Here is a 115343-nt window from a genome sequence, read left to right as displayed (position 1 = left end):
CTGCGGCAATGGCTATCACTGCTGGCGCATGCTCGGGGCCGGCGCGCGCATGGTGGTCGGCATCGATCCATTGCTGCTTAACGTCATGCAATTCCAGGCAATCCGGAAACTGCATGGCGAAGCCCCCGTTTACGTATTGCCGATCGGCATGGAAGAAGTGCCTTATGGTTTGAAGCTGTTCGATACGGTATTTTCCATGGGCGTGCTGTATCACCGTCGTTCGCCTGTCGATCATCTGCTCGAATTGAAGGAAAGCCTGCGACCGGGCGGTGAACTGGTGCTGGAAACGCTGGTCATAGACGGCGGGCCGGGGCAGGTGCTGGTGCCCGAAGGCCGTTATGCCTGCATGCGCAATGTCTGGTTTCTGCCGACCTGCGATACGTTGACCGGCTGGATGAAGCGTTGCGGTTTCACCAATATCCGCGTCGTCGATGTGACTGTGACCAGTACGGAAGAACAGCGCACGACGGAATGGATGACCTTTCATTCGCTCAAGGATTTTCTCGATCCCGACGATCCAACCCTGACCCGAGAAGGCCTGCCCGCTCCCAAGCGCGCCATTATTATTGCGAATCCGGCTTAAGTCCCCTGTTTAACATTATTAGAGATTGAAATGACTGCCTCAAAGACTGCCCCCCATATTGGTTTTATTAGTTTGGGCTGCCCGAAAGCCCTGGTCGACAGTGAAAGAATTCTAACTAAGCTGCGCGCCGAAGGTTATACCATTTCGCCGACTTATCAGGACGCCGATCTGGTGGTCGTCAATACCTGCGGCTTTATCGATGCCGCCGTCGAGGAATCGCTGGACAGCATCGGCGAAGCGCTGACCCATAACGGCAAAGTCATCGTAACCGGCTGTCTGGGCGCCCGGGAAGCCGAAATCCGTGCTCGCCACCCGCAGGTGTTGAAAGTGACCGGCGCGCATGCGCTGGAAGAAGTCGTGGAATCGGTGCACGAGCATCTGCCTCCGCCGCACGATCCATTCACCAGCCTGGTGCCGCCGCAAGGCATCAAGCTGACGCCGCGCCATTATGCCTACCTGAAAATCTCCGAAGGCTGCAACCACCGCTGCACGTTCTGCATCATTCCGTCCATGCGCGGCGACCTGGTCAGCCGGCCGGTCGACGATGTGCTCTACGAGGCCGAGCGCCTGGCCAATGCCGGTGTCAAGGAACTGCTGGTCGTATCGCAGGATACCAGCGCCTATGGCCTGGACTTGAAGTACCAAAGCCGCGACTGGAAAGGCCGGTCCGTGAAGACGCGGTTTTATGATCTGGCCGAAGCGCTGGGCGATCTGGGCATCTGGGTGCGCATGCATTATGTTTATCCCTATCCGCATGTCGATGACGTGATTCCGCTCATGGCCGAAGGCAAAATCCTGCCTTACCTGGACATACCGTTCCAGCATGCCAACAGCCGCATACTAAAACTGATGAAGCGCCCGGCGGCCAGCGAAAACAATCTGGACAGAATTCGGGCATGGCGCGAAATCTGCCCCGATATCACCTTGCGCAGCACGTTTATCGTCGGCTTTCCGGGCGAGACCGAGCAGGAGTTCGAGGAACTGCTCGACTTCATGACCGAAGCGCAAATGGACCGGGTCGGCTGCTTCGCCTACTCGCCGGTCAAAGGCGCGGCCGCCAACGACTTGCCCGATCAGGTGCCGGAACAAGTCAAGCAGGAGCGTTTGGCGCGCTTCATGGCGCATCAGGCCGAAATCAGCGCCGCGCGCCTGCAGCAGCGTGTCGGTCGCGTTGAAACGGTGCTGATCGATGAAGTCGTCGAGGAAGGCGCCGTGGCCCGAAGCAAGGCCGATGCGCCGGAAATCGACGGCCAGGTGTTCATCGACGGCGCGACGCATCTGAAAGTCGGCGATCTTGTTGAAGTCGAGCTGGAAGAAGCCGATGAATACGATATGTGGGGACACCTGGTTTAACGCCCCGCACATCAATTTTAAAGCGTCAAACCACGAAGAACACGAAGTTTTAATCTGGCTTTCTTCGTGAACTTCGTGTCCTTCGTGGTGAATTAATCCGTTTGTACTTTATTTCCTATCAGCAAACCATTTCTGGGCAAAGAAGCCGGCATAAATTGAAGCCACCATGACCAGCGCCTCCAGTGTGCCCAATCCCAAACCGGCCACGGCGGGGCCCGGGCAGTAACCGGTCATGCCCCAGCCTATGCCGAACAGGCCGGCCCCCAGCAATAACGGTTTATCGATCTCCCGGCGTCTGGAAACATGAAAACCGTCGTCCAGTAAGGGCCCAGGGCGCTTCAGCACCCATCTGAAAGATACAAATGTCACCGCCAGAGCGCCGATCATGACAAAAGCAAGGCTGGGGTCCCAGTTGCCGGCGATATCGAGAAAGCCCAGCACTTTATCGGGATTGACCATTTGCGACAGCGACAACCCCAGGCCAAACAGAATGCCGCTGAGGAGCGCTAACAGGATTCTTTTCATACGGTCAGCTCCAGGGCATGGCGGATGAGGTAAACAGTGACAATGCCGCCGGCCATGAACGTCAATGTCGCCAGCAGCGAGCGCGGCGATAAATTGGCAAGGCCGCAGATACCGTGGCCGCTAGTGCAGCCGTTGCTCATGCGGGTGCCGAAGCCGACCAGAAAACCGCCTGCCGCCAGCAGGCCTAAAGGATAACCCTGCCGCATCGTAAAGAAACCTGGGGCAATCAGATTAAACAGAAAAGCGCCGATGACAAGGCCTGCCAGAAAGGCGAGGCGCCAGATCGTTTCGCTTCTCGGCGAATTGAATACACCGTTCATGATGCCGCTGATGCCGGCCATGCGGCCATTGAACAGCAGCAGCAGTGTTGCGCTGATACCGATCAGCGCGCCGCCTGTTAACGCAGAAACAGGGGAGAAATTTTCCACAGAACAAACTCCAGCATAATAATGAATTGGGAATATTCTACTATTATTCATCCCGTACTGCTGAATCAGGTGGAAAGTGAATGGCGCTTTTTGCTTTTACGCCGATTTAGAATGTGGCGCAGTCGGTTTTAAGCGGTGTAGGTGCGAATTTATTCGCACTGTACGCTATGTTGTTCCGGGTCGAATACCCCGGCACAAGTAAATTCGCCCCTATAACTGCGAAACATCAGTCAGGCATGATCTGCAAGAAGGCGAGTTCGGCGGGCTCAAAGGCAGATTACAGGCAGAGCGGTCAGCGCGCCTAACCCGCCCCAAGGCGCTGAATCCATGCGGCGCTGGTTTTGATGACTTCGTCCATGACTGCTTGTTCACTGCGGTTAAGCCGCTTCAGTACCTTAAAGGAATGGTCGCCGCCTTCGATAATGTGCAGGTCGGCCTTAACGGGCAGTGCCTTTAACACCGTCTGCAGTTGGTCGAGTTGGCATAAGGTATCGCGCGTGCCTTGAAAAAAAAGTAGCGGCGCCGAAATAGACGATAAATGCCCGGCCCGCAATTTATCGGCCTTGCCGGCCGCATGCAGCGGATAGCCGAACAGAATTACGCCGCCGAATCCCGGCCGTTGCGCCGCTATCATCGATGCATAACGCCCACCCATGCTTTTACCGGACAGTACCAGTTTGTCCGGCGCGAGCCGGGTTCGCTCCAGAACTGCATCGATGACAGCCTGCCACGTTGCTTCCAGAACGGCTGGTCGGTCGGGCGCCTTACGGCCTTGTTCCATATAGGGAAAGTTGAATTTGACAGTCAGAATATCAGCTTCGGCAATGCCTTCATGCAGGGTACTGATAAACCCGGAATGCATGTCGTTGCCGGCGCCATGCGCAATAATCAGCGCGTGCTGATATTGCTCGGGTATCAGCCATACGGAGCTGATTTCAGTGTTGTTGTTGACCTTAATTAAATGATTTTCCGGTTTCATAGAGAATTAAGCTTGACGGATCAGGGAAATGTTATAGAATACGCGCTCTGAAAACGGAGCGGTAGTTCAGTTGGTTAGAATACCGGCCTGTCACGCCGGGGGTCGCGGGTTCGAGCCCCGTCCGCTCCGCCATCGCATACAAGTGACACTAAAGCCCTGAACAGGGCTTTTTTTATGCCCGGCGTTCCGGCATTCAAGCCGGATTATCGCTGTCGATAAAAAAACAGTCCACATCGAATTGTCCGCGCGTTTTTTCCATCAGGGCCTGTATGCCGAATTGCTCGGTGGCATGGTGTCCGCCGGCAAACATATGGATGCCGTTTTCCTGGCTTTCATGCCAGTCATGCTCACTGATTTCACCGGTTACATAGGCATCCAGCCCTTCCTTTGCCGCCAGTTGCCAGTCGCTGTTGGCGCCGCCCGTGATAATGCCGACCGACCGGATCGGGGCCTCGTTATCCGGCGTCGCCATAATAACCGCATGTCCCAGCACGTCGGCGAGCTTTGCCTGTAATTGCGGCGCGGTCAGAGGCGATGCCAGCAGTCCTTTGACGCCCGTCGCCGACCCCTTGTAATCGCCGAAAGGCTGTTGCTGTCCGCAGCCGATCAGCCGGCCCAAGGTCGCGGCATTGCCGATCTCGGCATGGCCGTCCAGCGGCAGGTGATAACCGAACAGGCTGATGTTGTGCCTGGCCAGCGGCAAGACGCGCCGGGCAAAGGCGCCGGTCAAGGGCCGGGCACCGTGGAAGGTCCAGAATAAACCGTGATGCACGACCAGGGCGTCGGCCCGGTTGTCGACGGCCTGCCTGATCGAATCGCGTGTCGCGGAAACGGCAAAGGCGATGCGCTCGATTTCCGAGGCCCCCTCGATTTGCAGGCCGTTCGGGCAATAGTCGGCGTAGCTTTGCGGATTCAGCAGGCTGTCGAAAAAATCATTGAGTTGTTGTTGGGTAATCATGGAGATTAAGGCCTGTAGTGTCGCCAGATCGTTTTAAAGGTTTCGGTCAATGTCTGATCGTCGGCCGCGATGCGCACGGACAGCTCCTGCTCCGAGAACCAGGCGCCGGTTTCGATTTCATCGGGCGCCAGCGTAAAAGGGCCATTGTGCCGGCAGCGGTAAACCTGGATGAATTCCATGCCGATAGCGGCCGTGGCCGGCAGCTTGAACAAAGGTTCAAGTTCGTCGTCTGCCTTGATGCCCAGTTCTTCCTCGATTTCACGGAGCGCGCAACGGTCATAGTCTTCGCCGGCATCGACATGGCCTGCCGCCGAGGTATCCCACAGTCCGGCATTGAGATCTTTCAATAGCGATCTTTTCTGCAGAAACAGCCGGCCTTGATCGTTGAAGACCAGGATGTGCACGGCGCGATGACGCAGGGCCTGGGCATGGACGTGATGGCGCGGCAGCATATCTATCACGCGGTCATTCTCATCGACGACCGGGAGCAATTCATTGTACATAATAGAGGATAACAGTAAAAAACAAGCCATGGATTTTAGACTGTTATCGCAGACGCGCAAGCACGCCTTGAGGAAATTGCCCGCCTTTTCAGGCGGGCAGAGCAGTGCTTACCGAGCCTTTCCGGCTTCAGTGGCGGCCGGCACTTCAATCAGCCGCCCTGACTTGCAGTCATAGATGTAACCGTACACAGGAATGTCGGAAGGTACCAGCGGATGCGACTTAATGCGCGTCACGTCTTCAAGCACGCTTTGTTCCTGGTTCTTGATGGTCAACCAGTCGATATACTTGCCTTCGGCGGAGCCGGGACCTTCGCAGCAATCGTGCCAGCCGTTTTCATCGATGGAGGCGGTTTTCAGGCTGCTGTTCAGCAAATCGCGCATGATATCGTCGGTAAATGTCTCCATGCCGCAATCACTGTGATGAATGACAAACCATTCGCGCGTGCCGAGCAGTTTGTAGGAAATGACCAGCGAACGGATCGCATCGTCGCTGGCGCGGCCGCCGGCATTGCGGATGACATGCGCGTCGCCTTCGGCCAGGCCGGCATATTTGGCCGGGTCCAGGCGCGCATCCATGCAGGTCAGAATCGCGAAATGGCGGCCGGGCGGCATCGGCAGATCGCCTTTGTCGCCAAAATTGTTTACATACTCTCTGTTCGCTGACAGAACTTCGTTCAGGATTTTGCTCATGAATACCTCTCTTTATTATTATTCGGCCATAAAAAAGCCGCGATTATTATTCGGCCATAAAAAAGCCGCGGAGCCTTATCATATTACATGTATAAGACTCCGCGGCCCTAAAACTATCTCCGGTTGAAAGTCTAGACTAATAAACCAGGGTTTTAAATAGGGCTATAAATTTATACAATATAAACTCATGGTTTATAAAGTGCCGGCTTATGGGTAAATTAAACAATATTCAAGTCTTCTGCCGTATTGTCGAATTGGGCACATTCGCCGCGGTCGCGCGCGAAATGAATCTCTCGGCCATGATGATCAGCAAGTACATGGCCCAACTGGAGGAGTCGCTGGGCGTGGCTTTGCTGAACCGGACCACGCGTCGGCTGAGTCTGACGGAAGCCGGCGAAATCTATTATCACCGCGGCAAGCAATTGCTCGATGATTTCCTGGAACTGGACGATTACACCGCGCAGCTGGGCCGGCATGTAAAAGGCATGTTGAAGATCAGCGCGCCGATTGATTTCGGCGGCATATACATGGTGCCCGCCATTGACGCCTATCAGCGCGAGCACCCGGATGTCAGGATTTTGATGACCCTGCATAACAGCCGCGTCAATCTAAGCGAAGGCAGTTTCGACTTGTCTATTTTAGTGACCAACAACCTGGACCTGGGCATCGTGGCCCGCAAAATAGCCGAAACGCGCCTGTGCACCTATGCGTCGCCGGCCTATTTGGCCAAGTACGGCGAGCCCGAACAGATCGATGCCTTATATTCACACCGCTGTTTGCATTATATCGATACGCCGCACAAGGATTATTGGCTGTTTAAAGTAGGGGAGGAAGAGACTAAAATTAAAACCAACTGGCATTTCGCCTCCAATAATGGCAGAGCCTTATGCCAGGCCGCGGCCTTGGGCATGGGCATTACCCAGGCGCCGGAAATATCGGTTGCGAATTATCTGGCCCAGGGCCAGTTGGTGGAAATTCTGCAGTCGTATCGCATTCCCGCTCTGGCCGTATACGCCACGTATCTGCAAAGGCGTTTTTTGCCGGCCAAGCTCACGACGTTTGTCGAGTTTTTGATTAAATACTTTGCTGAAAATAACGACCCGAGCGAAGACAAGCTGAATACAAGGGAAAAGACCTCAACTTAAATTTATGGAATGATTAGCATGGCAAGACGAAGCGAACACAGTCTGGAAGAAATCAAGGAAATGGTCCTGAAGGCCGCCGAAAACATAGTCATCGAGGAAGGCTATTCCGCATTGACCGTACGCAAAATCGCGCTGGAGATCGGTTATACGGTCGGCAGTATTTACATGGTATTCGACAACATGGCCGATCTGGGGCTGCATATCAAAGGCCGCACGCTGGACGATATCGCCGTGCATCTGGACGACGCCGACGACGTTGTGGCGGAACAATGTATCGAAGCGTTGGCCCGGGCTTACCTGTCGTATGCCAACCGCAACTTTAACCGCTGGCGCATGATTTTCGAGCACCGCCTGCCGGAGCAGGCAGAGGTTCCGGACTGGTACCAGGCGAAAATCGATCAGGTTTTCAGGAAAATGGAAACGCAGTTCGCCCGGCTGGCCCCGCAATGCGATGAAGCGCAAAGAAAACGCGCGGCCCGGGCGTTATGGGGCGGTATTCACGGCATCTGCGAACTGTCCCTGACCGGTAAGCTGGATCTGGTCGGCGTTCACAATGTGGAAGAGAGTGTGGTGTTGCTGGTCAGGAATTTTATCCGCGGCTGGGTGGCGGAAGTGTGTTAGCCGGTCAAACGCCTTGGGATTTGGCTAAAAATGGCTTCCTGAAATGACACGCCTGCATAGGATGTGCCGGCCAAAAGCAGGCGCTCCAGGCGGCGCAGTGAAGCGCATCGCTCGCGAACGATGCGCCGCCTGGCGCCGGCACATCCTATGTTTAAACAGGAAAATTTTTGACGATCAAATCCTTAGCTTATGAACAATAACCAAAAACAACCGCCAGCCGATCAGACTAATCACGCCATAGGCCATGCCGGACGCCGGGAATTGCTGGCCTGGGCGTTGTTCGATTTCGCCAACTCCGGCTATACCACGGTCGTGTTGACGACGATATTCAGCGCTTATTTTGTCGGCGTGGTCGCCGGCAGCATGCCCGGTTCGGCAACGCTGTTGTGGTCGTTGGCTATCGGCGCCGCCAATCTTATCGTCATGGTTGGCGGGCCCGTTATCGGTGCCATAGCCGATTATCGCGCCAGCAAAAAACGCTTTCTGCTGATGTCCTCCCTGGGTTGCGTCATCTCGACGGCCTTGCTGGCGCTGATCGGCCCCGGCGATATCGTCCCGGCCATGCTGCTGGTGACCGTTTCGGCCATCATGTTCGCCATCGGCGAGAACCTGATTGCGGCGTTTTTGCCGGAGATCGTGCCGGCGCGGAACATGGGGCGAATGTCCGGTTACGGCTGGAGTCTGGGCTATTTCGGGGGACTTCTGACATTGGGGATTTGTCTCGCCTACATCACCTGGGCCAAGCGACAGGGCGTGCCGGAAACCGAATCCGTGCCGGTGACCATGCTGATCACGGCCGGCATATTCGCAATGACGGCGACGCCTACCTTTTTATGGCTGCGCGAGCGCGCGGTACCGTCATCGCAAGACCTGCACCTGTCTGTGCTGACGGTCAGCTTCAGGCGCCTGGCGCATACTTTTAAAGAAGCGGCACGTTTTCGCGATCTGTTCCGGTTTTTGATCACGCTGAGCGTGTACCAGTCCGGTGTCAGCACCGTCGTGGTGCTGGCCGCGATTTATGCCCAGGAGGTCATGGGCTTTGATACGCAGGCATTGATTATCCTGATCATGGTGGTGAATGTGACCGCGGCGGTCGGCGCCTTCATCTGCGGGCATCTGCAGGACCGCATAGGTTCGGTGCCGACCCTGGCCATGACGCTGCTGCTGTGGATCGCGGCCGTGTCGGCGGCCTTGCTGGCCGACCAGTCCGCGCATATGTGGATCGTCGGCAATATGATAGGCCTGGCCATGGGGGGGAGCCAGTCGGTCGGCCGGGCACTGGTCAGCAAATTCTCGCCGAGCGAGCGCTGCGGCGAATTTCTGGGCCTGTGGGGCGTCGTGAACCGGCTGTCGGCTATCGTCGGACCTTTGAGTTACGGCCTGATCAATTATTGGAGCGATGGCAACCATCGCCTGTCACTGGTATCGACCCTGCTGTTTTTTATCGCGGGTCTGCTGCTGCTGGCCAGGGTCGATGAGCAGCGCGGCAAGGCCGCCGCCATCGATGCCGGCGTGAGCCCGAACGAATAGCCGTCGCCAGTATACACCGGCCACATGACTAGCCGGCGGGCTGCAACTGCCTGTTTGGCAGGCGCAGCGACACCAAAAAAGTCGAGATGAAAACCACCGCCCCCAATGTCAGCATGGCCAGTACCGGATCGGCATTCCGTGAGGCGGCATAGGTATAGCCGCCGACCGCGGCCAGCATGGTCAGGTTTTGAAAGAAGCCTTGCAGGGCGACGGCGCTGCCGCTGCCGATGCTTTGCTGGCCCAGTTCCTGCAAGGCGGCGTTGACCGGCACGATAAACATGCCGCCCATCATGCCGATGAAAAACAGTACAAAACGGGCCGGCCACAGGCTGTCGGTCAGGCTCAGCCCGAAGATAAACAAAGCCATCAGATAGGCCGGGAATCTGGCGCGGCGCAGATGCTCCAGCGGAATCAACCGGGGCACCAGGGCCGAGCCGGCAATGATGCCGACCGCGAGGAACAAGGTCAGCTCGGCGATTTCAGTCGCATTCCTGGACATTAAAACCAGCGGCGCCCAGGCGACGATAATGACTCTCAGCGTCGCCGCCGCGGCCCAGAACAGCGAGGCGCCGATAATGGCGAAGCGCGAACGCGGGGTCGTGAAAAACTGGCCGATCTGGCGGCCGAATGTCATGATTCTGGAGCCCGTGTCGCTGCGTTGACCGACGCGGGCCGGCAGGGCCAGCGTGACCACGGCGGACGTGACAAACAGTACGATAGTGCCCGCGAGCGCCCAGGTGACGGAATAATCGGCGACCCGGGCGCCGATCACCATGCCCAACAGGATCGCCAGTATCGTGGAGCCCTCGATCCAGCTGTTGGCCTTGACCAGAAATTCATGGCCCGCCAGTTCAGGCAGAATGCCGTATTTTGCCGGGCTGTATATGGCCGCGCCCATGCCGACCACGCAGTAGGCCAGTAAAGGTTCCACCTGCAACAGCAGCAATCCGGCTCCCGCCGCCTTGATCAGGTTGGCGATAATCAGCACCCGGGATTTAGGGTGATGGTCGGCAAAGCCGCCGACCCAGGGCGCCAGCAGCACGAAAGCGACCAGAAACACGCTTTGCAGCGCCGGAACGTACCAGCTGGCCAACTGGGCCGATTGCATGACCATGGCAATGACCGTGAACAAAATGGCATTGTCGGCAAAGGCGGACAGGAACTGCGCAATCAGCAGCGGATAGATTTGCCGGCTCATGACACGTTGCCGGTTGCGGGATCAGGCTTGGCAATCGGCGCGAGCTTTTGGGACGCGAGCGCGGTCGCCGCCGGATAATCGGTTTTGCCGGAGGCCATGACCGGAATCGCGCTGACCACGAGAATTTTCTTCGGCAGGCCGATATGCGATATGCCGTCGGCGACCGCGGTCAGGTCGTGGAGGCTGGCATTTTTTTGCGTCGTGAGCAGGATAATCTGCTCGCCTTTTCTGACGTCGGGCAGGCTGATGGCGGCATGGTCCGCCTCGGGCCAGGCTTTCACGGCCAGTTGCTCGACGGCTGTCAGCGAGATCATTTCGCCGCTGACCTTGGCAAAGCGCTTGCTGCGGCCGCGAATGCTGATAAAACCCTCCTCATCGACATGCACGATATCGCCGGTGTCGTACCAGCCCTTGCCGTAAACCGATTCGGGCGGCACCAGCTTGCCAGGATTGTCGGCCAATAAATAGCCCAGCATGATGTTAGGCCCTTTGACGTGCAACTGGCCCGCCTCATGGATGCCCGGCACCGGTTCCAGCCGGTATTCCATGTCGGGCATGAAACGGCCGACCGTGCCGGCTTTGTAATCCATCGGCGTATTGACCGATGTGACCGGCGCCGTTTCGGTCGCGCCATAGCCTTCCAGGATGCGGATACCGAATTTGTCGGCCCAGGTCTGGCGCGTGCTTTCCTGCAGTTTTTCCGCGCCGGCCACGACATAGCGCATGTTGTAGAAATCATAGGCATGGGCTTTTTTCGCATAAGCCGCTAAAAAGGTATTGGTGCCGAACATGATGGTGGCGCTGATCTCGTAAGCGATTTCGGGGATAATGCTGTAATGCAGCGGCGTCGGATAGAAGAAGGCCTTCATGCCATTCAGGATCGGCAGCAGCGTGCCGACAGTAAAACCGAAGGAGTGAAACATGGGCAGGAAATTGAGCACGACATCCTGCGCGTTAAAGTTGATGCGCGCCTCCAACTGTTTGTGATTGCCCAGAATATTGGCATGGGACAGCACGACGCCTTTGGGCGTGCCTTCGGAACCGGACGTGAACAATACCACGGCCGGGCTGTCCGGACTGTAGCGATTATGGTCGTACCACAAGTTAGCCGTTTTGCTTTGCACCAACGCCTTGAATTTGGCTAACGGGGTGATCCGCTCAGCCAGATCCTCCAGATAGACCAGCCGGACCTGCTTCTCCAACTGCTCGGCTTCATCGCTCAAATGGCCCATCTCAATGAAGCGGCGCGAGGTCAGCACCGTCTTTACCTGTGCCGTTCGGCAGGCCGAAATCATGCCGGCCGAACCGGTGGAGAAATTCAGCATCGCAGGCACGCGGCCATGCAACTGCAAGCCCAAGGTCACGCACAGCGTTTTGGTCGAATTGGGCAGGAAAACGCCGACGTTCTCGCCGGCTTCGGTGATTTTTGCCAGGGCATTGCCGATCGCGATCGTGCGCGTAATCACGGTATCGTACGACAGCGGGATACGATCCAGGTCTTCGGCAACCGGATGTTTGCCGCCGTGTATCTTGCGCGCTTCCAGCAGAGCGGCAAAAATGGTTTGCCGATAATGGCTGGTGGCGAACATCATCTCCGTCATCATATCCGCCAGCACATGGCCGCTGTATTTGCGCCGGGTCTTGCCCCGTAAGTCGTCAGGCGCGGAGATCAGGGTGGGCGGCAGAATCTGAATCGTGATCTTGGGAAACAGGCGCAAACGCACGATATTGCGCAAGCGCGAGAAATGCGTGTATTCGGCGCCTTCAATGCGGACCGGCAGAATGGTCGCGCCGGATTTGTCGGCAACCATGCCGGTGCCGTCATAGATTTTCATCAGCGAGCCGGTCACGGTGATGCGGCCTTCCGGGAAAATAACGGTACGGGTCTCGTGCTGCAGATGATGAATTACATTCTTTAATGATATGGGATGCGTCGGATCCATGGGAAATACGTGCGACAGCCCTAGAAAAGGCCTTAGCCACCAGCGCTGGGAAATATGCGTGTTGATCGCGAAAGTGATGTCGTCCGGCAAGAAAACGCCCAGCAATAGCGGGTCCAGAAAGGACGTGTGGTTGGCTACGATCAGAACGCGGTTTCCGGCTTTTTTATAGTTATTCAGACCCTTAACTTCAACCTTGTAGATTAAAGTCAGCAGCCAATGTAGTATTTTTTTTCAGCATGATATTCCTCCTGGCGTAATCTTAGCAGACATTGAACTATGTCTTGAGAAGTTACTTTAATTCAAAATTAAACGACGTTCAATTAATTATTTTCATGCGCCCGCAGCCATGATTCACGGCCGTTACGTTAAGCTCTTAGACTGCATTCCGGGCGAACGGTTGAATCTGAATTCAGTCGCGGAAGGGCCACAAATCGGGCGGGCCCGTCTGCACTGCCAGGACATTTAATTGGGGAAAACAGTGACAAAACGGCAATTCCTGTCTAAATTCAAAAAACCGATGAGATTGAGCGTTACTCAACGTGGTGGCAGGCCAGACCAATGCCGTTAATGCGACTGCCAGGCAAAAATCGTCACGGCAGCCCGCAGGCCTGTTAACCTGGCGCATTCATGCGCCTGCTAATTTACTGGAGACAAAACATGCAACGAATCACACCGCGGATCAGCCAGACAGTGGCTCTCGTCATGGCCGGATTACTTATTGCCGGCCCGGTACACGCGGACAAGCCGTCATGGGGCGGCGGCAACCAGGGCGGCAAGGAGCGGCAGAAAGACAAACACGAGAGTTTCGAGCGTTCCAGGAATCAGAGGCCGGATCGTAACTGGAGAGCGGGAGACAGCGTAAACAGAAACGGCTATTTCCTCGACCGGCACCGAACCGTCATTCATGATTATTATGTCCAGCAGTATCGCGCCGGGCATTGCCCGCCCGGATTGGTCAAGAAGGGGAACGGCTGCATGCCGCGCGGCCAGGTTAAAAAGTGGCGGATTGGCCGGCCGCTCCCTCGGGATGTGATCTTTCACGATTTGCCGCCGGCGCTGGTCTGGTCGTTGAACCCGGCTCCGGCAGGACACCGGTATGTGCGCGTGGCGGCCGATATTTTATTGATAACGATAGGAACGGGCATGGTCGTGGATGCCATACAGGATCTGGGCAGAATGCAGCGGTAACCGTGGCAATCGGGGCGATTGCCAACAGCCTCCGCTGGCTTGAAATCTACGGTTGTCTGTCAGCGCGGTCAACTTTAACCGGTAAATATTGTCGCAGTAATTGTGTAGGGTTTGGCGGTAAGAAATTTCCTGTTTAAACGATAGGATGTGCCGCCTGGCGCGCCTGCTTTGGGGTCGGCACACCCTACGCAGGCGTGTCATTTCAGGAAGTCATTTTCAGCCAAATCCTTGAGTCACAATTGTTTACCTGCCAGAGATGCCGATGAAGCCGACCGACAAAACCCTGATGGAGCAAATGTGCATTACCGAACTGGACATCGAGCGCCGCAAGGCATTGCTGTCATTCACCGAGGCCGATGCCGGATGGCTGGTTAAGTGCAGGCCGGTCATCGAGATGCAAGTAGATGCCCTGATTGACGAATTTTACCAAATTCAGATCGGCATACCTGAACTCGCGCTGTTGATCGATAATGCCGATATTCTGAATCATCTGCGCGAAGTGCAGCGCAGCTATATTCTCGATTTGTTCGGCGGCCTCTACGGCATTGACTATATCAACAACCGCCTGCGCATCGGGCTGATTCATAAACGCATGGGGATCGCGCCCAAGTTCTATCTTACCACTACGCATTCGCTCAAAACGCTTTTGAGCCGGCCGATTAATGAAGCGTTTCCGGAAGACAGGGCCCGCCAGGCGATTCTATCGGCGCTCGATAAATTATTGCTATTCGATATCACACTCGTGTTTGAGACTTATATCCACAGCCTGGTCTGGGAAGTCGAGATTGAAAGGAAAAAATCCGAGAATTACGCGCGAACGCTGGAAGTCAAGGTCAGGGAGCGGACGCAACAACTGGAGGAACTGGCGCGCCGGGACCCGCTGACGGGGCTGCTGAATACGCGTTTTCTATCCGAAATGCTTGATTACACCATTAAATGCGCGCAGCGCCGCTCCGAGCCGGTGTCGTTTGTCTACTTCGATATCGACGACTTTAAAAAAATCAATGACATCGAGGGCCATCAACGCGGCGATGAAGTGTTATGCATGATAGGCGATGTCATAAAACACATATCACGCGCCGAAGACAGCTGCTTCCGCTACGGCGGCGATGAATTCTGCATCATTCTGCCCAATTGCCGCGAGGAGCAGGCCAGGGATATCTATGTCCACCGCTTCAACGAGGTTCTCGGGGAATTCCGGCAGGATATCTCGTTAAGCATCGGCATATACCAGACAGGCCCCGGTCGCTATGACGACCCCGATGCCGTCATCCGTTTCGCCGACCGGAGAATGTACGAAGCCAAAAGGGCGTCAAAAGCGGCACAGCAGCCATCGGATGCCTGAGAGTCAGGCACGGGCAACTGCCGCAATGCCCATTTTACCGGCTGACTTTCGGCATTCGTTATAAAAGACTGAGCCTGAACAAGAAAATATTGATCGACGGAGCTATAATGCAAAGATTTGAAAAACCTAATCCTTGCCGGGCAGAGTCGTCAGCGCATGAAAATACTCAGTATCCACTTTAAAAATATCAAATCCTTAGAAGGCGAGAACCGCATCGACTTTGACCAGGCGCCATTTGATACCGGTGTTTTCGCCATTACCGGGCCTAACGGCTCGGGCAAGTCCGCCATTCTCGACGCCATTACCCTGGCTTTATACGGCGAGACCTTCCGGTTTGAGCGTCCGGCCCGGCATGTCATGACCAAACACACGGCCGAGTGTTTCGCGGTGATTGAATTTTCCATCGGCGCTGAAAGATACCGCTCCGGCTGGCAGGTGGCGCGCGAAGGCGGCCGCCCCGAGGCGGAACCGTTGCCGCCGGTCATGACCTTGACCCGCCTCGGGGACACAGAGGAACTGCTGGCCGATACGCCCCATTCGGTCTGCGCGCTGATCACCGAAATCACCGGCATGAATTTCCGCAATTTCACGCGTTCCATCCTGCTGGCGCAGGGCGATTTCGCGGCCTTCCTGAATGCCCTCGATACCGAGCGCATGGATATCCTGGAAAAAATCATCAGCAGTGATATCTACACCGATTATAGAAAGGAAATTCTTGAAAAAGCCGAGAACGCGCAAAAAAGCCTGGATCAGTTAAGGCAGGATCTGGCGGCCCTGCCGCTCATGGAAGCCGAAAAGCTGGAAGCGTACGAGCATGATTTAAGCGATTTTAACGAGCAATACGCCGAATTGCGCGACCAGCACGGCCAGTTGAAACAACAGCAGGCTGCGCTGAAGAGAATAACGGCGCTGAACAGTGACATCGCCGTACAGGAAAAACAACTGCGGGACGCCAAAAAACAGGCGGAGAGCCAGCAGGAAAACTTGGCCAAGCTCGCCGTCGCCCAGGATGCGCTGCTGTTTAAAGACGATGTGGCGTCGATTGGCGGTAAAGCGCACGACATTCAGCAGGACAAAGCCGCGTTGGCCGCCTATCGCAACGAGCTGAAACAGTTGGAAACCCTGCTTGCCGATCCGAATATCGACAAAAACGTCCCGCCCGATCAGGGCAAAAAATCCGCCGCCGAACAGAAGGAAGCCATAGACAGCACCAAGGCGCAGATTGATCTGCTGAATGTCGACAAGCAGTCGGAGATGGCTTTGCTGCGGACATTAGGCGCGCAGATCGAGGAAAAGAAGACGGTGCTGGGGAACGTATCGGTCTGGCTGGACGAGCATGCCGCCGACCAATCGCTGCTGACCGATTTTCCCGAAACCGGCCGTTTGAAAAAACTCAGGACGGAACTGGCCGAGCTCAGGGAAAAACAGAAATCCTTCGCCAAATGGTCGAAGAATACGACCACCTCGCTGAAAAACAGCAAGTCCGCGACCGACCGGGAAATCAAGAAACTCGCCGATCTGAAAGCCAAGCTCGAAGATGAAGAGCAGGAACTGATAACGCTGGCGGAGGGCCATAACCCCGAGCAAATTGAAGAGCTGCGCCAGGAACAACAAGAGCGTGTTGCCGACTTTCAGGAATTAAACAGCCTGGCCCGGGCGTATCTGAAACTGGCCGATGCCGGATTCGATTTTTTCAGCAACCTCTTCGGCAGAGAGGCGCCGGTATATGATCTCGAGGCATTGACCCGCGATCTGGAAAAGACCCGGCAGGAACTGAGCCGCGAGGAAAATATCGTCCGGGCGCTGGAAGAGTCGGTTGTCCGGGAAGCCCTGCTGAAAAGAATGGAAGCGGAACGGCACCATCTGGTGGAAGGCAAGCCCTGTCCGTTATGCGGTTCCCTGACGCACCCTTATGTCAAACGTCCGCCGGCCGTGTCCAATTCCCAACAGGCCCTGGCCGACCAGCGGGCCAAAGTCCAGGCGCTGGCGGCAACGGCCGATAAACTGACGCAGCAAATCGCCGTCGCGCAAAAACAAGAGGAAAAAAACCGGGCAACCGAGACGCAGTTGGCGCAGATCAAGTCGCAATGGCAGATGCTGAGCAACCGGCTCAATATCGCCAGCCGCGAGCTGAGCATCGATAATACCAAACTGATGAAACAGCTGCTGAGCGCCGAAACCGACGAATTGAAAAATATCGTCACGCTGGCGGCCCGATACAAGAGCAAGCAGGACAGCATTGAAAAATTAAAAGCCCTGCTGGTCAGGACCGAAGACGCCATAGAGCAACTGAAAGCCAATACGGAAAGACTGGATGCCGAGTGGCAGGGGCGTCCCCAGGATCAGATCGATACGGAAGCGGATCTGGCCAGGTGTCAGCAGGAAGAAAAACAGCTGACCGACAAGCTCATTGAACAGCTGGCCGCGCTCGGCGAAAAACTGCCGGCCATCGGTAAGGAAGATCTATTGTTCGACCGGCTCAACAGCCGGCGCCAGGAATACCAGGGCTATGCGTTCCGCCGCAAGACACTGGTCGAGGAACTGGACGCGCTGAGCCAGAAAGAGGCCGCGGCCCGGGCCAAGATCCAGGAAGACAGTGACAAGCTTGAGGTCTACAGCCGCCGGCTGCGGCAGGAAGAAGCCGTCGGCCTGCATCTGGCCCTGATCGAGAAACAGAAGCTGATCGCCGACAAGGAGCAATCGATCGCGCAACAGGAAGCCGAACTTGCCGGCCTGCGGCAGGCGCTGCAGCAGAAATTGCAAGGCACGCAGTTTGAGAGCCTGCAGGCGCTTGAGGCCATGCTGGAGCTGATCGATCGCCAGCCGGAACTGGAAGGGCAATTGACCGCGCTGGAGACGGACATTGAAACCATGACGGCACAGCTGGAGCAGAATAATGCCCTGTTGCAGGCCGAGCTCGCTCAAGCAGACACGACCTTGAGCAAGGAAGAAGTAGAGGTTCAGTTAAGAAGCCTGGCCGAAAAAATAGACATCGCGCGGCAGGAAGTCCAGCGCCTGGAAAGAATCCTGAAGGAACAGGCGCAGCGTAAGCAACAGCATGATGCGGTCCTGGCCCGGCTCCATGACCAGGAAGCCATCACCGCCCAATGCCTGGCGGAAGCGCAGCAGATTACGGCGGAAAGCGGCATGGAATTCCGTCGCCGCGTGCAGCGGCAGGTTGCGGACCGGTTACTGGCCCAGACCAACGAAATACTCGAGAAAATCAGCGGCCGGTATTACATCCGGCGAAAACCCAGTGAGCAGGGGCTGGCGCTGGAGATCGAGGATACCTATCAGGCCAACGTCCGCCGTCTGCCCCGGACCTTATCCGGCGGCGAAAGCTTTATCGTGAGCTTGGCCCTGGCATTGGGGCTTTCGGAGCTGGCCAACAACGGCAAGGCCGTGGACTCGCTGTTTCTGGATGAAGGCTTCGGCAACCTGGATGCGGAAAACCTGTATACCGTCATCAGCACCCTGGAAAGCCTGCATACGCACGGGAAAATCGTCGGCGTTATCTCCCATGTCGAAAGCGTGCAGAAACGCTTCAAGACGCAGCTGCAGGTGGTCAAAAAGCCGAACGGCATGGGCGAACTGCGGAAAGCGTCTTGATACAGCCCGCTGGCAGCGAAAGGCATAGAGATCGATTAAAAAATGCGGCTAACGCAGCGGTAATTTGAACCGGCTTAATGTAGGTGCGAATTCATTCGCACGGGCACTGATAAGGTGACTGCGAATGCCCTCTGGAGCAAAAGTGAATTCGCACCCGCATCGGAAACCCATCCGCACATGTGATGAAGTTTTGCATGCGCGTTGCTAAAAGCCGTTCTCCCTACAAGGTTGCATCAATCCCCATCGAGTAAATTCCCCAGTCCCCCTAGAATGGAGCCTTCGCCTTGTTGTCTGCCGCCACCTTGCGGCGCCGATGTCATCATCCTGCCTGCCAGGCGCGAGAACGGCAGACTTTGCAGCCAAACGGTGCCAGGGCCGGTTAACTTGGCAAAAAACAAGCCTTCGCCGCCAAACAGCATGGTTTTAATGCCGCCGGCCTGTTGAATGTCAAAATCAACGCTGCCGGTCATCGCCGCCAGACACCCGGTATCGACATGCAGCGTTTCACCGACGGCCAGTTCTATTTTTTGCAGGCAACCGCCGGCATGAACAAACACCCAGCCATTGCCTTCCAGTTTTTGCATGATAAAACCTTCACCGCCAAACAGGCCGGTCAAAATACGGCGCTGGAAATGAATGCCGATCTGCACGCCTTTGGCGGCCGCCAAAAAGCTGTCTTTCTGGCAAATCAGTTTTTGGCCATAGTCGTTCAAATTCAAGGCGAGAATAGTGCCTGGAAAAGGTGCCGCGAACGCCACTTTACCTTTACCATGGGCGTTTTGCGTGAACACGGTAACAAACAGGCTTTCGTTTGTCAGCAAGCGCTTACCCGCGCCCAGCAATAGCCCCATGATACCGGATTGCTGATTGGCCGAACCGTCCCCGAAAATGGTTTCCATTTTTACTCCCGGGCTTTTGTACATCATCGCGCCCGCCTCGGCGACCGCGCTCTCTTGCGGGTCCAGTTCGATTTCCACAAACTGCATTTCATGACCGTAGATTTTATAATCGATACCGTCAGTGACCGCTTGCTGGCCAAACCCGCCGGAAGACTGGACATCCGGTTGCGTACCAGCCGCATTGACCGGCTGAACGCCGGCAGGCAATGCCGTCGGCTTGGGCGACATCATATGCGCAGGCGGCGGCGGAAAAGGCGTGACGCCGTCTTTCTTCATCGGCCTGATTTCAGTTGCCTCGAAAATGGGAATCCAGTCGGGAAAACGCGGGCACCAGCAATAAGCACCCTGGTGTTCGCGGGCGAAAACCTTTGCATAATCCAATGTATAGGGGCCGCTGACTGTATTATTAAAAGAAAAAAACCATTCATTCATCGTGTGAGCCTAGCTTAAATTATGGAATGTAGAAACAGTCTATGAGTATAGACCAATCGAGTTTTTGATACAGCTGACAGGGCATTCCGGTTCAGGCAGGGCGCCGGCAAGGGGTGAAGCGGCGAGCCGCCGTGCCCGCGTTTGCTCCTTGGACGAATTGACGGCGAACATCCGCTATTTTTTAAGGTTCTGAAGTTACGCATGTGTGATTTTTTATCCCGTTTGCCGTGCCGGGCAGCACCGCTTTCGGCTAGCGACGCTATATTAAGCCGATCTCAATACTACCAAGGATTGGGTCGTCAATCATTTCCCTGTTTAAACATAGGATGAGCCGACGTCAGGAGGCGCATCGTCCGCGAGCGATGCGCGCCATTGCGCCGCCTGGAGCGCTTGCTTTGGGTCGGCACATCCTGTGCAGGATTGTCATTTCAGGAAGCCATTTTTAGCCAAATCCTAAATGCATAAAGTCAGTTCCGATGGGTGCGAATTCACTTGTGACCCAGAGGGTATTCGCAGTCACCTTATCAGTACCCGTGCGAACACCCTGAAGGGCACAAGTGAATTCGCACCTACATTGGCAAGCCGATTCAAATCACCGTCGCGCTGGCGACATTTTAATTATGATGATCCAAATTCAACCTATCGCGTAACATGTGCCAAGGGGATACAGCGCCTAAGGCTTGACCGCAACGCCCCACGGATAACGCCCGACGCCCACGGACTTGGTGACCTTATGGGCTTCCAGATCGATCAGGGAAATGTCATTGCTGACGCCGTTGGTCGTATAAAGGCGTTTCTGGTCCGGCGAGAACGCCAGGTTCCAGACCCGCTGACCCACCAGTAAATATTTCTCCGGTTCAAGAGTCTGGGCATTGATCACGGCAACCCGGTTGGCCGGTCCCATGGCCACATAGGCCCACTGCCGCTCGTTGTCGATCAGCACGCCGACCGGCTGGATCTTGTCATCCGTGACGCCGGACACGGCCAGCTTGATCTGCTTGATGATTTGGCGCGTCGCCACATCGATAACCGTCACCGTGCCGGCCATTTCCGATGTCACCCAGAGTTGCTGGCTGTCGGCGGTAAAGCTTAGCGCGCGGGGGCGGGGATCAACCAGCGTGTTATCGACGACGGTAAGGCTGTTGCGGTCAATCCAGTGCACCATGTTGGTGGCTTCCGACGCGTTGGCCACCCATTTGCCGTCTGGGCTGACGGTAATGCCTTCCGGTTCGACGCCGACCGGAACCGTCTTGATGGCCTTGCGTTGATCAATGTCGATGGCCGTCACCAGGCTGTCATCTTCGTTGGAGACATAGGCGAACCGGCCGTCGGGATCCAGCGCGAACGTTTCCGGATCCTCGCCGGAAGGCAGTTGGCCTTCCTCGGCAAAGGTGTCGCTGTTAATGATGCGGATGGTATTGTCATCGCTGGTGGCGATGTAAAGGTGCCGGTAATCCTTGCTGATGGCGATGCCGCGCGGACGCTGGCCGACGTCAACGGTTTTCAGCAACTTGCCTGCGATCGGATCGACAACGGCAAGGGCGTTGTCTTTCTCCAGCGTCACAAAAACCGTTTCCGCATGAGCGATACTGCCCGCTATCAGCAGGGCAGCCGTTATAATGTGTTTCATAAGCGTGTTCTTGCAAAAAAAAGCACATAACATAGCATTGCCGTCAAGAAGATAAACAGCGATGGTAAAAAAAAGAATTTTTCCTATAGGAGGAGAGGAACCTGAACACCATAATTGAGAATTTAGGCGAACCGAAGATGAGTTTACGCTATCAGATCAACATCAGGATTTTCCTTACCAGTATCGCCATTCTGATTTTAGGCGGCTCCGTGGCCATCTGGCAGGCGCGCGACGCCGTCAGCCGGGAAATCGATTCATCGCTTAACCTGGCCGCCCAGTTCATTCAGCTCAATTTTCCGCAATCGCAACAGACGGCGTTCGATGTCGATACCTGGCTGCCGCGGTTCGTCTCGCTGGAGCAAACCCGTCATTTAAATATTCAACTGAAAAAGCCGGAGGGAGAGGTGATCAGCTATTCGGCCAAGCAGAGAGAGGACATCGACGCCGAGGCTTATATGCCGCCGCAATGGTTTATCAATCTGGTATCGGCCGAATACCCGCAACTGGAGCAGCAACTGACTACCGCGGACGGCGAACAGATCACGCTGATCATTCAGGCTGATCCGCTGGATGAGATCGTCGAGGTTTGGGAGGAAAGCTTCTCGTTTTTCGTATCCCTGCTGGTGATGACGCTGATCACGTTTCTGGCCGTCAATTTGGCTTTCAACAAGGCGTTCAAGGCGATCGCCGTCATCGTCGACGGCTTGAAAGCCATCGAGCAGGGGCAGTATCAGCACAAACTGCCGGACTTTTCCATTCAGGAATACGACAGCATTGCCAAGGCCATCAACCACATGACTCACACACTGGACGTGGCCCAAAAGGAAAACAGCGCCCTGACGCTGCACTCGCTGGAAATCCAGGAAGAAGAGCGGCAACGTCTGTCGCAGGAATTGCATGACGAACTGGGGCAGTCGTTAACCGCCATTAAAGTCATGGCGGTCACGGCCAAAAGCAACAAAGCCGAGGCCGAACGGATCGCCGATGCCATTACCGGCATTTGCGATCATCTGATTACGGTCGTGCGCTCCATGATGCGCAACCTGCATCCGTTGATCCTGACCGAACTGGGCTTGAAGGCGACCCTGGAAGACCTGATCAACCAATGGTCGAACCGGAATCCCGAATTGAAACTGCTCCTGAATTGTGCTGATGACGTTGACGGACTGGAGCCGAAAATCACCATCCAGGTCTTCAGGGTCGTGCAGGAGTGCATCACCAATATTGTTCGCCATGCGCAGGCCGAAGAGGCTATCATTTGCCTCGAAATAATGCCGCGGGAGACGACCATCAAGCAATTGCGCCTGCAGGTGACGGATAATGGCAAGGGCTATATGCCGGAAAAAATAAAAATGGGTTTCGGGCTGCTAGGCATGAGAGAGCGAATCAAAAGCCTGGGTGGCGAGTTCCGCCTGGAGACCCGGCCACAACAAGGTATGAACATCATCGCGACTATTCCTTTGAAATGAAAGAAAAAATAAAAGTTATTCTGGTGGATGACCATGCCGTGGTAAGGGCCGGTTTCCGCCTGCTGCTGTCCTCCGTGGACCATATAGACGTGATAGCCGAAGCCGAGCGGGGCGAACAGGCCTGCCAGCTTTACCTGGAAAAACAGCCGGATGTCATCGTGCTCGATTTATCGATGCCGGGCATCGGCGGGCTGGAAAGCATACGGCGCATCCTGCTGCGCGACAGCGCGGCCAGGATACTGGTCTTCAGCGTGCATGACGAGATCGTTTATGTCAACCGGGCGCTGGGAGCCGGCGCGAAAGGCTATATCACCAAAAATTCCGCGCCGGAGATTTTGGTGGAAGCGCTGGAGAAAATAGCCGCTGGCGAAGCTTATATTGAACAGGGATTAAGGAAAAGCCTGCCCGCGCAAACGAACCAGGCCGATTATCGGGCGCTGATAGACACCTTGTCCGCCCGGGAATTCGATGTCTTCCGGTTGCTGGCAAAGGGCCTGACTCTGCATAGAATTTCCGATGAGCTATGCCTGGGTTATAAAACCGTGGCCAATTACGGCACGCAGATCAAAAGCAAGCTCAAGGTATCGACCACGGCCGAACTGGCGCACATCGCCATGGTGCTGGGCGTCATGAAAAGCTGAATCAAGCCCGGCGGCTTGAGGTTTTGTAGGCTTTCCTACATCTTCCTTGATAGGCCTCGGCTTAAGCGGAAAGTTCGTCCATTCAATGGATAGAAGGCCAGCGTATTATTAATTAACTGATGTTACGCACGAGCGGTTTCATCCCGTTTGCCGCGCCGAGCACCGCAGCTTTCGCCGAGAACAGCCCGAAGAGGCGCTTCATGGATGAAGCGGGTTGCCAAAGGGACAGGAGTCCCTTTTGGCAACCCGCGGCGAAAGCGAGGAGCGCAGGAAGCAAGCGGCAACCGGGCGGCCTTTTCTTTGGTTACTTTCTTTTGGCCGCGCAAAAGAAAGTAACTCGCCTTCGGGTGCGATAAACCCGATTAAATAAAAACGTCGCGCTAGCGACACTTTATTAAATCGATCTAACTTCAACTAGCCGCGTAACATCAGTTAATTAACCACGAAGAACACGAAGGACACGAAGTTATGCTTTTCTTGGTGAGCTTCGTGTTCTTCATGGTTTAACGCCAAGTTGAGGCGTGTAAGGTTTCCTACATATTCCCCGTTCGGCAAATATTTAATAAAACAATAAGTTAGCGAAATCTCGAAGCTGGCATCCATTTTGCTCTGATTCTGTTGTCAACAACTTCAGGGCTATTATGAAACTCGTTCTCGATTGGTCAGCTTACAAAGAGGCCGGCATGGGCGACGCCTATGCCGATATTCCCAAAACCGGCGGCGATTACGCCAAGGCGATTGCGGTCTGCATTGGCAGTCGTGCCTGCGAGCAAGCCGGCAAAGGCGTGATGTGCCCCAGCTTTCGCGTCAGCGGCAAACCGGCGCTGTCGACCGGCGGCCGCGTCAAATTGCTGAAAGCGGCGCTCAACGGCGAGTTCGGCGACGCACCGTTTGAGAAAAGCGAGCTGGTCGAAGCGATGGATCTGTGCGTCAGCTGCAAAGGCTGCAAACGCGAATGCGAGAACGAAGTGGATATGGCGCTGATCAAGGCCGAGTTTCTGGCCCAGCGCTACAGGGCCACCGGCACGCCGCTACGCAACCGCCTGTTTGCGGCGCTGCCGGCATTACTGGCCCGCTTCCCCCTGACGGGCCAGCTGATCAGATGGCGCAACCGCCACGCGTTGCTGGCGCAGTGCGTGGACCGATTGCTGGGCATCAGCGCCGGCGCGCGCCTGCCGGAACCCGCCGAGCGGCCGTTCAGCGAGACATCCGTACGAGAGCAACAGAAAAATGACACCGACATGCCGGAAGTCGTCGTATTTGTCGATACCTTCAATCGCTATTTCAATCCCGCCGTTGCCGAGGCGGCCGTCTCGTTGCTCGCGGCCGCGGGCTATCGGGTGCATGTGCTGAATGAAGAAGGGGATGCCGACGCGGCCCGGCAGCCGTTATGCTGCGGGCGAACCTATTTTGCCAACGGCATGATCGCGAAGGCCCGCCATGAAGCGCGCCGCCTATTGCAGGCGCTGAAGCCGCACATCGACGCGGGACGCTGGATCATCGGCCTGGAGCCCTCCTGTATTCTCAGTCTGCGGGACGAATATCTGAGCATGGGCCTGGGCGAGCAGGCCAGGCAACTGGCCGGGAAAGTGCTGTTGCTCGAGGAATTTATCGCCAGGGAACAAACGGCCAAGCGCTGGACGCTGGCGTTCAACTCGCGCGGCAGGCAAAAACTGCTGGTGCACGGCCATTGCCATCAGAAGGCGGTCGGCGCGACCAAGGCCATGCGCAAGGTGCTGAAGATGGTTCCGGATCTGGACAGCCAGCAAATTGAGTCATCATGTTGCGGCATGGCGGGACAATTCGGCCTGGAATCCGAACATGCCGATTTCTCGCGTGAAATGGCGGAGCTGGGGCTTTATCCGGCCTTGCGGGCGGAGCCCGATGCCGCGGTTGTCGCCAACGGCTTTTCCTGCCAGCAGCAAATCCTCAACGGCGGCCACGCCAGACCGCTGCATATCGCCGAGGTCTTGTATGCGGTGCTCGGCCGGTAACCGCGGGCGATGGCAATGAATACGCTGCCATGGACCAACCTCTGGCTGCAACGGTCGCCGTCGTTCTACCAGCGGGTCGACCCGACGCCGCTGGCCGGGCCCTATTTCGTGCATTGCAATGAGCAGGCGGCGCGGCTATTGGGATTGAACGCCGAAGACTTAGGCACTGAAACGGCACTGCGCTGTTTTAACGGCGATGAACCGCTACCCGGCATGCAGCCGATCGCCACGGTTTACGCCGGGCATCAGTTCGGCATTTTCACCTCGCGGCTGGGCGACGGCCGCGCCATTACCCTGGGCGGGACGCTGGGCGCAAACGGCGAGACTTACGAAATCCAGCTGAAAGGCGCGGGGCTGACGCCTTATTCGCGCACGCTGGACGGCCGCTACCCGCTCGGCGCCGCGATCCGGGAGTACCTGGCCGGCGAGGCGCTGGCAGCGCTTGGCATTCCCAGCACGCGGGCGCTCTGCCTGCTCGGCAGCCGCACTGAAATACGGCGGGACCGCAGCGAGACCGCCGCCATTCTGGTCAGAATGGCCCGGTCGCATGTCCGTTTCGGCCATTTCGAATACTTTCATCACCGCGATGAGATCGATGACCTGCGCGAATTGTTTGTCTTTGTCATCGAACAGCATTTCCCCGAATTGCTTGATGAAGCGGCGGAAAAATGGCCGCTGAGGTTTCTGGAAACAGTCATCGGGCGAACGGCCCGCCTGATCGCCGGCTGGCAAAGCGCGGGCTTCGTGCACGGGGTCATGAATACCGACAACATGACTTTGAGCGGCGAAACGCTGGACCTGGGTCCGTTCGGTTTCATGGAGACGTATGATCCCGGATTCTCGCCGAATCCGTCCGACGACCAGCGCCGGTATCAGTATGATCAGCAGCCCGACATCGGCCGCTGGAACTGTCTGGCGCTGGCCCAGGCGTTTACTTCGCTGCTGCCCTCGCCGACCATTCCCGCCAGCTTGCTGCGCCTGTACCGGCAAACCTATCAGCAGCATTATCTGCAAGCCATGCGGGCGAAACTGGGTCTGCAAACGCAACATCCGGACGACATCGATCTGGTGAACAGCCTGTTGTCGGCACTGGCGCTATCGGGCGCCGATTATGCCGGTTTTTTCCGCGAACTTGCCCGCTTCGAACCGGGGCGCGGCTTGACGTATTCCGCTCCGCTGCGAAACTGGCTGGCCTGCTATCAGGACCGCCTGAGCCTGGAAAAGGCGCCGCCGAACGAGCGCCGGGACCGTATGAACCGCGTCAATCCCTGCTATGTCCTGCGCGCGCATTTGCTGTATCAGGTTGAGCAAAAAGCCGAAAAAGGCGACTTCACCGAACTGGAAAGATTGCTGAAACTGGTGCAAAACCCATATGAAGAACAGCCGGGCATGGCGTTTTACAGCCAGCCGCAGCAGCAGGACAACATCAGCCGCAGGCTGGGGTGATCAACCCGGCATCATTATCTGGTTCCCACGGTCCTCCGTGGGAACCGATACCGGACTGTAAGAGCGGCACGTCGTATGCAAGCCCGGTATGCGTTCCCATTTATGCCCTTCAGGGTACGCGGGAGCGTGGGAACGAGGAATATGAAGAACAGCCGGGCATGGCGTTTTACAGCCAGCCACAGCGGCAGGATAACGTCAGTCGCAGGTTGGGGGTGATCAACCCGGCTTCATTACCTGGTTCCCACGGTCCTCCGTGGGAACCGATACCGGACTGTAAGAGCGGCACGTCGTATGCAAGCCCGGTATGCGTTCACGCGGGAGCGTGTGAACGAGGAAAAACCCGGCATTAGGAAGCTTCGAAATGCTGGGCTTATCGACTCAGCCTACACACGGTTAAAGAGGCAACAGAAAATGAAACTGCAGATTGAAAGAACCTATGTTAATGCGATGGTGGCGGAGTTTCCGGGATTGACGCCGCTCAAGGACCAGCTGCGCTTTGGCAATAAGGCGGAAGTGCCTTTTAACCGGCTGTCCAGTTCCGAGCTCGGCTATCTTAAAAATCTCTATCAGCAGGCCGGCCCCGACATGCTCAGCCAGGCGGCGATGATCGCCACGCTGCAAAAAGCGCTCAATGACGACAGTCAGAAGTATTCAGCCGAGGACCTGGAAAAGCTGGTGCCGGCGATTGCCGGCTATCTGGTCGAGGATGCGCTGCGCGGCTGGTTGTTCCGCGTCAGCGTCTCCGGCAAAACCTCGGCCTACCTGATCACCCGGCTGGACTATACGCCGCCCGGCGAGGAAGAGGCCGGGCGGATACTGATCGAACTGAAAGCCAACTCGCGCGGCAAAATCGCCATCGAGACCCTGATCATTCGGGAGAAAGACATTGAAGGGCAGTCGATCAGCGAAATCCTTGCCATGAAGGGCTATCTGAAGGAAACGCCGGAACTGATCGCCGCCTACGACGAATCCGCCGGGCGCTATTTCGACTGGCGGGCGCGCTACGGCGAACAGTTCTCGGCCACGGGCACGGGCATTTATGCCGAGGACCCGACCGCCAATCACCGCAGCAACGACTGGACCCGCAAGAACGTCGTCGTACTGTCCTCGGGCGGCGGCAGCACCCGGCTGGTCAACGACGAAAACATTATCAGCGATCGCGCCCTGACGCTGGAGGCTTCAGGCGATATCCTGGGCGGCTTTCTGCGCCGGGCCGGCAAAAGCACGCGCTACGACAGCAAGGTGGAACAGCAGGCGGAAGCCTCCAAGGCCGCCATCCCCAAGGGCCTGTTCACGGAACTGCCGGTGCACGGCTACATGCTGATGTTTCACCTGGAACTGCATCATCACGTCTGGGTGCACGTCGACCATATGCAGCCCTACCGCTACCAGCCGGAACTGAAGCAGAAGCTGATTCTGCCGCCCGAGCAGACCGATCTGATCGACATCCTGACCGCGGAAATGGATGTGCTGATGGATGATATCGTGGCAGGCAAATCCGGCGGCACGACGGTACTCTGCGCGGGTCCCGCCGGGGTCGGCAAGACGCTGACCGCCGAGGTGTATTCGGAAATCATCCAGCGGCCGCTGTACCGCGTGCATTCCGGACAACTCGGCCTGAACGTCGCAGAAATGGAAAAAGAGCTCAAGGATACCCTGATCCGCGCGCAGCGCTGGGGCGCCGTGATGCTGATCGACGAGGCCGATGTCTACATCCGCCGCCGCAACGACAGCCTGGCTTCCAATGCCGTGGTCGGCGTGTTCCTGCGCGTGCTGGAATATTTCAACGGCCTGCTGTTTCTGACCACCAACCGCATCGACGACATCGACGAAGCGATCATTTCCCGCTGTATCGCGCTGATCCGCTATTATCCGCCGGAACGCGAGGACCGGGTCAAGATCTGGCAGGTCATGACCGAGCAGTTCGAACTGGCCGTCGAGCCGGATCTGATCGAGCAGCTGGCCGATATCTTCCCGCACGCGACCGGCCGGGAGATCAAGGGCCTGACCAAGCTGGCCGCCAAGTTCTGCCAGCAAAAACGGGCGGCGCCGAACCTGGACGTGTTCAAGCGCTGTTCGGTGTTCAGGGGCATGGATAAACCGGCCGGGCGGGAGGACGTGCGCACCTGAGCGCCGGCGGAAAAAAGGAATTGTCCCTGCCGATAGCGGGAAAATTGCCCGATGCCTTTCTCTGGAATTCATCAATACTATGCCCTTTTGAACGAACAAGGCATAGTATTGATATGAAGTTTACACCCGCAGCATTACTCGTTTTTCTGTTATTCCCCGCGCTGTCCCTGGCGCACGGGCCGACCCCGCAAAAAGCCAAGGAAAGCCTGGAAATCAACGCCCCGGTCGATACGGTCTGGGATGCGGTCAAGCAATTCGACGGCATTTCGAGTTGGCATCCCGACGTCAAGGATAGCACCGGCGACGGCAAACACGAGTCCGGCGGCGTGCGCACGCTCACCCTGCAAAACGACGGCCAGATCGTGGAAGAGCTGGATTTTTACAGCGACAAGGACCACGAATACAGCTATCGTCTGAAAACCGAAAACGTGCAGGCGTTTCCGACCAGCTCCTACTCCATCGCGCTTCAGGTAACGCCGGGAGAAACGGCCGACAGCAGCATAGTCACCCTGAAAAGCCGTTTCTACCGCGGCGACACCGGCAACACGCCGCCCGAGAAACTCAATGACGAAGCGGCCGTCAAGGCGATGAACGAATTTTTCAAAAACGGCCTGACCGGTCTTAAGCAAAAACTGGAAAAGTAAGCCTTTCAGGTTCTCCGGCAAGCGTAGGATAAGCCCGGCTTTATTCCTCGGCATATGCCATGGCGCTTGATGTCGATGAATAGGAGTAGGGGCGGGTATGATCCCTGTCAGGTTAAAAAATGAATACTTCACAGCCTCGTACGCATTCTTAGGGTCGAATTTGCCTGTGCCCTTTAGGGTATTCGACCCCCGTAGGCTTAAGCAGAAAGTTCGCCCGTTCAATGGAATGTCAGCGAATCATTAATTAACCACGAAAAACACGAAGCGCACGAAGAAAAACAAAGTGTAGGGTACGCATCGCGTACCAGACTGTGAAAGTATTCAGCATTTTTCTCTTCAATGTCTATATGCTGTCATATAAAAATATCAAACACACAACATATTGTGGTGAAAATTTCAAAAAACGAATACTTTCACAGTCTCGTACCATTTTTCAAACGGTTCAGATGAATTAGTCCTTCAGAAGGTACGCGGTGCGTACCCTAGTGTGCCCAGCATGGGCCAAAACTAGTTACCTGAAAGGAGGTAACCGGAAGTAGTAACGACAACCGTAGCGAAACCGCAAGGGGGAAGCCGCGAGGCCAGCCTGAAAGAAGCGGATAGCAAATGCACGACCGTAGGAACACGAACAAGCAGAGAGGCCGGATGTGGGCGATGAGTGTGCTAGGAAACACGAAATCCAACCGTTACCGAAAGACACATCAAGTAGAGCTTGGCGGCACGGGCAGACAGTTTAGGCACCTTACCTGGGGAGATCTCCTAAATGAGAGTTTGGGAGAAGTCAGCAGAGGCCGTAGTAGTGAGGAAGTGCCTGTAATGGGCATGGAGCGAAGGGCTGAAGAATCAAGTTCATTAAACCCAACGAGGCTAATCGGACGCGCATAGTATTCTGAAACAAGCGGGCGTTGCAACTGCGGCAACCACCCCCTTGGCGGGAAATCAACTAGTAAAGTGGATTCTTTAACGAACAAGATCGCGTGGGATGCAAGCTACGATTAGCGGTAAAAGGCGAAAGAGAAAATGACAGAAGAGTTACTGATGGATGCCATGTTCAACTGGCTAACCCTGCAAGAAGCGTTTGACGCGGTAAAGCGCAATAAAGGCGCAGCAGGAATAGACGGGCGAAGCATTGCAGAGACTGAGCAGCATTTAGAGCAGCACTGGGAAGCAATAGAAGCCAAGTTAAGAAAGGGAAGTTATGTCCCGAGTCCCGTGAAAGCGGTGACCATTCCAAAACCGAATGGAGGCGAGCGCGTGCTGGGGATACCGACGGTGCAAGATCGAGTCATACAGCAAGCGATGCAACAAATCTTAACGATAAAGTTCGACAGCGGGTTTAGTCAATATAGCTATGGCTATCGCCCTTATCGCAGCGCGCAGGATGCCGTGAAACAAGCTCGAAATTTTGTTCAGCAGGGTAAAAGTTGGGTAGTGGACATCGACATCAAGGCGTTCTTCGATGAAGTGAATCACGATATTTTACTGCATCAAATCAGCCGGAAAATATCAGACCGCCAAGTGTTAGGCCTGATAAGAGCGTATCTGAAAGCGGGTGTAGTGAAAGACGGAAAAGTAGAACGACGGTATAAAGGAGTTCCGCAAGGTAGCCCGTTGAGTCCCTTGCTTGCAAATATTTACCTGGACAAATTGGACAAAGAACTGGAAAAGCGAGAACTGAGTTTTTGCCGCTACGCAGACGATATTACCCTCTATGTGAGTAGCGAACGCAGTGCGCAACGAGTCTTGAAAAGTCTGACGTTATGGGTAGAAAAGCACTTAAGCCTGACCGTCAACCAAAACAAAAGCGGAACGGGGCGACCTTGGGATAGTCAGTTTCTTGGTTTTAGAATAACGGAAACACACGAAATCGCGACTAGCCCAAAAAGTATCGACCGCTATAAAGCCAAAGTACGCGAACTCTGGGATGCTCGGCAAAGCTTGACCAGTAACGAGTTGGTTGAGCAGTGGCGGCAATACGTTGTAGGTTGGTGGAATTATTTCAAACTCACTACCGACCGCCAACATCTCCTGAAATGGGAAGGCTGGACGCGCCGTCATATGCGAAAATGTTTCTGGTTACGCTGGCATAACAAAAAGGGGCGACTGAAGGCTTTGCGCCGATTAGGTGCGACACCAAGGCAACAAGAAACCGCGAACAGTACACGCGGAGCTTGGCGAATAGCGAAAAGCCCAGCACTACACAGAGCGTTGAGTAATGCCACGTTGAGACAATATGGGTTATGTGTACCATCAGAACTATCAACGGCCTAAGCCGTTGGATTCAACCGCCGGATGCGGAAAACCGCATGTCCGGTGGTGTGGCAGAGGTGACGGGCGCAATCCCGTCACCCCGAGCCGATCCATCCATCCAGGATATGTCGGGTCCGGATAACAGGCGAGGCGTCGCATTAAGGAGCTTTTCCCATTGCTTTGCATGGGCGCTTAATGCGATAGTCTCCGCTCAATTCAACATCAAGCCGAGACATAATTTGCCTATTCCAATGCTTGCTATGTTTCCTATCCGCCTGATTGGACCCTTCCTTGCCGCCTTACTGTTGGCTTTCACCCCGCCGCCGACGCATGCGGCGCCGCCACCGGAGACCGATGCACAGGCAACCAGCCAGGCAGCGACGGTGCCCGCGGAGGCCGCCGACAAGGCGCGCCTGCTTCAAACCCTCACTCAGCTGGAACCCCAGGTTCGCAGCCTCCTCAACAGTGCCGTTACGGCCTTAAAGCAGGGCATCGAAAACGGGCCGCCATTCCTGACCGAAGAGCGGCGCGGGCGCATCGGGCGATTGGAAAAGCTGCTGCGCGACACCAATGCCGACCTGGCGGAGCAATTCAGACGGGTCATGGAAGCCTACCGGGTCGAGCTCGATTACGCGAAGACCGTCGATGCCTACCGCGGCCTGCTTAAAAGCGGCGAAGAGGAACGGCTGGTGGATTTTCTCAGCATCGGCCGGCTCGCGCTCTATTACCAGACCCTGGATGGCTACGAGTCGGGCATCTGGCGCGAGGACACGCGGCAGTGGCAGCGGCTGTCCGGCGAGGGCAACGAAGCCGTCGCCCAGGGCCTGCGCACGGCCCGCAAACTGGAGCCGCCGCAACTGATCGTGCTGCCATTGCCGGCAAGCAAGACCGGATTCGATGCTCAGGCTGGCCTGGCCGTGCCCAAGGTACCGGCAACAGCGGAAAATGAACAGCCGGCGCAGCTGCCGCCGGCAGAAGTGGAGGTCCAATTGGAGACGGCGCTGGCGGCCAGGGAAGGTTTGTTCATGACGGTCCGGGAAAGCGCCGCGCAGCTCAAGCCGTATTACCAGCAAACCTTGCTGGCGGGCGATGCCGATAGCCAGCGGCAATTGATCGACCGGCTTGCCGATGAGCGGCACAGGCCCGAAGCGGAGGAACTGGCCCAGCTGTTCGCCAGCGTGCGGACGCAGCTCGATGCCGCGGGACGCATCTCGACCTTCCGGGCGCCGGTCTACGCACCCGATGGCCAGGCATCCGAGCAAGAAGTGCTGCGCCTCGGCGGATTCAGCTTTATCGCTGGCGGGCGTTATCTGGTGTATGCGCCCGAAGTGGACCGGTTGGTTGAATTAACGCGGCAGCCGGCCTCGCGCCTGCTCGGTCTGGCGCGCGATTTCGAGCAGGCGGATGCAAATTCGCTGGCGCCGGTGGCCATCGACCCTTCCGCGGGCCAGACCCTGCAATTACTGGTGCAAATCCCCAATCCGCGCGAACGGCTGGCGCAGGGCGGTATGGTCGGCTATCTGATCCTGGGACTGGCCGCGTTTGCCTACGCACTCAGCGGCTACCGCTTCGTGGAACTGGCCATGGTCGACAAGCGCATCCGCAGACAGTTGCAGTCATCCGAGCTTCGGCTCGACAATCCCTTGGGACGGGTGCTTTCCCGGCTGCAACAGTCAACGATGAACGACGAGGAGGCTCTCTACCTGACCGTGGAGGAAGCGCTGACCGGCGAGCAGGCGAAACTGGGACGTGCCCTGGCTTTCCTGAAGCTGGTGGCCGCCATTGCGCCGATGCTGGGGCTGCTAGGCACGGTGACCGGCATGATCGAAACCTTCCAGGCCATTGCCTTGCATGACTCGGGCGATCCGAAGCTGATGTCGGGCGGCATTTCGGAAGCGCTGGTCACCACCGTGGCGGGACTGGTGGCCGCCATCCCGGTTCTGCTGCTGCACAGTCTGCTGACCAGCAAGAGCCAAACGCTCGCCAGCCTGCTGGAGGCGCATGCCGCCGCAGCGCTGGCCCAGCGGCTCGAGCATCGCCATGCCGCCACGGCGGCGGAGCGCCCGACGCAGAATCGGGAGGCATGACGCGATGAAGGCGCAGGTCTTCGAGACGGTCACGGTTTTTCTGCAGCAGGCCGAGCAACACATAGAGGAACTGATGGCGCTGGGCGGACCGGTGATGTGGCCGTTGCTGGCCGTCTCGGTATGGCTGTGGACATTGATTCTGGAGCGCTACTGGTTCCTGATCCGGGTTTTTCCCTTGCTTATCGAACGCGGCGCGCCGGCCCGCCGCCCTTGCGCCGATCTGCCGATAGAGAAGGCTGAAATGGCCCTGGCATTGCATCGCCATCTGCGCCTGATCAAGACCCTCTCCGGCATACTGCCGATGCTGGGCCTGTTGGGCACGGTGACCGGTATCGTCGAAACCTTCGATCTGATCCGCGTATTCGGCACCGCCGAGACGCGGATCGTCGCGCGCGGCGTCTCCCGGGCACTGATCACCACCCTGGCCGGTCTGGTGATGGGGCTGTTCGGCGTGGGAGTGGGCTATGATCTCAACCGGCGCGCCCGGACCGGCCAGCGCCGCTTTGCCGAGCACCTGAGGCAATCATGAAAAGAGGGGGGCTGTTCAACCGGCGCACAGACGGCGGCGAGGAAAGCGGCGATACGATCAACCTGACGCCGCTTATCGACATGGTATTCATCCTGCTGATCTTTTTCCTGGTGACGACCTCGTTCATCCGGGAATCGGCGGTGGCGGTCCAGCGTCCGAAGGCCGCGACCGCGACGCCCGCGCAGAATGCCGACGTGATCGTCACGATTGCTGTCGACGAGCAGATCTGGCTGAACGACGCCGCCGTGGACATTCGCCTGCTGCGCACCCGCATCGAACAACTGGGGCTGGCGGGTCCCGCCCGGTCCGCCATCATCCTGGCCGATACCAAGGCCAGCACCGGCCTGCTGGTCAAGGTCATGGACCAGCTGCGTCTTGCCGGATTCGTGAACATTTCGGTTGCGGCCAGCGCGGCCCCGGACTTTCCATGAACACGGAGGACACCGGCAGACCGGGCCATCCGCTCCGGGTCCTGTCGGCGGCCTTTACCGCCGCCGTGGCTATCAATCTGGCCTTGCTGTTACTGATCGGTGCATTGATTAGCCGGCGGGAGACCGAGCAGGCTGCCGCGCCGAAACCGCAACCGATCGACTTCATCCGCATCGCGCCCAAGGCCGAGGAACCCGAACCCGCCCCCAAAACGGTAGTCGATGCCGCGCCCGAACAACCGCCTGAGCCTGAACGTCCGGCCGCCAAACCCGCCAAGCCTGCTCCCAAGCCCGCTGACAAGCCAAGCCCGAAACGGCCGCCCCGCCCCGAGGCGCCGAAAAAAGCCGGCAAATCCAAGCCGACAGCGCCGGGCGCGCCCGCCCCCAGGATCGATATACCGGAACAGGGCACGGGCGCCCCGTTCGCTCCCGTGCCCGGGGCTGACTCGCGCCTGACGGTGCCGCCCGGCCAGTGGAATCTGGAAAAGACACCGGAGCCCGGGGCGGAACAGGAAGCCTCAGGCGGCACGGGCGGCCGGAATCTGGTGGTATTGTCCCGGGTAGAACCGCGCTATCCGTCCAGAGCCGCGGCCCGGGGCATTGAAGGCTGGGTGGAGATCGACATTAGCGTAAGCCCTGCCGGCACCGTCAGCGATGCCCGCGTCGTGGCTGCCAATCCTAAAAACATATTTGATCGAGCCGCGCTCGAAGCGATCCGGCAATGGCGGTTCAAGCCCGCTTTCAGGGATGGCCGCGCCGTCGAACAGCAGGCCACTCAGATAGTCAGGTTTCGGCTCAAGAAGCGGCGCTGAATAGCTGAAACACAGCTACTGGAATTGACCGCCATCGATTTAAGGCATATATATGACTTCCCTGCCCGGTCAGGGCAGTATTGTCATTCAAGTTATCAGGAGAAGTAACATGAACAAAATTCAAAGCATCCTCTGGGCCAACATTGCGCTTGCGGCTTGTGCGCCGGCTATGGCCGACATCGAACTGCCGAAAACCAAGGTCAGCATGGAAACCTGCATGAAAGCGGCCCTGGCGCAACGCGACGGCGAAGTCGTCAAACTCGAACTCAAAGACGAGCGTGGCGTTCCCACTTACGAATTCGAAATCCTTGGCAAGGACGGCAAGACCTGGGAACTGGAATGCGACGCCAACAAGGGCAAAATCACCGAGGAAGAGCAGGAAGTCGAAAATGCCGACGCTCAGCTGTTCAAGCAAAAGGCCAAGATCAGCCTGGAGCAAGCCAAGGACATCGCTTTGAAAGCGCATCCGGGCGAAGTCGTGGAAGTCGAGTACGAAATCGAGTCTAACGGCGATGCCTCTTACGAGTTCGATATCATGACCGACAAGGGCGAAATCAAGCTGGAAGTGGACGCCGCCACCGGGAAAATCGTCGAGGACAATCAGAAGGAGTATTACCAGATCGGCAAGGAAAACGATTAAAGATATTTTCTGGTTTCCATGCTCCTGCGTGGGAACCCATACCGGTGCTCAATTCAGCCGCAGTCTGCGTTCCCATTTATGCCCTTCAGGGTACGCGGGAGCGTGGGAACGAGGAAAACGATTAAGGATTGGGTCGTAAATAATTCCCTTGTTCAAGCGCATCGTTCGCGGGCGATGCGCTTGACTGCGCCGCCTGCCGTTCCTAATCAGGCTTGTCCGACCGGTCCTCCTCCTCGCTATAAAGCTCCATGATCATGTTTTTAAACCAGCGGGGCTTTTTCAGAATAATGTAAACGGCGACCATCGTGGTCGTCGGCAGCGGCAGGAAGTCGGTGATCTCCAGCAGCACGAAGCCTACGATAAGTTTTGTTTTGATGCCCATCAGTTTTATCTCCCGCAATCATCGTGACTAACCTTAATCAATCCGGTGGCAGAGAACCTAAACTCGGCTGCTGTTTCCGCGCTACGTAGGATCAACTCCGTCAGGACAAGCCATCCGCCACGGCTAGACAGCTTGCCTGGGATAACTCGTGTACGCAGCTAAAATACACTATCCGGGCAGTGAATCAAGTCAGCCAGGGCTGACTTGCTGTCGTTGAATTTTCCCGTTCTTTCCAGAAAGCGGCCGGCATCCGAATGACCGCCCGGCGTCCGAAGATGCGCCATCCCAACAATGTAATCCCCGATATCGGCGGGCCTTGAGAGCGGCGACGACGTCCTGTCTCGTCACAAGCCGGGAAAATTTCATGATCAAGAAAGGAAATATTCCCATTGGAACAATGAATATTTCTGGAATAATGCGCGCCATTTCACATTATCGATGTCAGCTATTTGACATTTTGCCTGTCGGATATTGCGAGCACCGGCAAAGAATCGCTTTTTCGCAGCCAGGATCAACCAGTGCTCAGGCCGGTTGCGCGCGATGATGCAATCGGCTTTCGCGACGCTAGAGCCCCTGGCCAGCGCGAATCATGCGATCGGCGTCCCTGGTTCCCACGGTCCTCCCGTGGGAACCGATACCGGGCCTTGAGAGGGGCTCATCGTATGGCCCGGTATGCGTTCCCAACGAGGAATCTTACTCGTCAGAACAAGACAGACTGAGTACTGGCGCGAGGCATGCGATTGGCGCTTGGCTTCAGCCGGTTCGGACTGCGGTGCTGCGCCGGATAGCCGCGTCATGACTTCATCGCGGTGAAGTTGAAACGATGGCTGTTTGACAACCGGATAAAGCGTCGATACCTGTCGGCGCAAACAGGCAGCCGGGCAACGAAAGATCGTGGAAAAAAGACCAGTTCTCCGGGAGTGGTTCAGATATCGAGTGAGCGCTTTAAACGGGGCGGGAATTTAGGAAGCAAACATTCGGGATTTTTTCCTACAGACAGCTAAGTTATCACTGACATACACTATGCCGCCTCTTAGGCCTGGAATGAAATTCCATCGCCGGGCAGGCGGGTGAATGGGCATCCGAAGCCGCATGGCGGCTATTGGAAAGCACTGCTTGCCAGATAATTTAAGCTGAATGGGGGGGCGGTGCGTTAAGAAGACAGCGTCCGCGGTTTTTTTACAGACGGCTCAAGGATGATGAGACCGGCTTAGGAACGTGAATTTTATAATTCCCGTTCCTAAGCCGGCAGAGCCGTGACAATTGAGTAGTTAGCCGGTTGAGCCAGCAGATCGAGGTGGGTGTTGGGTTAGCCGGTTATTTTACGAGAGGGGTATGAAAAATGGATTTTTGGATTGCTGAAGGTGTTATTGAACATTGTAAAAGAAAAGCACGGCAGGGTTTTATGCATGATCATGCTGTTGCTAATGCTATTTGCGGCGTCGGCCGGCGCCAGGCCTTTTGAAATTCAGGAGCTGGAATTCAAAAACTCCCGGGTCACGGACATTATCCGGGTGCTGTCCGAGGATGCGCAGGTCAACATTATCGCAACGCCGGAAGCGGGCGGGAAGGAAGTCACGATTTTCCTGAAAAAAGTGACGCTGGAGGAGGCGATCAGGGCGATCTGCCGCATCAGCGATCTCTGGTACCGGCGCGATGACGGCGGCAACGGCACGTTCCGGCTGATGACCAAGGAACAGTACGGCAAGGATCTGGTGGTGGGGCAGGATGATACCATCCGCGTGTTTCAGCTGCGCAATCCCAATGTCATCGCCATTGCGACGGCGATCGAGGAACTGTACGGCTACCGGGTTCAGGTGTCCTACGGCAACACCGGTATGGGCGGCGGTCTCGGCAATGTCGGCAATCGCGGCGGCAGAAGTGCCGGCGGTTTCGGCAACAACCGCGGCGGCGCAAACCGCATCGGCGGCCGCATGAACGGCCTCGGCGGTCGCGGCTATGCGGGGAGCTCTCGAGGGATGGGCGGAGGCAATACGGGACAGCGTGAGAAACTGCCCGACGACCTGACCGTGGAGCAGCTCGAGGCGTTGTCCGAGGATGGCCGGCAGGTTGAAGCCGAGCGGTTGAAGTCGGTGTCCGGCGTGAACAAGGTGATCTATGTCACCATCAATACCGAGCACAATTTGCTGATCGTCAAGACCAGCGATGCCTCCGTATTGAAATCCATCGCCAGTCTGGTGGAGCAACTGGACCGTCCGCAGACCCAGGTGATGCTGGAAATGAAGATTATCGACATCAAGGTCGGCGAGGATTTTTCGTCCCTGTTCAACTTCGAGTTCAAGGACACCAAGCTCAGCGGCGAAAGCCCGAATCCGATCATTCTCGGCGGCGCGGCGGCGCTGTCGGGCGGCGGCAGCCTGGTGTATGAATTCGTCAGCCAGAACATCAAGGCGAATATCGAACTGCTGGAGCAGAACAACCGCGTCAATGTCGTTTCCAACCCGATGCTGGTGGCGTCTAACCACCGGCCGGCGACGCTGTTTGTCGGCGAGGAGCGGGTCATGGTGCGCGGCTATTCGATCGATGCGATCGACAACCTGAACACCACGCGCACGATCACCACGCCGGAGACCGAACTGGAGGAAATCGGCACGACCCTGGAGATCACGCCGCATATCAACAGCGACGGCTCGATCCATATCCAGCTGAAGCAGGAGAACTCGACGCTGAACGAGGCCGCGGCTTTTATTCCGGTCACCGACAGCACCGGCCGGGTCGTGGACCTGCCGATCGACACCGTCAGCACGGCCAAGCTGGAAGGGGAGATTTTCGCCCGGCACGGCTACACGGTCGCGGTCGGCGGCCTGATCCGCGACAGTTTTTCCAGAAACCGGCGCAAGGTGCCGTTTCTGGCCGACATACCGGTGATCGGCAATGTGTTCCGCACGACGGTCGATGAAGACAGCAAGTCGGAGATGGTGCTGCTGATCACGCCGTATGTGCTCAACCAGGGCGAAACGCGGGAGCAGTATGACCCGACCGAGAAATACCATAAATACGCGCCGGACGCGTCGCTGCAGTCGCTGCCGGTGCCGGAACAGCAGAAACCCGCGTTGTGCGGCGAGTACTGCGCGCCGGACAACCTGAGGGACTCGGATTTATGACGGGGCTGATCAAAAGCTGGCTGCCGCGCGTTGCGGCTTGCTGGGGGCTATTGAGCATCGCCGGCTGCGCGCATTTCGGCCTCGATTCGGAAGCCGACGTGGCGGCGGAGAACTGTTACGCCTACCGCTACGGCGACAAGATACGGCGCATCAATTTCGCCAAGGCGTTCGACTGGTGCCACCGGTCGGCGCGCTGGGGCGACGCCAACAGCCAGACTCTGATCGGCGAGCTTTATTATCTGGGCCTGGGCGGCGAGCAGGACAGGGAACTGGCGGCGCAGTGGTTCGAGAAAGCGGCCAGGCAGGGCCATGCCCACGGGCAATACATGCTGTACCTGATTTATTCGGCCAGCCCCGACCCGCAGTTGCAGGAGAAGGCAGGCTACTGGCTGAAGCAGGCCAGGCAAAGCGGCTACCGGCTGGCGCTGCAGGTGCCGTGATTGGAAACACATGGCCGGGATGTCGGGTTGCTGCGCGAACCCGACCTACTGAATCAAACCGGCTTATGTAGGTCGGGTTAGGCTTTAGCCGTAACCCGACTTTGATCTGGCAATGGGGTGAATGCAGTTAGTAGGGGCAATTTGCCCACGCAGTCGTAACCCGGCCTGTTCGGTTGAATTTGAACTGGAGCGAAATAAGAAAAATGAAAACGACACATACCGATACTCAAACTGAACCGGTCAAGAACAAGCTGCTGGAACTGCTGGATGAAGTGCTGCTGCATGACGGTTTCGGCGACATTCGGGTCGAGGTCAAAATCCTCAAGCGCAGACAGAAGGAAGTCATCCTGCATTGCGGCAAGCAGTACCGCTTTGTGGTCGACAGCCCGCTACAGGGATGATTACGGCTCTGGTTCCCACGCTCCTCAGACTGTGAAAGTATTCAGAATTTTTCTCCTCAATGTCTATATGCTGTTATATACAAATATCAAATGCACAATATATTGTGGTGAAAATTTCAAAAAACGAATACTTTCACAGTCTCTCCTGCGTGGGAACCTATACCGGTGTTTAAATCAGGCCCAGTCTGCATTCCCATTTATGCCCTTCAGGGTACGCAGGAGCGTGGGAACGAGAAACAGGGTACGCAGGCGCGCGGGAACGAGAATATATAACGAGTGTGATGGGGTCACATCGGCAAAATCCGTAGATAAGATGACCAAGAGGCTGCGCGAGGCAGTTGCGGCATTGAATTAGAGAAACTGTAATGAACATCAATCAAATGAAAGAAGCGCTCAAAAAATTCCGCGCTGCCGACTTTTCCGGTCTCAAAGACGAAGCACTGCGCGCCAAGGCACAGAAACTGCAAGCCAAACAGGGCGGTTTCACGTTGCTGGAATTGCTGGTGGTCATCACCTTGCTGGCAACGCTGGCGACAGCGGCGCTGGTCGCTTATGAAGGCATCGGTGAAAATGCGCAGGATACTGCAACAGCCAACAACCTTATAAGTGCTGAAAGCTCGATCCGTAACTTCCGTGCGGTAGAAAACAGATATCCTAACCAGTGGGATAACCTTGCTAACTTGGATGGTGATACAACAGGTGTCGTCGCTGCCGATGGTTCAGGCGGTACCGGTGCATTGGAGTTGTTAGCGCCTGTGACCAAGCTGTTTTTCGGACAATTGGTTATCAATTCTGACGACACAATTATAGATGAGATTGCAGGGTCATTAAATGCGGTTGGTATTGACGAATTCCAAACTTTAACCGCGGCTGCAACATTTACTAATGCTGCTGTACCTAACTTGTCTTTCAATGAAAGTGCGGAAGGCGTCGCTCCTCCAGCTTCAGAATTAGAGCTCTCTGGAACTGCCAACGCGACAGGAACATTTGCCGCATATGATGATACGGATATTGCAACCGCGACTGGTGTTGCGCTTTCAATTGTTCCGTCAGGTGCCCAAGGTACATGTACTGTAAATACAATTGCTATCAACACTAATTTTGCAGGCGTTACAGAACTTGACAGCAATAAACTTAACTTGATCAATGATGCATTAGGAAATGATGATTGTCATTTGGTGATTGCCGCTGGTTTTGGTAAGGACGTACCGGGCACCACACTGGGCAGCCGCGTTTCGATCGCTCAGGCTCCGACTGCGGCCACGGCCAATGTCAACCCGGCTACCAACTATGCGCGCTATATTGCTTTATTCCAGGTTGGAGAGGATACAGATGGAAACGGAAATATTGATGCGACAGAAATTCTGCCTAGAGCTCGCTTGATTGGTGTAGTTGATCCGGAAGGCCATGTTGTTGATCAGGCGATTGCCGGAGCTAATGCAGATGCATAAGAACTGAGTAGGTAGGTTGGGTTGCCAAACCCAGCATTTCGGAGCCACCTATGCCGGGTTTCCGCTAAAGCTCCAACCCAGCCTACGAAACTTCCGTGTTCTGGTTCCCACGGTCCTCCGTGGGAACCCATACCGATGTTTAAATCAGGCCCAGTCTGCATTCCCATTTATGCCCTTCAGGGTACGCAGGAGCGTGGGAACGAGATACCCGCTTCCGCATTCATCCTGATCGAGTCGGAACGATGCCTGCGCTAAGCACAGTGCCGCCACTGTGTTTATCCCAGTCATTGCAAGCAAGTAAATGAGGTGTTTATTGTTTGTCCTTTCCTTTGTTCCGGTTTCCACGGTCCTCCGTGAGAACCCCTGCCCGCGCCTGAAATCCCGGCGGCGTGCGGGAATGAAACATGAATCCGGCTTCACCCTGCTCGAACTGCTGCTCGTGATCGCCTTGCTGTCGGTGACCGCCGGCATCATGGTGCAGGGCTACGAAGGTGTGCAGGATCAGGGGCGCTACGACGCCACCCGTTTTGAAATGGCCGAACTGCGCAAAGCCCTGCTCCAGTTTCGCCGCGACAGCGGCACGAACGATTTTCCGGGACAGGGGATTTATGACTGCACGGATGCCGCCAATGACAATCCGGCCAGCGCCAACCCGGACATGGATTTTCCCGCGGAAGCCGGCAATACGGATGCCGAAAAAATCGCCTGGTGCAGTTCGCCGGCCAATTTCTGGATGCTGTTTGCACAGCCGGGTCCTGGCTTTGACTGGAACCCCGATACCCATCGCGGCTGGCATGGGCCGTATCTGCAACGCAAAAGCGGCATGATCTCCTATCTGACCGCTGGCAATGTCTGGGGCATCGCCGATCCGTATCAATCCCCCTTCATTCTGGTGGACCTGGACGATGACGACAAAGCGCGCATCGTCAGCATCGGCCCTGACAACACTTACGACGGCGAGGGCGCGAGCCCGTGCGAGCCGCCCGCCGGCTCCGACGATACCGTACTGTGCCTGCTGCGATGAAAAACATGCAGTTTTCACCGCGCCGCCGGTGTGCGAACGGCTTCAGTCTGCTGGAAATGCTGTTGGTGCTGTTCCTGATCGGGCTGATGGCCTCGGCCGGGCTGATGCTGACCGAAGGCGTCGAGGACCAGGCCAAATACGACGAAACCAAGCGCCGGATGGAAATGATGCGCCGGGCGATCGTCGGCGATCCGACCCGTACCGTCAACGGCGGGCCGGAAATCAGCGGCTTTGTCGCCGATATGGGGCGCTTGCCGGGATGCGTGGCGGAATTATTGCAGTTAGGCGCTGAGAAAACGCCGGCTACCGATCCAAGAACATTTTCATCGCCTTGCGACAATACGGTAACCCTCACCGAATGGCATATCGATGCCGATACCGGCATCGCTTCCGGCTGGCGCGGGCCTTATATTCAGATTTTGCCTGAACGGAACGGCGCGCTGCGTTTTCGGGATGGCTATGGCAATTCGGATGCGTCCGATGCGCAGAATTCGGGCTGGGCTTATGCTGTATCCGGCGCAGTCGTCAGTTTGGCCAGTGAAACCTTCGATCCCGTCGATAGTGGCGATGACATGACAGCCGCACAGCTGGTGGTCGGTTCAGATTGGCAGATCAATAGTATCTCAGTCAATTTCGTCAATCAAAATGCCAGCAATGCCATGCCCGATTCGGATGTCGATCTCAATCTGAGAGTTTACTTGTCAACACTGGACGAGTATGTAACCGGGGATGATGGCTTAACGTCGTCATTGACTATTTCGGCCGGCGACATTCCTGTCAGCGATGAAAGAAGCAATACCTTTTCCTTCGATGATTCAAACGCGATACCCATGGGGCGGCGTGGGTATGCCGTGGTTTGTCATGAAGTCCCGGCAGGTAATCCTGACAGTTATGTGATCTTTGATGGCGATTGCGATAAGGACAATAATCCAACGCCGACGTCAGCGAATATCCGTGGTTTTTCCGCGGTTCCCCGCCATAACCTCACGCTGGATTGGATCATTAAATGACTCAGAGCAATAGCCTGCCTTTAGACGCGTCTTGCCGGCTTCTGGCTTGCGAAACCGGTAGCTTTTCGCTGCATGGCGCGGCGCGGACCGGCGGCGGGAAGTCATCTACCGTAGGGTACGCATTGCGTACCTTGTACCCATTTGCCGGGTTCATCCAATGAGGCTTAAAAAATTCCTGCCCCTCGGCAAATCCTCCCCGCTGCTGGTCTGCGAAACCGACGGCTTTTCGCTGCGCGGAGCCGTGCTGGCGCGTTCCGGTACGCGGCTCGATGTATTGCATCAGGCGAAAACCGAGCAGGTGGATATGGCGGAAGCGCTGGCGGACGTGGTCGGGGCGCTGAAAACCAGCGGCTGGCAAGGCGGCGGTTCGGCGGTGTTGCTGTCGCCGGCGGTGTTGTCGGCGCTGGTGGAACTGCCGGTGAACCCGAAAAAACCGCGGCCGGTGGCGCAAATGATGGAACTGGTGCGCTGGGAAGCGGAGCCGTTGCTGATGCAGCATATGTCGCGCTGGTCGTTGGGACAGTTGCTGATCGGCCAGGGCTATATGACCGAGGAGCAGGCTCAGGCGGTGCTGGATTTGCAGCAGGGAAAACCGAACAAGGCCGGCGGCCTGGCATTGTCGGACAAATTTACGTCTCGCCGCTTTGGCGATTTGGCCGAGGAACTGGGCTATATCAAGCGCAGTCAGCTGAATGCCTGCCGGACCGCGCAGGCATGGCTGACAGCGGATGATGAGCAGATTGAATGCGGTTGGGCGGGACAGGGACCGGTGGAGGATATACCGGGTACGTTCAACTGGCTGGTCAGTTGCGTCAATAAGGCGTTGCTGCACCGCTGGACGGAGGTGTTTGCCGGCCAGGGGCTGAAATTGAAGATGCTATATCCATTGACCGGGTGCGGCGCAACCCTGCTGCCGAAAAGCCAATCGACCGGGCTGGTTCTGGAGTCGCAGCGCGGACTGGCGTTTGCGACGCGCTTGCAGGCGGGCCAAATCGCCGTTCAGCACCAGTACCTTGATCCGGCCAAAACAGCGCTTGAGCGCTGCCTGGAAAGTTATCATGCCATGCAAGCGGCGCCTGATGAGCCGTTGTGGCTGGCAAGCCGGCAGGGCGATGGGCCGGCTTTGGCGGCTGACTTGCGGCAGCTGCTGGCGGTCGAGGTCAATGAACTGGGCGACCCGGCGCTCGATGATCAAGTGACGCCGGGTATGGCCGGCGCGGCGCGTCATGCTTTGGGCCTCGGCGTCGAGGGCCGTTGTGTCGGCGTGCGCGAGGGCGGGCCTTTGCCGCCGTTGCCGCAGCGGCTGGAAGTGCGTGCCGCCGCCCTGGCGGCGCTGCTGCTGGTGTCTGTCGCGGCGGCGGAAATCTCGTTGATGGTGCGGAAAAATGTCATAGAAGCGCATAAACAGGAGGTGGATGCGCAGTGGAAAACCCTTGATGACGCGACCAAACGCATCAAGGCTCAAATCGAACAGGTCGAGCAGCGTAAACAGGCGTTGGCGCGGCAAAAGGCGGATCAGGTTCGGCTGGAAGCGATGCTGGATTTTTATAATAACGCCATTCCCGAGCGGGTGGCGCTGGTGCAGGGCGTGCTGAGCGTGTTGCAGAGCACGGTGAGCGGCGAGGTCATTATCATCAGTATCGATGAGTCCGGGAAAAGCGCGAGGGCGACGCTGGCGGCGCCGGAATCGCTTGCCGCGCTGAAGGATAAGCGGGTCGAGGTGGAAAATTTCAATCTCGAGGCCTGGGCGATTTCCGAAGCCGCGGCGCAGACGTTCATACAGAAAATGAAAGAGGCGGTGGCGCCGTGGCAGCTGGAAGTGCGTGATGCCCAGGTATTGAGCCGCAGGGGGCCGCTGAATCTGGACGGCTTCGCGGTGTCGATGAGGCTGGTCAAGCTGGTTGAGGCCGACAGCGTTGCACCGGCCCAGCAAAAGGTGAAAGCGCAATGAAATGGCCGCCCAAGCTGAATAACCGGGAGCAACTGCTGATTGCGCTGGTGATCGTGGCGGTCGTGGCGGGCGTTTACGGCGGGTTGCGCTTTCTGCCGGCCAATAAGGTCATCGCCGATTTAACCAACAGCGCGGAAGCGACACAGAAGCGTTTGCTGAAAGCGAAAATTCCTGAAGAGCCGTTCGAGGATATCGATAAGCTGATCGCGCAACTGGATGAACAGGAAAAGGAGGTGGCTTTGATTCGCGCTGAGGCGGAATCCATGGAGCAACGCCTGGCACCGTTCGATTCCCAGGAAACGATAGTGGCCATTTCGCAGCTTGCCCGCGATAGTCAGGTGCGCATCCGGGTCAATGAGACGATGAAAATCCAGGCGCAGGGCAATGCTCCCGCCGAGGCCGCGAGCAAGAAAACCAAAAAAAACAAGAAAAAAAATAAAGCCAAGCCCGCCGGCGAAAGCCAGAACCTGCCTGTGATCCTGCCGGAAACCATGAGTTGGATAGAGCGAATGTCGCCGGGCACAATGTTTCATCGGCCGATACAGCGCATCGAGCTGGAAGGCTCTTACATGTCGATACGGCAATTCATTCATGGGCTGAACGAATTGCCGTATCAAGTCACGGTGCTGCGCTTGAAAATTGCAAAAACGCCGACGCTTGCGCCGGTGGGCTATTCGCAGACATTGATGTCTGAACTAGTGCTGGCCTTGTAGGAGGGGACGGAAAGTCATGGCGTTAACCGACGAACAGTTGATCGATGCGGGCATGCGTAGCGGACTGATAGAACGGCCGGTGCTGGAGGGCTTGCGCCTGGAGGCGCGCCGCCAGCGCCTGCCGCTGCTCGGCATGGTGCAGGCCCGCTACCGTTTTCCGGTGTCGGCGCTGTATCGGGCGGTGGCGGAACAACGCGGGGTGGCCTATGTCGATTTGAACGCCTTGACCGTGGATACGGCGCTGCTGAAAAAAATCCCTGCTAGCCTGGTGCGGCGCAAACAGTTGTTGCCGGTGACCGATGGCGAGCAGGCGCTGCTGGCGGTCGCCGACCCCGGCGATCGCGGCACGATCGATTCGATACAAAGGTTGCTGGGCAAACCGTTGCCGCTGGCGATGGCGGATTTGACCGTGTTGCAGCTGAAAATTGCGCAGGCGCTGGCGGGCAAAGGGGGGCCTGCCGACGGCGAAGCGGTTTCGGCCGGGAACGAGACCGATCTGGTGGCGCTGCTGGATACCATTATTCGCGAGGCCTATCTTAACCGCGCGTCCGATATTCATTTGCTGACCGAAGCCGCGGGCTTGCGCGTTCGCCTGCGCGTGGACGGCAGGCTGCGGGATTATCCGGTCGAGGCCGATGCCTCGGTGGCGGCGGCACTGATATCGCGGGTGAAAGTCCTGTCCGGCCTCGATATCGCCGAGCAGCGCCAGCCTCAAGACGGCGGCTTTTCCTATCATTTGTCGCCGCCCATCGACAAGGAATTCAATATCCGGGTCGCGACGGCGCCTACGCGCCTGGGCGAGCGCATCACCATGCGTCTGCTGGGGCAGGAAGCCAGCGGGCTGACGCTGACCGATCTGGGCATGATGGATGACGATCTGCGGCGTTTCAGACAGGCCATTCACAGACCGTACGGCATGATTTTACTGACCGGTCCGACCGGAAGCGGCAAATCGACCACGCTGTTCGCCGCGCTGCAGGAGATCAACCGCCCGGACATCAATATCATGACGGTGGAAAACCCGATCGAATATGTCATGGACGGTGTCTCGCAGGTTCAGACGGGGCCGAAGATCAGTTTCGCCGATGCCTTGCGCTCGTTTCTGCGTCACGATCCCGACGTGCTGATGGTGGGCGAGATCCGCGACCATGAAACGGCCGACGTGGCGGTCAAGGCGGCGATGACCGGGCACATGGTGTTTTCCACGCTGCATACCAATAACGCCGTGAGCGCCGTCACGCGTTTGATCGATATCGGCTGCGAGCCGTTCCTGATCGGTTCGACGATGACGGCGGTGATCGCGCAGCGCCTGGTGCGCCGCCTGTGTGCCCATTGTCGCCGGCCGCGACCCGCCAGTCAGGATGAGCGGCTGGAACTGGGAGCCGCGGATGAAAGCGTCGAGATTTACGAGCCGGTCGGCTGCGCGGTGTGTCAGGGCACGGGATTCCGGGGGCGTCTGGGCCTGTTCGAGACCTTGTGGTTCGACGAAAAGCTGGCGCGCATGGTGGCGCGCGGTGCCGATGAGGAAGCGCTGGAAGCCGGCGCCGGCGAGCGCCTGCGATTCATGTGGGAGGACGGATGCCGCAAGGTGCGGCTGGGACTGACGACATTGGATGAAGTGCGCGATGTCGCGGTTTATAAAACGCGCGAACTGCTGGAATTGAACTGATATGCCGGAGTTTTCCTATACCGTGCTGGATGCAGGCGGCAATGAAATCGCCGGCCAACTGCAGGCCGACGATATCAATGCGGCGGCGATGATCCTGCGTCAGCGCGGCGTGCGAGTGATGGAGCTGAAGCAGGGACGGAAGCAGTCCGGTTTTTTGGGGCAGGACAATTTTTCCGACTGGTTGGCTTCCCAGCGTTCGGTCAGCAACGCGTCGCTGATTTTCTTCTTCCGGCAGATGTCGTTCATGCTGCGGGCGGGGCTGCCGGTCGCTCAGGCGTTGGAGCTTGCCAAGGCGCAGCTGTCGAGCAGCCGGCTCAATTTAACCATTCGCCTGATGCTGAAGGACATCGAGTCGGGGCAGTCGCTGTCGGCGGCCATGAAAAAGCACAAGGCGGTGTTTCCGGATATGGCGGTGAATCTGGTCGTCGCCGGCGAAAGCACCGGCGATCTGGACGCTATCATGGATCGGCTGGCCGTTCATCTGGATAAAAAAGCGGCGCTGCGCGCGCAAATGATCAATGCCATGATTTACCCGGTCGTGGTGATACTGGCGGCGATTGGCGTGGCGACGTTCATGGTGGTCAAGATTATCCCCAAGTTTGCCCAGTTTTTGCTGGGGCAGGGGCGGGTATTGCCGCCGTCGACTCAGATGCTGATCGATATTTCGGACACGGTGCGCGCCAACGGCCTGTTTATTGTGGGCGGCCTGATTGCGTTCATCACTCTGGTGCTGCTGCTTTATCAAACCCGCATGGGCCGCCTGTGGATCGACAATGTGCTGTTGCGGATGCCGGTGATAGGCGGCCTGCTGGTGAACGGTTCGATGGCGCAGATGACCTGGGCGTTATCGAGTCTGTTGCGCAGCGGGGTGACGGTGTTTGATTCGATGAAAATCACCGCCAATCTGATTGGCAACCGGGTGTACGCCGACAAACTGCAGGAAACCTCGAGCAAAATTCTCGAGGGGCGGGACATTTCCCGCAGTCTCGATCATCCGAAAATACCGCCGCTGGTGCTGCAGATGATCGCGGTGGGCGAGAAGACCGGCAGCCTCGACCATGTCTTGCAGGAGCTGGGCGTTTATTATGAAAAGCTGATGGAAGTCGCGATAAAACGGCTGTCGGCAATGATCGAGCCGGCGATGATTCTGGTGATCGGCAGTATGGTCGGTTTTGTTTATTACGCGTTTTTTCAGGCGTTGTTTTCGCTGGTGTCGGGGGGGCGCTAGGTTTTTTCTGGTTCCCATGCTCCTGCGTGGGAACCCGTACCGGTGCTCGGCTCAGCCGCGGTCTGCATTCCCATTTATGCCCTTCAGGGTACGCGGGAGCGTGGGAACGAGGGGGCGGGGCCGGCGGTGAAGCGGGTGGTCTGCAGTCCGACCGGTTTCCTGGTTCCCATGCTCCCGCGTGGGAACCCATACGGATGCTTAAATTTACAGTATATGTATTTCCACGCCGGAGCGTGGAAACGAGGTATAGGAAAAAAATAATGCTGAAAGTAAATCTTGTTCATGGTTTGTCGTTGGGTGCCTTGTTGATGTTCTCTGCAAACAGTGCGGCAGACACCCGGCCGCCCGTTTCTCCTTCGAATCAGCCGGCTTATCCTGCGCAACAATGGGTTCGCGATCCGTTCACGCCCAGCACATTGATGTATGAAACGGTCGGGTCACAGTCCGGGATGAGGGGGGGCGCGTTTGGTTTTGTCCCTTCCGGCGAAGGGGGCAGCCTTCCTAAAATGAAACTGCGGGGCTTGCTGAATCAGGATGAGGACGATTTTATCGCTCTGCTTGAGGTGGCCGGAGTCGGCACTTTTATGGTGCGGGAAGGGGATGAGTTCAATATCGATCCGTCACAGCCGAAAAATGCGATTCGCATCGATAAAATAACGCGGCTGAGCGTGACGGTCGAGAGCGGCATGCTCGGTTCAATCCGGGTTCTGCGGTGATTATCGAAAAGGCTTTCAGGCATCCGTATGGGTTCCCACGCAGGAGCATGGGAACCAGAAAAACCGCCGTATCGGTCAGACAGATGCCAGCCTCTCAGGTCTCTTCCTTGTCGACCCACTTGGTAACGGCCGGCGGTTCATAACCGCCGAAGCGATCGAGCAGTGCCTTTGAATCGCGCTCAACGATCAGTATTGAATGGTGCGCTGGCTTGATGAATTGTTCCGCGACGGCATGGCCCAAGAACGTAGCCAGCGAATCGAAATAGCCAGCAATGTTCAGCAGGCCGCAGGGCTTTTTGTGCAGCCCGAGTTGTGCCCATGTCCAAACCTCGAACAGTTCCTCAAGCGTTCCTATGCCGCCAGGCAAGGCAATAAATCCGTCGGAAAGCTCGGCCATCAGCATTTTGCGCTCATGCATGGATTGCGTGATGTGCAGTTCGGTCAGTCGCTTGTGCGCGACTTCCCGCCGCACCAGTGCTTCGGGGATTACTCCCACGGCCTGGCCGCCGAGTTGCAGCACGGTGTCCGCCAGCAAGCCCATGATGCCGACGCTGGCCCCGCCGTAAACCAGTCTTATATTTCGATCGACCAGCGACCGGGCAAGCTCGCGGGCGGCGTCTGAATACGCTTCTTGCCTGCCGGGGCTGGAGCCGCAGTATACGCAAATACTTTTCATGAATCTGATCCTTTTTATTGATGGGATATGGTGCTTGATTTCACGCGCGATAAGCTATGACGGTTTATAGCCTATTGCTGGTGCAAGGCCCGTACTGAACGCCTTAAAGCGCCGGCTGTGGGGCTGCCGGACTGTGCAGCTTATCGCACGGGGCGGGTTGGGCACAATGGGAAAAGGTTGGTTTTCAGCAGACCGCCGGCGGCAGGCCCATCCGCGAATTCGAAGGGAGGCTCAGCGGTCGCGATTGATGCATTTTACTTCATCGCCTATGGCTGCCCGGCACAGCCTGCCGCACCGGTAAATTGCCTAAAACAATTCGGCGAAAAAATTGTCTATCAGATATTGCCGATTTGACGCGGCCGGTTATTGCAGTCTGCGCTTGAGTTCCATGCAGCGCCGCGGAACTCCGGAATGTTCACATTGCCGTCATGATGTACCTTACTGGAATGGCTTGAATGACTAGACGAAATGCGCTTTTTATCACTAATAAAAAAAGTGGCAAAGCCGATAATGAGCTTAATGGCGCCGTTAAGATTCTTAAAGACGCGGGACTTAACCTGATCGAACAGGAAGCCGAAAATCCCGCCCGGATCAATGACTTGATCAGGCAACACCGTGATCAGGTCGATAGCGTGATTCTCGCCGGCGGTGACGGCACCATGGGCGCCGCTTCGGGCACGCTTTCCGAATGTGGCCTGGCTCTGGGTATTTTGCCGATGGGTACGGCCAATGACCTGGCCCGCACCCTGAAAATTCCGGAATCCATCGAATCCGCCGCGGCCATCATCGCCAACGGCCGCCTGCATGCCATAGATTTGGCCAGGGTGAATGGCCATTGGTTTGTAAATGCCGCGCATATCGGACTGGGCGTCAAAGTAAACCGCGGCTTGACCCGTGATCTTAAATCCCGCTGGGGACGGTTCAGTTATGCAAGAAGTCTGATCGATGCATTTAACTCGATGCGTCCCTATCATGCCGATATCGTCTGCGACGGAGAAGGTATTCGCATACGCTCGATTCATATCACCGTTGCCAACGGCCGGTTTTACGGAGGCGGTATGGCGTTATCCCAGGAAGCGTCGGTCGATGACCATCAATTGAGAATTTTTAGTCTGGAACCGCAAAGCTTCTGGAGCTTTCTCAGCCATTCAGTGGTCATTCTGGGCGGCAAGTTGAAAGGCCGGGAGGGCGTCTGGCTTCGCGGCGGCGAGAACATCCGAATAGATACTTCAAGAAAAATGCCGATATGCGCGGATGGGGAACCTGTTTCCTGGACCCCCGCTTATTTCGAACTGCAGCCGAACAGTCTGCAGGTCTATGTACCGGATGAATATTTCACACAGGAGGAGGCGGACGATGCTGAGGACTGAAAAACAGGTGGCACTTGACACCGTCATCAACTCCAGCCGCGGATCGATCGATCATTATCGCTGGGTCGCGGACGCCGGCGATGATGAACAGATCAAAACCTTGCTCGACAGGCTGGCGCTGGAGCGGGAAAGGATTATCGATAGGCTGGCGCCGCAGATGTATAAGCTTGGGGACATGCCGTCCGCGCCTGACCCTGAAAAACTGGCGGTCGAGGAAATGCTTACCCAATTGAAAGCCACATTTTCCGAGAATGAGAAGGATGCGCTGTTGGACAGTCTGGACGAACTCGACTCACAGCTGCTTCAGGAAATCAGCGAGGCCGTCAGACTGGATTTCGATGCGGAGACCCTGGCCATATTGCGCGAACTTGAAAAATCGGTAGCCGAAGCGAGGAAGAACAGGGGAAACTGAGCGTTTGATAATGGCTGGTTCAGCGCATGGACGGCTCCTGACTCTAGCTTACCCTTCATCATAAAGGCGCTACACGGGTTCATCGCGCTAAATGATGGGCGGAGTATTATTGGCAAAGCCAGCGAGCAATTGGGGAAGCTGCAACATATCGTCGAATAACACCGCGTTTCCGGCTCGACGCGACGAGGCCTCGTCAATTCGCACATGGCGGAATGCCTTCATGCCTGCGGCGGCTGCCGCCTCAATCCCAATATCGCTAATCCGCTGACGATATCGCTGTTCAAACATGTCCATGCGAGGGTCATACCTTGAATGCCGCGAACCGCAAGCGGACATAGTCCGCGATCCAGCCTTCCTGTTCGGAATATAAAACCGGCTTAAGCAGTGCTTCCGTTTCTTCATGGAAACAGGCTTTTTGATCCTGGCTCAGCGCCTGCGTTACGCTGTTGGCAAAGAGCTTTAGCCATTCGCGTACACCTGTTTTCAGTGGCGTAGGCCGTTCTATGGTCTCAATGTGACTAACACGGAAACCGCCTTGTTCCAGCGCCGCCTGATAAACCTCGGCGGATGGGAAAAACCAGGGATTTTTGAATTGTCCAAAGTCATCATGTTGAGCAAACACCCGCTCCATGGCATCTATCAGGGCGGCAATATTGCCCAGCCCACCCAGTTCGCCCACGAATCTGCCGTTGGGTTTGAGCGCCCGATGAACGCCGCCGATGACCGCTTGATAGTCCGTCATCCAGTGCAACGCCGCATTGGAGAAAACCGCGTCAAACTGATTATTGAAATTCAAGGACTCTCCGCTACAGACTTCTGCGGACAGTCCTCTTGAAGCAGCGGCAGCGATCATGCTTTCACTGGCATCAACGCCATGCACGCTCGCGCCAGTCTGTGCGATTTTCATGGTCAGTGTGCCGTCCCCGCAGCCCAGGTCGAGAATCTTCTCTCCCCGGGACGGGTTTAGAAGCGCAACCAGGGGGACTCCGAGTTCAGCAACAAAAGCGGCATGGTCAATGTATTGTGATGCGTTCCAGGATTGATGGGTCATGAGGTCTCCTTAAAGTTATGAAGCCGCATTCAGCGGCTTGTCCGTTGCAATGTTTCATCAAGTGTTTACAGGTCCGGCATTTCCTCGTACTGGATGCCGGAACCGCAAATTTCCCCTCTCACAGGGTCGGTGTTGATGGTCAATTAAAATCAGCTTCAATAAACGATCATTGCGGCCGATGATGATCGCCGTCCCTAACGCTGTGATTTTTGAAAGGGATAAGCCATTTGCCTCAGGTAGCCATTCGGTACCGGATGGCCTTTAATGCCATAACCGCCGGGCCATTCATGGCTAGGCATATAATACGTGCCGAACAAGCGATCGAATAATGGAAAGTGAATGGCAAAATTGATGTCAATCGCTTCTTCCTCAACACCATGGTGCCAATGGTGGAATCGTGGCGTCACAATGAAAGGCTTTAGCCATTCCACATTGAACCGGATGTTCGCATGAAGATAAGTGGAATAGAGATAGACCAGCAACAGATAGGCTTGTATGGCTATTTCCTGGTAGCCAAATGTCATCATGGGAATGACAGTGACGCTGCGCAAACCAATGATTTCAACAATGTGCATCCTGGAACCGGCCAGCCAGTCCATTTTTTGCGCTGAATGATGCACGGCATGAAAGCGCCATAGCCAAGGGATACGGTGGAAAGCCCGGTGAAACCAATATTGGATGAAATCCGTTAACAACATGATTTCGATAAACTGAAGCCAGACAGGTTGCGATCCGACCGCATGGCGGAAGGCGCTCCAGTCGGTATGGGCAACTATGGTATTCGATGGCCATAGCGACAGGTACGTTAATGTTTGCACCAGCAGGCTGCTAATCAGAAAATACAGCAGATCTTCGCGCCATTCACTCCTGAATAAGGGTTGATCGCGTAACCGGCCAAAAAAGGTTTCCAATGGAATAAACACGATACCGGTCATCAAGAGATTTAATACAAACCAGTCCAGGCTGATAATGGCGGTCGAGGCCGTCGAATCATATGTTGTCGGCATGCTGCCGATGAGAGACGCCATGAATACCAAAACAATGGCACTGATACCTAAAATCCTGTTCTGGCGCAGAACCAGGCTGATGCAGGCCAATAAAAAGCTGGATAGCATGATGCCCTGAGTCAATAAGTCGAACCAGGATCGGTCATACAGGGTTCGGAATTGCTGAGTGGCAAGTAAGTCCGGGAAGTGCGCGCTTAAAATTACACCTGAAGCCACAACCGATAAGGCTAAAGCGCCCACGCCGCTAATCCATCCCGAGCCAAAGGATCTGGCTTCCACAGGTGATTCCAAATCAGATCGAAGTGCCCGACGTAATTGATTAATCATTCTTTATCACTCTTTTGAATTAAAAATTATCATTATTTGAATATCCAGCGACAGAGCCTTATATGCGCAACACGATAGAAGGCGCTGGTCAATGGGATACTGCCGACGTCAGACCTGTTCTGAGCGCAGTATGAAGGGAAACGCATCGATCGCTATTGATGCGTTTCTTCTTCGTCGGAAGCTTGGGTCACACATCCTGCCGGCCCGGTTCAGTGGATAAGGCGTGCCGGCAAGAAGCGGTGGCGCCGGTCAAAAATTATCAATCGTTGTCGATTGGCTATAAGCGTTAAAAAACTGTCTGGCAGTACGCCCGCTTTTAGCCGCATTTTGATGGGCGAAATCCAGCGCTGCCTTGTGCAAGGTCTCGCGATCGCCGGTGAATTCGGCGAAATAGCTGTCGACAATCTGAAGGTAGTCCGGGGTTTGCAGGGGATAAAAGGCGAGCCGCAAGCCGAACCGGTCAGAGAGCGAGATTTTTTCCTCGATGGCGTCGGAATAATGTACTTCGCCGTTCACCAGCTGCGTCTCCAGATTGTCGCGCATGTGTTCAGGCAACAGATGCCGGCGGTTCGACGTCGCGTAAAACAGCACATTGTCCGGCGGCAGTTCGATGGAGCCTTCCAGCACGCTTTTCAACGGCTTGTAGAGGCTGTCGCCGCTTTCGAAAGACAAGTCGTCGCAATAGATGATGAAACGGTGATCGTGCTCGCGGATGTCGTCGACGATTTCCGGCAGGTACAAAAGATCCTCCTTGTCCACCTCGATGATGCGCAATCCCCGGTCTTTATAGTCGTTCAGCAAGGCTTTGACCAGAGACGATTTGCCGGTGCCGCGCGCGCCCCAGAGCAGGGCATTATTGGCAGGCTTCCCGGCCAGAAAGCGTTCGGTATTGGTTATCAGCTGTTGTTTTTGAGCATCAATCCCTAATAACTGCCGCAGGCGAATTGGGTCTGTATGCCGAACCGGGCGTAAGTAGGCCTGGCGCTGGCGCCAGATGGCCGCATAAGTGGTGTTCCAGTCGATCATCGGTTTTGTTTTAAAGGTTGCTGAAGGTGTCTTGGATTGTATGCTATTCAATTCGGCGAAGGCAATCAGAGAACCGGGCGGGCAGGCATGGGCGGTTCCGAATGCTGGGTTTATTAGGATGCTGCCGACGCCAGGAGGCGCATTTATCGCGATTGCCGCTCCCCAATGCATCCTATCGAGCTGTAGGCTCGCGCGAATCACGGAAACATTGTGACAATAGAGCAAGGAAAGAGGGCTTGATTACGCTATATCAAAACATCCAGGCCAAAGCCGTTTTTCATTATCCAGCTTCACTAGCCCTTGTTCTTGTAGAGCGGTTAAATCCCGCCGCTTGGTTTTATCAGTTCGGTTTTCATACAGGGCCATGTACCAAGGCGCTTGCCGTAAGACTGATAACGGAATCGGTCCCGTATTCAAGACTTGGCTGACAATGGCGTACTGCCGAGCGTTAATTGTTTTCTGGTCATACCGGCGCTTGATTTCTATTTCAAACAGCAAGATGTTAATGAGATTATTGGCTCGGTCATGCAATTTATTCAGGCTGATGAACATGCCTTGCAGAAAAAATTCCACAAAGGCGGTATTGGGAAAAGGGCGCTTTTTCATGGCCTGTTTGCGGCACAGATTAAATAGGGCGAAGTATTTGTCTATGTTTTCAAAATAATAGTGCGCCAGAGCAAAAGGCGCGTATTTAAAACCCTCAGCTTGGAGCAGCGTGGCTTCCAGCACGCGGCCGACACGGCCATTGCCGTCCCAGAAGGGGTGGATCAATTCATAATACAAGTGCACCAAAGGCGCCCGAATCAGCGCGGGAATCTTCTGGTCCTTCAGTTGCTGGTGCCAGTCCACCAGGGCTTCCAACAGCTTGATAATATCCTTGCCGTATTGAGGCGGTTTATAACGTCCACCATGTGCCGGATCACCGACATAAGTGGTGACTGATTTTGAATTATCGCGCAAAACCCCGGCTTGGTTGCGCTCATGAGGTAATTGGTCGGTTATGGCGGCATGCATGGTTTTAATAAATTCCACATCCAACTGCCAGTTGGGATCAGATGCCGCCTGACGGCTTAATTGATAAGCCTGTTTAAGGTTAAGGACCCGGCGTTGTTCGATGTCCTGAATTTTCGATGGATCGAGTTCCAGTGCTGATTGTGTTTCGGTCTTACTAAGCGCGCCGCCTTCAATACTGTTGGTGCCGAAAACACTGCTGACGATGACTTCTTTTTCTAAATGATTGGCAATGGGCGACAATGGTGAGGTGTGAAAGCGCTGATGGGCATCATTCACCCGCAATAAAAGCGTTTCCAAAGTTTGCATGTTACAGCCTATTTGCAAATCAAATGGCCCGAAACGGTCAGTTTCTATGCGAGCTAGATAATCCTCATATTCCTCAAGGGAAAATATCACAATTTATGTCTCCAACAATGTCCATAATTTTTTAATTAAAAATAATTATAATACAAATAGTTGTAATAATTTTTTATATTTTATGTCTAAAAAAATGTCCAGATAGATATTCGTTCTAATTATAATTAGAGGCGGAGAGCGTGTCTATCAACGCCAGGAACTAAAGCTGGAACAAGTCGCATGGAGGCTATCAACGCGATAAGTACGTTGGCTTTATCAGGATGCTGCCGATGCCGTGAGGCGCATCCATCGTCTCGGAAGATAGCTCGGCATTTATATCGATCCGCTGGTTCGAATCCATCGAGTTCGACCGCAGCAGGTGCATCAGCCCTCACTCCACCTCATACTCCAGTATCCCCTGCCGGCCGGCCAGCAGCGTCAGCTCGGCTATCGTGGTCACGCCCAGTTTTTCCTTGATCGCGGTGCCGTGGTTGCAGACCGTCTTGTAACTCAGGCAAAGCTTTTCGGCGGCCTTGTGCGTGTTGTAGCCCCGAGCCAGCAGACAGAAGACATCGAATTCCCGGGGCGACAGCAGTCTGATCTTTTCCGAATCGTCGTGGCCGGTTCCCATCGTGATCGCCAGCTGCTGGGCCAGTTCCGGATCTACATACGTGCCGCCTCGGGCGATTTTGCAGACCGCCGTCACCAGTGTTTCGGGCATGCTGTTTTTGGTGATGTAGCCTTTGGCGCCGGCCTTGATGGCGCGCGTGACATAAACCAGGCCGTCATGGATGCTGAATACCAGGACCTTGCAGTTCGGGTCCCGGCTGAGCAGCCGTCTGATCGTTTCAAACCCGCCGATGCCCGGCATCGACAGATCCAGCACCACGATGTCCGGCTGATGCTGGCTGTACAGCTGGCAGGCCGTCTCGCCCCGGTCCGCTTCATAAATCTTGCCGATATTATCGGATAACGCCAGATAGGTCTTGTAGCCTGCCCGGACGACAGCATGGTCGTCCACCAATAATACATTGATCTTGCTTGACACTCGGTTACTCCCCTACAAATTCGCCCATGATGCATGGTTTGCGCGGTAAAAAATATGGGAGCTTTTCCCGTTTTGTCGATGCGGGCTGTACAGGGGAAAATTTCATGGGTATTTGGCGCAATTTTCCCGGTCATTTCGGGGCTTATTCCGTAACCCGAGCACAGCCGCCTCCCGTATCATTTCCGCCCAGCATAGCCTTGCGCGCCGAAAATCCAAGGCATTACGTTTTGATCAAGAAAGCTGATTGCTGCAAGTTGACACAAATAAACACATCGGCGCGTTAAGGCTAGGCCTTACTAATCAGTGCATAACAATAACCTGGAGGAAGTATGCGGATTTCGAAATTTGCTCGTCATGTGGGGACGACTACGGCGCTGGCGTCGGGTATCCTGCTGGCCTTGTCGCAACCGGCGCAAGCCAATAAAGAGCTGGACCAGATGTCGCGCCAGAACACCAATTGGGTGATGCAGACCAAGGATTACAGCTCCACGCATTACAGCGAGTTGTATGACATCAATATCACCAACGTCAAGAACCTGAAGCCAGCCTGGTCTTTTTCAACCGGCGTGCTGAACGGCCACGAAGGCGGGCCATTGGTCGTCGACGGCATCATGTATGTTCATACGCCTTATCCGAACAACGTTTTCGCCATCGATCTGAATGATCCGGACAAAATCCTGTGGGAATACAAGCCCAAGCAAAATCCGGCGGCCCGTGCGGTAGCCTGTTGCGACGTGGTTAACCGCGGTCTGGCTTATGCACCGCAGGGCAAGAATTATCCGGCGACGATTTTCCTTAACCAGCTTGACGGCCATATTGTCGCACTGAACGCGAAAACCGGCGAACAACTGTGGAAAATGGAAAACTCCGACATCGCCATGGGCTCGACCCTGACTGTCGCGCCGTTTGTCGCCGAGGACAAGGTCATTGTCGGCACGTCCGGCGCCGAACTGGGTGTCAGGGGTTATGCGACGGCCTATAACATCAAGGACGGCAAGCAGGCCTGGCGCGTGTTCGCGACCGGTCCCGATGAAGACATCAAATTGTCGAAAGACTTCAACAGCGCCAACCCGCATTACGGCCAGTTCGGTCTGGGTCTGAAGACCTGGGAAGGCGACGCCTGGAAAATCGGCGGCGGCACCAACTGGGGCTGGTACGCTTATGATCCTGACCTGAGAATGCTTTACTACGGATCAGGCAACCCGGCGCCATGGAACGAAACCATGCGTCCCGGCGACAACAAGTGGACTATGACCATCTGGGGCCGCGACATCGATACCGGGGAAGCGAAATTCGGCTATCAGAAAACGCCTCACGACGAGTGGGATTACGCCGGCGTCAACTACATGGGCCTGTCCGAGCAGATGGTCAACGGCAAAATGACCAAACTGCTGACCCATCCTGACCGCAACGGCCTGGTTTATACCCTGAACCGTGAAAACGGCGATCTGGTCAATGCCTTCAAAATCGACAACACCGTCAACTGGGTCAAGCACGTGGACCTGAAAACCGGTCTGCCGGTGCGCGATCCCGAATATTCGACACATATGGATCACGAAGCCAAAGGCATCTGTCCTTCGGCCATGGGTTACCACAACCAGGGCATCGAGTCGTATGACCCGAACAGACAACTGTTCTTCATGGGCGTGAACCACATCTGCATGGACTGGGAACCGTTCATGCTGCCTTACCGCGCAGGCCAGTTCTTCGTCGGCGCGACCTTGAACATGTATCCGGGACCTAAAGGCACGCTGGGTCAAGTCAAGGCCATGAATGCGGTCACCGGCGAATTCGAATGGGAAGTCCAGGAAAAATTCGCGGTCTGGGGCGGCACCACGGCAACGGCGGGCGACCTCGTGTTCTACGGCACGCTGGACGGCTACATCAAGGCGCTCAACTCCAAAACCGGCGAAGAGCTGTGGAAATTCAAGCTGCCTTCCGGCGTGATCGGCCATCCGATTACCTATAAACACGACGGCAAGCAGTATGTCGCGATTTACTACGGCGTAGGCGGCTGGCCCGGCGTCGGTCTGGTATTCGACCTGAAAGATCCGACAGCCGGTCTCGGCGCGGTCGGTGCGTTCAAAGAACTGGCGCACTATACCCAGATGGGCGGCGGCGTCATGGTGTTCTCGCTTTAAGTATCTGAAAACGTAGGGCGGGCGGATGTTTTTCGCCCGCTATTACCACGAGGACAATATGTCATTTAAAGTAACTATCTTAACTGCTCTCTCTTTGGCGCTGGGCTTTGCGGCATCCGGCGCTTTTGCTCAGGAACCGTTGAAAGTCTGCGCCGCGGAAGACGAAATGCCTTACTCCAATAAAAAAGGGGAAGGCTTCGAGAACAAGCTGGCGCAACTGGTCGGCGAGGAACTGGGCCGGAAAGTCGAATACGTGACCTGGACCGATCCGCGCTTCTACCTGCGCGATTACCTGGACAAAGGGCTTTGCGACGTTTCCATCGGCATGGATACCGGCGATCCGCGGGTACTGACCACGCGGCCTTATTACCGGTCCGGCTACGTGTTCATCACGCGCCAGAACGACAATCTGGACCTGCGGAACTGGGACAGCGAAGTCCTGCGCAAGGCTGAGCGTATCGCTTATGTGCCGGGTTCGCCGGCTGAAGTCATGATGCGCGCGATCGGGCGTTACAACGACATGTTCAATTACGAACAGGAACTGGTCGGCTACAAGTCCAGGCGCAACCAGTACGTCAAGTACGACAACGCCAAACTGGTTTCCGAGGTCGCCTCGGGGCGTGCCGAAGTCGCCGTGCTGTGGGGGCCTGCCAGCGCCCGTTATGTCAAGGAAGCGGCAACGCCGCTGAAGGTGACGGTGATCCCTGACAACAATGCCCGCGCCGACGGCGAGAAGGTGGGCTTTCACTACAGCACCTCCATGGGCGTGCGCAAAGGCGACGAAGCCCTGCTGGCGCAGTTGAATCAGGTTATTGAAAAACGACAACAGGATATAAAGCAGATTCTGGAAGCAGAAGGGATTCCCCTGCTGCCCGAAACGGAACCCGCTTTAGCCATGAAGAAACAGGATTAACAAAGAAATGAAACATAATTATTTAACAGCCGCCGCATTCGCGGTTCTGGCTTTGTCCAGCGCCGGCGCGCAGGCGGAGATCACGCTGCACCATGCCATCACCGGCGAAGTGCTGGACATGAGCGTCGCCAAATCCGGCGGTAACACCGAGGCGTTCAAGCAGTTCATGGAGACTGGCAAAAACCCCTATAACGGCGACAAGGAAGCGGTCGAGAAGGGTAAAAGCCTTTACATGACGGGCTGCTCCGGCTGCCACGGCCATGAAGCGGAAGGCAAGCTGGGGCCGGGATTGGCCGACGACTACTGGACCTATCCGGCCAACGCCACCGACAAAGGCCTGTTCGAACTGCTGTTCGGCGGCGCCAACGGCATGATGGGACCGCAATACGTCAATTTCAGCACCGATGAGATGCTGCATATCATGGCCTTTTTGCGGGACATCTACAATGGTGATCCAAAGAAAGCCAAATGGTTAAAAAAATAACGAGGACACGACAATGAAAAAATTACTTTTACTCGGTGCCGCAAGCCTTATGGCCACACTGTCATTTTCCGCATCGGCCTATGACGGCACCAACTGCAAGGAACCCGGCGTGTGCTGGGAACCTAAACCAGGCTATCCGGATAAAGTGGCGGGCAGCAAGTACGACCCGAAACACGATCCCAACGAACTGAATAAACAATCACAATCCATCAAGGAAATGGAAGCCCGCAATGAGAAACGCTGGGAAAACCTGAGCAAAACCGGCAAGTTTGTTTATGACGTAGAGGATATCGAATAAGGATTTCCTCAAGGCCAGGCATGCCTCCCCCGCATGTTTGGCCTACCCGAAGCCTGAAGCGATAGGCTTTGCCTCAGGCTTCGATCCTCATGCATTTTTTAAGACTAAGGATACGGCGGAGAATAACTTCCCCCAATTTTGGCAAGCGCGTGTAGGGGCGGACCTGCGTGTCCGCCCTGTGTCCGGTGCACGACAGGTTACCGGGAAACCATTGGCCGAGGGATAACCGTTGGGCAAGGGCGAACACATAGGTTCGCCCCTACATAAGCGCTGATTTTAGCCAAAGACGTAAACCATACTTACTCCGTTAAGACCTCCCCTTAACGGAGATTTTTTTGTTAGCCAAACATGACAGACAACCAGCTCAACGACTGGCGCGCCAAGGCGCTGCAGTTCGAACAACAGATCAACGGGATCGTGATCGGCCAGCCCTCCGTGGTCCGCAATATCGTCCTCGCCGTGTTCGCGCGCGGCCATGTATTGCTGGAAGGCCAGGTCGGCGTCGGCAAGACGACGCTGCTGCGCGCCATCGCCCATGGCCTGGGCGGCGATTACCAACGCGTCGAGGGCACGATCGATCTGATGCCCGCCGATCTCGTCTACTATACCTACCTGGACGAAGCCGGCAAGCCGCGCGTCGATCCGGGTCCGCTGCTGAAGCAGGGCAGCCGGCTGGCTACTTTCTTTTTCAACGAAATCAACCGCGCCCGTCCGCAGGTGCATTCTCTGTTGCTCAGAGCTATGGCGGAGCGCAGCATCAACGCCTTCAACCGCGATTACGAATTTCCCCACCTGCAGGTGTTCGCCGACCGCAACCGCGTGGAGAAAGAGGAAACCTTCGAACTGCCGGCCGCCGCGAAAGACCGTTTCATGTTCGAGATCGGCATGGCGACGCCGACGGACGACGCGGTACTGGATGAACTGATGTTCAACCAGCGCTTCCATGACGTCGACCGGCTTGTTGCCGGCATGGAAACCGGCGGCATCGCTTATTACGAACTCAACGATCTGGCGGTCATGCTGCAGGAGAATATACAGGGTACGCCGAAGCTGCGCGCCTACGCCCTGGCGTTGTGGAAAGCCTCGCATTATCCGCAGGATTACGGGATCGAATTGTCCGACGTGGACATGAGCGCGCTGCTGCAGGCCGGCGCCAGTCCGCGCGGCATGAGCTACTTCATCCGCGCCGCCAAGGTCCGCGCCTGGCTGGAAGGCCGCAATGCCCTGCTGCCCGAGGATCTGCAGGCGGTTTATCAGGTCACGATGGCGCATCGCATCTTTTTGAGCCCGATGTACGCCTACCGGAAGGACGAACTGATGCCCGAACTGATCGACGGCATTCTCAACCAGATCGCCGCACCGTGAACTGTAGGGTCGAATTCACTTGTGCCCTTTAGGGTATTCGACCCAACGCCGCAACAGCGATATTTATCCAGGTGAGCAACCCATGAGCGTTAAAAAATACTTTGATTTAATCAAACCCAAAACGGAAATCGGCGATTTGACCGAACAGTACCTGACCTGGGCCGGCGTCAGTTTCATCTGCTTTTTTATTGCCGACGGCTTTGACCATCTGGCGGAAGCGTCCTACGCAGCCTATTACACGGGCGCCATCAACGAAGCCGTCAGCACCCGGTTCTGGGTATTGCTGGGAGTTACCGGCCTGTTGCTGTTCTCCATGGCGCTGCCTGTCGTTTTTCTGGCGCGCCGGTTGCCCGCGCTCGTTCAGGTTTCTTATTACCTGCGCCGCATCACCCAGGCCTTCTGCCTGATCGCGTTCAAGATCGGCGCCCTGATTGTCGGCATATGGACCGCGCATTGGCTGCACTTCAGCGACAAGGACCACATGCTCGCCTCGAAATCGCTGCTGATCGACGATATCGGTTTTTTCTCCATACTCGCGCTCGGCGTATTGAATACACTGTACTGGCTGATCGGCGAAGGGATTTACAACCGCGACGACCGAGGCTATTCGGGACTGGTCGGACTGATCCTGGATTGGCCCGTCAAGTACAGCCTGCCCGCCTACACCGTCTTCACCGGCGCCGTCATGTATCTGATAGCGAGCCAGCAGTAAACGCCATGACAACCGCTCCCGAAACCTTCCGCTACCGGCTGGCAAGTCCCGCAGGCAGCGTTTTTCCCGGCGCGCATCCGGGGCAGATGGTCAGCAGCGGCCAGCTGTTCAAACGCCATGAACCGCTGATCGCGGCGCCCGACCCCCGGCGCATTGATCTGCGCGCCAGCGTGCTGGACCCGTTCGGCAGCTATCAGGTGCGCGTCTACCAGCAGAAAAGCACGCTCGATGTCTACCTGATCGCCGATCTGTCCGCGTCGATGTCGTTTTCCGGCAGCCTGAACAAACAACAAATCCTGATCGATTTTCTATTGTCGGCCGCCAGCTCGGCTTTCAGTTACGGCGACAGCTTCGGTTTTATCGGTTGCGGACGACAGCTGGAACAGCGCTGGTTGCTGCCGGGCTGCCGGCAAATGGGACGCGTCCGGGCGCTGGCGAAAAATCTGGAAAATCATGTCCTGGCACAAGGCTGCGAAAGCCTGCCGCAAACGGCGCGATTGCTGCCCGCGAGCCGGGCGCTGGTGTTTCTGCTGTCCGATTTTCATTTCGGCACGGACCGGCTCAAAACACTCATGCACGGACTCAGTAGGCACGACGTGATCCCGCTGGTGCTGTGGGACAGCGCCGAATATCTCGATCTCCCGCCCTGGGGGCTGATCAGATTCCAGGACATGGAAAACGGCGCGACGCGCACCCTGTTCATGCGCCCGGCGCTAAAGCAGAAAATCGTCCGCGCCTTCGAGCAGCGCCGACGGCAGCTGCAGCAGGCATTCCGCGCCTTCGGGGCCGAGCCTTTGTTTATCGACGGGCGCTACAAGGCCGAACACATCGATCATTATTTTCAACAGAGGGCCGCATGAGAACCCTATTGACCGGCATCCTGCTGGCGCTGGCGCTGCTCGGCTGTTCGGACAGGCCGGCCGTCAGCGATGTTGAACTGCTCACGCCGCGCCCGTTCGGCTATGTCATCGGCGACGAGATACAACACCGCATCCGGGTCGAAACCCGCAACGGGGTCAAGCTGCAAGCCGGCAGCCTGCCCCGGCAGGGAGCGCTCAACCGCTGGCTGAATCTCAATGACATCAAGGTCGAAGAAAGCCGGGCCGGCGGCGGTTTCCGTTATACGATCGACCTGACCTATCAGGTCTTCTATGCACCCAATGAAGTCAAAATGCTGACCATTCCGGGCTTCAACCTCGTGCTCGGACAAGGCGACAAGACCGCCGAACAGGCCGTGCCAGCCTGGCCTTTTACCCTGTCGCCCCTGCGCGAGCTGGCGGTAAGGCTGGACGACACCGGCGAATACAAGCGCCCCGACGCCATGCCGCCCGCGCTGCGGACCGACGGCCCGGTGCTGGGCCTGCTCGTCGCCGGGCTGATCGCAGTGGCTAGCGGGGCTGGTCTGGCTTATCTGTACGGCTATCTGCCGGGCCTGCCGCGGCGCAGCATTTTCAAGCGCGCCGGCGGAAAACTGGCGCGCCTGTCCGGACAGGAACTGGAGCAGGGCCTGACGGTGTTCCATGAAGCCCTGAACGCGCTCAATCGCCAGCCGCTGTTCAAGCACAAGCTGGCCGGCTTCTACCGGCAGCATCCGCAGTACCGGCAACTCGGCGACCAGCTGGACTGGTTCTTCAACTGTTCAAACCGTTATTTCTTCGCCGGCGAGGCCGAACCCGGTCCGGAAGCCCTGGGCCGGCTGAGAAAGCTCTGCGCGGCCTGCCGCGAGATCGAACGGGGCAGCCGATGAATTTTGCCGTGGAGACGCCGTGGGTCCTGGCGGGCCTGCTGTTCATGCTGTGGCCTCTGTTCGATGACGGGGTGCGGCACAGCCCTTATCCGTGGCTGGATATACTGCCGCCCGATGCATTTTCCACCGGGCTGACCGTTTTGTTGCGCATACTCGGCATGGCGACGATCGCGGCGCTGGTGCTGGGCCTGGCCGGCCTGCACCGGACCGAGCAAAGCATCGAACGCATCGGCCACGGCGCCAACATCGTCCTGCTGCTGGACCGCAGCAACAGCATGGACAACACCTTCGCCGGCAGGACGCCGGACAGCGAGGAGGAATCCAAGGCCGCGGCGGCCCGGCGCCTGCTGACCGAATTTGTCGCCGGGCGCCCGCACGATATGCTCGGCATCGCCGAATACAGCACTTCGCCGCTGTTCGTGCTGCCGCTGACGGAAAACAAAGAGGCGATCCAGGCAGCCATCAACGCCACAGTCGTGCCCGCGCTCGCCTATACCAATATCAGCAAAGGCCTGGCCATGGCCATGTCCTTTTTCAATAACCGGGAACTGACCGGCTCGCGCATCGTGCTGCTGGTGTCCGACGGGGCGGCGGCCATCGATCCGGACAGCGAACTGCAGCTTCGGCAATGGTTCAAGCAGCAGCAGATCCGTCTGTACTGGATTTTTCTGCGCACGGCCAACAGCCCCGGCATTTACGAGCTGCCGACGGATTCGCGCAACGACAATGCCGATGCCATGCCGGAACGCTATCTGCACAAGTTTTTCACCAGCCTGAACATTCCCTATCAGGCTTATGAGGCGGAAAGCCCGGATGCCATGCACAAAGCCATTGCCGACATCGACCGGCTGGAACATCTGCCCCGGCATTACCGCGAACGCATCCCCAGACAGGACTTGTCGGCGCTCTGCTATCAGTGGGCCGCCGGGCTGATGCTGGTGCTGCTGGCTTTGAAACTGTGTGAGGTAAGAAGGTGACAAGAACCTTGAGGAACGCCGCGTTGTGGGGCGTATTGCTGGCGAGCAGCTTCGCCGTTGTTTATGAACTGTGGGCGCTGTACCGGATCGACCGCGAGAACGCCTGGATGCAGCAGCTGGCTTCGGGCCATGATATCGATATCGGCAAACTGGTCGGCGCGGAACCGGAAGTCAGACTGGCGAGGGCGGTTTACTTCAAGAACAAGCACCGTTACGACGAGGCCCTGGCGACGCTGAGCCTGATCATGGATGCGGGCGACCGTGCGCTGCAGGCCAAAATCCGCTACAACCTCGGCAACGTCTATCTGGAGCAGGCGGTCGAACAGGCCGAAGCCAAACATTTCAATGAAGCCCTGCCGCTGGCGGGGCTGGCGAAGCAGGCCTACCGGCAGGCGCTGGCGCTGGACAGCCGGTTCTGGGACGCCAAATACAACCTCGAGGTCGCCATGCGCCTGCTGCCGGAAATGGACCGCATCGACCTCAAGGACGACAGTCCCGACAACCGCAAATCGAAGCCGTGGACGACCGTGCCGGGCTTTCCCAGAGGCCTGCCTTGATGAGCTTTTCCGGCGTACACAAGGATTACCGCTTCTGGTGCCTGGTCCTGGCGCTGGCCGCCATGCTGGCGCTGTTCGTGCATCCCCGGGAGCGGCAGAAGCGTCCGGTCTATAACCTGGCCTTCATCGTCGATATTTCCCGCAGCATGAACGCGCAGGACTATCGGCTGGATGGCAGCCCCGTCAGCCGCCTGCATTACGTCAAACAGACGCTGCGCGAGTTGCTGCCGAAACTGCCGTGCCAGTCGAAAGTCGGCCTGGGCATATTTACCGAGCGGCGCTCGACCCTGCTGTTCGAGCCGATCGAAGTCTGCTCGGGCTTCGCCGAGTTGGACGCCGCCATCGCCGAACTGGACTGGCGCATGGCCTGGGCGGCGGACAGCCGGATCGCCGGCGGCCTGCTCAGCGCGCTGGAAATCCTGCGGAACGGCGATTCCGAAGTGGTGTTCGTGACCGATGGACAGGAAGCCCCGCCCGTCAATCCGCGCTATCGCACCGATTTTTCCGCGATCAAGGGCAAGCTGGACGGCATGATCCTCGGCGTCGGCGGCCTGCAGCCCGTGCCCATCCCGAAATTCAACGCCAAAGGCGAAGCCGCCGGGTTCTACAGCGCCGAGGATGTGCCGCACCGTTCCTCGTTCGGCGAATCCAACCTCAATCCCGAGGAAATCGAAGGCTACGACGCCCGCAACGCGCCGTTCGGTCGGGAGGCGGCGACGGGCAGCGAACATCTGGCCTCCCTGCGCGAGCCGTATCTGCAGCAGCTGGCGACGGAAACGGGCCTGCGCTATCACCGGCTGACCGATACCGAGGCCTTGAACGAGGCCCTGCAAACGCCCGAGTTCGCCGTGCAGAAACCGGTGGACGCCGATGTGCGCTGGAAAGCGGCCGTCGCGGCGCTGGCGCTGCTGTTGCCGATTTACGGCGGCTTGCTGAAACGATACTTAAACAGAGCAATAAACAGAGTTTGACTATGCAGAACTTAAAGAAGACCCCGCCCTTTTCATCGCGCGTGCTGCTGTTCGCCGCAGCCTTGGCAAGCAGTCCGGCCTGTTTTTCAGCAGCGCAAAAAGAAGACATCCCCAATCTGGTCGGCATCTGGACCGGAGAAAACAACACCTATTCAGAGCAAAAAGGCAATTCAAGCTGGACCAAGACGGTCGAGATTGACGAGCAGCAAGGGCGCCTGTTCAAAGGACATTTCGCTTTTGCCGGGGGGACCAAGCGCTTTTTCGGGGTGGTTTTTCCTGACAACGCCTCGTTTGCCTGGGTGGGTGCGGACAGCAAGGGCTACAATCATGGCCGTATTTTCAGCCAGGATCATGTCAGCGCCTGTTATGTCGAGTCCGGTGAGGAAGCCACTGTCGGCTGTGCCGATCTGGTGAGGAAAAAGCCCTGAAGCTTCAAGCGGGACGGGGTTTTCAACCGCGGCCCTAACCCACATATTTCATGGAACCACAGAGAACACGAAGAACACGAAGAACACGAAGAACACGAAGAAAATCATGGCGTTATCATTTATCACCGATAACTTCATAAGCTCATCATGAAATATTTCTAAGTATTTGAATTGAAAAGCCTTCTTGTCCTTCGTGTCCTTCGTGGTGAAATATTCAGGCTAACATTTCCGCAATGTTTGAGCCTGGATGCTCCCGTTAATCAAGGCTGCGCGTTTCGGACGGGCGACATTGCCCCGTCTCGTACTTCACAGGCCGATAAGGTCGTCCAGCGTGTCGTATTCATAGTGCGTCTTGTAATCGAGCATTTGCCTGGGCGTCACTGTCTCGTCGAACACATTGTAGAGAGCATCATCAATGCGATGAAACTGAAGTGAGTCTGGCGCGTCCATATCAGGAACGTATGAAGATGCAGGATGCCTTTCCTGCCATGCGGCCCAGATGCGGTCCACGTTACAGTGGTGGAGGAAGAAAACCGGGTCATTGGGTGACGAAGACAATTGCATATCGCCTCCGACCCATACATGGACGCTATTATGTGTGCTGGCCGCCCCAATCCAGCCCTCGAGATAATTCCTTGTCCCGCTTGCGGATGATGAGTTAAATGGCATTTGGTCATACGCCACCTGATTCCTGATGAACGTACGCACCTGGGTTCGGGTGGGAAGCCTGCCGCTAGCGCCAAGGTTGCGTTGCAGCTGTTGATTCACTACCTGCAGATTACCGGTGACCGGGTTCATCGCCAGACGGACCCGCCAATTTCCGCCAACGAACTGTCCCAGATTCTCATTGGCCCAGATTGATGATGTGTTTGGGTTTGTCAATTGAGCGTCGGCATTCCAGTCCCAATAGGGGATTCGAAAGTCCGCATCATCTACCGCCTGTTGTAAAAATCTTTCCAGGGCAATAAGAAAGTAACGATGCCACGGCAGGAACGCCGGTCCGGAATGTGCGGCGTTCCGATCGGTCTGGCCGGGAGGTGTCATTAGCATCATCGATTGATGGTGCCAGAAAACAAAAACATCATAGAGGGATAGGTTAGGCTGGCCCGGCCATGGAAACTGCTCAGGGTCTTTGAGCCGATTGACGCCTTCGATAAACTGCCGTGCCGCAGTGGCATTACTGAGAAAGTTGTGGCGGATCATGAGTGCCTCCCGTGCCCGTGTTCCTGATCTTTATTGCCGGCCTTGCTACCGACATCGGGGAACGAATCAGGGTAAAAGTCGATGACAGCCTTCATGAGATCGATGGCCGAAGCGTAGGTGACAAATGGTGTGGCGTGAGTGTATACGCGGCCATCTTCATCTACTGAAAAATGAGAGCGGACCGGCTGCCCGTCCACTTCCACCTGGTAAGTGGTGGTTATCTTGACTTTATGCCCGTCGTGGGAGAATTCGCGGATGGCGGTAGCTTCGTGCCCGGTATGTGGAGAAATATACGATGGAAACTGTTCCTTCACCCAGTCGGGATGCGAGTTAATTTCATCGGTTGGCGAGTAGCGGGCCAGAACTGATGTATCGAATTTGCCAATCGCTTTCTTGCGCTTTTTGGATTTCGCTTTCGGCTTTGCGGCTTTGGAAGAATCAGTCTTTTTGGTCATGATGAATCCCCATATCGGGAGAAAATTAAGCCTGGCTAGCTCTATTTCAAAGTTTCATACTTTTGGTCTTTAATAACAATAAAATTACAATTAAAAATCGTAATAAATAATCAAGTTCATACATTGCGGCCATATCAAAATACGATTTGCAACTATCGGCGGTATTTCCTCCGGCAAAGGCAAGCGGGCTACGTTGTTTTTTTAAGGATTCATCGAAGTTTTTGTATGATGCTGACAGCGCTTTATTGATAATGAAATGTCCTCGAGTAACTGTGTATTAGCGCATTGCCATGGCATCGCTCGCGATACGGTCGAGCGGCGCAGGGAAGAACTGCATGACCCGAGAATCCGCATTGAGTGCGGCGAACGGTCCATAGTCCGCCGCGAGCCGTTGGCGTTCTGTGTCGAATTCTATCGGCTCGGCCATGGGTTCCGATTCTCGCTCATGGTGATATAACGTAAAGCCATCCGGGCGCGGTTGCAATACGTTCGTTTTGTGATATGAAGATGCGCATTGTCTGGTTCCACGCTTTATTTCAGGAAGCATTCTTTATATACCGGACTGTTTCCATCAACAAATAAAAACCGGCAAATAATACAATTCCTAGACTTACAGGCACATCAAGCAGACAAGGAAAATCGCAGGGAGTGGGACAAGTTGATTGAAAAATGAAGCTCGATCCAATCAATATCAGGACAATCAGGTTGATTAGCCATCGCTGTAATAGAAATTTTGTCTGTATTTTTGTCCATACGAGAAAACAGGTAAGTATCACTAAAATATAGATATTCGGAAAATAGGATATCTCTTGAATACAACCCATTTTGTTTTACCTCTGTTATAGTTACTCACCTAATATTAGGACGAGAAGCATTTGACAATCTAACGTCAAAGTTCATTAGTACGCGTTAGCGCATCCAACCGGACAAGGCTCGCTTGCAGACAGGATGTTGGTGGTCATACAAAAGACGCATTGATCGCGATTGATGCGCTTTACTGCGTGCAGGACATCCTTTAATACAGCGACCATGGCAATAAAAGCGATTGCAATTAACCGGTGACATCGTTTGCTCCGTATTTTGCGTGAATATACTAAACTCTTTAAAACCTTGATATCTAAAAGAGACAAAATATGAGAGCCTTGATCTTTCTCTGCCTGATCCTGCCTTTGCAGGCCTTTTCCGATACCTCGCTGTGGCGCGTCAGCCGGGGCGATACGGAATTATTTATCGGCGGCACTGTGCATGTGCTCGGTAAAAGCGATTATCCCTTGCCGGAAGAATTCGGCCTGGCCTATGCCAAGGCTCGGATGCTGGTGCTGGAAACCGATCTGGATGCCCTGCACGAACCGGAAATTCAATCCCGGTTGCTCGGCAGACTGATGTATCCCGAAGGGCAGAGCCTGGAAAACAACCTAAAGTCCGCTACTTACAAGGCGTTGGAAGCGTATCTGAAAAAGTTGGATATGTCGGTTGCTTCCATTCAGCAATCTAAACCTGTCCTGGTGATGATGACCCTGATAATGACGGAATTGCAGCGTCTGGGACTGGCGGATGCCGGCGTGGATGCGTTTTTTAATCAGCAGGCTTTAACCGACGGCAAAAGCCTGGGGCAGTTGGAAAGCGTTTCCAAACAGATGGATGTGCTGGAGAATATGGCCAAAGGCCATGAAGATGAGCTGATCTTGAACACCCTCGACGAGTTAGAGCAGTTGCCCGTGCTGATGGATGACATGAAAAAGGCCTGGCGCAACGGCGATTTAACGCAGCTGGAAGCGCTGGGAATTACGCCCATGCGTAAAGACTATCCCGCCCTTTATCATATGCTGCTGGTGGAGCGTAACCTGAGCTGGCTGCCGCAGATTGAAGCGTTTCTGAATACGCCGGAAACGGAATTGATTTTAGTCGGCGCGCTGCATCTGGCCGGGGAAGACGGTCTGCTGGCGCAATTGCGTCAGCGTGGTTATAAGGTGGAGCCGTTTTGACGAGTATAACCATGTGGTACGGATTTACTTCTGGCCTCCAGAGGGTTATTCGTATAGTGCGAATAAATTCGCACCGACGGGATTGCCGAAACAACCACAAGGTCCATTTCCAATTCCGGAATGAACCGTAGGGGCGGACCTGCGTGTCCGCCCTGTGTCCGGTGCACGACAGGTTACCGGGAAACCATTGGCCGAGGGGGAACCGTTGGGCAAGGGTGAACACATAGGTTCGCCCCTACAGTTTACCCGGCATATTAATATTGACTGAGCACTAGCCTACCTACCGTCCTGAAAAAATTCCAGAGCATAACGGCTTAGCCCGGATTGTTCGACGCCAGCCCGATCAATCCCTGAATGTATTCCAATGTTACGTCTTCATGGCGGGTCGCCAGATACATGGTCTTGGTCAACGGCAGGCCGTTGAAGCGCAGGCTGTCCAGCGACAGTCTGCCGGCTTTTTCCGTCAGCAGCCATTCCGGCAGCAGGCAGACGCCGCGCTGGCTGGCCGCCAGTTGCAGCATGATGTCGGTTTCCTCGACGGTGATGTGGTTCAACGGCTCAATGCCGGCGGGTTGCAACACTTTCCGGAACATGTCCAGGCGTTCCCGGTCAACCGGATAGGTCAGCACGGTTTCCTGCCGCAGGTCCGACGGCTCGATAAAGCCGCGTCCGGCCAGCCGGTGCCGGCTGGCGACGATGAGCACCAGTTCAAAATCGAACAGGGTCTGATAGTGCAGCGCGCCGTCGAAGGCGGGATCGGAGGTCAGGACCGCGTCCAGTTTGTAGTGCCGGATGGCTTCAAGGGAATTGAACCGGTAACGGGAGGTGACTTCGACCTCCAGTTCCGGCCAGGCCAGCAGATAGGGCTGGAGAATGGTGCGGAACCATTCGTAGCAGGCATGGCAGTCGATGCCGACAGTCAGTTTGCCGGTTTTTCCGGCGCCCAGCAGCGCAAGATGCTGTTCGGCGGAGTCAACGGTGGCGATGACCGATTCGGCGACCTCGGAAAGGTATTTTCCCGCCTGGGTCAGCACCAGCAGCCGGCCCTGCTTGCGCCACAGGACGACGCCCAGGCGCTGTTCCAGGTTCTTCATCTGATGGGACAGGGCCGACTGGGTCAGGTGCAGCTGTTCGGCGGCCGCGCTTAACGTGCCGCTCTGTTTCAGCGCCAGCAGGATGCGCAGATGAATCAGTTCCATTTATGAATTTTTCTCATGAAATAATGAGAAACTATCAATATTTATCATGTTAAGCAAGCCTTACAATGCGCTTGTCCCTTAATTCACGACGAGAGCAATAACAATGATAAGAACGCATAACCTGGGTTTTCCCCGCCTGGGAGAAAACCGTGAACTGAAATTCGCCCTGGAACGCTACTGGCGGGGCGAAATCGATCAGCCGGACCTGGACGGCATTGCCGCCGACATCCGGCAGCGCCACTGGCGGCTGCAAGCCGACTGCGGACTGGATCTTATCCCCGTCGGCGATTTTTCCTATTATGATCATGTGCTGGATACCAGCGTCATGCTCGGCGTCGTCCCGGAGCGTTTCGGGCCGGCGGCGCAACCGGTCGTCCCGGAGGCTTATTTCAGGATGGCGCGGGGTCGGGCCAGGGATGGACAGGCGTTTCGGGCCTGCGAAATGACCAAGTGGTTCGATACCAACTATCACTATCTGGTCCCGGAAGTGGCGCCGGACCAGTCGTTTGCCTTGTCCAGCACCAAACTGTTCGACGAGACGCGCGAACTGCAGGCGCTGGGCCATCAGCCGAAACCGGTGCTGCTGGGGCCGCTGACCTGGCTGTGGCTGGCAAAATCCGAGACCGATTTTAATAAGTTGGATTTGCTGGAGCGCCTGCTGCCGGTTTACGGCGAAATCCTGCTGCGGCTGGCCGGGCAGGGCGTGGAGTGGGTCCAAATTGACGAGCCTGCTCTGGTGCTGGATCTGCCCGTCGCCTGGAGCAGCGCCTTCGAAGCCGTTTATCATCGCCTGCAGAACAATGGCGTCAGGATTCTGCTGGCCACATATTTCGGCGAGCTGAACGCGCACGCCTCATTGGCCTGCAAGCTGCCGGTCGCGGGACTTCATATCGATCTGCTCAAAGGCAGCGGGCAACTGACGCACGTCCTCGACAATTTTGCCGATCACAAGGTGCTGTCGCTGGGGCTGGTCGACGGGCGCAATGTCTGGCGTACCGATCTGGATGCGGCCCTGGCGACCGTTGCCGGCGTGCGGGAGCGTTTCAAGGGCGAGCTCTGGCTGGCGCCTTCCTGTTCACTGCTGCACGTGCCGATCGATCTGGAACTCGAGACTGAGCTGGATCAGAAGGTTAAGCCCTGGCTGGCGTTTGCCCGGCAAAAGCTGACGGAACTGGCGGTATTGCGCCAGGCTCTCGAACAAGGGGCGGATGCCGCCGAGCCGGCATTATCGGCATCAAGAACCGCGGTCCGCGCACGTCGGGAAAGCGGCTTGCGGGATAATCAGGCGGTGCAGGCCCGGGTGGCGGCCATCGATGAAACCATGGACCGGAGGCAGAGCGGCTTTGCGGTACGACGGGAACAACAGCAGATCAGGCTCAAGCTCCCCCGCTATCCGACCACGACGATCGGATCATTCCCGCAGACGCCGGAGATCCGCAAGGTGCGCCACGATTTCAAACAGGGCCTGCTCAGCGAACAGGACTATATCCAGATGATGGAACAGCAGATCGAATACTGCATCCGGGAGCAGGATGAACTGGGCCTCGATGTGCTGGTACATGGCGAGCCGGAGCGCAACGACATGGTGGAGTACTTCGGCGAACAGCTGGCGGGTTTCCTGACCACTGCCCATGGCTGGGTGCAGTCCTACGGCACGCGCTGCGTCAAGCCGCCGATCATCTACGGTGACGTCAGCCGGCCTGCGCCCATGACCGTGCGCTGGATCAGTTATGCGCAAAGTAAAACCAATAAGCCGATGAAAGGCATGCTGACCGGCCCGGTCACGATTCTGAACTGGTCGTTCGTCCGCGATGATCAGCCCCGTTCAGTCACGGCCTATCAGCTGGCGCTGGCCTTGCGCGATGAAGTGCTGGATCTCGAACAGGCCGGCATTCCGGTGATCCAGATCGACGAGCCGGCCTTCCGGGAGGGGCTGCCGCTGCGCCAGGCGCAATGGACCGAGTATCTGGACTGGGCGGGGCGCGCTTTCCGCATCAGCGCCGGCGGCGCCCAGGACGCCACGCAGATTCACTCGCACATGTGCTATGCGGAATTCAATGACATCATCGAAGCCATTGCCGGACTGGATGCCGATGTGATCACCATCGAGGCGTCGCGTTCCAATATGGAACTGCTGGATGCGTTTATCGATTTCGATTATCCGAACGACATCGGGCCGGGCGTTTACGATATCCACAGTCCGAATGTCCCGACGACCGAAGCCATTGTCGCGCTGCTGAAAAGGGCCGGCGAACGGATCAGCCCCGAGAAGCTGTGGGTCAACCCGGATTGCGGCCTGAAAACGCGGCAGTGGGAGGAAGTCCGGAAAGCGCTGGGCAATATGGTCGAAGCGGCGAAAATATTGCGTTCTGCCGAGGCGGAAGGTTAGGGCGTCGGGGCGATCGGATTTATGCATTTCCTGGTTTCCACGGTCCTCCGTGGGAAACGATACCAAGTCAATCAAACAACAAGTATTGATTGACTAAAATGCTGTTGATACCGGCATGCGGATGCTAATCTACTCCTGATCACTTGCTATCAGGAGAATGCGATGAATATTGCCCGGCAACAATCTTCCGATCCCGTCCGGACGCGGCTGCTCAAGGCCGCACTGGAATGCTTTTTAGCCGACGAATACCATAAGGTCACTACCCGGCTGATAGCCGAAAAAGCCGATGCCAACATTTCCATGATCCGCTACTACTTCGGCAATAAGGAAGGTCTGTACGAGGAGATGATCCGAGATACGCTGAGCCCATTGCTGGATGTGCTGGACGGGCCGATGTTGTCGTCGATGGAAGGATTCTCAGCCTTCCTTCGTCTCTATTACGACACGATGACCGAACGGCCGGAATTTCCCAAACTGATCCTGAAAGTGCTGGCTTTGAACCAGGGGCCGGGGCGGCGTTTTATCCAACAACTGCTGGAACGCGGGCGCACGCGGGGCGCGAAAAAGGTCGCCGACTTGAAAATGCATGGACAGATCGCTCCGTCGGTGGATCCGGATGTCCTCAGGATGGCTTTCGTCAGTCTGGCCATGACGCCGATGCTGTTGAAAGATATTTTTGAGGAACAAATGGGCCACGCGTTGGATGCCGCTTTCCTTGAAGCGCTGGCCAATTTCAACGGCCGGCTTTTTACGGCGGGCCTTGCGCCGGCCGCGCATCTATAATTAGGAGGGACTTCCTTGTCGTTACAGAAAAATGCCGGCGCCGTTCGACGGTTTTCCGGCCTGATGAAATTCGCCGGCTGGCTGCAAAACATCCCGAACAAGATCACGCCGCAGCCGTTTCGCCTCATCCAGATCGGCTCGGCGTTCTGGCAGTCGCGGGCGCTTTACGTCGCCGCCCGGCTCGATATTGCCACGGTGCTGGGCAACGAGCACCTCACGGTCGATGAGATTGCCGCTCGCGTTGTTGCGGAGCCTGATGCCGTTTACCGGCTGCTCAGGCTGTTGGCGGCGCTGGGCGTGTTCGAGGAAGCGTCGCCCCGCGTGTTCCGCAACAATGGCCTGTCTGCCTATCTGCGCGAGGACAACCCGAAAAACGTGCGCGCGATGATTCTGATGCACAACTCGGAAGCGATGAGCCGGCCGTGGTACGAACAGCTGGAAAGGGGCGTGCGAAACGGTGAGGTGCCGTTCCAGCTAACGCATGGACAGGAAATGTTCGGCTATATGGATGCCCATCCCGAGTTCGATCGCTTATTCTCGCGGGCGATGGACAGCGTGGAAGCGCTGACCGGCGACAGCTTCGCGCGGGATTTCGACTGGGGACGGTTCGAGCGTGTCATCGATGTTGGCGGCTCGAACGGCAGTAAATCCCTTGCCATCCTGAAATATCACCCGCATCTGACTGCCCTGGTAGTGGACCGTGCTCAAGTTATCCGTGAAGCGGCGCAACACTGGATAGGGCGCGAGGAGCCGGCCCTGCTCGCCCGCCTGGAATTTCAGGCCGGCGATCTGCTCCAATCGGTTCCGGCGGCGGCCAGCGACAAGGACATTTACCTGCTCAGCGCCGTCCTGCACGGCTTCGATGACGATCATTGCGTCAAGGCTCTGTGCAATATCGTCAGCGCCTGCGCCGGAACGGGCGCCCTCATTGCCCTGATGGAACTGGTTCTGCCCGAATCGCGGGCCGATTTTGCCGGTGCCGCAGTCGACATGCAGATGTTTATGGCTAACCGCGGAAAGGAAAGGACGCTCGATGAATGGCAAAAGCTGTTCAACCGCTGCGGCCTGGTGCTGGAAGAACAGGTGAGCCTGCAATCGTTCGCGAAAATACTGGTGCTGCGGCCGGGGCAATGAAGGTCGTGTCCGTGCCTCTGGTTAAATCGCGCGCAAACATTTTATGAATCAAAAATTTAACCACAAGGACATGAAGCGCACGAAGTTTTAAGGTGTTGGTTAGGAGTGCGCATAAAATAACTTCCTCAAGTGCGCGGAGGAATTTCCGGTGTAGGTGCGGATTTATTCCATGCCTATTACTTAGGATTTGGTCATAAATAATTTCCCTGTTTAAACATAGGATGTGCCGACGACAGGAGGCGCATCGTTCGCGAGCGATGCGCTTCACTGCGCCGCCTAGAGCGCTTGCTTTGGGTCAGCACATCCTATGCAAGACTCTAATTTCAGGAAGTCATTTTTAGCCAAATCCTTAGTATCGCCAACTTTCACATTCCCGTATCTTTTTGATGACGGATTGATCTGGAGTTATGTGAATGCCGTGGTTGCGCGTGTCCGTTCTGGTCCGGTTTAAGGCTCCGATTCAGCCACTTGCCGCAGGCCACTAATGACTTCGGTGAAGCGATGCTTGAACTGCTGCAGGTCCTTCGGCTCAACGGATCGATTCTGCAATTGCTGGTGAAGTTTTACACAGCTGTCATTGACGCTGGAGATGGAGAGATTGGCGCAAATGCCTTTCAAGGCATGCAGCCAGGCTTCGGCACCGGCCCAGTTTTTTTGCGCCAGATAGTCTTCCAACAGGTTTTCCTTGCCCTGATAGCTGTTGTAGAACAGCTCGAGCAGTTTTTTGTATTTCTTTTCATCGTTATGCAGTCGCGACAGGCCGCTTTCGACGTCTATGCCGGGCAAGCGATAATTGGTGAGCGCCGGGTCGGCGCCGGCGGCGCTGTTGACTGCCGAGAATCTGGCCTGCCCCTTGCTGAGCTGGTGGAATATTTTCCTTAATTGTTCGATATCGATGGGTTTTGTCATAACGTCGTTCATGCCTGCCTGATAGCATTGACGGCGGTCGCTTTCGCCGGCAAAAGCCGTCATGCCGATGATCGGTAAAGATGTGAGCTGGAGTTGCTGGCGAATCCGCCGGGTTGCCTCGTAACCGTCCATTTCCGGCATTTGAATATCCATCAGCACCAGATCCACCTTTTCCTTTTGCAGGATTTCGATTGCTTCCCGGCCATTGACGGCTTCCAGAAACCGTTCCGCCTGGTCTTGAAGAATGTCCATGACCAGCAGCCGGTTAATGTGATAGTCGTCAACAATCAAAACGCAGGATAATTTAAGCAATTGGACCGGCGGTTCGGCTTGGGGCAATATCCGGGGGGCGTTTTCCTGTTGCCCCGAGACCAGATGCCGATAAAGCAGTACCCGATCGAAAACAGGGGTTTTCAGGTAGCCTACCGGGGTGTCGGTTTCGGAAAACTGCTTGATGGCTTGTTCGCCCAGCAGGTTGTCCATCAGCGAAATCGAGAGTCCCGATAACCGGGGTTCGGCTCTGATCAGGCGGACCAGTTTCAAGGCATCAATATCCGGCAAATTCCGACTGATCAGCAAATGGCGGTAGTGATGGCGCGTCAGCTGATTTAATGCGCCGTTGCCTGTTTCCGCACTGTCGGCTTTGCAGCCTAGCGATTGCAAGAGTCCAACCAGATGCGTCCGGCTCTGTTGACGGGGCTCGACGACCATGACGTCCGGCATGGGTACGGACCGGTCGATGGCAATGGCATTATCAGTTTCAGCTTCGGCCAGTACCGGTTTAAGCGGTAATGAAAATGAAAAGCGGCTGCCCTGTCCGGGGCGGCTCTCAGCATTCAGATTGCCGCCCATCAGGGTCACCAGTTTCTTGGAAATACTCAGTCCCAGTCCGGTGCCGCCGTATTTGCGTGTGGTCGATACGTCGCCCTGGCTGAAGACTTCGAAGATTCTGTCGAGTGTTTTTCGGTCCATGCCGATGCCGGTATCGCTGATGCTGAAGTTTATTTGCGGCGATGGGCCATTCTTATCGGGGGAGATGGACAAGCGCACTTGCCCTCTTTCGGTAAACTTTAACGCATTGGTCAGCAGGTTAATCAGCACCTGCTTTAACCGCAGTGAATCGGTCCAGATATGCCGGGGCACTGTTTCGGAGACGTCGATAATGAATTCAAGCTCTTTTTCGACAAACTTGGCGGTCAGCATTTGATTGATGCTGGTCAGGATTTCAAACAAATCGCAGTCTTGATAATCCAGTTCCATTTTATTGGCGTCAATGCGCGAGAAATCGAGTAAATCGTCGATCAGGGACAGCAGCAAATCGACCGATTCAAGCGCGCGCTTCAGTTGCTGTTGCTGATGGGGGGACTCCGATGCATTCAGTGCCAGACGGGTAAAGACCACAATCGCATTCATCGGGGTACGGATCTCATGACTCATATTGGCCAGGAACGCCGATTTGGCTCTGGACGACGCTTCAGCGGCTTCTTTGGCGTTTTCGAGTTGACGAGTCCGGTCATACACTAACTCCTGCAATTGCTCGCTATATTTTTTCAATTGCATTTGCGCCTGGTCGCGCGCCGATATCGCATAATGGATTTGCTCCAGCAATTTGTTAAAGGCATCCGACAGCCGTTCAATTTCGGCATAGCTTTTGTTCTCTACCCTCAATTCATAATTTTGCCCTTCGATAACGGTCCAGACGAAGTCGGCCAGCGATTCGATCGGTTTCGAGATGAGCTTTTGCAGGAGATAGGACAAGCACAAGGCCACAATCAGGGCGAGTATAATGACAATACCCACCACCAGCGCGGTGTGGGCCAGCAGATGCCGATAGCGCGAAAAGTCGGCATATAGAATCACGTGGCCGATTTTATTGGCTTGTGAGTAAATCGGCCGGGCATGGACAAGATAGCGCTCGGTTTCGCTGAAAATCGGGCTGTCGGTCAAAAACGCGTCAACGATCCGGGGCGCCTTCGACAAGTCGCTGTCGGGTCGCTGATAGCGTGCAAGGACCTGGTTTTCGTCGTTCAGCAATACGGCATAAATGACCTGGGGATCGTATTGCAGCGAAGCCAATGAGTTGCTGGCCTCGTCTTTGTCTTTAAACACGATGCTGGCCTTGGCATTGTCGGCAATGACGCCGGCCTGGATGGTCAGGCTGTTGGTCATGTCCTGCTTCAATTGCATCATTCTGAAGGTGATGAACAGCAGGCCCGCTATCAAGAGCACGATCGTGCTGGTCAGTACTATGATGAAAAAAAGTCGGTTTTTAATGGAGCGTTGGGTATGTATCATGGTTGTTGGGACAAATGTAATAATTGCGCTCTTAATTCCAAACCGGCCTCTTTGGCGGCTTGTTCATTGATAGCGAATCGAATCCTGTTGTCTTTATTGTAAAGAAATATCATACCGCCCTGACGATAGAAAGCCTCGGTTTCGCCGACAGTCAGGATCGGGTGGGAGGCGGCCGCTTGAAGAAAGGGGTGGGGCGATCGGATGTATTCGGGAAGATAAAGTAAATGGCAGGCCGATAAATCGTCACGCGGCTGTACCTCGGCCACTTCTATTTTATGCTGATTGATCGCTTTGCCGGCCAGGAGCGTTTCCAGGGATTCGGTAGTGCCTTGATCGCCGGCAATGCAAAAACGCATCGGTTCCGATCCGGTCGAGTTGAGGCTGGATGGCGGCCATTCGACAAACAGCGACAATCTGAAAAGGTAAGCCGCTTTAATCGTCAGCTCCCGTTGATCCATAGCCCAGCCTTGGCCCAACAGCAAAGCCAATAGCAAAACCGACTTCATAAGCAGCTGCATGATGCGCATATCGGTTTTATCGTTTCAACTTATCGGGTCGGAGGGAAAGAATGGACATCATCAATACTGGTAGGACAGCTTCAGCATGATTTCCCGGCTTGGTCCCGGCAAGGCGGGATGGCCGCCGTGGTATGGCTGGACGTATTCGAAGCGCTCGTTAAAAATATCATAAACGCCTAATCCGACCTCCAGTCCCTTGGTCAGCAGGTTTTGGTAGCGGAAATAGACGTTGGCGTTCCAGGACGGCGCGTGGTGCGTCAGGCGATCGCCTGTGTAGCCGTAGCGATCACTAACGAATACCAAGGTCGGATTAATGGAAAACGACGGCGTAATGGCGGCATGCGCGTTCAAGGTCACTTTGTGGGTGGGAAAGCCGACATTCAGCCGGTCATGTATCTGGCCTTGGGCATCGATGATTTTATATTTGTCCGCCGTGTTGCGGGTCGACTGATAATAAGAATAATCCAGCTTCAAATAACCCCAGCCATTAGCGTTATAAAGCAAGCCGGTTTCGATACCCCGGGTATTCTGGCCGGCGGCGTTGATGTAAAAATCGTCATCATTCTCATCAATCTGATACAGGATGATATTTTTGCTGCGGATATCGAACAGGTTGATGGTTAAATCCAGGTTGTCGAACAATTGATAGCCGAACTCGATTTCGGCTGTGTAGGTTCTCTCAGGATTGACCTGGCCGATTTGTTCCGCCGCCGGCCGGCCAAGATTGTATTCCGCGTTTTTTTGATAATTGCCGCCGGTCGGTATGCGGAAAGCCTGGCTGTACAGGGCCTTGAAGTGGAAGCGGCCGAAATCCTTGGTCAGGGCAAAGCGCGGGGCCAGGTTGGTGCCGTATTCATTGTAGGCGTCGAAGCGCAATCCGGCCAGCATGGTAACCCAGGGAAAGGCGTAGCTGGCCTCGGCGTAGGCGGTGTAATCGCTGAAGGTCGGCAAAGGCGTTTTCAGACCGCCCGCGCCGGTCTCGCGGAGGTCGAATTTATTGAAAGCGAAACTGTTGCCCAGCACCAGATAGTTGCCTTTTTCCGACGCCAGCGTGGTTTTGGCGTCGAACTTGTAAAAATCGACGAACACTTGCTCGCGCAATAACGGCGGTTGTCCGTCTAAATGCTTTCGGGTCCGCTCCCAGGGGTTCTGGTGGGAAAACTGGGCGTTGAGATCCAATTGTATGGCTTCGGTAAAATCATGCTGGAAGTTCAAATTGGCCGCGTATGTTGTAAAGCGGTTGGCCAGGTACCGGCCCGGTTCGCTCATTGTGGCGGCAAAACCGTCGCGGCTGTTGACGCTGTAATCATCCGCGAGAAAGCGCAGGCCAATCTCCTTGTATTTAACGCCCAGGTTGATCATTCTTGAATCGAGTTCGTTTTGGTCGGCCATGTCAAAGCTTTGCCCTACCGCGTCCTGATAGATCCTATCGCTTCGATGGGCTCGACCGTATTTGCCGGATAGGCTGATTTCCCAGTCTTCCCATTTTTTTCCGGCGACCAGTTCCGCGTTTTTCCGGGCTTCGCCGCGCTCATAGCGGCCATACTGTCCGCTCACTTTGATGCCGTTTATCTGGGCCGCGCTTTTGCTGATGATATTGATCACGCCCATTTCCGCGAAATTACCGTGAATAATGGAGCCGGGGCCGCGAATGATTTCGATGCGGTCAATTTGTTCCGTTGAAAAATGATTGCCGAACTGGGTCGTGCCAAACCGATGTTCATTTAAATTAATACCGTCGACAAAAACCGCTACCTTGCCTTCATGCGCCTGAATGCCGCGAATGCCCAGGCCCACGACATTGGAGGTGTCGACACCGAAACTGAAACCGGGCACCAGTTGCAGCACGTCGATCAGGTCCCGGGCACCCATGTTGCGGATTTCCTGGCCCGAGATCACGGTCACAATGCCGGCGGCCTGGCTGGTGCAGGTCGCCTTCTGGTTGGCGGATAAAAAAACCGGCACCTCGGCCAGTTCCGATAAATCCAGGTCGACAATATCGGTTTCGGAAATCGTATCGCAGGACAATGGGGCCGAAGCGAAAGCGCACTCGCACGGAATTGTAAGCGCGAATAAACCGCCCGCCAGATTTTTTATTATTTTACGTTTCATCGCTTATATGCCTCAAAACGAGGAATAGCTGTTGAGTTTCTTCAAGCGTTGATCAGTCTTGGATTAATCAACTCCTAACAAACGCGGCAATTGCCTGGTCAGTTCCGATCCGGAGGCGTGTCGCTCCGGAACGATATCCATTGTTTCTGTTGTATTAACTTCATGGAGAATGCCGTTATTTCCATATCAGGCCAGCGTCAGCCCATCGCAATGAAGCGTTTTTCATCCTGTCTTCATAACTGGGAACGTGAATTTTACAGCTCTCGCAACTGACTTGTCTTTCCGTCCTTCTCAGGCCTTGCCTACAGGGATGTAGGCAAGGGGCGTGAGCAAGGAGCGGAAGCTTTGCGCAAACAGCTACTCAGCTTGCCATGCGTTTGTTTCCGCGCCCTGAACATGAACAGAAATCCTGCATCAATCGCGGGGCTTGTTTCATTCCCGTGCCTAAGAGGCCGTAAAGCGAAATTGATATGCGGGATCGGTCAAAAAGTGCACTTTACCAAGTTCATGGCTCATTAGCTACTGTAAGGTTGAATCAGTTTTGATAATGAGCACTGTGCAAGCTCGGCGGTCGAAAGATCGTCGGTTCAAAGTTGCTGTGCTATTGTCTGGCGCGCTTCTAAAAGGCGCCCGCCGACAGGCGGGAATGACGCAATTTGGGCGGGGCTGACGATATCCGTTAGCCCTGTTTGCCGGACGATAGAGTATCCGCCTTGTTAAGGGCGGCGCCCATGTTCAGGTCGTGCGCCTGACAATCTAAAAGGGAAGAGGCGATGATGCCGGCTTGAAGACTACGGCTCGTTGCCGTCCGACTGCAGCAGGCTTTGCCACTGGGTATGGGAAAAAGCCAAACCCCGGTCGGAAAAATAGTCCGCGGCATTGTCCACCGCATCCTGTAACAAAGCCGACACATAAAGTTCGGCCTGTTCCGAATGCAACATTTTCTCCGGTACGGCAGACTCGATATAGAGCACGCCCTCGGTACTGGAAAAACGCGTCATGCGCATGCCTTTAAAATCGGGTTTGTGCGTTTTGCCCGGCAGCAGCAGCGTCAGGTCAACAGCCATTCCTCCATTATTTTCCAATGTCTTGCGCGCTTTTGCCAGACGCAGCGCCATCGTCATAATTGCCTTGTCGATGGCGCTGCCTTCCAGTTCCCGGCTGCCGATCACCGCGTTTAGATAGATACTCATCCGGTACTCCTACAGGTTGATCTGAATTTAATCGTTTGGTAGGAGCATAACTAGCAAGTTGAGTGCCATGGCCGGAAAGCCGGCAGCCCATACGAGACAGACCCTGTATGCGGGTTGCCGGCCGGCTGTAAGCACAAGGCGCAAGCCGTGCAGGAACCGGCGCTTTCGGTAGTTATTCGTCTTTACCTTTTAAATTGCCCGCATGCAGGCCGCATTCTTTTTTGGCCCCCGATTCCCACCACCAGCGGCCGGTTCGTTCGTGCTGGTTGGGCAGGATGGGGCGCGTGCAGGGCTCGCAGCCGATACTGACGAAGCCTTTCTCGTGCAGTTCATTGTAGGGCACCTGCCAGGCTTCTATGTAATCCCACACCTGTGCCGACGTCCAGTTGGCCAGCGGGTTGAATTTAACCAGTGTGTGTTCCGGCGTGGAGAGCGCGGTATCGATTTGCACTTCGGGAATGGCTTGCCTCGTATCGGGGCTCTGGTCCTTGCGCTGGCCGGTAATCCAGGCATCCAGATGCGCGAGTTTGCGTTTTAAGGGCTCCACTTTGCGGATGCCGCAGCATTCCTGATGGCCGTCTTCGTAGAAGCTGAACAGGCCCTTGCTTTTGACGAAGCGGTCCAGTATGTCCCGGTCCGGGGTCAACAGCTCAATGTCGATCTGGTAATGCTTTCTGACTTTCTCGATGAAACGGTAGGTTTCAGGATGCAGGCGGCCGGTATCGAGCGAGAAAACCGGTATGTCCGGCCTGATCTTGACGGCCATGTCGATCAGCACGACATCTTCGGCGCCGCTGAAGGAAATGGCAATGTTGTCGAACAGCTCCAGGGCTTTTTTGAGGATAGCGCGCGGGTTTTTCTGCGCCAGCTCGGTTTGTAAGGTCTCGATATTGAATGCGGTCATGTTGGTCGGATTAACGTCAGCTTTGCGCGAAATAGTGTTTTAAAAACTCGTCAAAAGGCAGTTGGTCGCGGCTTTCGATTTCTTTTTGTTTGGCCAGCGATTGCTCGGCAAGTTCATTGAATTGCGCGGTATTGCGGTCATCCAGCTTGCGTTGCCGGAAGTACTGTTCATGCTCGGCCGATTTGTTCAGCGAGAAGCAGCCGAATTCCTGGTGCTGCTGCCCCATGTGCTCCAGTATGCGCGCCGAGGCGGTCAGGTCGGGATTGTCGACGATTGCTTGCTGCTGCATCAGGGCCTGGCTGTAGGGTTTGTTTGCATCGTCGCCGTCCAGGATCTCGCAAATCGGCCACATGTCTTCCAGGATTTCGCTGGCCCAGTCCCGTAAAGGCATGGTTCGCTCGTCTCTGTTCAGTTCCAGTCCGGGCTTTCTGCCGAATTGCGCCACAGCCAGCTGATTGGCATTGTTGATCTGCTGATCCTGTTCCGATTTCAGCGGGCTGTCTTTCAACAGGCAGGTCAGCAGCAGCGCCTCTATGAAGCGGGCTTTGTCTTCGTCGATGCCGATAGGGTTGAAGACATCCAGGTCAAGCGAGCGCATTTCCACGTAACGGACGCCGCGGCGCTTGAGCGCCAGTGTCGGTTTTTCGCCGGATTCGGCAATCTGTTTAGGCCGGATCGTACTGTAGAACTCGTTCTCGATCTGCAGGATATTGCTGCTCAGCTGCAGGTATTGCCCGTCCACGACCGTGCCGATTTTTTCGTATTCCGGATAGGGTGTGGCGATGGCCTGGCTCAGGCTGGCGACATAACCGGCCAGCGAATTGTAATCAATCCGCAAGTTAGCCTGATTTTTGCTTTTATAGCCGATATCGCTCATGCGTAATGAGGTGGCATAAGGATGATACAGGGTGCCCGGGTCGAATTCCTCAAACCCGTCCATCAGGGACGGGCGGCTTTTGAAGAAACTTTTGCAGATGGCGGGCGAGGCGCCGAACAGATACAGGATCAGCCAGCCCCGGCGCTGAAAATTTCTGATCAATGCGAAATAGGACTCGGATATGAAGTGTTCCAGGCTGGCATCCGGATTTTCCTGCGCGTACAGAACAGGCCACAAGGCTTCGGGCACGGAATAGTTGAAGTGGATGCCGGCAATGGATTGCATGGTCCTGCCATAGCGATGCCACAGGCCGTGCCGGTAGATATGCTTCATGCGGCCGATGTTGGATGAGCCGTATTGGGCAATCGGTATGCTTTCATCGCCGTCGATGCCGCAGGGCATGCTCGCGGCCAGCAGCATTTCGTTGTCCAGGTTGTCATAAACAAACTGGTGCGTTTTGTCCAGAAATGCCAGCGAGTCCTTGATGTCGGTAAACGGCGGCGTGATCAATTCAATGAGGGCTTCGGAATAATCCGTCGTGATATACGGATGGGTCAGGGCGGACCCCAATGCTTTCGGATGCGGGGTTTGCGCGATGAAGCCGTCTTTGGCTATGCGAAGGCTTTCCTTTTCGATGCCTTTAAATCCCCCGCGGAGCAGTTGCTGTTGGCCGTTTTCCAGAATCTGGACCAGGCGTGTTGAAAGCTTATTATTCAAATGAGTCATAGATTGGGCGTCTGTACCCTGCAGTCCTGATATAATCGGTCTATTATAGAAGGTATTAACTGATTGAAGAAATATTATCGCAGTGAAGGAAGCCGTGCACAGCAAGCCCATTGAAATACTCAAAACAATTTTCGGCTATGACCGTTTCAGGGGGCAGCAGCAGGCGGTTATCGAGCAATTAATCGCCGGGCAGGACGCTCTGGTCCTGATGCCGACCGGGGGCGGCAAGTCGTTATGCTATCAGATTCCGGCCCTGATCAGGACCGGTGTCGGCATCGTCATTTCGCCGCTGATCGCGTTGATGCAGGATCAGGTCAGCGCCTTGCTTCAGGTCGGCGTGAAAGCCGCTTTTCTCAATTCGACTCTAGCGCAGGATGACGTGCGCATTATCGAGCAGCAGTTGCTGAATGATGAGCTCGACTTACTTTATATCGCCCCGGAAAGACTGACGTCGGCGCGCACATTGGCGCTGTTCGAGCGCCTTAATATAGCCCTGTTCGCCATTGATGAAGCGCATTGCGTGTCGCAATGGGGGCATGATTTTCGCGCCGATTACCTGCAGTTGTCGATGCTGCATGAGCGTTTCCCCGCTATTCCGCGCATCGCGCTGACCGCAACGGCCGATGAGAAGACCCGGCAGGAGATCATGCAGCGTCTGGGGCTGGAGCAGGCCCGGCTGTTCCAAAGCGGCTTCGATCGGCCCAATATCCGTTACCGGATTGTACAGAAGCAGAACGCCCGGCAGCAGTTGCTCGATTTTATTCGGGCCGAGCATGCCGGCGATGCCGGCATCGTTTATTGCCTGTCGCGCAAGAAAGTCGAGGCCACGGCCGAATGGCTCAGAACCAAGGGCATCAATGCGCTGCCGTATCATGCCGGCATGGCCGCGAACCTTCGGCAACAGCACCAGCACCGGTTTTTGATGGAGGACGGTCTCGTGATCGTTGCCACGATCGCTTTCGGCATGGGCATCGATAAGCCGAACGTGCGTTTTGTCGCGCATCTGGACTTGCCTAAAAGCGTCGAGGCGTATTATCAGGAAACCGGCCGGGCGGGGCGCGACGGACTGCCCGCCGATGCCTGGATGGCTTATGGCCTGCAGGATGTCATTACGCTACGGCAAATGCTGGCCGATTCCAATGCCGACGAAGCGCACAAACGTGTCGAATACCATAAGCTCGAATCGATGCTGGCTTTATGCGAGCAAGTGCATTGCCGCCGACAATCGTTGTTAAGCTATTTCGGCGACACGCTAGCGCAACCCTGCGGCAATTGCGACACCTGCCTGGAGCCGGTGGAGACCTGGGACGGCACGTTGGCCGCGCAGCAGGCATTGTCGTGCATTTATCGCACCGAGCAGCGCTTCGGCGTCAATTACCTGATCGATGTGTTGCTCGGCAAGGACAATGAGCGGATCAAAAGCTTTGGCCATCACCTGCAATCGACTTTCGGCATCGGCAAGGAACTGGACGAAAGCCAGTGGCGTTCGGTATTTCGGCAATTGGTTGCCCGAGGGCTGGTGGCGGTCGATTTTGACGGCTACGGCGCCTTCAAGCTGACGGAGGCCTGCCGTCCGATTTTGCGCGGCGAACAGCAGTTGATGCTGCGCAAGGATTTAAAGCCGCAGAAGTTAAAGCGCCGCAAAGGCGAAAGCCGGCAGTTTGGCGACAGCCAGGACGCCTTGCTGTGGAATGCATTGCGCGCCAAGCGCCGCGAGCTGGCCGATGCACAGGATGTGCCGCCGTATGTTATTTTCCATGACGCCACGTTGATGGCCATGCTGGAAGCCAAGCCCATGACACATCAGCAACTGGGCTTGTTGTCGGGCGTCGGCGAACGCAAGCTGGAGCTGTATGGCGATGAATTCCTGGCCGTGATCAGCGAATTTGCCGAAGTTAAAAATCAGGGGCCAATCGATTTATCCGATACCATGGCCGAATCGGTGGCTTTGTTCAGGCTGGGCTACAGCGTGGAACAGATTGCCCGGCAGCGGGAACTGCAGGAGACCACCATTTATAACCATTTGGCCGAGTCCCTGGAACAAGGGCTGTTGGCGCTGTCAGAGGTCGTTGATTTGCCGGAGCCGGAAATCAGGCTTATAGAGGATGCGTTTATCAGTTTGCCGGAAGACCGGAAAAACGCGCTCAAGCCTGTTTATGAGCTGTTCGGCGGCCAGTACAATTACGGTATTCTGCGCTGTATCAGGGCGGCCCTGCTGTATCAATCCCTTTTATAATGGCATGGCGATAACCAGGCGAATCTTGTGACCAGGCTAAGTTTTTGATAGATTTGTCGGCTATCGTACTTTTCCCATCCCTATTCTGACCACATGATAAATCCAACAGCGCCAGATCCATTGACAAATAAATCGACCATCACCTGCGAAAACTGTAACCTGGATAACATATGCATCCCTAAAGGGTTGACCAGTTCCGAAATCGGTGAGCTTGGTTTACTGGTCAACCGGAACAATATCCGCCGGAAAGGGGAGGCCATCTATCATGCCGGCAGCCCGTTCAGAGGCATCATTGCCTTGCGCTCCGGCAGCGCGAAACTGCTCAGTTTCGATCAAAGCGGCAACGAGATGGTCGTTGATTTTATTCTGCCGGGCGAGTTGCTGGGGTTTGACGGCATGTCGTCACAAACTCATAACTGCACGGCCATCGCATTGGAAACCGTGAATTACTGCCATCTGCCGGCCCATAAAATTGAAGTGCTGGCCGTCAAAACACCGGGCTTGAGTCAAGTGCTGCTGCAACGGACCTGCGACCAGTTCGACAGCCAGGTACAAAAGATGATGCTTAGCCGACGGTCCGCGGAAGCGCGCGTGGCCTGTTTTATCCTGCATATTTCAGAACGGCTCAGAATGCGGGGCTACTCAGAGCTGGAATTCCGTTTGAGCATGTCGCGTGAGGAAATAGGCAATTATCTGGGGATCGCGCATGAAACGGTCAGTCGTATCATTCATCATTTTCAGTCACGACAGTTGATTGAAGTCAAATCCAAGCAATTGAAAATCATCGATAAAAAAAGGCTGTTTAGCTTTTATACGGAATAATCGCTAAACAGCCCAAAGCTCGTCGGATCTAAAAATTAGTAATTCTATGTAGGTAGAACTTAGGCAAATATGCTGCGTGAGAGGAATATTCAGCAATATTGCGCTAAGAGCGAGGCTATTTAAACAAACTTTGCTACATTAAAGTTGAGCTAGATCAAGAAATTGTTTGTTTGATAAATTGAAGCGTTGAATTTGTTATGCGCGCATGGGTCGGACAAAGCGTAGGGGCTCCCTTGGCGCGTTGGCCGCGTTCAATAACGCGGCGGCAGTCTGCTGACTGAGGATAATTTCCATGGCGATGGATTGGCGCTTGCTTCGATGGCATCTTCGATCTTGTCGTCCAGATCAGAAAAAAAGTCCAGGCCGGTTTGCGCTTCTATATGATCGACAGACGTCACGAATTGCATCAAAGGTTCCTTGCCTTTGACCGTCTGCGGTATTAAAAAGCCCAGTGCGACAGGGCGGGCGCCAGGACGGGGCTCGGCAATATAAATCTTGTAAAAGGCATCCGGTATTTCCACTGTCCAGGCCGACGGCAATCGCTCGACGGTTCCGGTGAATACCGGTCCTGTAATCACCCAGACTTTGCCGAATATTTTGGCGAAATGCTGGATTTCGACTTCCTCCAGGCGCTGCCAGACGCGCTGGTTCAGTTTGGACTTTTGCGGGCTGATGTTGGTCATCAAAAAGCTGTCCGCTTGCGCCTGTTTGCCGTACAGGCGGCTGATGGCGTAATTCGGCGCCATATGACCACGGTCGTAGCCGCTCTGCAGATAGCTGTCATGACTGACACGGTTAATACTGCGCCAGTCCGTTTCGAAACGGTTGGGGCGTTTTAATGACGGCGTGTCTTCAGGGGCAGGGGTGAGCGCGTATTCCACCCATAAAGGATTGCCGCGCAAATCCGAGTAACCCAAAATAAATCCGTCATTGCGCAATATCCGGAACCAGGTCTCGTGGTTTGTCGCATCCAAGGGCTCGGGAGTACCTTGAAACAGCAGCGCCGGGCGGGCGATTTTGACTTCATAAGCATAGCCGCCCGCCCCGACTGCGATTATCAACAGCAACAGAACGGGATGCTTGCGGCCAAGGCGAAATAGGATCGGCAGTAATATAAGCCAGTTTAGGGTCTGTTTTTTTCTGCGCATGGCGAAGGATATTGTAAAAATCTATTACAGGGGTAAAGCTTCAGCGAGTGTAAAGAAAGATTAAGCCAGGGCTTCTGCGATCGGCTTGTTACTGAACTGATAGTGGTGTTTTAAACAATGGTCCAGCCATTTTTGCAGAAAATAGTTCAAGCGCCATTTGTAATTCATGATTTCCTGGCTCAATCCCGGGTCTTTAAAGGTTTGCGGCACGCTTTCGCGTGCATGGTCGCTCAATACTTCCGCGAGTTGAGCATCAAGATAAATCCTTATTTTTACGGCAGGCTCCAGAAGTTCATTGGGACTTTTCCTGAAGCAATGGCTCAGGTCCACCGTCATGGTGTACGGTGTGCGTTCGATGATTTCCAGATGCAGCGTCGATTTGTCAGGTGCGAGGCCAATGGCTTTTTCCTTAAAAGCCAACAGATCGGGAATCAGCTGAAACAGTTTGTGGTAGTTGGAGGCACAGACTTGTTCCAGGCAGAATGACTTGTTGATTGGATTGAGAAAGCCCATAACGGATATCAATTTTCACTATAGCAGGCATAGGCGCTGGCCGTCTCCCATAGTACGACCTGGGCAACGTTAAAGCCTGCCTGTTTCAAATGTTGATAAATCATTTTACTTAGCACTTCGGCGGTAGGGTGTTCGGCCAGTGCGAGGAAACGCTCGTTATTTTCAACCAGCATGGGGATGATCGGATCATCCTGATGCAGTAGAAAATTATGATCAAGGTGCTGATCGATATAGCTTTCAACGCAGTCTTTGATATCGGAAAAATCACAGACCATGCCTTGCTCGTTAAGTTGCTCCCGTTGTATGGAGATCGAGGCTTTGACACTATGGCCATGCAGGTTTCGGCATTTGCCCGGATGATTCATTAACCGGTGGCCGTAGCAAAAATAGACCTCTTTGGTAATTGTAAACATAATTAAACAGCTGTAAGGGTTTTCAATGGCAAAGGAGACTAATCCCCTTTTATGCTTTTAATGGTAGCGGCAATTTCGTAGCGCTCGTTGTCGCGTTTGGTACTTCTGACCACCTCGATAAAAGCCGTCATCGGCGGCGTTACCGTATTTTGAGGGACTACATTGATCTCCATGGCTTTACCCGGGTCAAAAGGCCGGTCGGCGATAAATGATACGCCGGCACCGCTGATAGAGGTGCAGCGGCCGTGGTAATGTTCATTCGAGTCGGCCAGTTTATAGGTAATGTCACAGTCTACCTCCATGCGAATGTAGTTGCGTTTTTCATCATATTCCATCATATGATTTCCCCCTGCCAAATAGTATTGGTTGTTGTGTTTACTATGAGTCGCATAGCTTTAGCGGCGCAGTGTACTATAAAAAGTACACAGGTGCGTGATGATTTCTAGCGGGATTATTAATTGAGTTGCGCTACTGGATATTAGTCTGAATTTATGTAATATGGTACACCAAACACAACTGGACTTGAGTATGATCGAATGACAAAAGCAACAATTCTTACAGGAATTACTACCACGGGTACGCCCCACTTGGGCAATTATGTCGGCGCCATCAGGCCGGCGATTGCAGCCAGCAAAGATCCTAATGTTTCGCCGTTTTATTTCCTTGCCGACTATCATGCACTGATTAAATGCCACGAGCCGGAGCGGGTCCGCCAATCCAGCCTGGAAATCGCCGCGACCTGGCTGGCCTTGGGGCTGGATACTTCAAACGCCGTGTTTTATCGGCAATCCGATGTGCCCGAGATTATGGAACTGACCTGGATGCTGACCTGTGTAACGGCAAAGGGATTGATGAACAGGGCGCATGCCTATAAGGCGGCGGTTGCCGAGAATGAGGAGGGCGGCGAGAAGGATCCCGACAAAGGCGTGACCATGGGCTTGTTCAGTTATCCGATTTTAATGGCCGCCGATATCCTGATGTTTAACGCGCACAAAGTGCCGGTCGGCAAAGACCAGATTCAACACATTGAAATGGCCAGGGATATCGCCGGACGGTTCAATCATCTTTACGGCGAGCATTTTGTCTTGCCCGAAGCCGTCATCGATGACAATGCCGCAACCCTGGCGGGGCTTGATGGACGCAAAATGAGCAAGAGTTATAACAATACCATTCCCTTGTTCGAGCCCGAGAAAAAATTAAGAAAGCTGATTAACAAAATCAAGACCAATTCCCAGGAACCCGGCGAACCCAAGGATCCGGAAACCTGTACACTTTTTAGCATTTACCGGGCCTTTGCCACGCCGTCGGAAGTGGCCCAGATTCGGCAGCGCTATGCGGACGGGATCGGATGGGGTGAGATGAAACAGATCTTGTTCGAATATATCAATCAGCAGGTTGCACCGGCGAGAGACCGCTATGAGGCTTTGATGCAGGCGCCGGAGCATATTGAACAGCAATTGCGGGAAGGCGCCGAAAAAGCGCGTGAGATCAGCGTGCCTTTTATCAAGGAATTGCGCCAGGCCGTCGGTATTTCACGGATATCGGCGTGAAACGGACAAGCTTCAGCGGCTGGCTCAGTCAGGCTTTATGGCTGATCAGCCGCACGCCTCTGATCTGGATCGGATACATGCTGTTTATCGCGCTACTGTTAGGCGTCGGGCGTATATCGCTGGCTCTGGGGGTTTTTCTGTCGGTGACGAGTCTGTTTGTCGGCGTCGGCATGGCAAAATATACCGATTTGAAAAATTCGGCCGGACATTCGGTCGGCTTTTATTGGGCTGTCAATAAAAGCCTGCCGTTGGCCGTGCTGGCGGCTGTCAGCATCCTGATTTGCTGGTTTGTGTTCAGATTGGTTGCCAATGTTTATACCGGGGAATGGGAGAAAATAGTCCAGTTCTTCTTTTATTGGGAGTTGACGCCTGAAAACATGGCCGATAAATCATTGCGCCAGCTGGCGGGGTGGCTTTATTCCTCGGCAATCGTGACGCTTATTTTTGTGCTGTTGATGCTGACCACGTTTGCCAGTTGGTTCAGTTACCCGTTGATGCTGTTTAAGGACTATACCTGGAGCCAGGCAAAGGTACAGGGCAATAAGGCCGTGACCCGGCACCAGAATGCCATGTATAAACTGTTGGGGTTCGTGTTTGTCGTGGTGTTCATCGGCGGCGGTATGATGCCTTTGTTGACGCCGTTTTTATATGTATTGGTTTCAACCCTGATGTATGTCTCTTATCGGACAATTTTTGAGCCTGAATAGGGAACGTCAAACATTTCCGGGAAAGCTCTGCAACAATGTCTCCACATTGTCGGCGGGCAATTCAATCAGCAGTTTAATCTGTTCGGCAAAATCCTGTTCCACAATCCGGCCATCGAGTTTTTTCAGTTGATATTCGAGCGGCTGCATTTGGCTGTAATCCAGCGTTAATCGGATTTTGGCCTGTTCCACATACGGATGGATTTCCGCCGCCTCAATCGCGCTTTTGGCGCTATTGCCGTAAGCCCGCGTCAATCCGCCCGCGCCCAGTTTGATACCGCCGAAATAGCGGATCACGGCAATCAATACATTGATCAGTTGCTTGCCTTCAATATGCTGGAAAATCGGTTTCCCGGCCGTGCCGGCGGGTTCGCCCGCATCATGGAAGCGGCTGACGAAGCCTTGGTCGGTCTTGATGCGGTAAGCGAAAGCGATGTGATTGGCGTTGGGATGTTCGGCGTATAGTTTTTTAAGGTTTTGCACTGCCTCGTTTTCACTGTCGCACGGAACAATCACGCCGATGAAGCGGGATTTTTTGATGGTATCTTCTATTGTTCGTGTCGATTTGACACAATGCATGGCTGGCTCTCATTAATTGGCGACGACTTATGATAACAATTCAGCCGCATGCATCGGAAACAATTCGGCATCAGATTGACCGTATGGTACTGATCAAGGAATTTAAAACATTTTTACCGCAGGCATCGATAATTTTTGAAAAGGAAGCTTTAAAGCCGTTCGAATGTGATGGCCTGTCGGCTTATCGCTGCTTGCCCTGGCTGGTCGTGTTGCCCGAGACGATCGAGCAGATTCAGCGCATCGTGCGCTTCTGCTATCAATTGGACGTGCCGGTAGTCGCCAGAGGTGCGGGCACGGGGTTGGCCGGCGGTGCTATGCCGCTGGCGAATGGTGTTTTGCTGAGTCTGGCCAAGCTTAACCGCATGCTTGAAATCGATATCGCCAACCGCCTGGCTGTCGTGCAGCCGGGCGTGCGCAATCTGGCCATTTCACAGGCGGTTGCGCCTTTCGGGCTGTATTATGCGCCGGATCCTTCGTCGCAGATTGCCTGCACGATCGGCGGCAATGTCGCTGAAAATTCGGGCGGCGTGCACTGCCTTAAGTACGGATTGACGACACATAATATTCTGCGCGTGAAAATGCTGACCATGGATGGCGAACTGGTCACTATCGGCTCGCATGGCCTGGACAGTGCCGGGCTGGATTTGCTGGCGTTAATGGTTGGCTCGGAGGGCATGCTGGGCATTATTGTTGAGGTAACGGTTAAGCTGTTGCCGATTCCGGAAAAGGCGAAGGTTGTGCTCGCAGCTTTTGACGATATCGAAAAGGCCGGTCAGGCGGTTGCGGAAATTATTGCGGCCGGTTTGATTCCTGCCGGACTGGAGATGATGGACAAGGCGGCGATTCAGGCAGTCGAAGACTTTATTCATGCCGGTTACCCTAAAAACGCAGAGGCAATACTGCTATGCGAGTTGGATGGCACACGGCAGCAGGTCGAAGAAGAACTGGACAAAGCGGTGGCCTTGTTAACGGACAGCGGGGCGGTAGAGGTCAAGATTGCTCAATCGGAGCATGAAAGGCAAAAAATGTGGGCAGGCCGCAAGTCGGCATTTCCCGCGGCCGGACGTATGTCGCCGGATTATTATTGTATGGATGGTACGATCCCCAGGCGCTTTCTGGCAGAAATGCTGAAAAATATCAGTGGCTTATCTGAAAAATACGGCCTGGCCGTTGCGAATGTTTTTCATGCCGGCGACGGCAATCTGCATCCTTTGATTCTGTATAATGCCAATCATGAAGGGGAGCTGGAAAAAGCCGAGCAGCTTGGCGGCGAGATCCTGAAACTGAGCGTTGAATTAGGCGGGACGATTACCGGTGAACATGGGGTGGGTGTCGAGAAGATCAACCATATGTGTATTCAGTTTGCCGATAACGAACTCACTCAGTTTCATGCTGTAAAAAGCGCATTTGATGAAAAAGGCCTGCTTAATCCAGGCAAAGCGGTGCCTACATTACATCGCTGTGCTGAATTCGGCGCGATGCATGTGCATCACGGCGAGGTGGCGCATCCCGAATTGGACAGATTCTGATACGGTCGGCGGTCGCTATATGATTTGTGCCAGGCCAAAGGCGGCACCGTAAGTAAATATGAAATACAGGAAAGATAAAGTAATCGCGGCGGGAATATTAATGGATAGGGTGCATCGGATCAGATAGGTGATTAACGCATACTGCCATAAGGCCAGGCCGGCAAATGTGTAATAGCTTAAAGCGCTATCGGTGGTGGTTAGCCAGACTATCACCGGTACAAGAAAAATGGCGACTACATTTTCAGTAAATAAAAAAGCGGTTGCGATTTGGATAAATACATACAGGGATTTGTTGATGAGCAGCATGGTCCCTATAAAGAGAAGGGTCAATCCTGTCTCCAGGGTAACTTCATAAAATGATTCGACAGGATCGTCGATCATATTCACCTGGATAAAAAATTCAACGATGTAATAGAACCAAAGATTTTTTTTAAAAAAATCAACCGACCTGGGCAGCGCAAGCGGGTTGCTTTGAAACCAGCAAAGCGCCAGGTATTGCTTTAAAATAGCCATGTATCCATAAGACGTAATGCAGGGGGTAATCTAATAAATTAGATTAATGTGTTAAATCCAATGAATCGGAATAGTCCGTGAATGACCGATCATTATAAGTGCCAAAATTATCGTTTAATAACTGAACCAGTTCTTTGGTTTTTTCGGTTAATTGAGATAAGCGGGCTTTTGTCTTTTTGTTCCAGCCGGCAGGCTCGGTAATCGGCAGTAACATGCGCGAAAAGGTCAGGTTTTTTTCAAATAGCTTGCCCAGATTTTCCATTAAATGAAGTTCTTTTTGTCTGGCATTTAATTGATGAATGATGAATTTAGCTTGCAGTTTGCTGATGAGTATATGCAGTGGGACTATGATTGCAATCAGGACCAGCAGGACCGCAGGGCCAATGATCGGATCTATCAATAAATCCAGAATTCCCATCTGTATTTCAGCGAAAATGGCGAAGGTGGCAATAAATCCCAGGATCAGCAAAGTGGAAAAGTGCACGCGGTCTTTCCAGAGCGCAATGCTTTTTGTTACTTCCGGAATCACGACGTGGTCAATTTCCCTGATATTTTTTTCCAGGGAATGCAGTACACGGTATGAACGGTCATACGCTACATTGATCATGCGCTGATCTATCGCGGCAAAACCGGCCTGGTTTTGAGGGTTGGCTGTACTTTCCACGGTGGAAAGTACAATAAATTGTCCGGTATTCAGGCCTAATCCCGACAGTTTTCTTTGCCAGGAAGAAATGATTTCATTGTTAAGCGCCGGATTCAGCGCTGCCGCGGGCTCATTGATGATGTAAACGAATTTATTGGAATCCTGATGACGGATGATGGTTTCGACGAGTTCGTCAACCAGCGGGTTTGCTGAATCAAACGTATCGGTAAAAATTAAAACCAGATCCGAGCATTCGATAACATGCCGCGTCAACAACGAAGCAACTGAATTGGGCGAGACGGCATTAATATTGGGCGCATCGATAAACAGCTTGCCTTTTAAGCGTTCACTGTTGAGGGTTTTTAATTCCAGGTAAGAGTTGATGCGGTCGCCTTCGCCTTCCTGTTGCTGTTCAATTTTACGGCTGATTTGGTAGAACGGATACCGGTGGTCAACATCCAGCGCCGTGCCCGGCAGGATGGTTGGTGTTGATTGATTGTTGTGCAACAGGACGGTAAATTTATGGCTCGACGGTTGCAATCCGGAGAGCATGTATTCGGGGCCAATATAGTTGTTAATGAATCCGGATTTTGCGCTTGAGTTGCCGCCGATCAGGCTGACGACAGGCCACCAGGAATCCTTGCAAGCTGTTGTCTCATCGTTGCTGAGCAGCCCTAAGTCGTATTCAATTTGATCAAGCTCATGAAAGACTTTTGCCGCTTTTTGTAATACCGGCTGGTCACTGGCAAAGTTCTTTTCAAGGTTGAGCAAATATTTGCTTACTGTTTTTTCAGCCATCAGATTGAAACCGTGTTTGTTAGTTTTTATAGTTCTATTAGAGTCGGAAAAGTATACACTCACATGAGCCCGATGATACAAAAACAGTAAAAATATTAAAAGTATTTTATCGTTTCTAATGATTATGTATTTGCCTGCTAAAATAGACTGAATTTATAGTATATTGATAAATTAACTAATTGAGTCTCAACGGCAGTGTAAAGAATCGGATGACAAAATGGAACAATAAATGGGTCAATTTTCATGGCCGCATACTGGTTTTTATGATGGTTTTGTCAGGATGTGCGACACCTTTTTGGGGCTATGGTGAAAATAAGTTGTCGCGAGAAGAGTTTGGGCATTACGTGGAAGATGTGTTCCGTTTACAAAACACCATTACCAGTGAGGTGATGATGTTAACGCTGGAAAATGATGGAGATTCGACACGCTATATGAAGAAGATACTGAAAGCAGAGAAGCATATGCATGAAATGTGCGCCCCTCTGAATGAATATGCATCCCGCGACAGCGAAGGGTTGCGCATTGGGCTGTATTTGCGCCGACAAGTAGAGCGGTCTGCTGTCGATTGTGAGCGGGCCGCCCGACAAGTGGAGTCGCTGTTTAAAGAATTGTAATGTTGCCGTGAGGCTAGAGCCCTTTCAGGGCGATAGCACAGTATTTCGCGGCGTTTTGCTGTTATCTGTTTCCGGATAATCCAGTGTGTAATGCAGTCCCCGGCTTTCCTTGCGCTGTTGGGCACAGCGAATGATCAACTCGGCGACGATGACCAGATTGCGCAATTCCAGTAAATCGCTGGTCACGCGAAAGTTGCTATAGTATTCGGCAATTTCTTTTTTCAGCAACTGCACACGATTCATTGCCCTGTTTAAACGTTTGTCAGTTCGGACAATTCCCACATAATCCCACATGAAGTGGCGCAGTTCGTCCCAGTTATGGGACACTACAACTTCTTCATCCGAATCACTGACTTGTGACTCATCCCAGTCGGGAATATGCGGAGGAGAGGGGATAGCGGGTAGTTTCCGTAAAATATCCTCACTGGCGCGGTTTGCAAAAACCAGGCATTCCAGCAGCGAGTTGCTGGCCATGCGATTAGCGCCGTGCAGGCCTGTGCAGGCGACCTCTCCTATGGCATAGAGATTGGCAATGTCGGTACGCGCATGGCTGTCCGTTAACACGCCGCCGCAGGTATAGTGCGCGGCAGGCACGACCGGAATGGGCTGTTTGGTGATATCAATATCAAATTCAAGACAGCGTTGATAAATTGTAGGGAAGTGCTCGCGGATGAATTGTTCCGATTTATGGCTGATGTCGAGGTATACACAATCAATACCGCGTTTTTTAATTTCGTGGTCTATGGCTCTGGCAACAATATCGCGTGGCGCCAGTTCGCCTCTGGGATCGAAATTCTCCATAAAAGACGAGCCGTCCGGCAGAATCAGCTTGCCGCCTTCGCCTCTTACCGCCTCACTGATCAGGAAAGAGCGTGCCTGGGGATGATAGAGGCAGGTCGGGTGAAATTGCATGAATTCCATGTTGCTGACGCGGCAGCCCGCGCGCCAGGCCAATGCAATGCCGTCGCCGGTCGAGCTTTGCGGATTCGTGCTGTAAAGGTAAACTTTATTGGCGCCGCCAGTTGCCAGAACGACGACTCGCGCGGAGATTGTCTTGACCTGGTGGGTCTGGGTGTCCAATACATAGGCGCCTATCACGCGCTTGGCGGAAGCGGCGGAGTCGGGTGCCGTGATTAAATCGACGGCATTATGATATTCAAATAATTGGATATTTGCATGTTCTTTGGCGCGCTCGATCAATGACAGCGACACTGCTTTACCTGTGGCATCATTGGTATGTACAATACGCCGGTGAGAATGGCCGCCTTCCCGGTTTAAATGGAGTTTTGTTTCGCCGGCCAGCGTTTGTTCTTCCGTAAATAATACGCCTTGCTGGCGTAACCAATCTATAGAGCTTTTGCCGTGGGTAACAGTAAGTCTTACAATTTCAGGGTTGCAGAGTCCTGCTCCTGCATCCAGTGTATCTTCAATATGTGATTCAATTGAATCCTCGGCATCGAAGACCGCGGAGATGCCGCCTTGGGCATAATAGGTACTGCCGGATGTCAGGGCAAGTTTTGAAAGGACAGCAACTCGCGTGGAATGCTCGGCCAATTTTAGCGCTAGACTTAGGCCGGCGCCGCCGCTACCAATAATAAGGACATCATAATTTGTGGAATAAGGCATAAAAGAAGCTGTCATTAATGTAAAGAAAAATATTTTACTGTTCTAAGGATACGGTAAATTAGCCCACTGACTATTAATTATGGATAATAAAGCTTTTTAGGGTGATAGCAATTTTTTTGTATCAAGAGAACTAATGCGGTTTAATTCTGTCTATTTCAACAATTAAAGAGCTGTAGTGAACAATCAAACAAGGACAAGCGAACAACTAGATAAAGAGCTGGTGTTGCGTGTGCAGCAGGGCGACAAGTCTGCGTATGATCTTTTGGTGATTAAATATCAGCATAAGATCATTCAGCTGGTGAATCGCTATGTCAAAGATCCAAGCGAAGCTCAAGATGTGGCTCAGGAGGCTTTTATTAAAGCCTATCGCGCATTAGGGAATTTTAGAGGCGACAGCGCTTTCTATACCTGGCTATATCGCATCGCTATTAATACAGCAAAGAATTACCTTGTGTCCCGGTCAAGAAGAAGCTTTGATTATCAGGTCGATATACAGGATGCGGAACAAATTGAAAATGTACCTCAATTACAGGGCATGGAAACGCCGGAAAGACTCTTATTAAATCAGGAAATAGTTGAGGTCATCAAAGCAGCAATTGATAAGTTACCTGAGGAAATGCGCACAGCCATCATGCTGCGGGAATTCGAGGGAATGAGTTATGAAGAAATTGCTGTGGCAATGGATTGCCCCGTTGGTACGGTGCGATCACGCATTTTTAGAGCGCGTGAGGCAATCGATAATAAATTAAACCCCTTGCTCGATTAAACGGTGATTTTCGATGCATGAAGATTTAGATCAAAAAATTTCTCAATTCCTTGATAATGAGCTTAGTGCTGACGAAGCTTTGAATCTATTACAAAAATTACAGCAGCACCCTGAGTTGAAAGACAAGATGAGTCGTTACGCTACAATAAGTCATGCGCTGAAAACTGACCTGTATACACCTTCAAGACCTGACTTTGTCGACCGAATCCGTCAGGAAATCCAACACGAACCCGTCTATATGTTACCGCAACACAAAAAGTTTAAGCGGAGCCATAAAATCAGCGCAATAGCGGCATCTATCGCCGCTATTGCCGTAATAGTGAGCCAAAGCGTGAATTACCGTGCAGGACAATACCCCGCCCAGCCAATCGAGGTGGCTCAGACGGAACTGCCGGAACCGCCAGCGGATTCGGCTGTTTATATGGATCAAGCTGAGCAGTATCCGGTAAATACACGATTTAATGATTATCTTCAGGCACACAACGGCAGTGTTTATACCAATGGCGAGGTGAATTTTCGATCCTTTGCCAGTGTAACTGTTTACAATCAGGAATAATTAAAGTGGTAAAACGTTTTTTTCTTGTGTTGCTTCTATCAACAAGAACAGTTTTCGCGGCAGATCTTGAACTCAATGCTCGGCAGGCATTAACAAAAATGACTCACGCTATGCGGGTCTTGAACTATCAAGGCACTGTGGCGTTTTTAAGAAACGGCAAGCTGGAGACCATGAAATATTTCCACGCGGCCGAAGAAGGTATTGAGCAGGAGCGTCTGTTATCGTTGAATTCCCCCCTTGCGCGAAATTATCAGGGATGCCGATAAAGTCAGCTGTTTATTCAAGTCCACACAACAAGTTGTGGTCGATCATCGGCCTGTAGGGCGTTCATTCCTGGTCGATTTGCCTCAAAACCTGGATGAGCTGAGTGCTATTTATGATTTCGAGATTGTAGGCGAGGAGAATGTGGCTATGTTGCCAGCCTATGTTGTTGCTATTCAACCCAAGGACGATTTCAGGTATGTCAGGAAAATATGGATAGAGCAACAACAATTTCTGCCCCTTAAAGTTGCCGTATATGATCTTTCGGACACCATTCTGGAGCAGGTTGTTTTTACGGATTTACAGGTCAAGGAAACGCTACCTTTTGTCGAAGTCAAATTCGGAGAAGCCTCCGGAGCAGTGAAGCACATCCATCAGTTACAGTCTCAGGCCTCGGATAAGGCGGCTTTTGTTATAAACAGTCTGCCAACGGGCTTCCAGGAAATATTTTTTACTCGCCGACCCATGCATAATTCCAATCAGCCGGTTGACCATCTGTTATTGAGTGACGGTTTTGCCGCGGTTTCGATTTATATGGAAAATAAAAACACAACCATGCAGCAGGGTCTTCAAGCGGTGGGTGCGATTAATTCTTATAGTCGAACCATTGATGATTGGCAACTTACGGTGATGGGCGAAGTGCCTGCAAAAACGGTTAAATTTATTGCCGAGGGTATCAAGCTTCGACCCTCGAATAACTAATATAAATTACGGTTATGCGCCAATTATAAACGGTAATTATTTTTACAAATATCATCGATGCCTTCATCTTCAAACATAGATTGGTATTTTGCGGAAATCAACAAGCCCCATCCATTCGGCGGTTGTTCCGGAAAATGCCTAATAGCTGCATAAAACAGTCATCTATTTCCATACCGGCCCCGAGTACTGCGCAGTTGCAAAATAGCGGCGACAGAGGTGCTATATTAGAGCTTCGGTATTATTCTGATAAAAAGTGTTATTTTTGCAGGCGCTGGCAGTGAGGCAATTTTACCGCCCGCTTCTAAGCCCGAATACAGGTGCGCGACATTAACCTGTTTTTGTTTTCAGTGATGAGGCTGATTTTTATGGATAAAAGGTCTGTAATTAACGATGTATTTTGTAAAAGTTATTGGTTTCTTAATTTATAAGCTATTCATTATCAATAGTTGGAAGTGGAGTTTTTATGCTCAATAAACTTATTTGGTCTTTTTTACTGATTCTGTTCTTTAATCAAAATGCCCTCGCGCAATTGCCGGATTTTACCGGGATGGTAAAAAAGAATGGTGTGGCTGTCGTTAATATCAGTACGACCCAGAAGGCGCCGGAAGTCGATGATCTGTCGCAAGGACCGCAACTGCCCGAAGGTATTTCACCCGAAATGGAGGAATTGTTCAGGCACTTTTTCAATGGTCAGGGGGGCGGTTATATACCCAGGGAGACTAAATCCTTAGGCTCGGGCTTTATTATTTCACAAGACGGTTATGTATTAACCAATCATCACGTCGTAAAGGACGCGGATGAGATTGTGGTTAAACTGTCCGACCGGCGCGAATTGCTGGCTAAGCTGATCGGTTCCGACGCGCGTACCGACGTGGCTGTCTTGAAAGTTGAAGCCACAAATTTGCCGACGGTTGATATCGGGGATCCCAATCAGTTGCAAGTCGGCGAGTGGGTTTTGGCTATCGGTTCGCCTTTTGGATTCGAGCAGTCCGTGACCGCCGGTATAGTCAGCGCCAAGGGCCGCAGTTTGCCGGGGGGGAATTATGTGCCGTTTATACAAACGGATGTTGCGATCAATCCAGGAAATTCAGGCGGACCGCTTTTCAATATGGATGGCAAAGTCGTCGGGATAAATTCCCAGATTTATAGCCGTACCGGGGGCTTTATGGGGCTTTCGTTCGCGATTCCCATGGATATCGTTAGCAATGTTGTCGATCAGATAAAGTCCAGCGGAAAAGTGGCTCGTGGTTGGCTGGGCGTGCAAATTCAGGATGTGACCCGCGAGTTGGCAGAATCATTCGGCATGAAAAGGCCGCAAGGGGCCTTGGTGTCCAAAGTGATTGCCGGCAGTCCTTCAGAAAAAGCCGGTTTACAGATTGGCGATATTATTACCGAGTTTAATGGCCAACGGATTGAAACATCCGGCGAATTGCCGCCTATGGTAGGAATGTCGCCTATCGATGAGAAGGCAACGGTTAAAATTATCCGGCAGGGCGAGACTAAAACGCTGACTGTGACTGTGGGGCTTTTGCCGGAAGAAAGCGAGACGCTGGCTGAAACCAAAATGGAAGAGAAGCCGGACAATCGCCTGGGCATCACTGTCGTTGACCTGACTAATGAGCAAAGAGAGCAATTACAGGTGATTCAAAACGGTGTCCTGGTACGCAATGTCGTAAAAGGCCCGGGCAGGGATGCGGGAATCCAGCGCGGCGATGTGATTTTGCGGATTCAGAATAATATCATCCGCGATGTGGCTGATTTTGATAAAATAGTCAAAAATCTTCCAGCCGGTAAATCAATCGCTGTATTGATTCAGCGTCAAGGTAGTCCGGTCTTTTTGGCACTTAAAATAGAAAAATAACACGTGGATTTAAAGCACATAAGAAACTTCTCCATTATTGCGCACATTGATCATGGCAAGTCGACGCTTGCGGACCGCTTCATTCAGATATGCGGCGGTCTGACCAACCGGGAAATGTCGGCGCAAGTGCTCGATTCAATGGATATTGAGAGAGAGCGGGGAATTACCATTAAGGCGCAGAGCGTTACGCTCGACTATAAGGCCAAGGATGGCGAAACCTATCAGCTTAACTTCATTGATACGCCGGGACATGTTGATTTTTCCTATGAGGTCTCTCGATCGCTGGCAGCCTGCGAAGGCGCGCTGCTAGTGGTCGATGCGGCGCAAGGCGTTGAAGCGCAGAGCGTTGCCAACTGTTACACGGCGATAGAACAGGGACTGGAAGTGCTCCCGGTTCTGAATAAGATAGATTTGCCTTCCGCCGAGCCTGAGCGGGTGATCACGGAAATAGAGGATGTAATCGGCATTCCGGCCGATGATGCACCGAAGATCAGCGCCAAGACGGGTTTGGGCGTGGAGGCGGTGCTTGAGCAGTTGGTGGCCAGGATTCCTGCGCCAGAAGGCAATCCGGACGGGCCGCTGCAGGCTTTGATCATCGATTCCTGGTTTGACAGCTATCTGGGCGTGGTTTCTTTAGTCAGAATTGTCCACGGCAGTATCCATAGAAAGCAGAAGATTACCATCATGTCGACCGGCAAATCCTTCATTGCTGAAAAAGTCGGCGTCTTTACCCCCAAGCGCCTTGAGAAGGAGCGTCTGAACACCGGCGAAGTAGGTTTCGTCGTTGCGGGTATCAAAGATATTTTCGGAGCGCCGGTCGGGGATACAATTACCTGGACCGACAAACCGGCAGTGGAACAATTGACTGGTTTTCAGCGCGTTCAGCCTCGGGTTTTTGCCGGTCTTTATCCGGTCAGTTCCGATCACTACGAAGATCTGCGTGAAGCACTGAAAAAACTGAATCTGAATGATGCGGCGTTGCAGTTTGAACCGGAAACATCGCAAGCGCTGGGTTTTGGTTTTCGTTGCGGCTTTCTCGGCATGCTGCATATGGAGATTGTGCAGGAGCGACTGGAAAGGGAATACGATGTCGATCTGATTACCACGGCGCCTACGGTGGTGTATGAGGTCATTACTCATAATGATCAGGTACTGATGGTTGATAACCCGGCTAATTTGCCCGATATCGGGACTATCAAGGAGATCAGGGAGCCGATTATCCGGGCCAATATTCTGGTGCCGCAGGATTATCTGGGCGCCGTGATCACGCTGTGTATAGAAAAGCGCGGCGTACAGAAAGATATGCAATTTGTCGGCAGGCAGGTGTCGCTGCATTATGAAATGCCGCTGAGCGAAGTCGTACTGGATTTCTTTGATCGTCTAAAGTCGGTCAGCCGCGGATTTGCCTCATTTGATTATGAGTTCCTGCGTTTTCAGCAAGCGTCACTGGTTAAGCTGGACGTATTGATTAACGCGGATAAGGTCGATGCCTTATCGATCATTGTGCATCGCGATCAAAGTCAGAATCGGGGGCGTGATCTGGTTGAAAAGATGAAAGACCTGATTCCGCGGCAAATGTACGAAGTTGCGATACAAGCCGCCATCGGCTCCAAAATCATCGCCAGATCGACTGTTAAGGCCATGCGTAAAAATGTCACGGCCAAGTGCTACGGCGGGGATATTACCCGTAAGAAAAAATTATTGGAAAAACAAAAAGCAGGTAAGAAACGGATGAAACAGGTGGGCAATATTGAGATTCCTCAAGAGGCATTCCTGGCTGTCTTGCAGCTTAATAAAGAATAACTCAGAATTTTTCACCTTTACTACGCAGAACACTATGGACTTCGATTTTTCCTTTTTTCTTTTGGTCGCCACTATCGTCACGGGCGTAATTTGGGGCGGTTATCTTTTGGTACGCAAGCATAAGGCAGATGTTTCCGCTGAAGAAAAAGAACCTTTAATTGTTGAGTATGCGCGTTCTTTTTTTCCTATCGTATTGATCGTTTTGTTGTTGCGATCGTTTCTTGCCGAGCCTTTCCGTATTCCCTCGGGGTCCATGATGCCGACATTGCTGATCGGCGATTTTATTCTGGTGAGTAAATTCACTTACGGCATACGTTTGCCGGTCATCAATAAAAAAGTGATTGAACTGAATGAGCCCCAACGGGGCGATATCGTTGTGTTTCGCTATCCTAAGGAACCATCCGTCGATTATATAAAGCGTGTAGTGGGATTGCCGGGGGACAAGGTTGCTTATTACAATAAAAAATTGTATATCAATGATGTGCCTGTCAACCAGGTGTCGTTAGGACCTTATCAAGGCATAGGTCAGGGGCAGGAGATGACCGGAGCTGAGCATCGGCTGGAAAAATTGGCCGACATCGAACACAGCATTCTGATTAGAAACGGGGCGCCGACGGTCGAAGGTGTTTTTGTTGTACCGGCAGGAAGCTATTTTGTTATGGGCGATAATCGGGATAACAGCAATGATAGCCGTTATTGGGGCGTTGTTCCGGAAGAGAATCTGGTGGGTAAGGCGTTTTTTATCTGGATGAGTTGGGATTGGCAGCATAAAGGCGTAGGTCTTGATCGGATTGGCACTGTGCTGAAATAAACTACACTTATCCTGATAATTGTATTAATCGTCTGGAGGAAATATGAATCTACCGCCTAAACATCAACAAGGGCTTACATTGATCTCAATGGCTTTCATTCTGGGCCTGATCGCTTTTTTTGTTTTATTGGTGCTAAAAATTGCACCGATATACATAGATCACAGCAAAGTGGTTAATGCCCTGGCCGCGATTGAAGCGACTACGGATATCGAAACCAAAAGCGAACACGAAGTCAGAGCCAGCCTGGATAAACGCTTCAACATGAATTATGTCTATGATGTGACCAAGGATGATATAAAGGTCACTAAGCATGGCAATTATCTGAAAGTGGAAATTGAATATGAGACTATTGTGAAAATTTTCGGCAATCTCAGCGTGTTAGCCGAATTCTATGATGTTATTGAGGTTGGTAAGGAGTGATACGGAAGCCTGTCGTATTATGTAGAAAGCTCGGCTTGGTATTTAACAATCCTCAGCTTTTTACCAGGGCTTTAACCCATCGAAGCGCCGGGGCTCAAAATAACGAGCGCCTGGAATTTTTAGGTGATTCAATACTGGGTTTTGTCATTGCCCAAAAGCTATATGAACTGTTCCCTGATGCCAGCGAAGGCGTATTAAGCCGGTTGAGAGCCAGTCTGGTCAATCAGGGGTCGCTGGCGGAGTTGGCCAGAAAGCATCAGATTGGCGACTATTTGCTGCTGGGTTCGGGCGAATTGAAGAGCGGCGGTTTTCGCCGTGATTCCATTTTATCCGATGCCTTGGAAGCCATTATGGGGGCGCTGTTCATCGACCAGGGCATAGAAGCCTGCCAGAATTGGATACTGGAGTTATTTGCGGAAAAACTGGCAAACTTATCATTGCATAACTGGCAGAAAGATCCCAAAACCCAGTTGCAGGAATTGATGCAGTCAAAAAAGATGGAACTGCCCGAATATGTTTTGCTGACGACTTCCGGGCTCGCACACGAGCAAACGTTTAAAGTTAAATGCACAATCCCGTTAATTGCCGAAGCTTGTATCGGCACAGGGATATCCCGAAAAAGAGCAGAGCAGGCGGCAGCTGAAAAAATGCTCGAATTACTGAGTAAAGACAATAAATGAACTGCGGTTACGTAGCGCTGATTGGGCGCCCCAATGTCGGCAAATCCACGTTGATGAATCATTTGCTGAAACAAAAGATCAGCATTACATCGCGCAAACCACAAACTACCCGGCATCGAATTCTGGGTATCAACACGACGGAAGCCGGTCAAGCCATCTACATGGACACGCCGGGCATGCATGACAGCGAAAAGAGAGCGCTGAACCGGTATCTGAACCGTACCGCCGATACCACGCTGCTGGGTGTCGATGTGGTTGTCTGGTTGATCGACGGCCTGTCCTGGCATGAGTATGACGAAGTCATCTTCAAAAAGCTTGAACAGGCCGGTTTGCCGGTTATTCTGGCCGTCAACAAAGTCGACAAGGTCAAGGACAAGGATACGATTCTGGCTTTCTTCGCCGAGGCGCGGCACCGGTTTCCGTTTGAGCAGATGGTTCCCATTTCCGCATTGAAAGGCACAAATCTCGAGCAGCTTGAAAATGCAGTGATGCAGTTGCTGCCGGAAGGCGGGCTGATTTATCCCGAAGATCAAATCACCGATCGCCCCGAGCGTTTTCTGTGCGCGGAAATTGTCAGGGAGAAGCTGACGCGAAGACTGGGTGACGAATTGCCTTATGCGTTAACGGTCGAGATCGAACGTTATGAAGAGCAGCCTGAAATTACCAAAATCTATGCCATCATATGGGTGGAGCGGTCCACTCAAAAAAATATCGTCATCGGCAAGGCGGGAGAAATGCTGAAGAAAGTCGGCACCGATGCCCGGCACGATATCGAGAAGCTGATTGGCCAGAAAGTTTATTTACAGCTTTGGGTCAAGGTTAAAAAAGGCTGGTCGGATAATGAGCGCGCGCTGCAAAACTTAGGGTTTAATGACTGAAACAGCGGTTTATCTGCAGCCTGCTTTTATTCTGCAACACCGCAAATACCGGGAAACCAGCCTGATCATTGATGTACTGACCCGGGATTTCGGCAGGCTTTCCCTGGTGGCAAAAGGCGTAAAAAAATCGAAGTCCAAAACAGCCGGGGTGCTGCAGCCGTTTATCCCGTTACTCATTTCCTATCTCGGTAAGGCGGAATTGAAAACGCTGACGGATGTCGAAATCGCTCAGCCTTTGATGCAGTTGAGGGGGCTTGCTTTCTATTGCGGTTTTTATGTTAACGAGTTGATCAGTCGCTTTTTGCATAAGTACGATCCGCATCCTGAAGTCTTTGCGGATTACCATGAATGCCTGTCCCGCTTATCGATCGGTTCGGACATAGAAGCGGCGCTACGGATATTTGAACTCAATCTTATGGATCATATCGGTTACGGACTGCAGTTGGAATATGATGTCAACGGAGCCTCAATCAACCCGTCAAAGCATTACGCATTCAATGTGCGGCACGGCTTTGTAGAGGCCGCGGATGGATACTTTTCCGGTAAAGTGCTGCTGGCGATAAAATCCAGGGCATTCACCGACCCTCTCGTGTTGAGTGAAGCGAAAATGCTGATGAGAACAGTCATTGATACACATCTGCAAGGTAAGCCGCTTAAAAGCCGAACGGTTATCAATAAAATATCAAGCACGTTAAAAAATGAATAAAAACTTAATTTTGTTAGGCGTCAATATCGATCATGTCGCTACTTTAAGACAGGCGCGAGGCACGATTTACCCGGAACCGGTCCAGGCCGCATTGGTAGCCGAACAGGCCGGGGCCGACAGTATTACCGCGCACTTGCGCGAGGATCGCCGCCACATTCAGGACAGGGATATCTTTCTATTGAAGGATATGATTCATACCCGGCTGAACATGGAAATGGCGGTGACCGACGAGATGATCGGTATCGCGACGCAAGTCAGGCCGGCTGCCTGCTGTCTGGTACCTGAAAAGCGCGAGGAATTAACTACCGAAGGCGGCCTGGATGTGGTCGGCAATCTGCAGCGCATGCAATGGGCTTGTGAACAGTTGGCAGGGGCCGGCGTTGAAGTGTCGCTTTTTATTGATCCTGATGAAGCTCAGATCGATGCGGCGGTAAAAGCCGGGGCGCCGGTTGTGGAATTGCATACCGGGCGCTATGCCGAGGCTAAAGATGCCGCGCAGCAGGCCGAGGAATTGGCCCGCATCAGGCAGGTTGCTCGTTATGCCCATAGCGCGGGTTTACAGGTTAATGCCGGACATGGTCTGCATTTTTATAATGTAGAAGCCATCTGTGCCATCCCTGAGCTGGTCGAGCTTAATATCGGGCATTCGATTATCGCCCAGGCAGTATTCTCGGGTTTGGCTCAAACGGTTAAGGATTTGAAGCGTGTTATGCGAAATGCCAGGCAGGCGAGTTCTTATGGTGAAAAGTAAGTGAATCTGGGTTTCTATCAATTCACATCGGCAGGTTACCGAGTAATCAGGATATAGGACCGCGCCGTGGGCTAAGTATCTTTAGAATGTCCTGGATTGCGGCGGTGCTATCTTTATTAAGGGTTTGGCGATTATACATAGGATGTGCCAACGCCAGGAGGCGCATCGTGCGCGAGCGATGTGGCTCGCTCTGCGTCGCCTGCTTTTTGATCGGCACATCCTATGCAAGAATCTAATTTCAGGAAGTCATTTTTAGCCACATCCTGAACAGCCGGCGATTGCGTCCTGGCGATACGCCGGCTGTGCGTATTAAAACTGGCTTAACTCGCCTTAGTGCGAGGCATAGCCGTGTTTTTGCATGCGATAGAGCAATGTATCCCTGGAAATGCCCAGCAGTTTGGCTGATTTGCTGCGGTTGCCTTTAGTTCGGCTGAGTGCCTGATGAATCAAGTCGGCTTCCAAGGCATCCAGATGCAGGCCAATTTCAGGCAGCGTAAAGGGGGTGGCTTTGGTGTTGCGATTGTAGGCGCTGAATTCGTGCGGCAGGTTTTCCGGCTCGATGGTTTTGCCGGCTAATAAAATGCTGAGCCTCTCGCACAAGTTGCGCAATTCACGAATATTGCCGGGCCACTGGTAAGCTTTCAGGGTTTTTAGCGCCTGCTTGCTGAATTTGGGGGGAGCTATTGAATGCATGTCCGCGAAATAAGCTAGGAAATGCTTGATGAGCTGGTCAATGTCCTCGGTACGTTGCGCCAGCGGCGGCAGTTCCAGGGGGACGACATTGAGGCGGAAGTACAAATCCTGCCTGAACTCTCCGGCATCAATTTGTTTGTTCAGGTCGGCGTTGGTCGCGGCAATAACACGGACATCAACTTTGTAGGGTTTAATGTCGCCTACGGCCAGACACTCTCCGGATTCCAGAAAACGCAAAAGTTTTGCCTGGATGGAGACAGGCAATGAGTTAATTTCATCTAGAAACAAGGTTCCACCATCAGCAGCCTGAAACAAACCTTGTTTATTGGCGGTGGCGCCCGTAAACGAGCCTTTTTTATGGCCGAATAGTTCCGACTCGATCAGGCTTTCGGGTAATGCGGCACAATTCAGGGTAATAAAGGGTTTGCTGGCGCGAGGACTGGATTTTTGGATCGCGGTGGCCAGTACTTCCTTACCTGTACCGGTCTCACCTTTAATCAATACTGTTACATCGGTGGCAGCAACCATTTTGGCGCTACGGATTAAAGAATCTAATGCAGGAGATTGCCCAATGATCGAGTTAAAATGACCCATAGTTGCCTCTTAGTGATTTCTTAGATGTATTGTTAGTGCATAGGGGTTAAGCCATGGCATCGCGGCAATGAAAGCCAGTGCAATCATCAGCAGGCCGACAATCTGCTTGAAGTATTGCATTCTGGATAACCTTGCCAATATCCCGGTCATTATACCGACTCCCATGACGGCAGGTAAAGTTCCTAATCCGAAAAATAGCATTGTAAGGGAACTTTTAGCGATATCGCCTGTCGTTGCCGCCAGTGCCAGTCCGGAATAAACCAGGCCACAAGGCAGCCAGCCCCAGACCATGCCGAAAAGATAAGCCTGGGTGCGGTTTTTTACTGGGATGAGCTTGCGGCCAAACGGTTCTATTTTTTTCCAGATATGGGTTCCGGCTTTTTCAATATAGGCGAAACGCGGAAACCAACCCGCGATATAAAGCCCCGCACCGGTCATAATGGCGGCGGATAATAATTGCAGTAGCCGATGGCCTTGACCATGGCTGAGCGGCATGGTGAGTATTAACTGAATAATGCCCGCTAAAGCGCCGGCTATTGCGTAACTGGTAATTCGCCCGACGTTGTAATTAAGCACAAACGGAAAAAGGCGTGTCTTTTTGCTGCGGATCTCGGGGCTTAGGCTAAGTGTTAGAGTGCCGATGATTGAGCCGCACATGCCTATGCAATGCATGCTGCTGAACAGGCCCATGGTAAAAGCGACTAAATAAGAGGCATTGAAAGCAAGATCAAATTCCATAACTGATCAAATTTAACACAGAGAAGGATAGATACAAATAAACAGCGTTCAAAAATCGTTTTTCATAAATCGGTTAATTTAACTACGCAACAACGGATCGATTTGAATCTGGTTCGATTGACGGGCGGTTCTGCCGTGTTTTTTGGGTCTCATTGAGTTGATATACATTTTTCAAGCATAAATTATTAATATTATTGAAATTGGGATTGAATCTGTTGTTGAATTTTCTCGGCCATGGCCTTGCGATCCTCGGCATCGCGTATCGGGCGGCCGACAACGATGTAATCGGCTCCGTTCCGGAACGCGTCTTCGACACTGACGACCCGTTTCTGGTCGTCCTCTGCCCGGTTATCAACCGGCCGGATACCCGGCGTTATGATCAGCAAGCGATGGCCCAGTTCTGTTCTGAGCATGGGCGCTTCCAGGCCTGAGGATACGATGCCATCGCAGCCGATCTGCAGTGCCCGCTTGGCGCGCGACAAGACCAGATCCCTGACATCGCATTTAAAGCCCAGATCATCCAGGTCGCCGCGATCGAGGCTGGTCAAGGCGGTGACCGCCAATACCTTGAGGTCGCCTTTTTCCTCGGCGGCCGCTTCCATGATCGCATCATTGCCATGAATGGTCGCCAGATCCACGCCCTTGCTGCTCAGGGCTCGGATGGCGCGGCCGACAGTGGCCGGCACATCGAAGAACTTCAGATCCACGAACACTTTCTTATTGCGCTGTTTCAGCCATTCGATAAAACCGAAATAATCACCGGACATGAACAGTTCCATGCCGACCTTGTAAAAGATCACCGAATCACCGAGCTCTTCCACGATCGCCTGCGCTTCGGGAATGCTGGGTACGTCAAGCGCCATGATCAGGCGTTCGCGGACGGGGATGGGTTTGGTTGAGAGGAATGTGCTCATAGGTTCAGGACTCGTAAAAGGCGCAAGGTAGTGTAAAGGGCGACGGATAGGTCGGCCGGCCAGTTAGTCGGGGTATATTACCGGAACTTGTTTAGGCGGGGAATGTTAAAATTGGCAAAAAACATAATAATTGACGGACTATGAACTCAACACTGATACAAATGACCTTGCTGATCGCATGCGGGGCAGGATGGCGCATTATAAAGCCTGCCGGGCTGTCGGCGGAGCAGGTCAGGCTG

General features: G+C 54.3%; 107 protein-coding genes and 1 tRNA gene (2 of these 108 only partly in view). 69 read left to right on the top strand and 39 right to left on the bottom strand.

Translation table 11 applies throughout. The annotated features are described in order from the left end of the window. Together cmoB and rimO are read left to right on the top strand one after the other, a co-directional pair. Positions 1 to 583: the 3' portion of a tRNA 5-methoxyuridine(34)/uridine 5-oxyacetic acid(34) synthase CmoB gene (gene cmoB, locus METMA_RS0105625; protein ID WP_408605830.1), read on the top strand. The gene continues 389 nt to the left of window position 1, outside the view; 583 of the gene's 972 nt are visible here — the last part of the coding sequence; its start codon lies beyond the left edge, outside the window; it ends in the stop codon at positions 581 to 583. A 30-nt stretch (positions 584 to 613) separates the two neighbouring features. Continuing rightward, positions 614 to 1936, top strand: a complete 1323-nt coding sequence (rimO, locus tag METMA_RS0105620) for a 30S ribosomal protein S12 methylthiotransferase RimO (RefSeq protein ID WP_020158094.1) — start codon at positions 614 to 616, stop codon at positions 1934 to 1936. A gap of 108 nt (positions 1937 to 2044) precedes the next feature. Here rimO and METMA_RS0105615 read toward each other — a convergent pair whose 3' ends face one another. The 3 genes from METMA_RS0105615 to METMA_RS0105605 all read right to left on the bottom strand — a co-directional run bounded on the left by METMA_RS0105615 (position 2045) and on the right by METMA_RS0105605 (position 3868). After that, positions 2045 to 2461: a DUF6691 family protein gene (locus METMA_RS0105615; protein WP_020158093.1), complete on the bottom strand. Its 417-nt coding sequence runs from the start codon at positions 2459 to 2461 to the stop codon at positions 2045 to 2047. Next, positions 2458 to 2889, bottom strand: a complete 432-nt coding sequence (locus tag METMA_RS0105610) for a YeeE/YedE family protein (protein ID WP_020158092.1) — start codon at positions 2887 to 2889, stop codon at positions 2458 to 2460. The genes METMA_RS0105615 and METMA_RS0105610 overlap by 4 nt, the downstream gene beginning before the upstream one ends. 301 nt (positions 2890 to 3190) lie before the next feature. After that, entirely contained in the window at positions 3191 to 3868 is a 678-nt protein-coding gene (locus tag METMA_RS0105605) for an alpha/beta hydrolase family protein (RefSeq protein WP_020158091.1), read from the bottom strand. A gap of 55 nt (positions 3869 to 3923) precedes the next feature. Here METMA_RS0105605 and METMA_RS0105600 point away from each other — a divergent pair. Further along, positions 3924 to 4000: transfer RNA gene (locus METMA_RS0105600), tRNA-Asp, on the top strand. A gap of 61 nt (positions 4001 to 4061) precedes the next feature. Here METMA_RS0105600 and METMA_RS0105595 read toward each other — a convergent pair. The 3 genes from METMA_RS0105595 to METMA_RS0105585 form a co-directional block, all read right to left on the bottom strand. Further along, the gene (locus METMA_RS0105595) at positions 4062 to 4826 is read right to left on the bottom strand and encodes a Nif3-like dinuclear metal center hexameric protein (protein ID WP_020158090.1); all 765 of its coding nucleotides are present in this window, start codon (positions 4824 to 4826) and stop codon (positions 4062 to 4064) included. A 5-nt stretch (positions 4827 to 4831) separates the two neighbouring features. Continuing rightward, the gene (locus tag METMA_RS0105590) at positions 4832 to 5359 is read right to left on the bottom strand and encodes an NUDIX hydrolase (RefSeq protein WP_020158089.1); all 528 of its coding nucleotides are present in this window, start codon (positions 5357 to 5359) and stop codon (positions 4832 to 4834) included. Positions 5360 to 5437: 78 nt separating this feature from the next. Then, complete coding sequence (locus METMA_RS0105585) at positions 5438 to 6019, bottom strand: beta-class carbonic anhydrase (protein ID WP_020158088.1); 582 nt, start codon at positions 6017 to 6019, stop codon at positions 5438 to 5440. A gap of 209 nt (positions 6020 to 6228) precedes the next feature. Between METMA_RS0105585 and METMA_RS0105575 the strand changes: the two genes are divergently transcribed. The 3 genes from METMA_RS0105575 (at position 6229) to METMA_RS0105565 (ending at position 9315) form a co-directional block, all read left to right on the top strand. Further along, entirely contained in the window at positions 6229 to 7164 is a 936-nt protein-coding gene (locus tag METMA_RS0105575) for a LysR family transcriptional regulator (RefSeq protein ID WP_020158086.1), read from the top strand. An 18-nt stretch (positions 7165 to 7182) separates the two neighbouring features. Continuing rightward, entirely contained in the window at positions 7183 to 7785 is a 603-nt protein-coding gene (locus METMA_RS0105570; RefSeq protein WP_020158085.1) for a TetR/AcrR family transcriptional regulator, read from the top strand. A 189-nt stretch (positions 7786 to 7974) separates the two neighbouring features. Then, on the top strand, positions 7975 to 9315 hold the full coding sequence (locus tag METMA_RS0105565; RefSeq protein WP_020158084.1) for an MFS transporter: 1341 nt from the start codon (positions 7975 to 7977) through the stop codon (positions 9313 to 9315). Between the two features lie 28 nt (positions 9316 to 9343). Here the strand turns inward: METMA_RS0105565 and lplT are convergent, their stop codons facing one another. Beyond that, positions 9344 to 10513 carry a lysophospholipid transporter LplT gene (gene lplT / locus METMA_RS0105560; protein WP_020158083.1) on the bottom strand — a complete coding sequence of 390 codons (1170 nt, stop codon included), beginning with the start codon at positions 10511 to 10513 and terminating at the stop codon, positions 9344 to 9346. After that, positions 10510 to 12681 carry an AMP-binding protein gene (locus tag METMA_RS24040; RefSeq protein ID WP_051114329.1) on the bottom strand — a complete coding sequence of 724 codons (2172 nt, stop codon included), beginning with the start codon at positions 12679 to 12681 and terminating at the stop codon, positions 10510 to 10512. Before METMA_RS24040 ends, lplT begins: the two co-directional genes overlap by 4 nt. Positions 12682 to 13113: 432 nt before the next feature. On the opposite strand from METMA_RS24040, the gene METMA_RS0105550 reads away from it, so the two are divergent. From METMA_RS0105550 to METMA_RS0105540, 3 genes are all read left to right on the top strand, one after another. Further along, the gene (locus tag METMA_RS0105550; RefSeq protein WP_051114391.1) at positions 13114 to 13644 is read left to right on the top strand and encodes a hypothetical protein; all 531 of its coding nucleotides are present in this window, start codon (positions 13114 to 13116) and stop codon (positions 13642 to 13644) included. A gap of 262 nt (positions 13645 to 13906) precedes the next feature. After that, positions 13907 to 14989, top strand: coding sequence for a GGDEF domain-containing protein (locus METMA_RS0105545; RefSeq protein WP_027147064.1), 1083 nt, complete (start codon positions 13907 to 13909; stop codon positions 14987 to 14989). 156 nt (positions 14990 to 15145) lie between these two features. Continuing rightward, a complete protein-coding gene (locus tag METMA_RS0105540; RefSeq protein ID WP_020158079.1) occupies positions 15146 to 18598 on the top strand; it encodes an AAA family ATPase in 3453 nt (1150 codons plus the stop codon). A gap of 233 nt (positions 18599 to 18831) precedes the next feature. Here METMA_RS0105540 and METMA_RS0105535 read toward each other — a convergent pair whose 3' ends face one another. Both METMA_RS0105535 and METMA_RS0105530 read right to left on the bottom strand, forming a co-directional pair. Next, on the bottom strand, positions 18832 to 19929 hold the full coding sequence (locus tag METMA_RS0105535; protein WP_020158078.1) for a TIGR00266 family protein: 1098 nt from the start codon (positions 19927 to 19929) through the stop codon (positions 18832 to 18834). Between the two features lie 673 nt (positions 19930 to 20602). Continuing rightward, positions 20603 to 21559: a PQQ-dependent catabolism-associated beta-propeller protein gene (locus tag METMA_RS0105530; protein WP_027147063.1), complete on the bottom strand. Its 957-nt coding sequence runs from the start codon at positions 21557 to 21559 to the stop codon at positions 20603 to 20605. Positions 21560 to 21696: 137 nt separating this feature from the next. Here METMA_RS0105530 and METMA_RS0105525 point away from each other — a divergent pair, with 137 nt between their 5' ends. The 12 genes from METMA_RS0105525 to METMA_RS0105465 all read left to right on the top strand — a co-directional run bounded on the left by METMA_RS0105525 (position 21697) and on the right by METMA_RS0105465 (position 36629). After that, on the top strand, positions 21697 to 23028 hold the full coding sequence (locus tag METMA_RS0105525; protein WP_020158076.1) for a histidine kinase: 1332 nt from the start codon (positions 21697 to 21699) through the stop codon (positions 23026 to 23028). Then, the gene (locus METMA_RS0105520; RefSeq protein ID WP_020158075.1) at positions 23025 to 23669 is read left to right on the top strand and encodes a response regulator; all 645 of its coding nucleotides are present in this window, start codon (positions 23025 to 23027) and stop codon (positions 23667 to 23669) included. The genes METMA_RS0105525 and METMA_RS0105520 overlap by 4 nt, the downstream gene beginning before the upstream one ends. 641 nt (positions 23670 to 24310) lie before the next feature. Beyond that, the gene (locus METMA_RS0105510; protein WP_020158073.1) at positions 24311 to 25663 is read left to right on the top strand and encodes a (Fe-S)-binding protein; all 1353 of its coding nucleotides are present in this window, start codon (positions 24311 to 24313) and stop codon (positions 25661 to 25663) included. A 15-nt stretch (positions 25664 to 25678) separates the two neighbouring features. Further along, positions 25679 to 27109, top strand: a complete 1431-nt coding sequence (locus tag METMA_RS24030) for a protein adenylyltransferase SelO (RefSeq protein WP_020158072.1) — start codon at positions 25679 to 25681, stop codon at positions 27107 to 27109. Between the two features lie 411 nt (positions 27110 to 27520). Further along, complete coding sequence (locus METMA_RS0105500; RefSeq protein ID WP_020158071.1) at positions 27521 to 29239, top strand: AAA family ATPase; 1719 nt, start codon at positions 27521 to 27523, stop codon at positions 29237 to 29239. A gap of 113 nt (positions 29240 to 29352) precedes the next feature. Further along, positions 29353 to 29883 (top strand): SRPBCC family protein, encoded by a 531-nt coding sequence (locus tag METMA_RS0105495; RefSeq protein WP_020158070.1) that lies wholly within the window; start codon positions 29353 to 29355, stop codon positions 29881 to 29883. 1020 nt (positions 29884 to 30903) lie between these two features. Next, entirely contained in the window at positions 30904 to 32154 is a 1251-nt protein-coding gene (gene ltrA / locus METMA_RS0105490) for a group II intron reverse transcriptase/maturase (protein ID WP_020158069.1), read from the top strand. Positions 32155 to 32384: 230 nt separating this feature from the next. Then, a complete protein-coding gene (locus tag METMA_RS27745; protein WP_232216326.1) occupies positions 32385 to 34220 on the top strand; it encodes a DUF3450 family protein in 1836 nt (611 codons plus the stop codon). Between the two features lie 4 nt (positions 34221 to 34224). Then, positions 34225 to 34749 carry a MotA/TolQ/ExbB proton channel family protein gene (locus METMA_RS0105480; RefSeq protein ID WP_020158067.1) on the top strand — a complete coding sequence of 175 codons (525 nt, stop codon included), beginning with the start codon at positions 34225 to 34227 and terminating at the stop codon, positions 34747 to 34749. Continuing rightward, the gene (locus METMA_RS0105475; protein WP_020158066.1) at positions 34746 to 35180 is read left to right on the top strand and encodes an ExbD/TolR family protein; all 435 of its coding nucleotides are present in this window, start codon (positions 34746 to 34748) and stop codon (positions 35178 to 35180) included. Before METMA_RS0105480 ends, METMA_RS0105475 begins: the two co-directional genes overlap by 4 nt. Beyond that, on the top strand, positions 35177 to 35989 hold the full coding sequence (locus tag METMA_RS0105470; protein ID WP_020158065.1) for an energy transducer TonB: 813 nt from the start codon (positions 35177 to 35179) through the stop codon (positions 35987 to 35989). Before METMA_RS0105475 ends, METMA_RS0105470 begins: the two co-directional genes overlap by 4 nt. Before the next feature lie 109 nt (positions 35990 to 36098). Then, complete coding sequence (locus METMA_RS0105465; protein WP_020158064.1) at positions 36099 to 36629, top strand: PepSY domain-containing protein; 531 nt, start codon at positions 36099 to 36101, stop codon at positions 36627 to 36629. A gap of 202 nt (positions 36630 to 36831) precedes the next feature. Here METMA_RS0105465 and METMA_RS0105460 read toward each other — a convergent pair whose 3' ends face one another. Beyond that, entirely contained in the window at positions 36832 to 37011 is a 180-nt protein-coding gene (locus tag METMA_RS0105460) for a hypothetical protein (RefSeq protein ID WP_020158063.1), read from the bottom strand. Between the two features lie 1370 nt (positions 37012 to 38381). On the opposite strand from METMA_RS0105460, the gene METMA_RS24020 reads away from it, so the two are divergent. From METMA_RS24020 to METMA_RS24005, 11 genes are all read left to right on the top strand, one after another. Then, on the top strand, positions 38382 to 40136 hold the full coding sequence (locus tag METMA_RS24020; protein WP_156830458.1) for a type II secretion system protein GspD: 1755 nt from the start codon (positions 38382 to 38384) through the stop codon (positions 40134 to 40136). Further along, on the top strand, positions 40133 to 40576 hold the full coding sequence (locus METMA_RS24015) for a tetratricopeptide repeat protein (protein WP_020158060.1): 444 nt from the start codon (positions 40133 to 40135) through the stop codon (positions 40574 to 40576). The genes METMA_RS24020 and METMA_RS24015 overlap by 4 nt, the downstream gene beginning before the upstream one ends. A 203-nt stretch (positions 40577 to 40779) precedes the next feature. Further along, a complete protein-coding gene (locus METMA_RS0105440; protein ID WP_020158059.1) occupies positions 40780 to 40977 on the top strand; it encodes a hypothetical protein in 198 nt (65 codons plus the stop codon). Positions 40978 to 41342: 365 nt separating this feature from the next. Beyond that, positions 41343 to 42428 carry a type II secretion system protein gene (locus METMA_RS0105435; protein WP_020158058.1) on the top strand — a complete coding sequence of 362 codons (1086 nt, stop codon included), beginning with the start codon at positions 41343 to 41345 and terminating at the stop codon, positions 42426 to 42428. 397 nt (positions 42429 to 42825) lie between these two features. After that, positions 42826 to 43452: a prepilin-type N-terminal cleavage/methylation domain-containing protein gene (locus tag METMA_RS25700; RefSeq protein ID WP_020158056.1), complete on the top strand. Its 627-nt coding sequence runs from the start codon at positions 42826 to 42828 to the stop codon at positions 43450 to 43452. Between the two features lie 5 nt (positions 43453 to 43457). Next, positions 43458 to 44462, top strand: a complete 1005-nt coding sequence (locus METMA_RS0105420; RefSeq protein ID WP_198014468.1) for a prepilin-type N-terminal cleavage/methylation domain-containing protein — start codon at positions 43458 to 43460, stop codon at positions 44460 to 44462. A 157-nt stretch (positions 44463 to 44619) separates the two neighbouring features. Beyond that, positions 44620 to 46413 (top strand): hypothetical protein, encoded by a 1794-nt coding sequence (locus tag METMA_RS0105415; protein WP_020158054.1) that lies wholly within the window; start codon positions 44620 to 44622, stop codon positions 46411 to 46413. Beyond that, positions 46410 to 47126 (top strand): hypothetical protein, encoded by a 717-nt coding sequence (locus METMA_RS0105410; protein WP_020158053.1) that lies wholly within the window; start codon positions 46410 to 46412, stop codon positions 47124 to 47126. Before METMA_RS0105415 ends, METMA_RS0105410 begins: the two co-directional genes overlap by 4 nt. A 16-nt stretch (positions 47127 to 47142) precedes the next feature. Further along, positions 47143 to 48795, top strand: a complete 1653-nt coding sequence (locus tag METMA_RS0105405) for a GspE/PulE family protein (RefSeq protein ID WP_020158052.1) — start codon at positions 47143 to 47145, stop codon at positions 48793 to 48795. 1 nt (position 48796) lies between these two features. Further along, the gene (locus METMA_RS0105400) at positions 48797 to 50023 is read left to right on the top strand and encodes a type II secretion system F family protein (protein WP_020158051.1); all 1227 of its coding nucleotides are present in this window, start codon (positions 48797 to 48799) and stop codon (positions 50021 to 50023) included. A 260-nt stretch (positions 50024 to 50283) separates the two neighbouring features. After that, a complete protein-coding gene (locus tag METMA_RS24005) occupies positions 50284 to 50739 on the top strand; it encodes a hypothetical protein (RefSeq protein ID WP_020158050.1) in 456 nt (151 codons plus the stop codon). A 94-nt stretch (positions 50740 to 50833) separates the two neighbouring features. Here the strand turns inward: METMA_RS24005 and METMA_RS0105390 are convergent, their stop codons facing one another. Continuing rightward, a complete protein-coding gene (locus tag METMA_RS0105390) occupies positions 50834 to 51415 on the bottom strand; it encodes an LOG family protein (RefSeq protein WP_020158049.1) in 582 nt (193 codons plus the stop codon). 455 nt (positions 51416 to 51870) lie between these two features. Between METMA_RS0105390 and METMA_RS0105380 the strand changes: the two genes are divergently transcribed. Both METMA_RS0105380 and METMA_RS0105375 read left to right on the top strand, forming a co-directional pair. Next, complete coding sequence (locus METMA_RS0105380; RefSeq protein WP_020158047.1) at positions 51871 to 52785, top strand: lipid kinase; 915 nt, start codon at positions 51871 to 51873, stop codon at positions 52783 to 52785. Then, positions 52772 to 53197: a DUF2383 domain-containing protein gene (locus tag METMA_RS0105375; RefSeq protein WP_020158046.1), complete on the top strand. Its 426-nt coding sequence runs from the start codon at positions 52772 to 52774 to the stop codon at positions 53195 to 53197. The genes METMA_RS0105380 and METMA_RS0105375 overlap by 14 nt, the downstream gene beginning before the upstream one ends. Positions 53198 to 53284: 87 nt before the next feature. Here the strand turns inward: METMA_RS0105375 and METMA_RS0105370 are convergent, their stop codons facing one another. The 6 genes from METMA_RS0105370 to METMA_RS0105340 all read right to left on the bottom strand — a co-directional run bounded on the left by METMA_RS0105370 (position 53285) and on the right by METMA_RS0105340 (position 59006). Continuing rightward, positions 53285 to 53491: a hypothetical protein gene (locus METMA_RS0105370; protein ID WP_020158045.1), complete on the bottom strand. Its 207-nt coding sequence runs from the start codon at positions 53489 to 53491 to the stop codon at positions 53285 to 53287. Between the two features lie 7 nt (positions 53492 to 53498). Next, positions 53499 to 54248, bottom strand: coding sequence for a class I SAM-dependent methyltransferase (locus METMA_RS0105365; RefSeq protein ID WP_020158044.1), 750 nt, complete (start codon positions 54246 to 54248; stop codon positions 53499 to 53501). 194 nt (positions 54249 to 54442) lie between these two features. Continuing rightward, positions 54443 to 55534: a sterol desaturase family protein gene (locus METMA_RS0105360; protein ID WP_198014466.1), complete on the bottom strand. Its 1092-nt coding sequence runs from the start codon at positions 55532 to 55534 to the stop codon at positions 54443 to 54445. Positions 55535 to 55831: 297 nt separating this feature from the next. Then, a complete protein-coding gene (locus tag METMA_RS0105355; protein WP_027147061.1) occupies positions 55832 to 56608 on the bottom strand; it encodes an ATP-binding protein in 777 nt (258 codons plus the stop codon). 240 nt (positions 56609 to 56848) lie between these two features. Further along, positions 56849 to 57928, bottom strand: a complete 1080-nt coding sequence (locus tag METMA_RS24000; RefSeq protein WP_020158041.1) for a Fic family protein — start codon at positions 57926 to 57928, stop codon at positions 56849 to 56851. Positions 57929 to 58349: 421 nt separating this feature from the next. Then, positions 58350 to 59006 (bottom strand): response regulator, encoded by a 657-nt coding sequence (locus METMA_RS0105340; protein WP_020158039.1) that lies wholly within the window; start codon positions 59004 to 59006, stop codon positions 58350 to 58352. Positions 59007 to 59335: 329 nt separating this feature from the next. On the opposite strand from METMA_RS0105340, the gene METMA_RS0105335 reads away from it, so the two are divergent. From METMA_RS0105335 to METMA_RS0105275, 12 genes are all read left to right on the top strand, one after another. Next, positions 59336 to 61147, top strand: coding sequence for a methanol/ethanol family PQQ-dependent dehydrogenase (locus METMA_RS0105335; protein ID WP_020158038.1), 1812 nt, complete (start codon positions 59336 to 59338; stop codon positions 61145 to 61147). Between the two features lie 58 nt (positions 61148 to 61205). Then, complete coding sequence (moxJ, locus tag METMA_RS0105330) at positions 61206 to 62060, top strand: methanol oxidation system protein MoxJ (RefSeq protein ID WP_036297867.1); 855 nt, start codon at positions 61206 to 61208, stop codon at positions 62058 to 62060. Positions 62061 to 62067: 7 nt separating this feature from the next. Beyond that, positions 62068 to 62544, top strand: coding sequence for a cytochrome c(L), periplasmic (gene moxG / locus METMA_RS0105325; RefSeq protein WP_020158036.1), 477 nt, complete (start codon positions 62068 to 62070; stop codon positions 62542 to 62544). A gap of 13 nt (positions 62545 to 62557) precedes the next feature. After that, complete coding sequence (locus METMA_RS0105320; RefSeq protein WP_020158035.1) at positions 62558 to 62842, top strand: methanol dehydrogenase [cytochrome c] subunit; 285 nt, start codon at positions 62558 to 62560, stop codon at positions 62840 to 62842. A gap of 348 nt (positions 62843 to 63190) precedes the next feature. Beyond that, entirely contained in the window at positions 63191 to 64207 is a 1017-nt protein-coding gene (locus METMA_RS0105310) for an AAA family ATPase (protein WP_020158034.1), read from the top strand. 82 nt (positions 64208 to 64289) lie between these two features. Further along, complete coding sequence (locus METMA_RS0105305) at positions 64290 to 64919, top strand: hypothetical protein (RefSeq protein WP_020158033.1); 630 nt, start codon at positions 64290 to 64292, stop codon at positions 64917 to 64919. A 5-nt stretch (positions 64920 to 64924) separates the two neighbouring features. Beyond that, positions 64925 to 65779: a DUF58 domain-containing protein gene (locus tag METMA_RS0105300; RefSeq protein ID WP_020158032.1), complete on the top strand. Its 855-nt coding sequence runs from the start codon at positions 64925 to 64927 to the stop codon at positions 65777 to 65779. Continuing rightward, positions 65776 to 66666 (top strand): hypothetical protein, encoded by an 891-nt coding sequence (locus METMA_RS0105295; protein WP_020158031.1) that lies wholly within the window; start codon positions 65776 to 65778, stop codon positions 66664 to 66666. Before METMA_RS0105300 ends, METMA_RS0105295 begins: the two co-directional genes overlap by 4 nt. Continuing rightward, entirely contained in the window at positions 66663 to 67643 is a 981-nt protein-coding gene (locus METMA_RS0105290) for a vWA domain-containing protein (protein ID WP_020158030.1), read from the top strand. Before METMA_RS0105295 ends, METMA_RS0105290 begins: the two co-directional genes overlap by 4 nt. Beyond that, entirely contained in the window at positions 67640 to 68200 is a 561-nt protein-coding gene (locus tag METMA_RS0105285; RefSeq protein ID WP_027147059.1) for an MxaK protein, read from the top strand. The genes METMA_RS0105290 and METMA_RS0105285 overlap by 4 nt, the downstream gene beginning before the upstream one ends. Continuing rightward, positions 68200 to 69171 carry a vWA domain-containing protein gene (locus tag METMA_RS0105280; RefSeq protein ID WP_020158028.1) on the top strand — a complete coding sequence of 324 codons (972 nt, stop codon included), beginning with the start codon at positions 68200 to 68202 and terminating at the stop codon, positions 69169 to 69171. Before METMA_RS0105285 ends, METMA_RS0105280 begins: the two co-directional genes overlap by 1 nt. Positions 69172 to 69173: 2 nt before the next feature. Further along, a complete protein-coding gene (locus METMA_RS0105275; RefSeq protein WP_020158027.1) occupies positions 69174 to 69599 on the top strand; it encodes a hypothetical protein in 426 nt (141 codons plus the stop codon). A gap of 306 nt (positions 69600 to 69905) precedes the next feature. On the opposite strand, the gene METMA_RS0105270 is transcribed toward METMA_RS0105275, so the two are convergent. The 3 genes from METMA_RS0105270 to METMA_RS26905 form a co-directional block, all read right to left on the bottom strand. Continuing rightward, a complete protein-coding gene (locus METMA_RS0105270; protein ID WP_020158026.1) occupies positions 69906 to 70802 on the bottom strand; it encodes a tyrosinase family protein in 897 nt (298 codons plus the stop codon). Then, positions 70799 to 71257 (bottom strand): hypothetical protein, encoded by a 459-nt coding sequence (locus tag METMA_RS23995; RefSeq protein ID WP_020158025.1) that lies wholly within the window; start codon positions 71255 to 71257, stop codon positions 70799 to 70801. The genes METMA_RS0105270 and METMA_RS23995 overlap by 4 nt, the downstream gene beginning before the upstream one ends. Positions 71258 to 71534: 277 nt before the next feature. Next, positions 71535 to 71684 (bottom strand): hypothetical protein, encoded by a 150-nt coding sequence (locus METMA_RS26905; RefSeq protein WP_020158024.1) that lies wholly within the window; start codon positions 71682 to 71684, stop codon positions 71535 to 71537. Between the two features lie 706 nt (positions 71685 to 72390). On the opposite strand from METMA_RS26905, the gene METMA_RS0105255 reads away from it, so the two are divergent. After that, positions 72391 to 73242: a TraB/GumN family protein gene (locus METMA_RS0105255; RefSeq protein WP_020158023.1), complete on the top strand. Its 852-nt coding sequence runs from the start codon at positions 72391 to 72393 to the stop codon at positions 73240 to 73242. 314 nt (positions 73243 to 73556) lie between these two features. On the opposite strand, the gene METMA_RS0105250 is transcribed toward METMA_RS0105255, so the two are convergent. Continuing rightward, complete coding sequence (locus METMA_RS0105250; protein WP_020158022.1) at positions 73557 to 74441, bottom strand: LysR substrate-binding domain-containing protein; 885 nt, start codon at positions 74439 to 74441, stop codon at positions 73557 to 73559. Between the two features lie 103 nt (positions 74442 to 74544). Here METMA_RS0105250 and metE point away from each other — a divergent pair, with 103 nt between their 5' ends. The 3 genes from metE (at position 74545) to METMA_RS0105235 (ending at position 78747) form a co-directional block, all read left to right on the top strand. Next, positions 74545 to 76830, top strand: coding sequence for a 5-methyltetrahydropteroyltriglutamate--homocysteine S-methyltransferase (gene metE, locus METMA_RS0105245; protein WP_020158021.1), 2286 nt, complete (start codon positions 74545 to 74547; stop codon positions 76828 to 76830). 162 nt (positions 76831 to 76992) lie between these two features. Then, positions 76993 to 77613 carry a TetR/AcrR family transcriptional regulator gene (locus METMA_RS0105240; RefSeq protein ID WP_020158020.1) on the top strand — a complete coding sequence of 207 codons (621 nt, stop codon included), beginning with the start codon at positions 76993 to 76995 and terminating at the stop codon, positions 77611 to 77613. A 15-nt stretch (positions 77614 to 77628) separates the two neighbouring features. Beyond that, positions 77629 to 78747: a methyltransferase gene (locus METMA_RS0105235; RefSeq protein ID WP_020158019.1), complete on the top strand. Its 1119-nt coding sequence runs from the start codon at positions 77629 to 77631 to the stop codon at positions 78745 to 78747. Between the two features lie 447 nt (positions 78748 to 79194). Here METMA_RS0105235 and METMA_RS0105230 read toward each other — a convergent pair whose 3' ends face one another. The 6 genes from METMA_RS0105230 to gshA all read right to left on the bottom strand — a co-directional run bounded on the left by METMA_RS0105230 (position 79195) and on the right by gshA (position 88281). After that, positions 79195 to 81951, bottom strand: coding sequence for a response regulator (locus METMA_RS0105230; RefSeq protein WP_020158018.1), 2757 nt, complete (start codon positions 81949 to 81951; stop codon positions 79195 to 79197). Continuing rightward, positions 81948 to 82457, bottom strand: a complete 510-nt coding sequence (locus METMA_RS0105225) for a YfiR family protein (protein ID WP_198014464.1) — start codon at positions 82455 to 82457, stop codon at positions 81948 to 81950. Before METMA_RS0105225 ends, METMA_RS0105230 begins: the two co-directional genes overlap by 4 nt. 72 nt (positions 82458 to 82529) lie before the next feature. Beyond that, positions 82530 to 84581: a TonB-dependent receptor plug domain-containing protein gene (locus METMA_RS0105220; protein WP_020158016.1), complete on the bottom strand. Its 2052-nt coding sequence runs from the start codon at positions 84579 to 84581 to the stop codon at positions 82530 to 82532. A gap of 791 nt (positions 84582 to 85372) precedes the next feature. Continuing rightward, a complete protein-coding gene (locus tag METMA_RS0105215) occupies positions 85373 to 85774 on the bottom strand; it encodes a hypothetical protein (RefSeq protein WP_020158015.1) in 402 nt (133 codons plus the stop codon). A gap of 172 nt (positions 85775 to 85946) precedes the next feature. Continuing rightward, on the bottom strand, positions 85947 to 86678 hold the full coding sequence (locus METMA_RS0105210; RefSeq protein WP_020158014.1) for a phosphoadenylyl-sulfate reductase: 732 nt from the start codon (positions 86676 to 86678) through the stop codon (positions 85947 to 85949). Between the two features lie 16 nt (positions 86679 to 86694). Beyond that, a complete protein-coding gene (gene gshA / locus METMA_RS0105205; RefSeq protein ID WP_020158013.1) occupies positions 86695 to 88281 on the bottom strand; it encodes a glutamate--cysteine ligase in 1587 nt (528 codons plus the stop codon). Between the two features lie 94 nt (positions 88282 to 88375). Between gshA and recQ the strand changes: the two genes are divergently transcribed. Together recQ and METMA_RS0105195 are read left to right on the top strand one after the other, a co-directional pair. Next, a complete protein-coding gene (gene recQ, locus METMA_RS0105200; protein ID WP_040590997.1) occupies positions 88376 to 90517 on the top strand; it encodes a DNA helicase RecQ in 2142 nt (713 codons plus the stop codon). A gap of 120 nt (positions 90518 to 90637) precedes the next feature. After that, on the top strand, positions 90638 to 91339 hold the full coding sequence (locus tag METMA_RS0105195; protein WP_020158011.1) for a helix-turn-helix domain-containing protein: 702 nt from the start codon (positions 90638 to 90640) through the stop codon (positions 91337 to 91339). A 251-nt stretch (positions 91340 to 91590) separates the two neighbouring features. Here the strand turns inward: METMA_RS0105195 and METMA_RS0105190 are convergent, their stop codons facing one another. Genes METMA_RS0105190 through METMA_RS0105175 form a run of 4 tightly spaced genes read right to left on the bottom strand, consistent with a single transcriptional unit; the run spans position 91591 to position 93751 of the window. Then, entirely contained in the window at positions 91591 to 92487 is an 897-nt protein-coding gene (locus METMA_RS0105190) for a DNA/RNA non-specific endonuclease (RefSeq protein ID WP_020158010.1), read from the bottom strand. 60 nt (positions 92488 to 92547) lie between these two features. Continuing rightward, the gene (locus METMA_RS0105185) at positions 92548 to 93000 is read right to left on the bottom strand and encodes a DUF1249 domain-containing protein (RefSeq protein WP_020158009.1); all 453 of its coding nucleotides are present in this window, start codon (positions 92998 to 93000) and stop codon (positions 92548 to 92550) included. Between the two features lie 8 nt (positions 93001 to 93008). Then, positions 93009 to 93413, bottom strand: a complete 405-nt coding sequence (locus METMA_RS0105180) for a 6-pyruvoyl trahydropterin synthase family protein (protein WP_020158008.1) — start codon at positions 93411 to 93413, stop codon at positions 93009 to 93011. A gap of 38 nt (positions 93414 to 93451) precedes the next feature. Next, positions 93452 to 93751, bottom strand: a complete 300-nt coding sequence (locus tag METMA_RS0105175) for a PilZ domain-containing protein (RefSeq protein ID WP_020158007.1) — start codon at positions 93749 to 93751, stop codon at positions 93452 to 93454. A gap of 198 nt (positions 93752 to 93949) precedes the next feature. Here METMA_RS0105175 and METMA_RS0105170 point away from each other — a divergent pair, with 198 nt between their 5' ends. Then, the gene (locus METMA_RS0105170) at positions 93950 to 94963 is read left to right on the top strand and encodes a tryptophan--tRNA ligase (protein WP_027147058.1); all 1014 of its coding nucleotides are present in this window, start codon (positions 93950 to 93952) and stop codon (positions 94961 to 94963) included. Beyond that, on the top strand, positions 94960 to 95670 hold the full coding sequence (locus METMA_RS0105165; protein WP_020158005.1) for a hypothetical protein: 711 nt from the start codon (positions 94960 to 94962) through the stop codon (positions 95668 to 95670). Before METMA_RS0105170 ends, METMA_RS0105165 begins: the two co-directional genes overlap by 4 nt. 6 nt (positions 95671 to 95676) lie before the next feature. Here METMA_RS0105165 and METMA_RS0105160 read toward each other — a convergent pair whose 3' ends face one another. After that, positions 95677 to 96246, bottom strand: a complete 570-nt coding sequence (locus tag METMA_RS0105160; protein WP_020158004.1) for a YigZ family protein — start codon at positions 96244 to 96246, stop codon at positions 95677 to 95679. A 29-nt stretch (positions 96247 to 96275) separates the two neighbouring features. Here METMA_RS0105160 and METMA_RS0105155 point away from each other — a divergent pair, with 29 nt between their 5' ends. Beyond that, positions 96276 to 97775, top strand: coding sequence for an FAD-linked oxidase C-terminal domain-containing protein (locus METMA_RS0105155; protein ID WP_020158003.1), 1500 nt, complete (start codon positions 96276 to 96278; stop codon positions 97773 to 97775). Between the two features lie 15 nt (positions 97776 to 97790). Here the strand turns inward: METMA_RS0105155 and METMA_RS0105150 are convergent, their stop codons facing one another. Then, entirely contained in the window at positions 97791 to 98288 is a 498-nt protein-coding gene (locus tag METMA_RS0105150; protein WP_020158002.1) for a hypothetical protein, read from the bottom strand. Between the two features lie 43 nt (positions 98289 to 98331). After that, on the bottom strand, positions 98332 to 99729 hold the full coding sequence (locus METMA_RS0105145) for a P-loop NTPase family protein (RefSeq protein WP_020158001.1): 1398 nt from the start codon (positions 99727 to 99729) through the stop codon (positions 98332 to 98334). Between the two features lie 209 nt (positions 99730 to 99938). Between METMA_RS0105145 and METMA_RS0105140 the strand changes: the two genes are divergently transcribed. Then, on the top strand, positions 99939 to 100343 hold the full coding sequence (locus METMA_RS0105140; RefSeq protein ID WP_020158000.1) for a hypothetical protein: 405 nt from the start codon (positions 99939 to 99941) through the stop codon (positions 100341 to 100343). Positions 100344 to 100367: 24 nt separating this feature from the next. Here the strand turns inward: METMA_RS0105140 and nadB are convergent, their stop codons facing one another. Continuing rightward, a complete protein-coding gene (nadB, locus tag METMA_RS0105135) occupies positions 100368 to 101969 on the bottom strand; it encodes an L-aspartate oxidase (RefSeq protein ID WP_020157999.1) in 1602 nt (533 codons plus the stop codon). Positions 101970 to 102144: 175 nt separating this feature from the next. Here nadB and rpoE point away from each other — a divergent pair, with 175 nt between their 5' ends. The 12 genes from rpoE to pdxJ all read left to right on the top strand — a co-directional run bounded on the left by rpoE (position 102145) and on the right by pdxJ (position 112165). Beyond that, the gene (rpoE, locus tag METMA_RS0105130) at positions 102145 to 102735 is read left to right on the top strand and encodes an RNA polymerase sigma factor RpoE (protein WP_020157998.1); all 591 of its coding nucleotides are present in this window, start codon (positions 102145 to 102147) and stop codon (positions 102733 to 102735) included. Between the two features lie 13 nt (positions 102736 to 102748). Further along, on the top strand, positions 102749 to 103291 hold the full coding sequence (locus METMA_RS0105125; RefSeq protein WP_020157997.1) for a sigma-E factor negative regulatory protein: 543 nt from the start codon (positions 102749 to 102751) through the stop codon (positions 103289 to 103291). Positions 103292 to 103296: 5 nt separating this feature from the next. After that, on the top strand, positions 103297 to 103557 hold the full coding sequence (locus METMA_RS27740; RefSeq protein WP_084254086.1) for a sigma-E factor regulatory protein RseB domain-containing protein: 261 nt from the start codon (positions 103297 to 103299) through the stop codon (positions 103555 to 103557). Next, positions 103529 to 104254, top strand: coding sequence for a MucB/RseB C-terminal domain-containing protein (locus METMA_RS23990; protein WP_020157996.1), 726 nt, complete (start codon positions 103529 to 103531; stop codon positions 104252 to 104254). Before METMA_RS27740 ends, METMA_RS23990 begins: the two co-directional genes overlap by 29 nt. Positions 104255 to 104717: 463 nt before the next feature. Continuing rightward, positions 104718 to 106115: a DegQ family serine endoprotease gene (locus tag METMA_RS0105115; protein ID WP_020157995.1), complete on the top strand. Its 1398-nt coding sequence runs from the start codon at positions 104718 to 104720 to the stop codon at positions 106113 to 106115. A gap of 3 nt (positions 106116 to 106118) precedes the next feature. Continuing rightward, positions 106119 to 107918, top strand: coding sequence for a translation elongation factor 4 (lepA, locus tag METMA_RS0105110; RefSeq protein ID WP_020157994.1), 1800 nt, complete (start codon positions 106119 to 106121; stop codon positions 107916 to 107918). A 34-nt stretch (positions 107919 to 107952) separates the two neighbouring features. Continuing rightward, positions 107953 to 108729 carry a signal peptidase I gene (gene lepB / locus METMA_RS0105105; RefSeq protein WP_020157993.1) on the top strand — a complete coding sequence of 259 codons (777 nt, stop codon included), beginning with the start codon at positions 107953 to 107955 and terminating at the stop codon, positions 108727 to 108729. A 43-nt stretch (positions 108730 to 108772) separates the two neighbouring features. Beyond that, positions 108773 to 109150: a DUF4845 domain-containing protein gene (locus METMA_RS0105100; RefSeq protein ID WP_027147056.1), complete on the top strand. Its 378-nt coding sequence runs from the start codon at positions 108773 to 108775 to the stop codon at positions 109148 to 109150. After that, positions 109147 to 109830, top strand: coding sequence for a ribonuclease III (gene rnc, locus METMA_RS0105095; protein WP_027147055.1), 684 nt, complete (start codon positions 109147 to 109149; stop codon positions 109828 to 109830). The genes METMA_RS0105100 and rnc overlap by 4 nt, the downstream gene beginning before the upstream one ends. Further along, the gene (era, locus tag METMA_RS0105090) at positions 109827 to 110708 is read left to right on the top strand and encodes a GTPase Era (RefSeq protein ID WP_020157990.1); all 882 of its coding nucleotides are present in this window, start codon (positions 109827 to 109829) and stop codon (positions 110706 to 110708) included. Before rnc ends, era begins: the two co-directional genes overlap by 4 nt. Beyond that, entirely contained in the window at positions 110701 to 111414 is a 714-nt protein-coding gene (recO, locus tag METMA_RS0105085) for a DNA repair protein RecO (protein ID WP_020157989.1), read from the top strand. The genes era and recO overlap by 8 nt, the downstream gene beginning before the upstream one ends. After that, complete coding sequence (pdxJ, locus tag METMA_RS0105080) at positions 111407 to 112165, top strand: pyridoxine 5'-phosphate synthase (RefSeq protein WP_020157988.1); 759 nt, start codon at positions 111407 to 111409, stop codon at positions 112163 to 112165. The genes recO and pdxJ overlap by 8 nt, the downstream gene beginning before the upstream one ends. Before the next feature lie 330 nt (positions 112166 to 112495). Here pdxJ and METMA_RS0105075 read toward each other — a convergent pair whose 3' ends face one another. The 3 genes from METMA_RS0105075 to pyrF all read right to left on the bottom strand — a co-directional run bounded on the left by METMA_RS0105075 (position 112496) and on the right by pyrF (position 115104). Continuing rightward, positions 112496 to 113452: a sigma-54 interaction domain-containing protein gene (locus tag METMA_RS0105075; protein WP_027147054.1), complete on the bottom strand. Its 957-nt coding sequence runs from the start codon at positions 113450 to 113452 to the stop codon at positions 112496 to 112498. 9 nt (positions 113453 to 113461) lie between these two features. Then, complete coding sequence (locus METMA_RS0105070; RefSeq protein WP_020157986.1) at positions 113462 to 114190, bottom strand: sulfite exporter TauE/SafE family protein; 729 nt, start codon at positions 114188 to 114190, stop codon at positions 113462 to 113464. Positions 114191 to 114381: 191 nt separating this feature from the next. Then, positions 114382 to 115104, bottom strand: coding sequence for an orotidine-5'-phosphate decarboxylase (gene pyrF, locus METMA_RS0105065; protein ID WP_020157985.1), 723 nt, complete (start codon positions 115102 to 115104; stop codon positions 114382 to 114384). 140 nt (positions 115105 to 115244) lie between these two features. Between pyrF and METMA_RS0105060 the strand changes: the two genes are divergently transcribed. Continuing rightward, positions 115245 to 115343, top strand: partial view of an AEC family transporter gene (locus METMA_RS0105060; RefSeq protein ID WP_040590381.1) — the 5' end (the start) only. It continues 825 nt past the right edge of the window; the window shows 99 of its 924 coding nt (coding positions 1-99); its start codon is at positions 115245 to 115247; its stop codon lies beyond the right edge, outside the window.

The sequence above is a fragment of the Methylobacter marinus A45 genome (assembly GCF_000383855.1).
In the GTDB taxonomy this organism is placed as follows: domain Bacteria; phylum Pseudomonadota; class Gammaproteobacteria; order Methylococcales; family Methylomonadaceae; genus Methylobacter; species Methylobacter marinus.
The sequence above is the reverse complement of the archived record's forward strand: the minus strand, read 5'-3'. Positions and strand labels throughout refer to the sequence as shown.

Bases quoted from the DNA above. Each gene is read 5' to 3' on its own strand.
- rimO (WP_020158094.1), top strand. From the start codon at position 614: ATGACTGCCTCAAAGACTGCCCCCCATATTGGTTTTATTAGTTTGGGC.
- METMA_RS0105615 (WP_020158093.1), bottom strand. From the start codon at position 2,461: ATGAAAAGAATCCTGTTAGCGCTCCTCAGCGGCATTCTGTTTGGCCTG.
- METMA_RS0105605 (WP_020158091.1), bottom strand. From the start codon at position 3,868: ATGAAACCGGAAAATCATTTAATTAAGGTCAACAACAACACTGAAATC.
- METMA_RS0105595 (WP_020158090.1), bottom strand. From the start codon at position 4,826: ATGATTACCCAACAACAACTCAATGATTTTTTCGACAGCCTGCTGAAT.
- METMA_RS0105590 (WP_020158089.1), bottom strand. From the start codon at position 5,359: ATGGCTTGTTTTTTACTGTTATCCTCTATTATGTACAATGAATTGCTC.
- METMA_RS0105585 (WP_020158088.1), bottom strand. From the start codon at position 6,019: ATGAGCAAAATCCTGAACGAAGTTCTGTCAGCGAACAGAGAGTATGTA.
- METMA_RS0105575 (WP_020158086.1), top strand. From the start codon at position 6,229: ATGGGTAAATTAAACAATATTCAAGTCTTCTGCCGTATTGTCGAATTG.
- METMA_RS0105570 (WP_020158085.1), top strand. From the start codon at position 7,183: ATGGCAAGACGAAGCGAACACAGTCTGGAAGAAATCAAGGAAATGGTC.
- METMA_RS0105565 (WP_020158084.1), top strand. From the start codon at position 7,975: ATGAACAATAACCAAAAACAACCGCCAGCCGATCAGACTAATCACGCC.
- lplT (WP_020158083.1), bottom strand. From the start codon at position 10,513: ATGAGCCGGCAAATCTATCCGCTGCTGATTGCGCAGTTCCTGTCCGCC.
- METMA_RS0105550 (WP_051114391.1), top strand. From the start codon at position 13,114: ATGCAACGAATCACACCGCGGATCAGCCAGACAGTGGCTCTCGTCATG.
- METMA_RS0105545 (WP_027147064.1), top strand. From the start codon at position 13,907: ATGAAGCCGACCGACAAAACCCTGATGGAGCAAATGTGCATTACCGAA.
- METMA_RS0105540 (WP_020158079.1), top strand. From the start codon at position 15,146: ATGAAAATACTCAGTATCCACTTTAAAAATATCAAATCCTTAGAAGGC.
- METMA_RS0105535 (WP_020158078.1), bottom strand. From the start codon at position 19,929: ATGAATGAATGGTTTTTTTCTTTTAATAATACAGTCAGCGGCCCCTAT.
- METMA_RS0105530 (WP_027147063.1), bottom strand. From the start codon at position 21,559: ATGAAACACATTATAACGGCTGCCCTGCTGATAGCGGGCAGTATCGCT.
- METMA_RS0105525 (WP_020158076.1), top strand. From the start codon at position 21,697: ATGAGTTTACGCTATCAGATCAACATCAGGATTTTCCTTACCAGTATC.
- METMA_RS0105520 (WP_020158075.1), top strand. From the start codon at position 23,025: ATGAAAGAAAAAATAAAAGTTATTCTGGTGGATGACCATGCCGTGGTA.
- METMA_RS0105510 (WP_020158073.1), top strand. From the start codon at position 24,311: ATGAAACTCGTTCTCGATTGGTCAGCTTACAAAGAGGCCGGCATGGGC.
- METMA_RS24030 (WP_020158072.1), top strand. From the start codon at position 25,679: ATGAATACGCTGCCATGGACCAACCTCTGGCTGCAACGGTCGCCGTCG.
- METMA_RS0105500 (WP_020158071.1), top strand. From the start codon at position 27,521: ATGAAACTGCAGATTGAAAGAACCTATGTTAATGCGATGGTGGCGGAG.
- METMA_RS0105495 (WP_020158070.1), top strand. From the start codon at position 29,353: ATGAAGTTTACACCCGCAGCATTACTCGTTTTTCTGTTATTCCCCGCG.
- ltrA (WP_020158069.1), top strand. From the start codon at position 30,904: ATGACAGAAGAGTTACTGATGGATGCCATGTTCAACTGGCTAACCCTG.
- METMA_RS27745 (WP_232216326.1), top strand. From the start codon at position 32,385: ATGCTTGCTATGTTTCCTATCCGCCTGATTGGACCCTTCCTTGCCGCC.
- METMA_RS0105480 (WP_020158067.1), top strand. From the start codon at position 34,225: ATGAAGGCGCAGGTCTTCGAGACGGTCACGGTTTTTCTGCAGCAGGCC.
- METMA_RS0105475 (WP_020158066.1), top strand. From the start codon at position 34,746: ATGAAAAGAGGGGGGCTGTTCAACCGGCGCACAGACGGCGGCGAGGAA.
- METMA_RS0105470 (WP_020158065.1), top strand. From the start codon at position 35,177: ATGAACACGGAGGACACCGGCAGACCGGGCCATCCGCTCCGGGTCCTG.
- METMA_RS0105465 (WP_020158064.1), top strand. From the start codon at position 36,099: ATGAACAAAATTCAAAGCATCCTCTGGGCCAACATTGCGCTTGCGGCT.
- METMA_RS0105460 (WP_020158063.1), bottom strand. From the start codon at position 37,011: ATGGGCATCAAAACAAAACTTATCGTAGGCTTCGTGCTGCTGGAGATC.
- METMA_RS24015 (WP_020158060.1), top strand. From the start codon at position 40,133: ATGACGGGGCTGATCAAAAGCTGGCTGCCGCGCGTTGCGGCTTGCTGG.
- METMA_RS0105440 (WP_020158059.1), top strand. From the start codon at position 40,780: ATGAAAACGACACATACCGATACTCAAACTGAACCGGTCAAGAACAAG.
- METMA_RS0105435 (WP_020158058.1), top strand. From the start codon at position 41,343: ATGAACATCAATCAAATGAAAGAAGCGCTCAAAAAATTCCGCGCTGCC.
- METMA_RS25700 (WP_020158056.1), top strand. From the start codon at position 42,826: ATGAAACATGAATCCGGCTTCACCCTGCTCGAACTGCTGCTCGTGATC.
- METMA_RS0105420 (WP_198014468.1), top strand. From the start codon at position 43,458: ATGCAGTTTTCACCGCGCCGCCGGTGTGCGAACGGCTTCAGTCTGCTG.
- METMA_RS0105415 (WP_020158054.1), top strand. From the start codon at position 44,620: ATGAGGCTTAAAAAATTCCTGCCCCTCGGCAAATCCTCCCCGCTGCTG.
- METMA_RS0105410 (WP_020158053.1), top strand. From the start codon at position 46,410: ATGAAATGGCCGCCCAAGCTGAATAACCGGGAGCAACTGCTGATTGCG.
- METMA_RS0105405 (WP_020158052.1), top strand. From the start codon at position 47,143: ATGGCGTTAACCGACGAACAGTTGATCGATGCGGGCATGCGTAGCGGA.
- METMA_RS0105400 (WP_020158051.1), top strand. From the start codon at position 48,797: ATGCCGGAGTTTTCCTATACCGTGCTGGATGCAGGCGGCAATGAAATC.
- METMA_RS24005 (WP_020158050.1), top strand. From the start codon at position 50,284: ATGCTGAAAGTAAATCTTGTTCATGGTTTGTCGTTGGGTGCCTTGTTG.
- METMA_RS0105390 (WP_020158049.1), bottom strand. From the start codon at position 51,415: ATGAAAAGTATTTGCGTATACTGCGGCTCCAGCCCCGGCAGGCAAGAA.
- METMA_RS0105380 (WP_020158047.1), top strand. From the start codon at position 51,871: ATGACTAGACGAAATGCGCTTTTTATCACTAATAAAAAAAGTGGCAAA.
- METMA_RS0105375 (WP_020158046.1), top strand. From the start codon at position 52,772: ATGCTGAGGACTGAAAAACAGGTGGCACTTGACACCGTCATCAACTCC.
- METMA_RS0105370 (WP_020158045.1), bottom strand. From the start codon at position 53,491: ATGGACATGTTTGAACAGCGATATCGTCAGCGGATTAGCGATATTGGG.
- METMA_RS0105365 (WP_020158044.1), bottom strand. From the start codon at position 54,248: ATGACCCATCAATCCTGGAACGCATCACAATACATTGACCATGCCGCT.
- METMA_RS0105355 (WP_027147061.1), bottom strand. From the start codon at position 56,608: ATGATCGACTGGAACACCACTTATGCGGCCATCTGGCGCCAGCGCCAG.
- METMA_RS24000 (WP_020158041.1), bottom strand. From the start codon at position 57,928: ATGCAAACTTTGGAAACGCTTTTATTGCGGGTGAATGATGCCCATCAG.
- METMA_RS0105335 (WP_020158038.1), top strand. From the start codon at position 59,336: ATGCGGATTTCGAAATTTGCTCGTCATGTGGGGACGACTACGGCGCTG.
- moxJ (WP_036297867.1), top strand. From the start codon at position 61,206: ATGTCATTTAAAGTAACTATCTTAACTGCTCTCTCTTTGGCGCTGGGC.
- moxG (WP_020158036.1), top strand. From the start codon at position 62,068: ATGAAACATAATTATTTAACAGCCGCCGCATTCGCGGTTCTGGCTTTG.
- METMA_RS0105320 (WP_020158035.1), top strand. From the start codon at position 62,558: ATGAAAAAATTACTTTTACTCGGTGCCGCAAGCCTTATGGCCACACTG.
- METMA_RS0105310 (WP_020158034.1), top strand. From the start codon at position 63,191: ATGACAGACAACCAGCTCAACGACTGGCGCGCCAAGGCGCTGCAGTTC.
- METMA_RS0105305 (WP_020158033.1), top strand. From the start codon at position 64,290: ATGAGCGTTAAAAAATACTTTGATTTAATCAAACCCAAAACGGAAATC.
- METMA_RS0105300 (WP_020158032.1), top strand. From the start codon at position 64,925: ATGACAACCGCTCCCGAAACCTTCCGCTACCGGCTGGCAAGTCCCGCA.
- METMA_RS0105295 (WP_020158031.1), top strand. From the start codon at position 65,776: ATGAGAACCCTATTGACCGGCATCCTGCTGGCGCTGGCGCTGCTCGGC.
- METMA_RS0105290 (WP_020158030.1), top strand. From the start codon at position 66,663: ATGAATTTTGCCGTGGAGACGCCGTGGGTCCTGGCGGGCCTGCTGTTC.
- METMA_RS0105280 (WP_020158028.1), top strand. From the start codon at position 68,200: ATGAGCTTTTCCGGCGTACACAAGGATTACCGCTTCTGGTGCCTGGTC.
- METMA_RS0105275 (WP_020158027.1), top strand. From the start codon at position 69,174: ATGCAGAACTTAAAGAAGACCCCGCCCTTTTCATCGCGCGTGCTGCTG.
- METMA_RS0105270 (WP_020158026.1), bottom strand. From the start codon at position 70,802: ATGATCCGCCACAACTTTCTCAGTAATGCCACTGCGGCACGGCAGTTT.
- METMA_RS23995 (WP_020158025.1), bottom strand. From the start codon at position 71,257: ATGACCAAAAAGACTGATTCTTCCAAAGCCGCAAAGCCGAAAGCGAAA.
- METMA_RS26905 (WP_020158024.1), bottom strand. From the start codon at position 71,684: ATGGCCGAGCCGATAGAATTCGACACAGAACGCCAACGGCTCGCGGCG.
- METMA_RS0105255 (WP_020158023.1), top strand. From the start codon at position 72,391: ATGAGAGCCTTGATCTTTCTCTGCCTGATCCTGCCTTTGCAGGCCTTT.
- METMA_RS0105250 (WP_020158022.1), bottom strand. From the start codon at position 74,441: ATGGAACTGATTCATCTGCGCATCCTGCTGGCGCTGAAACAGAGCGGC.
- metE (WP_020158021.1), top strand. From the start codon at position 74,545: ATGATAAGAACGCATAACCTGGGTTTTCCCCGCCTGGGAGAAAACCGT.
- METMA_RS0105240 (WP_020158020.1), top strand. From the start codon at position 76,993: ATGAATATTGCCCGGCAACAATCTTCCGATCCCGTCCGGACGCGGCTG.
- METMA_RS0105230 (WP_020158018.1), bottom strand. From the start codon at position 81,951: ATGATACATACCCAACGCTCCATTAAAAACCGACTTTTTTTCATCATA.
- METMA_RS0105225 (WP_198014464.1), bottom strand. From the start codon at position 82,457: ATGAAGTCGGTTTTGCTATTGGCTTTGCTGTTGGGCCAAGGCTGGGCT.
- METMA_RS0105220 (WP_020158016.1), bottom strand. From the start codon at position 84,581: ATGAAACGTAAAATAATAAAAAATCTGGCGGGCGGTTTATTCGCGCTT.
- METMA_RS0105215 (WP_020158015.1), bottom strand. From the start codon at position 85,774: ATGAGTATCTATCTAAACGCGGTGATCGGCAGCCGGGAACTGGAAGGC.
- METMA_RS0105210 (WP_020158014.1), bottom strand. From the start codon at position 86,678: ATGACCGCATTCAATATCGAGACCTTACAAACCGAGCTGGCGCAGAAA.
- gshA (WP_020158013.1), bottom strand. From the start codon at position 88,281: ATGACTCATTTGAATAATAAGCTTTCAACACGCCTGGTCCAGATTCTG.
- METMA_RS0105190 (WP_020158010.1), bottom strand. From the start codon at position 92,487: ATGCGCAGAAAAAAACAGACCCTAAACTGGCTTATATTACTGCCGATC.
- METMA_RS0105185 (WP_020158009.1), bottom strand. From the start codon at position 93,000: ATGGGCTTTCTCAATCCAATCAACAAGTCATTCTGCCTGGAACAAGTC.
- METMA_RS0105180 (WP_020158008.1), bottom strand. From the start codon at position 93,413: ATGTTTACAATTACCAAAGAGGTCTATTTTTGCTACGGCCACCGGTTA.
- METMA_RS0105175 (WP_020158007.1), bottom strand. From the start codon at position 93,751: ATGATGGAATATGATGAAAAACGCAACTACATTCGCATGGAGGTAGAC.
- METMA_RS0105170 (WP_027147058.1), top strand. From the start codon at position 93,950: ATGACAAAAGCAACAATTCTTACAGGAATTACTACCACGGGTACGCCC.
- METMA_RS0105160 (WP_020158004.1), bottom strand. From the start codon at position 96,246: ATGCATTGTGTCAAATCGACACGAACAATAGAAGATACCATCAAAAAA.
- METMA_RS0105155 (WP_020158003.1), top strand. From the start codon at position 96,276: ATGATAACAATTCAGCCGCATGCATCGGAAACAATTCGGCATCAGATT.
- METMA_RS0105150 (WP_020158002.1), bottom strand. From the start codon at position 98,288: ATGGCTATTTTAAAGCAATACCTGGCGCTTTGCTGGTTTCAAAGCAAC.
- METMA_RS0105145 (WP_020158001.1), bottom strand. From the start codon at position 99,729: ATGGCTGAAAAAACAGTAAGCAAATATTTGCTCAACCTTGAAAAGAAC.
- METMA_RS0105140 (WP_020158000.1), top strand. From the start codon at position 99,939: ATGACAAAATGGAACAATAAATGGGTCAATTTTCATGGCCGCATACTG.
- nadB (WP_020157999.1), bottom strand. From the start codon at position 101,969: ATGCCTTATTCCACAAATTATGATGTCCTTATTATTGGTAGCGGCGGC.
- METMA_RS0105125 (WP_020157997.1), top strand. From the start codon at position 102,749: ATGCATGAAGATTTAGATCAAAAAATTTCTCAATTCCTTGATAATGAG.
- METMA_RS0105115 (WP_020157995.1), top strand. From the start codon at position 104,718: ATGCTCAATAAACTTATTTGGTCTTTTTTACTGATTCTGTTCTTTAAT.
- lepB (WP_020157993.1), top strand. From the start codon at position 107,953: ATGGACTTCGATTTTTCCTTTTTTCTTTTGGTCGCCACTATCGTCACG.
- METMA_RS0105100 (WP_027147056.1), top strand. From the start codon at position 108,773: ATGAATCTACCGCCTAAACATCAACAAGGGCTTACATTGATCTCAATG.
- era (WP_020157990.1), top strand. From the start codon at position 109,827: ATGAACTGCGGTTACGTAGCGCTGATTGGGCGCCCCAATGTCGGCAAA.
- recO (WP_020157989.1), top strand. From the start codon at position 110,701: ATGACTGAAACAGCGGTTTATCTGCAGCCTGCTTTTATTCTGCAACAC.
- pdxJ (WP_020157988.1), top strand. From the start codon at position 111,407: ATGAATAAAAACTTAATTTTGTTAGGCGTCAATATCGATCATGTCGCT.
- METMA_RS0105075 (WP_027147054.1), bottom strand. From the start codon at position 113,452: ATGGGTCATTTTAACTCGATCATTGGGCAATCTCCTGCATTAGATTCT.
- METMA_RS0105070 (WP_020157986.1), bottom strand. From the start codon at position 114,190: ATGGAATTTGATCTTGCTTTCAATGCCTCTTATTTAGTCGCTTTTACC.
- pyrF (WP_020157985.1), bottom strand. From the start codon at position 115,104: ATGAGCACATTCCTCTCAACCAAACCCATCCCCGTCCGCGAACGCCTG.